This is a genomic window from Roseovarius sp. (genome assembly GCF_027019125.1).
GTDB lineage: Bacteria > Pseudomonadota > Alphaproteobacteria > Rhodobacterales > Rhodobacteraceae > Roseovarius.
On sequence record NZ_JALUXE010000027.1, the window covers coordinates 560,783 to 655,480 of the forward strand.

98 protein-coding genes and 1 pseudogene (1 of these 99 running past the window's edge) are annotated in these 94,698 nt (G+C 63.5%); 56 read left to right on the plus strand and 43 right to left on the minus strand.

What is annotated here, in order from left to right:
• From ptsP to metF, 4 genes are all read right to left on the minus strand, one after another.
• Nucleotides 1–938: the start of a phosphoenolpyruvate--protein phosphotransferase gene (gene ptsP, locus MVC20_RS10975; RefSeq protein ID WP_297541242.1), read on the minus strand. It extends 1,306 nt beyond the left edge of the window; 938 of the gene's 2,244 nt are visible here — the first part of the coding sequence; it begins with the start codon at nt 936–938; its stop codon lies beyond the left edge, outside the window.
• Between the two features lie 67 nt (nt 939–1,005).
• Nucleotides 1,006–2,244, minus strand: a complete 1,239-nt coding sequence (locus MVC20_RS10980) for an aspartate kinase (RefSeq protein ID WP_297541244.1) — start codon at nt 2,242–2,244, stop codon at nt 1,006–1,008.
• Nucleotides 2,245–2,327: 83 nt separating this feature from the next.
• Nucleotides 2,328–2,819, minus strand: coding sequence for a PaaI family thioesterase (locus tag MVC20_RS10985; protein ID WP_297541246.1), 492 nt, complete (start codon nt 2,817–2,819; stop codon nt 2,328–2,330).
• Between the two features lie 61 nt (nt 2,820–2,880).
• Complete coding sequence (metF, locus tag MVC20_RS10990; protein WP_297541248.1) at nt 2,881–3,747, minus strand: methylenetetrahydrofolate reductase [NAD(P)H]; 867 nt, start codon at nt 3,745–3,747, stop codon at nt 2,881–2,883.
• Between the two features lie 105 nt (nt 3,748–3,852).
• Here metF and MVC20_RS10995 point away from each other — a divergent pair, with 105 nt between their 5' ends.
• Nucleotides 3,853–4,773 (plus strand): LysR family transcriptional regulator, encoded by a 921-nt coding sequence (locus tag MVC20_RS10995; protein ID WP_297541250.1) that lies wholly within the window; start codon nt 3,853–3,855, stop codon nt 4,771–4,773.
• A gap of 3 nt (nt 4,774–4,776) precedes the next feature.
• Here the strand turns inward: MVC20_RS10995 and MVC20_RS11000 are convergent, their stop codons facing one another.
• The 6 genes from MVC20_RS11000 to MVC20_RS11025 form a co-directional block, all read right to left on the minus strand.
• Nucleotides 4,777–6,009, minus strand: a complete 1,233-nt coding sequence (locus tag MVC20_RS11000; protein WP_297541252.1) for a mandelate racemase/muconate lactonizing enzyme family protein — start codon at nt 6,007–6,009, stop codon at nt 4,777–4,779.
• 94 nt (nt 6,010–6,103) lie between these two features.
• Nucleotides 6,104–7,189: a zinc-binding dehydrogenase gene (locus tag MVC20_RS11005; protein ID WP_297541254.1), complete on the minus strand. Its 1,086-nt coding sequence runs from the start codon at nt 7,187–7,189 to the stop codon at nt 6,104–6,106.
• 66 nt (nt 7,190–7,255) lie between these two features.
• Nucleotides 7,256–8,056, minus strand: a complete 801-nt coding sequence (pcaD, locus tag MVC20_RS11010) for a 3-oxoadipate enol-lactonase (protein WP_297541256.1) — start codon at nt 8,054–8,056, stop codon at nt 7,256–7,258.
• A 9-nt stretch (nt 8,057–8,065) separates the two neighbouring features.
• Nucleotides 8,066–9,040 (minus strand): threonine/serine dehydratase, encoded by a 975-nt coding sequence (locus tag MVC20_RS11015; protein WP_297541258.1) that lies wholly within the window; start codon nt 9,038–9,040, stop codon nt 8,066–8,068.
• A complete protein-coding gene (locus MVC20_RS11020) occupies nt 9,037–9,870 on the minus strand; it encodes an alpha/beta hydrolase (protein ID WP_297541260.1) in 834 nt (277 codons plus the stop codon). The genes MVC20_RS11015 and MVC20_RS11020 overlap by 4 nt, the downstream gene beginning before the upstream one ends.
• Nucleotides 9,870–10,556, minus strand: a complete 687-nt coding sequence (locus MVC20_RS11025) for a haloacid dehalogenase type II (RefSeq protein WP_297541261.1) — start codon at nt 10,554–10,556, stop codon at nt 9,870–9,872. The genes MVC20_RS11020 and MVC20_RS11025 overlap by 1 nt, the downstream gene beginning before the upstream one ends.
• Nucleotides 10,557–10,759: 203 nt before the next feature.
• Between MVC20_RS11025 and MVC20_RS11030 the strand changes: the two genes are divergently transcribed.
• Nucleotides 10,760–11,188, plus strand: coding sequence for a peptidylprolyl isomerase (locus tag MVC20_RS11030; protein WP_297541263.1), 429 nt, complete (start codon nt 10,760–10,762; stop codon nt 11,186–11,188).
• Between the two features lie 178 nt (nt 11,189–11,366).
• Here MVC20_RS11030 and MVC20_RS11035 read toward each other — a convergent pair whose 3' ends face one another.
• The 3 genes from MVC20_RS11035 to irrA all read right to left on the minus strand — a co-directional run bounded on the left by MVC20_RS11035 (nt 11,367) and on the right by irrA (nt 13,588).
• Nucleotides 11,367–12,005: a hypothetical protein gene (locus tag MVC20_RS11035; protein WP_297541265.1), complete on the minus strand. Its 639-nt coding sequence runs from the start codon at nt 12,003–12,005 to the stop codon at nt 11,367–11,369.
• 162 nt (nt 12,006–12,167) lie between these two features.
• A complete protein-coding gene (locus tag MVC20_RS11040; protein WP_297541267.1) occupies nt 12,168–13,157 on the minus strand; it encodes an NADPH:quinone reductase in 990 nt (329 codons plus the stop codon).
• Nucleotides 13,158–13,168: 11 nt separating this feature from the next.
• A complete protein-coding gene (gene irrA / locus MVC20_RS11045) occupies nt 13,169–13,588 on the minus strand; it encodes an iron response transcriptional regulator IrrA (protein ID WP_297541454.1) in 420 nt (139 codons plus the stop codon).
• 189 nt (nt 13,589–13,777) lie between these two features.
• On the opposite strand from irrA, the gene fabA reads away from it, so the two are divergent.
• The 4 genes from fabA (at nt 13,778) to ribD (ending at nt 16,465) form a co-directional block, all read left to right on the plus strand.
• Nucleotides 13,778–14,287: a bifunctional 3-hydroxydecanoyl-ACP dehydratase/trans-2-decenoyl-ACP isomerase gene (gene fabA, locus MVC20_RS11050; RefSeq protein ID WP_297541269.1), complete on the plus strand. Its 510-nt coding sequence runs from the start codon at nt 13,778–13,780 to the stop codon at nt 14,285–14,287.
• 26 nt (nt 14,288–14,313) lie between these two features.
• The gene (locus tag MVC20_RS11055; protein ID WP_297541271.1) at nt 14,314–14,745 is read left to right on the plus strand and encodes a hypothetical protein; all 432 of its coding nucleotides are present in this window, start codon (nt 14,314–14,316) and stop codon (nt 14,743–14,745) included.
• 146 nt (nt 14,746–14,891) lie between these two features.
• Nucleotides 14,892–15,374 carry a transcriptional regulator NrdR gene (gene nrdR, locus MVC20_RS11060; RefSeq protein WP_037272790.1) on the plus strand — a complete coding sequence of 161 codons (483 nt, stop codon included), beginning with the start codon at nt 14,892–14,894 and terminating at the stop codon, nt 15,372–15,374.
• Entirely contained in the window at nt 15,371–16,465 is a 1,095-nt protein-coding gene (gene ribD / locus MVC20_RS11065) for a bifunctional diaminohydroxyphosphoribosylaminopyrimidine deaminase/5-amino-6-(5-phosphoribosylamino)uracil reductase RibD (protein ID WP_297541274.1), read from the plus strand. The genes nrdR and ribD overlap by 4 nt, the downstream gene beginning before the upstream one ends.
• A gap of 64 nt (nt 16,466–16,529) precedes the next feature.
• Here the strand turns inward: ribD and MVC20_RS11070 are convergent, their stop codons facing one another.
• Both MVC20_RS11070 and MVC20_RS11075 read right to left on the minus strand, forming a co-directional pair.
• The gene (locus MVC20_RS11070) at nt 16,530–17,288 is read right to left on the minus strand and encodes a hypothetical protein (RefSeq protein WP_297541276.1); all 759 of its coding nucleotides are present in this window, start codon (nt 17,286–17,288) and stop codon (nt 16,530–16,532) included.
• Between the two features lie 201 nt (nt 17,289–17,489).
• Nucleotides 17,490–20,609, minus strand: a complete 3,120-nt coding sequence (locus tag MVC20_RS11075; protein WP_297541455.1) for a valine--tRNA ligase — start codon at nt 20,607–20,609, stop codon at nt 17,490–17,492.
• A gap of 156 nt (nt 20,610–20,765) precedes the next feature.
• On the opposite strand from MVC20_RS11075, the gene MVC20_RS11080 reads away from it, so the two are divergent.
• On the plus strand, nt 20,766–21,740 hold the full coding sequence (locus MVC20_RS11080; RefSeq protein ID WP_297541279.1) for a zinc transporter ZntB: 975 nt from the start codon (nt 20,766–20,768) through the stop codon (nt 21,738–21,740).
• Here the strand turns inward: MVC20_RS11080 and MVC20_RS11085 are convergent.
• Nucleotides 21,737–22,366 carry an HD domain-containing protein gene (locus tag MVC20_RS11085; RefSeq protein WP_297541281.1) on the minus strand — a complete coding sequence of 210 codons (630 nt, stop codon included), beginning with the start codon at nt 22,364–22,366 and terminating at the stop codon, nt 21,737–21,739. The genes MVC20_RS11080 and MVC20_RS11085 overlap by 4 nt on opposite strands.
• A 42-nt stretch (nt 22,367–22,408) precedes the next feature.
• A complete protein-coding gene (locus tag MVC20_RS11090) occupies nt 22,409–22,843 on the minus strand; it encodes an Lrp/AsnC family transcriptional regulator (protein WP_297541283.1) in 435 nt (144 codons plus the stop codon).
• Nucleotides 22,844–22,958: 115 nt separating this feature from the next.
• On the opposite strand from MVC20_RS11090, the gene MVC20_RS11095 reads away from it, so the two are divergent.
• Together MVC20_RS11095 and MVC20_RS11100 are read left to right on the plus strand one after the other, a co-directional pair.
• Complete coding sequence (locus MVC20_RS11095) at nt 22,959–24,089, plus strand: type III PLP-dependent enzyme (RefSeq protein ID WP_297541285.1); 1,131 nt, start codon at nt 22,959–22,961, stop codon at nt 24,087–24,089.
• 119 nt (nt 24,090–24,208) lie between these two features.
• Entirely contained in the window at nt 24,209–25,297 is a 1,089-nt protein-coding gene (locus tag MVC20_RS11100; protein ID WP_297541287.1) for a DUF2235 domain-containing protein, read from the plus strand.
• Nucleotides 25,298–25,309: 12 nt separating this feature from the next.
• On the opposite strand, the gene MVC20_RS11105 is transcribed toward MVC20_RS11100, so the two are convergent.
• The 3 genes from MVC20_RS11105 to MVC20_RS11115 all read right to left on the minus strand — a co-directional run bounded on the left by MVC20_RS11105 (nt 25,310) and on the right by MVC20_RS11115 (nt 30,981).
• Nucleotides 25,310–27,208, minus strand: coding sequence for a cation:proton antiporter (locus MVC20_RS11105; RefSeq protein ID WP_297541289.1), 1,899 nt, complete (start codon nt 27,206–27,208; stop codon nt 25,310–25,312).
• Nucleotides 27,209–27,241: 33 nt separating this feature from the next.
• The gene (locus MVC20_RS11110; RefSeq protein WP_297541291.1) at nt 27,242–29,584 is read right to left on the minus strand and encodes a hypothetical protein; all 2,343 of its coding nucleotides are present in this window, start codon (nt 29,582–29,584) and stop codon (nt 27,242–27,244) included.
• Between the two features lie 116 nt (nt 29,585–29,700).
• Nucleotides 29,701–30,981 (minus strand): O-acetylhomoserine aminocarboxypropyltransferase/cysteine synthase family protein, encoded by a 1,281-nt coding sequence (locus MVC20_RS11115; RefSeq protein ID WP_297541293.1) that lies wholly within the window; start codon nt 30,979–30,981, stop codon nt 29,701–29,703.
• An 83-nt stretch (nt 30,982–31,064) separates the two neighbouring features.
• On the opposite strand from MVC20_RS11115, the gene MVC20_RS11120 reads away from it, so the two are divergent.
• Entirely contained in the window at nt 31,065–31,478 is a 414-nt protein-coding gene (locus MVC20_RS11120; protein WP_297541295.1) for a VOC family protein, read from the plus strand.
• A gap of 3 nt (nt 31,479–31,481) precedes the next feature.
• Here MVC20_RS11120 and MVC20_RS11125 read toward each other — a convergent pair whose 3' ends face one another.
• The gene (locus MVC20_RS11125; protein ID WP_297541297.1) at nt 31,482–32,129 is read right to left on the minus strand and encodes an SDR family oxidoreductase; all 648 of its coding nucleotides are present in this window, start codon (nt 32,127–32,129) and stop codon (nt 31,482–31,484) included.
• A 15-nt stretch (nt 32,130–32,144) separates the two neighbouring features.
• Nucleotides 32,145–32,558 (minus strand): DUF1178 family protein, encoded by a 414-nt coding sequence (locus MVC20_RS11130; RefSeq protein ID WP_297541456.1) that lies wholly within the window; start codon nt 32,556–32,558, stop codon nt 32,145–32,147.
• A gap of 272 nt (nt 32,559–32,830) precedes the next feature.
• Here MVC20_RS11130 and MVC20_RS11135 point away from each other — a divergent pair, with 272 nt between their 5' ends.
• Genes MVC20_RS11135 through bfr form a run of 4 tightly spaced genes read left to right on the plus strand, consistent with a single transcriptional unit; the run spans nt 32,831 to nt 34,203 of the window.
• Nucleotides 32,831–32,995, plus strand: coding sequence for a hemin uptake protein HemP (locus MVC20_RS11135; RefSeq protein WP_297541299.1), 165 nt, complete (start codon nt 32,831–32,833; stop codon nt 32,993–32,995).
• Nucleotides 32,992–33,456, plus strand: a complete 465-nt coding sequence (locus MVC20_RS11140; RefSeq protein WP_297541301.1) for a hypothetical protein — start codon at nt 32,992–32,994, stop codon at nt 33,454–33,456. The genes MVC20_RS11135 and MVC20_RS11140 overlap by 4 nt, the downstream gene beginning before the upstream one ends.
• A gap of 20 nt (nt 33,457–33,476) precedes the next feature.
• The gene (locus MVC20_RS11145; protein ID WP_297541303.1) at nt 33,477–33,770 is read left to right on the plus strand and encodes a (2Fe-2S)-binding protein; all 294 of its coding nucleotides are present in this window, start codon (nt 33,477–33,479) and stop codon (nt 33,768–33,770) included.
• Nucleotides 33,718–34,203: a bacterioferritin gene (bfr, locus tag MVC20_RS11150; protein WP_297541305.1), complete on the plus strand. Its 486-nt coding sequence runs from the start codon at nt 33,718–33,720 to the stop codon at nt 34,201–34,203. The genes MVC20_RS11145 and bfr overlap by 53 nt, the downstream gene beginning before the upstream one ends.
• A 263-nt stretch (nt 34,204–34,466) precedes the next feature.
• On the opposite strand, the gene MVC20_RS11155 is transcribed toward bfr, so the two are convergent.
• Nucleotides 34,467–35,444 carry an NAD(P)H-binding protein gene (locus MVC20_RS11155; RefSeq protein WP_297541307.1) on the minus strand — a complete coding sequence of 326 codons (978 nt, stop codon included), beginning with the start codon at nt 35,442–35,444 and terminating at the stop codon, nt 34,467–34,469.
• Nucleotides 35,445–35,529: 85 nt separating this feature from the next.
• On the opposite strand from MVC20_RS11155, the gene cysE reads away from it, so the two are divergent.
• The 3 genes from cysE to MVC20_RS11170 all read left to right on the plus strand — a co-directional run bounded on the left by cysE (nt 35,530) and on the right by MVC20_RS11170 (nt 37,118).
• Nucleotides 35,530–36,363 (plus strand): serine O-acetyltransferase, encoded by an 834-nt coding sequence (gene cysE / locus MVC20_RS11160; protein WP_037272837.1) that lies wholly within the window; start codon nt 35,530–35,532, stop codon nt 36,361–36,363.
• A gap of 5 nt (nt 36,364–36,368) precedes the next feature.
• On the plus strand, nt 36,369–36,722 hold the full coding sequence (locus MVC20_RS11165) for a DMT family protein (protein WP_297541310.1): 354 nt from the start codon (nt 36,369–36,371) through the stop codon (nt 36,720–36,722).
• An 84-nt stretch (nt 36,723–36,806) separates the two neighbouring features.
• A complete protein-coding gene (locus MVC20_RS11170) occupies nt 36,807–37,118 on the plus strand; it encodes an ETC complex I subunit (protein ID WP_037272839.1) in 312 nt (103 codons plus the stop codon).
• Nucleotides 37,119–37,320: 202 nt separating this feature from the next.
• Here the strand turns inward: MVC20_RS11170 and MVC20_RS11175 are convergent, their stop codons facing one another.
• The 4 genes from MVC20_RS11175 to ccmI form a co-directional block, all read right to left on the minus strand.
• The gene (locus tag MVC20_RS11175; RefSeq protein ID WP_297541313.1) at nt 37,321–37,563 is read right to left on the minus strand and encodes a hypothetical protein; all 243 of its coding nucleotides are present in this window, start codon (nt 37,561–37,563) and stop codon (nt 37,321–37,323) included.
• Nucleotides 37,564–37,676: 113 nt separating this feature from the next.
• Nucleotides 37,677–37,913 carry a DUF1289 domain-containing protein gene (locus MVC20_RS11180; protein WP_037272840.1) on the minus strand — a complete coding sequence of 79 codons (237 nt, stop codon included), beginning with the start codon at nt 37,911–37,913 and terminating at the stop codon, nt 37,677–37,679.
• Nucleotides 37,903–38,385 (minus strand): Holliday junction resolvase RuvX, encoded by a 483-nt coding sequence (gene ruvX, locus MVC20_RS11185; RefSeq protein WP_297541315.1) that lies wholly within the window; start codon nt 38,383–38,385, stop codon nt 37,903–37,905. The genes MVC20_RS11180 and ruvX overlap by 11 nt, the downstream gene beginning before the upstream one ends.
• On the minus strand, nt 38,382–39,614 hold the full coding sequence (gene ccmI / locus MVC20_RS11190) for a c-type cytochrome biogenesis protein CcmI (RefSeq protein ID WP_297541317.1): 1,233 nt from the start codon (nt 39,612–39,614) through the stop codon (nt 38,382–38,384). Before ccmI ends, ruvX begins: the two co-directional genes overlap by 4 nt.
• 214 nt (nt 39,615–39,828) lie before the next feature.
• On the opposite strand from ccmI, the gene MVC20_RS11195 reads away from it, so the two are divergent.
• The 6 genes from MVC20_RS11195 to rarD all read left to right on the plus strand — a co-directional run bounded on the left by MVC20_RS11195 (nt 39,829) and on the right by rarD (nt 47,065).
• Nucleotides 39,829–41,073, plus strand: a complete 1,245-nt coding sequence (locus MVC20_RS11195) for a sarcosine oxidase subunit beta family protein (RefSeq protein ID WP_297541319.1) — start codon at nt 39,829–39,831, stop codon at nt 41,071–41,073.
• Between the two features lie 14 nt (nt 41,074–41,087).
• Complete coding sequence (locus MVC20_RS11200; RefSeq protein ID WP_297541321.1) at nt 41,088–41,417, plus strand: sarcosine oxidase subunit delta; 330 nt, start codon at nt 41,088–41,090, stop codon at nt 41,415–41,417.
• A gap of 62 nt (nt 41,418–41,479) precedes the next feature.
• Nucleotides 41,480–44,491 carry a sarcosine oxidase subunit alpha family protein gene (locus MVC20_RS11205; protein ID WP_297541323.1) on the plus strand — a complete coding sequence of 1,004 codons (3,012 nt, stop codon included), beginning with the start codon at nt 41,480–41,482 and terminating at the stop codon, nt 44,489–44,491.
• Complete coding sequence (locus MVC20_RS11210; protein WP_297541325.1) at nt 44,484–45,053, plus strand: sarcosine oxidase subunit gamma family protein; 570 nt, start codon at nt 44,484–44,486, stop codon at nt 45,051–45,053. Before MVC20_RS11205 ends, MVC20_RS11210 begins: the two co-directional genes overlap by 8 nt.
• Before the next feature lie 107 nt (nt 45,054–45,160).
• Nucleotides 45,161–45,760 (plus strand): superoxide dismutase, encoded by a 600-nt coding sequence (locus MVC20_RS11215; protein WP_297541327.1) that lies wholly within the window; start codon nt 45,161–45,163, stop codon nt 45,758–45,760.
• A 408-nt stretch (nt 45,761–46,168) separates the two neighbouring features.
• Nucleotides 46,169–47,065, plus strand: a complete 897-nt coding sequence (gene rarD, locus MVC20_RS11220; protein ID WP_297541329.1) for an EamA family transporter RarD — start codon at nt 46,169–46,171, stop codon at nt 47,063–47,065.
• Here the strand turns inward: rarD and MVC20_RS11225 are convergent.
• A complete protein-coding gene (locus MVC20_RS11225) occupies nt 47,026–47,577 on the minus strand; it encodes a TIGR00730 family Rossman fold protein (RefSeq protein ID WP_297541331.1) in 552 nt (183 codons plus the stop codon). The two genes, rarD and MVC20_RS11225, sit on opposite strands and share 40 nt — an antisense overlap.
• Nucleotides 47,578–47,680: 103 nt before the next feature.
• On the opposite strand from MVC20_RS11225, the gene MVC20_RS11230 reads away from it, so the two are divergent.
• From MVC20_RS11230 to MVC20_RS11270, 9 genes are all read left to right on the plus strand, one after another.
• Nucleotides 47,681–48,799, plus strand: a complete 1,119-nt coding sequence (locus tag MVC20_RS11230; RefSeq protein WP_297541332.1) for a LysM peptidoglycan-binding domain-containing protein — start codon at nt 47,681–47,683, stop codon at nt 48,797–48,799.
• A 64-nt stretch (nt 48,800–48,863) separates the two neighbouring features.
• Nucleotides 48,864–50,684 (plus strand): ABC transporter ATP-binding protein/permease, encoded by a 1,821-nt coding sequence (locus MVC20_RS11235; RefSeq protein WP_297541334.1) that lies wholly within the window; start codon nt 48,864–48,866, stop codon nt 50,682–50,684.
• 170 nt (nt 50,685–50,854) lie between these two features.
• Nucleotides 50,855–51,439: an HNH endonuclease gene (locus MVC20_RS11240; RefSeq protein ID WP_297541336.1), complete on the plus strand. Its 585-nt coding sequence runs from the start codon at nt 50,855–50,857 to the stop codon at nt 51,437–51,439.
• A 104-nt stretch (nt 51,440–51,543) separates the two neighbouring features.
• Nucleotides 51,544–52,953 (plus strand): UDP-N-acetylmuramoyl-L-alanine--D-glutamate ligase, encoded by a 1,410-nt coding sequence (gene murD, locus MVC20_RS11245; RefSeq protein WP_297541338.1) that lies wholly within the window; start codon nt 51,544–51,546, stop codon nt 52,951–52,953.
• The gene (locus MVC20_RS11250) at nt 52,950–53,561 is read left to right on the plus strand and encodes a VOC family protein (RefSeq protein WP_297541340.1); all 612 of its coding nucleotides are present in this window, start codon (nt 52,950–52,952) and stop codon (nt 53,559–53,561) included. The genes murD and MVC20_RS11250 overlap by 4 nt, the downstream gene beginning before the upstream one ends.
• Nucleotides 53,558–54,037, plus strand: coding sequence for a GNAT family N-acetyltransferase (locus MVC20_RS11255; protein ID WP_297541342.1), 480 nt, complete (start codon nt 53,558–53,560; stop codon nt 54,035–54,037). Before MVC20_RS11250 ends, MVC20_RS11255 begins: the two co-directional genes overlap by 4 nt.
• 45 nt (nt 54,038–54,082) lie before the next feature.
• Nucleotides 54,083–54,781 (plus strand): molecular chaperone DjiA, encoded by a 699-nt coding sequence (locus MVC20_RS11260; RefSeq protein ID WP_297541344.1) that lies wholly within the window; start codon nt 54,083–54,085, stop codon nt 54,779–54,781.
• A complete protein-coding gene (locus MVC20_RS11265) occupies nt 54,762–55,787 on the plus strand; it encodes an endonuclease/exonuclease/phosphatase family protein (RefSeq protein WP_297541346.1) in 1,026 nt (341 codons plus the stop codon). Before MVC20_RS11260 ends, MVC20_RS11265 begins: the two co-directional genes overlap by 20 nt.
• A 37-nt stretch (nt 55,788–55,824) precedes the next feature.
• The gene (locus MVC20_RS11270) at nt 55,825–56,205 is read left to right on the plus strand and encodes a hypothetical protein (RefSeq protein ID WP_297541348.1); all 381 of its coding nucleotides are present in this window, start codon (nt 55,825–55,827) and stop codon (nt 56,203–56,205) included.
• A gap of 14 nt (nt 56,206–56,219) precedes the next feature.
• Here the strand turns inward: MVC20_RS11270 and MVC20_RS11275 are convergent, their stop codons facing one another.
• The 7 genes from MVC20_RS11275 to MVC20_RS11305 form a co-directional block, all read right to left on the minus strand.
• Complete coding sequence (locus MVC20_RS11275; RefSeq protein WP_297541458.1) at nt 56,220–57,764, minus strand: Ppx/GppA family phosphatase; 1,545 nt, start codon at nt 57,762–57,764, stop codon at nt 56,220–56,222.
• 50 nt (nt 57,765–57,814) lie between these two features.
• Complete coding sequence (locus tag MVC20_RS11280) at nt 57,815–59,989, minus strand: RNA degradosome polyphosphate kinase (RefSeq protein ID WP_297541350.1); 2,175 nt, start codon at nt 59,987–59,989, stop codon at nt 57,815–57,817.
• A 49-nt stretch (nt 59,990–60,038) separates the two neighbouring features.
• Nucleotides 60,039–60,716, minus strand: coding sequence for a DnaA/Hda family protein (locus MVC20_RS11285; protein WP_297541352.1), 678 nt, complete (start codon nt 60,714–60,716; stop codon nt 60,039–60,041).
• Nucleotides 60,713–61,780, minus strand: coding sequence for an AI-2E family transporter (locus tag MVC20_RS11290; RefSeq protein ID WP_297541354.1), 1,068 nt, complete (start codon nt 61,778–61,780; stop codon nt 60,713–60,715). The genes MVC20_RS11285 and MVC20_RS11290 overlap by 4 nt, the downstream gene beginning before the upstream one ends.
• Nucleotides 61,781–61,942: 162 nt before the next feature.
• Nucleotides 61,943–62,149, minus strand: a complete 207-nt coding sequence (locus MVC20_RS11295) for a cold-shock protein (protein WP_297541356.1) — start codon at nt 62,147–62,149, stop codon at nt 61,943–61,945.
• Nucleotides 62,150–62,300: 151 nt separating this feature from the next.
• On the minus strand, nt 62,301–62,855 hold the full coding sequence (locus tag MVC20_RS11300) for a L,D-transpeptidase (RefSeq protein ID WP_297541359.1): 555 nt from the start codon (nt 62,853–62,855) through the stop codon (nt 62,301–62,303).
• 304 nt (nt 62,856–63,159) lie between these two features.
• Nucleotides 63,160–64,380, minus strand: a complete 1,221-nt coding sequence (locus MVC20_RS11305) for a multidrug effflux MFS transporter (protein ID WP_297541361.1) — start codon at nt 64,378–64,380, stop codon at nt 63,160–63,162.
• Nucleotides 64,381–64,549: 169 nt separating this feature from the next.
• Between MVC20_RS11305 and MVC20_RS11310 the strand changes: the two genes are divergently transcribed.
• From MVC20_RS11310 to MVC20_RS11345, 8 genes are all read left to right on the plus strand, one after another.
• A complete protein-coding gene (locus MVC20_RS11310) occupies nt 64,550–66,082 on the plus strand; it encodes an acyl-CoA carboxylase subunit beta (protein WP_297541362.1) in 1,533 nt (510 codons plus the stop codon).
• Nucleotides 66,083–66,154: 72 nt separating this feature from the next.
• Entirely contained in the window at nt 66,155–66,496 is a 342-nt protein-coding gene (locus MVC20_RS11315) for a hypothetical protein (RefSeq protein WP_297541364.1), read from the plus strand.
• Nucleotides 66,493–66,903: a DUF6497 family protein gene (locus tag MVC20_RS11320; RefSeq protein WP_297541366.1), complete on the plus strand. Its 411-nt coding sequence runs from the start codon at nt 66,493–66,495 to the stop codon at nt 66,901–66,903. Before MVC20_RS11315 ends, MVC20_RS11320 begins: the two co-directional genes overlap by 4 nt.
• Before the next feature lie 223 nt (nt 66,904–67,126).
• Nucleotides 67,127–67,264 (plus strand): hypothetical protein, encoded by a 138-nt coding sequence (locus tag MVC20_RS11325; protein WP_170062562.1) that lies wholly within the window; start codon nt 67,127–67,129, stop codon nt 67,262–67,264.
• A gap of 93 nt (nt 67,265–67,357) precedes the next feature.
• Nucleotides 67,358–67,702, plus strand: coding sequence for a hypothetical protein (locus tag MVC20_RS11330; RefSeq protein ID WP_297541368.1), 345 nt, complete (start codon nt 67,358–67,360; stop codon nt 67,700–67,702).
• Between the two features lie 412 nt (nt 67,703–68,114).
• A complete protein-coding gene (locus MVC20_RS11335) occupies nt 68,115–68,345 on the plus strand; it encodes a hypothetical protein (protein ID WP_297541370.1) in 231 nt (76 codons plus the stop codon).
• A gap of 160 nt (nt 68,346–68,505) precedes the next feature.
• The gene (locus MVC20_RS11340; protein WP_297541372.1) at nt 68,506–70,506 is read left to right on the plus strand and encodes an acetyl/propionyl/methylcrotonyl-CoA carboxylase subunit alpha; all 2,001 of its coding nucleotides are present in this window, start codon (nt 68,506–68,508) and stop codon (nt 70,504–70,506) included.
• Nucleotides 70,507–70,537: 31 nt separating this feature from the next.
• The gene (locus MVC20_RS11345) at nt 70,538–71,029 is read left to right on the plus strand and encodes a hypothetical protein (RefSeq protein ID WP_297541374.1); all 492 of its coding nucleotides are present in this window, start codon (nt 70,538–70,540) and stop codon (nt 71,027–71,029) included.
• A gap of 13 nt (nt 71,030–71,042) precedes the next feature.
• On the opposite strand, the gene MVC20_RS11350 is transcribed toward MVC20_RS11345, so the two are convergent.
• Entirely contained in the window at nt 71,043–71,489 is a 447-nt protein-coding gene (locus MVC20_RS11350) for a DUF4174 domain-containing protein (protein ID WP_297541376.1), read from the minus strand.
• Between the two features lie 169 nt (nt 71,490–71,658).
• On the opposite strand from MVC20_RS11350, the gene MVC20_RS11355 reads away from it, so the two are divergent.
• The gene (locus tag MVC20_RS11355; protein WP_297541378.1) at nt 71,659–72,594 is read left to right on the plus strand and encodes a hypothetical protein; all 936 of its coding nucleotides are present in this window, start codon (nt 71,659–71,661) and stop codon (nt 72,592–72,594) included.
• The gene (scpA, locus tag MVC20_RS11360; RefSeq protein ID WP_297541380.1) at nt 72,566–74,695 is read left to right on the plus strand and encodes a methylmalonyl-CoA mutase; all 2,130 of its coding nucleotides are present in this window, start codon (nt 72,566–72,568) and stop codon (nt 74,693–74,695) included. The genes MVC20_RS11355 and scpA overlap by 29 nt, the downstream gene beginning before the upstream one ends.
• A 448-nt stretch (nt 74,696–75,143) precedes the next feature.
• On the opposite strand, the gene MVC20_RS11365 is transcribed toward scpA, so the two are convergent.
• Nucleotides 75,144–75,572, minus strand: coding sequence for a hypothetical protein (locus MVC20_RS11365; protein ID WP_297541382.1), 429 nt, complete (start codon nt 75,570–75,572; stop codon nt 75,144–75,146).
• A gap of 133 nt (nt 75,573–75,705) precedes the next feature.
• Here MVC20_RS11365 and flgB point away from each other — a divergent pair, with 133 nt between their 5' ends.
• The 5 genes from flgB to MVC20_RS11390 are packed head-to-tail and all read left to right on the plus strand — an operon-like array spanning nt 75,706 to nt 79,284.
• Nucleotides 75,706–76,092 (plus strand): flagellar basal body rod protein FlgB, encoded by a 387-nt coding sequence (gene flgB, locus MVC20_RS11370; RefSeq protein ID WP_297541384.1) that lies wholly within the window; start codon nt 75,706–75,708, stop codon nt 76,090–76,092.
• Nucleotides 76,093–76,095: 3 nt separating this feature from the next.
• Nucleotides 76,096–76,512, plus strand: coding sequence for a flagellar basal body rod protein FlgC (gene flgC, locus MVC20_RS11375; protein WP_297541386.1), 417 nt, complete (start codon nt 76,096–76,098; stop codon nt 76,510–76,512).
• Between the two features lie 11 nt (nt 76,513–76,523).
• The gene (locus MVC20_RS11380; RefSeq protein ID WP_297541388.1) at nt 76,524–77,201 is read left to right on the plus strand and encodes a flagellar hook capping FlgD N-terminal domain-containing protein; all 678 of its coding nucleotides are present in this window, start codon (nt 76,524–76,526) and stop codon (nt 77,199–77,201) included.
• Nucleotides 77,202–77,248: 47 nt separating this feature from the next.
• Nucleotides 77,249–78,508 (plus strand): flagellar hook protein FlgE, encoded by a 1,260-nt coding sequence (locus tag MVC20_RS11385; RefSeq protein ID WP_297541390.1) that lies wholly within the window; start codon nt 77,249–77,251, stop codon nt 78,506–78,508.
• A 14-nt stretch (nt 78,509–78,522) separates the two neighbouring features.
• Complete coding sequence (locus MVC20_RS11390) at nt 78,523–79,284, plus strand: flagellar hook-basal body complex protein (protein WP_297541391.1); 762 nt, start codon at nt 78,523–78,525, stop codon at nt 79,282–79,284.
• 27 nt (nt 79,285–79,311) lie between these two features.
• Here the strand turns inward: MVC20_RS11390 and MVC20_RS11395 are convergent, their stop codons facing one another.
• Nucleotides 79,312–80,505 (minus strand): NAD(P)/FAD-dependent oxidoreductase, encoded by a 1,194-nt coding sequence (locus MVC20_RS11395; protein WP_297541393.1) that lies wholly within the window; start codon nt 80,503–80,505, stop codon nt 79,312–79,314.
• 126 nt (nt 80,506–80,631) lie between these two features.
• Here MVC20_RS11395 and MVC20_RS11400 point away from each other — a divergent pair, with 126 nt between their 5' ends.
• The 9 genes from MVC20_RS11400 to ftsZ all read left to right on the plus strand — a co-directional run bounded on the left by MVC20_RS11400 (nt 80,632) and on the right by ftsZ (nt 90,481).
• A complete protein-coding gene (locus MVC20_RS11400) occupies nt 80,632–81,795 on the plus strand; it encodes a putative peptidoglycan glycosyltransferase FtsW (protein WP_297541395.1) in 1,164 nt (387 codons plus the stop codon).
• Nucleotides 81,792–82,898, plus strand: coding sequence for an undecaprenyldiphospho-muramoylpentapeptide beta-N-acetylglucosaminyltransferase (murG, locus tag MVC20_RS11405; RefSeq protein ID WP_297541397.1), 1,107 nt, complete (start codon nt 81,792–81,794; stop codon nt 82,896–82,898). Before MVC20_RS11400 ends, murG begins: the two co-directional genes overlap by 4 nt.
• The gene (gene murC / locus MVC20_RS11410) at nt 82,895–84,298 is read left to right on the plus strand and encodes a UDP-N-acetylmuramate--L-alanine ligase (protein ID WP_297541399.1); all 1,404 of its coding nucleotides are present in this window, start codon (nt 82,895–82,897) and stop codon (nt 84,296–84,298) included. The genes murG and murC overlap by 4 nt, the downstream gene beginning before the upstream one ends.
• Nucleotides 84,295–84,540 carry a DUF2484 family protein gene (locus MVC20_RS11415; RefSeq protein WP_037272915.1) on the plus strand — a complete coding sequence of 82 codons (246 nt, stop codon included), beginning with the start codon at nt 84,295–84,297 and terminating at the stop codon, nt 84,538–84,540. Before murC ends, MVC20_RS11415 begins: the two co-directional genes overlap by 4 nt.
• A gap of 50 nt (nt 84,541–84,590) precedes the next feature.
• Complete coding sequence (gene murB / locus MVC20_RS11420) at nt 84,591–85,544, plus strand: UDP-N-acetylmuramate dehydrogenase (RefSeq protein ID WP_297541402.1); 954 nt, start codon at nt 84,591–84,593, stop codon at nt 85,542–85,544.
• Nucleotides 85,545–85,587: 43 nt separating this feature from the next.
• Nucleotides 85,588–86,511 (plus strand): D-alanine--D-alanine ligase, encoded by a 924-nt coding sequence (locus MVC20_RS11425; protein WP_297541404.1) that lies wholly within the window; start codon nt 85,588–85,590, stop codon nt 86,509–86,511.
• Nucleotides 86,499–87,368 (plus strand): cell division protein FtsQ/DivIB, encoded by an 870-nt coding sequence (locus tag MVC20_RS11430; RefSeq protein WP_297541406.1) that lies wholly within the window; start codon nt 86,499–86,501, stop codon nt 87,366–87,368. Before MVC20_RS11425 ends, MVC20_RS11430 begins: the two co-directional genes overlap by 13 nt.
• 3 nt (nt 87,369–87,371) lie before the next feature.
• Nucleotides 87,372–88,706 carry a cell division protein FtsA gene (ftsA, locus tag MVC20_RS11435; protein ID WP_297541407.1) on the plus strand — a complete coding sequence of 445 codons (1,335 nt, stop codon included), beginning with the start codon at nt 87,372–87,374 and terminating at the stop codon, nt 88,704–88,706.
• Between the two features lie 173 nt (nt 88,707–88,879).
• Nucleotides 88,880–90,481: a cell division protein FtsZ gene (ftsZ, locus tag MVC20_RS11440; protein WP_297541409.1), complete on the plus strand. Its 1,602-nt coding sequence runs from the start codon at nt 88,880–88,882 to the stop codon at nt 90,479–90,481.
• 75 nt (nt 90,482–90,556) lie between these two features.
• Here the strand turns inward: ftsZ and MVC20_RS11445 are convergent, their stop codons facing one another.
• The 5 genes and pseudogenes from MVC20_RS11445 to MVC20_RS11465 form a co-directional block, all read right to left on the minus strand.
• Nucleotides 90,557–91,546 (minus strand): NAD(P)H-quinone oxidoreductase, encoded by a 990-nt coding sequence (locus MVC20_RS11445; RefSeq protein ID WP_297541410.1) that lies wholly within the window; start codon nt 91,544–91,546, stop codon nt 90,557–90,559.
• Nucleotides 91,543–92,442 (minus strand): succinate--CoA ligase subunit alpha, encoded by a 900-nt coding sequence (sucD, locus tag MVC20_RS11450; RefSeq protein WP_297541412.1) that lies wholly within the window; start codon nt 92,440–92,442, stop codon nt 91,543–91,545. The genes MVC20_RS11445 and sucD overlap by 4 nt, the downstream gene beginning before the upstream one ends.
• Nucleotides 92,442–93,617: an ATP-grasp domain-containing protein gene (locus MVC20_RS11455; protein WP_297541414.1), complete on the minus strand. Its 1,176-nt coding sequence runs from the start codon at nt 93,615–93,617 to the stop codon at nt 92,442–92,444. Before MVC20_RS11455 ends, sucD begins: the two co-directional genes overlap by 1 nt.
• A 141-nt stretch (nt 93,618–93,758) precedes the next feature.
• Entirely contained in the window at nt 93,759–94,514 is a 756-nt protein-coding gene (locus MVC20_RS11460) for an alpha/beta fold hydrolase (protein ID WP_297541416.1), read from the minus strand.
• A 55-nt stretch (nt 94,515–94,569) separates the two neighbouring features.
• A pseudogene (locus MVC20_RS11465) lies at nt 94,570–94,698 on the minus strand (succinate--CoA ligase subunit alpha); the annotation flags it as partial.

The following is a 94,698-nucleotide window of genomic DNA, read 5'->3' on the forward strand; positions in this document are numbered from 1 at the left end:
AGCCGGTTGGAGAGGTCGTCGAGATCGTGCAGACGCTCGCGCAGGTAGGCGTCGGTCACCTGGGTCATGCGGGCGCGGGCGGCGGATTGTTCCTTTTCCACGGCGGCCTCTGCCGAGAGACCACTGTCGATATTGGCCTCCATCCGGCGCATCCAGCCTTTGGAATTGGCAAACATGCGATAGGCTTCGAGGATCTCCATCTGATCCTTGTCGCCGCCTTTGGCGGAACTCAGCATGCGGTCCACGCCCACGCGCAGGGTATCGACCGCCTCGTTCAGCCGCGCCAACTCGCGTGCCGGATCGTCGGCGATGGGGTTGGTCACGACCACGCGCGGCTCGTGCAGCCAGACGCGGCCCTGCGCCGTGCCCTCCTGCGCGCTCGTGCCGCGAAACAGCACCGCCTGGCTGTGGCGCGCCGACATGGCCGCGCCTTCACCCACGAAGGCGCCCAGTTCCGCCATCTCGGCCAGAACCATGGCGACAACCTCGACCGCGTAGATTTCCTCGTCCGAAAAGAGCCGCGCCTGTTTCGATTGCACGACCAGAACGCCCAGTTTTTCGCCTAGTCGCTGGATCGGCACACCCAGAAACGACGAATAGGCCTCTTCCCCGGTTTCCGGCATGTAGCGAAACCCGGGTTCGGACGGGGCGTTGTCGGTGTTGATCACCTCGCCGGTGCGTGCCACACGGCCCACCAGACCCTCGCCCATGCGCATCCGGGTCTGGTGCACGGCCTCGGCCTTCAGACCCTCGGTCGCGCAGAGTTCCAGCGTATCCTCATCGCGGAAGAGATAGATAGAGCAGACCTCGATCCGCATTTCCTCGGCAATGAGGCGCGTGATCTGGTCAAGCCGCGTCTGCCCGCCCGCGTCCTCGGCCATGATGGCGCGCAGGCGGCCCAGCATCTGGCGGCTGTCGGTCTTGAAATGCTCGGTCATCGACGGCGGTCCCCCGGGGTGGAGTCAGGGATTGGCCAGACCCGGCAGCAGGGATTCCTTGGCCGGGTCAGGCCGCTTTGTCCAATTCGAAGGCATCATGCAGCGCCTGCACCGCGAGTTCCATGTATTTCCGGTCGATCAGCACGGAAATCTTGATCTCGGAGGTCGCAATCACCTTGATGTTGATTCCTTCATCGCTGAGCGTCTTGAACATCTTGGCCGCGACACCCGATTGGCTGCGCATCCCGATGCCCACCGCAGACACCTTGGCCACATTGGTATCGGCCACAAGGTCGTGATAGTTGATGTCGCCGCGTTCCTTGGCCTCGCGCAGCGCCTTTTCGGCGCGGATGACCTGATCCGTGGGACAGGAAAAGGTCATGTCGGTGCGCCCCTCTTCGGCGATATTCTGGATGATCATATCGACATTGACCCCGGCCTCGGACAGGGGGCCAAAGATGGCGGCGGCGATGCCGGGGCGGTCCGCCACCGAGATAAGCGTCATTTTCGCCTCGTCTCGGGAATAGGCGATGCCGCTGACAACCTGTGATTCCATGATTTCCTCCTCGGCGCAGACCAGTGTGCCGGCTTCATCAGATGGTTCCTCGAAACTGCTGAGCACGCGCAGTTTCACATTATAGCGCATCGCCAGTTCCACGGAACGGGTCTGTAGCACCTTGGCCCCGAGCGAGGCCAGTTCCAGCATTTCCTCGAACGCGATCTTTTCGAGCTTGCGCGCCTTGGAGGTGATGCGCGGGTCGGTGGTATAGACCCCGTCCACATCGGTGTAGATATCGCAGCGCTCCGCGTCAAAGGCGGCGGCAAAGGCCACGGCGGTGGTGTCCGATCCGCCGCGCCCCAGCGTGGTGATGCGGCCCTCGGGGCTGACGCCCTGAAACCCTGCCACCACGGCCACGCGCATGCCCTGGGCAAAGCGTCCATTGATGTTGTCTGTCGGAATCTCCTCGATCCGGGCGGCGGAATGCGCGGAATTGGTCTTGAGCGGCACCTGCCACCCCTGCCAGCTGCGCGCCGGGATATCCATCTCCTGCAAGGTGAGCGCCATCAGGCCCGCAGTCACATTCTCGCCCGAGCTGACCACGGCGTCGTATTCGCGCGCGTCATGGAGCGGCGAGATTTCATTGACCCAACCCACCAGCTCGTTGGTCTTGCCCGACATGGCCGAGACGATGACGATGACGTCATAGCCCTTGGCCACTTCCAATCCCACGCGCTTGGCGGCGCGACGGATGCGGTCGATATTGGCGACCGAAGTGCCGCCGAATTTCATCACGAGAACGGGCATGGGTGCAGTCCTGAGCCGAAGTATCGGGCGCGGTTTACGCGCGGGCAAGGCGCTGTGCAAGGGGGTGCTGTGCGGGCGGGCATCTATGCGCTGTCCGGGCGCATCACCAGGCAGGTCGTCGTGCCCGTGGCATAGAGCCGCCCATCGGTGCTGCCGCGCAATTCCCCTCGCGCCACGGCGGTCGAGCGGCCCTTGTGCTCGAGCGTGCCAATGGCCCGCACCGGCACGTCAAGAGGCAGGGCGCGAATGATGTTCACCTTGTATTCGAGGGTCGTGTAAGTCTCGCCGCGTGCGAGGGCCGTCATCACCGCGCAGCCCATGCAACTGTCGAGGATCGCCCCATACCAGCCGCCATGCACGCCGCGCATCGGGTTGGTCACGTCAAACCGCGCGGCCCCTTCGAACACCACATGCCCCTGCGCGGCCTCGATGGCCGAAAATCCCAGCGTGGCCCCGATCGGGGGGCCGGGCAGGCGGCCCGCGATCATGTCCTGAATGAACTCCAGGCCGGACCGCACCAGCACTGCCGCGCGGTCTGGCAAGTCTTCCAGCGATGTGGCGTGATGTGACGGCATGTCGGCCCCTCCTGTCCCTGCTCCTCTCAGGGTAGGCGGGGCCGACACGGGCGGCAAGCGCTCAGGCGACGTCGCGCAGCGTCACCTTGGGGGTCACGCCGAGGGCGTGACAGACATCGCGGGTCAGTTCGGGGCGATTGAGCGTGTAGAAATGCAGGTCTTCGATGCCGCCTTCGATCAGCTCACCGCAGAGTTCGGTGCAGAGTGCCGTGGCCAAGAGGTCATGCCGGTCGTCGCGGATGGCCTTGTCGAACGCCTCGTCCAGCCATGCCGGCACCTGCGTGCCGCAAGAGGCCGCGAATTTGCGCGCCCCGACCCAGTTTTCAATCGGCAGGATACCCGGAATGATCGGCGCATTGATCCCTGCCGCCGCGCAGGCATCGCGGAAGCGAAAGAAGGTTTCGGCTTCAAAGAAGAACTGCGTGATCGCCTCGGAGGCGCCTGCGTCGATCTTGCGCTTGAGCCAGTCGATGTCGGCGCGTTGATCGGCTGCCTCGGGGTGCTTTTCAGGGTAGGCGCCGACGCGGATGGTGAACTTGCCGGTGTCGGCCAAGGCCGAAATCAGCTCGCAGCTGTTGGCGAAACCTTCGGGGTGGGGCACAAACCCGTTCGCGCCCTTGGGCGGGTCGCCGCGCAGGGCGACGATCTCGGACACGCCTGCCGCCGCGAACTGCTCGGCAATCTCTAGCGTTTCGGCGCGGCTGGCATCGACGCAGGTCAGATGTGCCGCCACATTGAGGCCCGTCGCCTTGTGCAGCGTGCCCACCGCCTCGCGTGTCAATTCGCGCGTCGTGCCGCCCGCGCCATAGGTCACGGAGACAAAGCGCGGATCGAGCGGGGCAAGCGTGTGGATCGTCTCCCAAAGGCGGAACGAGGCCTCCAGGGTCTTGGGCGGGAAGAATTCAAAAGAGATACGCGGCGTTTTCATCTGGGGTCATCCTGTGCAGGCGTGCTATCTGTTGTCCCCTTGTTGCAGGCGCAGCAATGTGAGACAACTTCATTAAATTCATGGTTTGAATGAGGTTCGCTAATAATGCACATCGAGTTCCGGCACCTGAAAACCATCCGGGCCATCCATCAGGCAGGAGGGCTGGCACGGGCGGCGGACATGCTGCATATCACCCAATCGGCCCTCAGCCACCAGATCAAGGGGCTCGAGGATCAGACCGGTGTCGAGCTTTTTGTGAGGCGTTCCAAGCCCTTGCGCCTTTCGGCTGCCGGTCAGCGCCTGTTGCGGCTGGCGGAAAAAATCCTGCCCGAGATCGAGGCGCTGGAGCAGGAATTCGACGGGCTACGCGAAGGCAGCGCCGGACGGTTGCATATTGCCATTGAATGTCATGCCTGTTTCGAATGGCTCTTTCCCGTGCTGGAACGCTTTCGCAAGACCTGGGGCGAGGTCGATGTCGATATTCGCCCCGGTCTGGCCTTTGACGCGCTGCCCGCGCTGCAAAAGGAAGAGGTGGATCTTGTGGTCTCGTCCGACCCCGAGGATCTGCCGGGAATCAGCTTCAAGCCGCTCTTTGATTACGAGCCGGTCTTTGTCGCCTCGAGCCAGCATCCTCTGGCGCAGAAACCCTATGTCGAGGCGGCGGATTTCCGCGACGAGGTGCTGATCACCTATCCGGTGGACCGCTCGCGGCTGGATGTCTTTACCGAATTGCTGACCCCCGCCAAGGTGGAACCCAAAAGCATCCGACAGGTCGAACTGACGGCGGTGATCCTGCTTTTGGTCGCCTCCAACCGCGGTGTCGCCGTGCTGCCCGATTGGGTGGTGCGCGAGGTCAAGACCAGCACGGATTATGTTACCCGCCCGCTCACCGCGACAGGCAAGACCAAACGCCTCTATGCCGCGATTCGCGACGAGGACGCAGACAAACCCTATATGGCCCATCTGCTGAAACTCGCCCGTGAAATCCCGGTGCGGCTGCAACGTGGCGACAAGGTCGGGGGCTGAGCGTCAGCCCTCTTCGTGTGGCGCCCCTCCGGCAAAGGCGTTGCCATTGGTATAATCGCAAGGCGCCTCCTGCATTTCCAGATGCAGGCCGGTGCCGCGATAGGGGTTGGCGCGCGCAAGATCCTCGTCCACTTCGATCCCCAGACCGGGGGTCTCGGGCGGGGTGATATAGCCGTCCTCAACCCGGATGCTGCCCTTGATCAGCGCGTCGTGGAACGGGGTCTCGATGCTCTCGCACATCAGGATATTGGGGATGGAGGCGGCAAAATGCACGTTTGCCGCCCATTCCACCGGCCCGGCATAGAGATGCGGGGCCATCTGCGCATTATAGACCTCGGCCATGGCGGCGACCTTCTTCATCTCCCAGATGCCGCCCGCGCGGCCCAGTGCCGGTTGCAGAATCGCCGCCGCGCCTTCGCGCAGCACAGGGGCAAATTCGGCCTTGGTGGTCAGCCGCTCGCCGGTGGCCACGGGGATACGCACCGCGCGTGCGACCTGTGCCATTGCACCCACATTGTCGGGCGGCACCGGCTCTTCGTACCAGAGCGGCGAATAGGGCTCTAGCGCCTGACCCAGACGGATCGCGCCCGCCGTGGTGAACTGCCCATGGGTGCCAAAAAGCAGATCGGCCTTGTCGCCCACCGCCGCGCGGATCTTGCGGCAGAACTCGACCGAGAGCGATATGTCCGTCATCGCGGGCATATGGCCGCCGCGCAGGGTGTAGGGGCCTGCGGGGTCGAACTTGACCGCCGTATAGCCGCGCGCCACGCAGTCCGCCGCGCTCTCGGCCGCCATATCGGCCGAGGTCCAGAACGGCGTGATCGGATGATGGGGCAGGGGATAGAGATAGGTATAGGCGCGGATGCGCGGGTTCATCTTGCCGCCCAAGAGCGCCCAGACAGGCCGCCCCCGCGCCTTGCCTAAGATGTCCCAGCACGCGATTTCCAGCCCGGAGAATGCCCCGATGACCGTCAGGTCCGGGCGCTGCGTGAAGCCGGACGAATAGGCGCGGCGGAACATCAGTTCGATATTCTCGGGGTTCTCGCCCTCCATATGGCGGGCGAACACATCCTCGATCACCGCGCGCATGGCCTCTGGGCCGACGCTCGCGGCATAACATTCCCCCCAGCCGGTGATCCCGTCATCGGTGGTCAGTTTGACGAGGATCCAATAGCGACCGCCCCAGCCGGGGGCGGGGGGCGCGGTCACGATGATATCGAGGTCTTTAAGCTTCATGTCTTGTCAGACTCCGTAGACGGTGGTCGAGGTGGAGAGCGCGGGGGGCGCTGCCCCCCGACCCCCGAGGTATTTCAGGCCAGATGAAGGCCGGTCATTCGAATACGATCACATTGCGCCGGGCGTGACCGGATTTGGTGTCTTCGATGGCGGCGTTGATCTGGTCGAACCGCCACCGTCGCGAAATCAACTCGTCGAGCTTGAGCCGCCCCTGAGCATAAAGATCGACCATCCACGGGATGTCACGACGGATCACCGCCTCGCCCATCTTGGAGCCGATCATGGATTGCCCCATGGCGGCAAAACTCGCGGCCTCATAGCTCGAGGCGTGGCCGCTGTGGGGCATGCCGACCATGATCACCCGGCCCCCGTTTGCCAGATAGCGCGGCGCCAGATCATAGGCCTTGGCCGCGCCCACGGTCACAAGCACCACATCGGCCCCGCGTCCCATCGCCGCTTTGGCGCTGCGCCACGGCTTTTCTTCACTTGCCAAAACGCCATCGGTTGCGCCGAATTCACGGGCGGCGGCCAGTTTGTCCTCGGTCATGTCCACCGCCACGATGCGCCGTGCGCCTGCGATGCGCGCGCCCTGAATGGCGTTGAGCCCGACTCCGCCCGCGCCGATCACAACCACGTCCTGCCCTGCGCGCAACTGCGCTGCATTGATCACGGCCCCCACGCCGGTGATCACGCCGCAGGCCAGAAGGCTGGCCGCCGCCATGTCGATCCCTTGCGGAATTTTCACGATCTGGCTGTGATGCACCACCACGGATGTGGCAAAGGCCCCGCAGGCCATGGCCTGATGCAGCGCGCCGCCCGACAGGGTCGAAAGCGGGCCGCGCGCATCGTCCTGCGGAGTCTCGCAGCCCGTAGGTCGGCCTGTCGCACAGGGCGCGCACTGCCCGCAGGCGCGAATGAGCGTGACCACCACCGGATCGCCCGGCGCAAAACCGCTGACGCCCGCGCCCACGGCGCTGACCCGGCCTGCGGCCTCGTGGCCATAGACCGCGGGCAGCGCACCGCCCCAGCCGCCCATCGCATAGGAAATATCCGAATGACAGATCGCCACGGCCTTGATCTCGACCTGCACCTCACCCGCCTCGGGCGTGCGCAGATGCACCTCTTCGATCACGAGGGGCGCGCCAAATTCATGGCAAACGGCGGCTTTTATGGTCTGCATGGGGCCTCCCTTCCGATGCTGTGCGCAGGTGATCCGAATTCGCGCGCCACCGCAAGCGGGTTTCTGTCAGGCTTGGCCGATATGCCCGGTGGCGTGCAGGAAGTCCGACAGCAGCCGCGCATAGTCCGCAGGCTGATCCACGGGGGGCACATGCCCTGTCCGGCGCATCAGCGCGAATTGCGAGCCGGGGATCAGGTCCACCGTCTCGCGCACAAGGTCCGGCGGGGTCGAGCCATCCTCGGCCCCGGCAATGCCCAGCGTTGGAATACGCAAGCCCGACGTGGGCGTATAGAAATCCGTGCCTGAAATCGCGGCGGCGCATCCGGCATAGCCCTCCGGATCGTGCTGGCAGAGCCGCTCGAACCACGGCAGGTGCTTGTTTTCCTTGAGATAGCTGCGCGTGAACCAGCGCTCGCACGATCCGCGCGCCAGGTCTTCCATGCCGCCCGCACGGCGCGCCGTGGCGATCCGTTCGGCCCAGAGCTTGGGCGTGCCGATCTTGGCCCCGGTGTTGGACAGCACCAGCGCGCGAATAAGGTCCGGGCGTTTAACCGCCAGGCCCTGCGCCACCATGCCGCCAATCGAGAGGCCGACGAACATCGCCTCCTTGACCTGCAAATGATCCATCAGCCGCTCGGCATCGCGGACAAGCGCGCCCATGGCATAGGGCGCGGGCGGGGTCGAGGATTGCCCATGCCCGCGCGCGTCATAGCGGATGATCCGCAGGCCGGCGGGCAAGAGCGGCACCACGGCATCCCATAGAAACGTGCCGGTGCCCAGCGCATGCGCAAAGACAAGGGGCGCGCCCTCGGGGTCGCCCTCGTCGAGGTAATGCAGGGTCACATCGTCCAGTTCGAGAAATGCCATTGTCCCCCCTCAGGCAAATCGGGTGAGCGCCGACTGGAACACATCGGCATCCACATTGCCGCCCGAAATGGTGACTAACACCGCGTCGCCCTCGATCTCGTCACGGCGAAAGAGCGCCGCCGCCAGCGCCACGGCACCGCCCGGTTCCGCCACCAGCTTGAGGCGGGTAAAGGCCAGAGCCACGGCGTGCAGCGCCTCGTCTTCGCTCACGACCAGCCCCGGGCCGCAGAGCCGCCGCAGGATCGGAAAGGTGATCGCCCCCGGTTGCGGTGTCACGATGGCATCGCAGAGACTGCCCGAGGTGCGCGCGTTGCGCATCACCTGCCCCGATGCCAGCGAGCGGGTCACATCGTCGAACTCTTCCGGCTCGCAGGGGCGCGCGCGAAGCCCCGGGCCCTCCGCCTCCAGCGCAAGGGCGATGCCCGAGGTCAGCCCGCCGCCGCCGCAACAGACCAGCACATCGGCGCGGGTGATGCCCATGGCCGCCGCATCCTCGGCAATCTCAAGACCGACAGAGCCTTGGCCTGCGATCACCTCCGGCTCGTCATAGGGTTTGATCAGCGTCAGACCGCGCTCGGCGCTCAGGCCTGCGCCGATGGCGTCGCGATCCTCGGTGGCGCGGTCATAGAGCACCACCTCTGCCCCCAGGGCGCGGGTGTTGTCGATCTTCATGCTTGGCGCGTCTGCCGGCATGATGATCACGCTGGGCACCCCGAATTGCCGCGCCGCCAGAGCCACGCCCTGCGCGTGGTTGCCCGAGGAAAAGGCGATCACGCCCCGCGCGCGGGTGCCCTCATCGAGTGCCGAAACGGCCGCGCGCGCGCCGCGATACTTGAAGCTGCCTGTGTGTTGCAGGCACTCCGGTTTGACGAACACACGCCGTCCGGCGATCTCGTCGAGAAAGGGCGAGGACAAGAGCGGCGTGCGCCTTGCATGGCCCGCCAGACGGGCGGCGGCGGCGCGGATCATTGTGATGTCGGTCATTTTATCTGGTCCAGAAGGGCGTGAATTGCGGCAAGCGCGTGCGGTTCATCGAGAAAAGGCACATGGCCCCGGTCGGGCACGGTGGCGGTGATCAGGCTCGCGTGACGCTCTTGCATCTTGGCGAAGGTTTCAAGGCTCAGGAGGTCGGAATTCGCCCCCCGGATCGCCGCGGTGGGAATATCGCGCAACGCGTCGTAAAGCGGCCAGAGGTCCACCGCCTCGCCCGCGCCCGCTTGGCCCACCAGCGCATCGCGGAGCCGCGCATCATAGCGCAGGCCAAGGCCTCCGCCCGGTTTCTCGTGGAACATGAATTCTGCCTGTTGCCGCCAGCGATCCAGCGGCACACCGGGAAATCCTGCGGCATGGACATGGGCAAGCGCGGCGGCGCAACTGTCCAGATCGGGCTGCGCCGGCTCATTGCCCACGTAATCCATGATCCGTTCGATCCCGATCGGAGCCACCTCTGGCCCGATGTCATTGAGCACGACACCGCTCAGGCGCGCGGGGTGCCCATAGGCCAGCGCCATGCCGATCAGCCCGCCGCGCGAGGTGCCGATCAGCGTGACGCGATCCAGGCCCAGGTGATCCATCAGTTCTATCGCATCCTGCCCCTCGCGCAGGATGTTATAGGACATGAAGTCGGGCGCATGATCCGATTGCCCGCGCCCGCGATAATCCAGGCAGATCACGCGATAGCCCGCCAGATGGGGCAAGACAAAGCTGAAATCGGCGCTGTTGCGTGTCAGCCCGGCTAGGCAGAGGATCGGCGCGCCGGCGCCCTCATCGGTGAAATACAGCGACAGACCATCGGACGTGGTAAACCGCCCCATCAGCCGCGCACCAGATCGGGAATGCCGGTCAGGTCGCGCAACTGCCGGTGCGGTGTGGCGGGCAGGCGGTCCACCGGATCGCCCGCGCGGTTGACCCATGCGGTCGTGAACCCATAGCCCGACGCGGCAGAGGCATCCCAGCCATTCGACGAGACAAAGAGCACCTCGTCCGGCGCACAGCCAAACCGCTGCCCCACCAGATCGTAGACCACGCGCGCAGGCTTGAAGATGCCCACGCTTTCGACCGACAGCACATCGTCGAGCAGATCGCCAATTCCGGCCGATTTCACCGCCCCCTGCAACATATCCGGTGATCCATTCGACAGGATCGCGGTATTCATCCCCGCCGCTTTCAGGGCGCGCAGCATGGCGGGCACCTCCGCGTAGGCCTCCAGCTCCCAATAGAGCTGCAGGAGGCGGTCGCGCAGGTCGGTATCGTCTTGCAACCCCTCCGATTCCAGCGCCCAATCCAGCCCGTCCTGTGTCACCTGCCAGAACCCGGTATGCTGGCCCATCACCGCGCGCAGCCAGGTGTATTGCAACTGTTTCAGCCGCCATTTTTCCGCAATCGCGGGCCAATGCCGGGCAAAGACCTCACGGCCCGGTTCCGTCGCGGCATTGCGCGCGGCGGCGGCCACGTCAAAGAGCGTGCCATAGGCATCGAAAATGCAGGTTGTGATCGGCATGGTGTCCCCCTCTCTCGTTGCGCGCAGACTGTCACGGATTGACAGGGAAAGGGAAGGGCTGGGTGCACACGGGCGCGTGAGCGGCAGGCTTTGGTTTGCAAATCCGGATCGGGATGCCTAAGTTGCCTCTCAGTCGCATCAAGCACCCGCGCGATTTTGCGTGGCCTTGCAAACCCATCCCCCCAAAGAAGATTGGAAATCCCATGACGCAGGTCAAACCGGGCGATACCGTCCGCATTCACTACACCGGCACGCTGGCCGATGGTGCCACCTTTGATTCGAGCGCAGGCCGCGACCCGCTCGAATTCACCGTAGGCTCCGGCCAGATCATCCCCGGCCTTGACGCCGCGATCCCCGGCATGGCCGTGGGGGACAAGAAAACGGTGCAGGTGCCCGCAGACATGGCCTATGGCCAGCCTGATCCCAACGCCCGTCAGGCCGTGCCGCGTGCCGAGATTCCGGCGGAAATTCCGCTTGATCCGGGCACGCAGCTGCAGATGCAGACCCCGCAGGGTCAGGTGCTGCCGGTGACGGTGGCCGAGGTGACGGAGACCGAGGTCGTGCTCGACGCCAACCACCCGCTCGCGGGCAAGGACCTGACCTTTGCCATCGAACTGGTGGCCATCGCCTGATCGGCGACGTCCCAAGCGGCGCGACCGGCGTTTTCTCGGGTGCGTCACGATCAATGGGAAATACACCCGTCCCGGGCCTGACCCGGGACCGCGCCGCAACAGCGTGGAGGCCCCGGCTCGAAGGCCGGGGCGATGTGAACCCGCCCCGACGCACCTCTGATCCCGGGTGCCCCTGCGGTTATTTCATCAGGTTCTTGACATCCGCCATGCCGATGCCGGGGCTGTAGACATATCGCAATTCCTTGGTCTTGCGCCCCGACTGGTTCCGCTCGGTCCAGATATATTCCATCGAACCGGAATGCCCCTTGTGGGTAAAGGCCGCTTTCGTCACCGTGAGTGTCACCTGATAGCGCGTCGTCTTGCCGCCCGAATGTTCCGACATGGTGTAGCTGCGGGATATCCCGCTCCGCCATGGGCCGACCGGGAAAAAGGCGTCGTCGGTAAAATACCTGTCAGCCGCACCGGGCCGCCTGTCGAGAACCCGCGCCAGCGCCGTGCCGTCCCGGCGCAGCGTGTAATAGCTGGTCTTGGTGCCGGATTGCTCCCATTTCGTGCGCACATAGACCGTCATGCTCTGGCCTGTCACCGGATGGGTCCAGGTGAGCGGCCCCGCGATCCGGCGGACATCGACGGTCCGGTCTACCCGATCCCCGAATTTTGCGCCGGGCACCCCCGCCCAGAGCCCGAACCCAAGCTGTGCCACCGCCCCCGGCGTCTGGATCACCGGTATATCCGGGACGCATCCGGTCGCCGCCGTCAGCGCGCCTCCGGCGAGGGACGCAACAAAGAGGCGCCTGTTGAGTGCTGGTGTCGTCATGACCCGTTCCTTTTCGTCATTCAATGAGCGTGTTGATGATCTCGTGATCAGAAAACGCAGCACCCCGGAGAATATTCCGAGGCGCCGAAAAAATTTCGGTCAACTATCTAATATAAATTGTAAATATCAGAGCACCCCGTGGTGCTCGTCGATCCGGAGCGCTCAGCCGATCTCGAGCAGCACCGCGCCCGCGCGTCCCGGTGTCATCACCGCCTCATGGGCGCTGGCACAGTCCGCCAGCGGCAGGCGCATGGCAATCTCCGGCCGCAACGTGCCCGCCTCAAGGGCGGCATGCAGCCGGGCAATCGCCGCCTCCCGCGCGGGCCACGGCAGAATATAGATCAGCGTGATGTCGATCTTGAGCGCCTTGAAGAGATAGGGGCCAAAAGGCAGCGTCGGGGCCATGTCCTTGCCCGAGCCATAGGCGGCGATGGTGCCGTTGGGGGCCATGACCTCGGCCAGCAGCCCCGCGTTCTGGCCGAATTCCACCTCGATGGCACGGGCAACCCCGCGCCCGCCCGTCGCCGCCATGATCTGCGCCGCAAGATCGGGATCGGCGTAGTCGAACACGTGGCGCGCGCCCGCCGCGCGCACCCGCTCTGCCGCCGAAGACGAGCAGGTTGCGATCACCTCTGCCCCGGCGGCATGGGCCAGTTGCACGGCATTATGCCCCACGGCCCCGGCCCCGCCCGAGATCAAGAGCGTCTGTCCCGCCACCTCGCCGCCGCCAAACACCGTCTGCGCCGCCGTCAGCCCCGGAATCCCGAGCGTGGCGCCCACGTCGAACGACACGCCCTCGGGCAAGGGCACGGCTTGCTCTGCGGGCAGGGCGATGAATTCGGCGGCGGTGCCTTGGCTGCGCTGCCACTGGCCATTCCAGACCCAGACGCGCTGACCGATGCGCCCCGGATTGACGCCTGCGCCCACCGCCGCGATCACCCCGGCCCCGTCCGAATGTGGGATGATTCGCGGATAGGCGGGTTTCGTGACGCCGGGCCGGTTGCCCGCCCGCGCCTTGGCATCCGACGGGTTCACCCCCGAGACATGCAGTCGCACCAGAACCTCGCCCGCCGATGGGGCAGGGATGTCAACATCGCTCAGGTCCAGAACATCGCCCGGCGCGCCAAAGCGCGTGTAGCTGACAGCGCGCATGCTGCGCGGGATCACTTTGTGCGGCGCAGGCGGATCACCACATCCACCGAGGTGATCTCGGCCCCGTCCGGAGCCTTGGGCAGACGCGCGATTTCCAACTCGGCTGCCGGGGCGTCGCTCAGCCGGTTCTCGTCTTCCCAGTAGAAATGCGGATGATCCACCGTGTTGGTGTCAAAATAGCTCTTCGAGCCATCCACCGTCACTTCTTGCAACAGACCGGCGTCGCAAAAGGCGCGCAAGGTGTTGTAGACCGTGGCCAGAGACACCGCCTCGTCGCTGTTCTGCGCATCGGCATAGAGGCTTTCGGCGGTGACGTGACGATGCTGCCCGTCCCCGATCAGCAGGTTTGCCAGTGTCAGGCGCTGGCGCGTGGGTCGCAATCCTGCATCAGAGAGCCATTTCGCGGCAGTCGAACCTACCTCATCGGTCATCGTGGCAAAGGCTTTCATCGTCTCATTCATCCCGTGTTTCGACCAATATAGGGCCTGCATGGGGACGGTTTCAATGAATTTCCTGCGCCGGGCAAATCGGGGCGCGGTGATGTCGCAGGCTTGCATGCGCCTTTTGCGGGATGATAGAGGGGGCACAGACCGGTATTTGCAATGAAGGGGGCCGCCTGCATGGCCGATTATCCAAGCAGCTTCGACCGTGATGACCTGCTTAAATGCGCCCGAGGCGAGTTGTTCGGACCGGGCAACGCGCAATTGCCCGAACCGCCCATGCTGATGATGGACCGGATCACCGAGATTTCCGGTGACGGCGGCGCGCATGGCAAAGGGCATGTGGTGGCGGAATTCGACATCACCCCGGACCTGTGGTTCTTCAAATGCCATTTCCCCGGCAACCCGATCATGCCCGGCTGTCTGGGTCTCGATGGGCTCTGGCAATTGACCGGCTTCAACCTTGGCTGGCGCGGCTGGCAGGGGCGCGGCTATGCCTTGGGCGTGGGCGAGGTGAAACTCACCGGCATGGTGCGGCCCGACCGCAAGATGCTGACCTATTACGTCGATTTCACCAAGGCGGTGCAGACCCGGCGCCTGACCATGGGGGTTGCCAATGGCTGGGTCGAGGCCGATGGCGAGGTGATCTATCAGGTCACGGATATGAAGGTGGCCCTGTCGGAGAACTGAGCAGGCGCAAGGGCAGGGGGGGGCAGATGCGCGGATGGCTTGCAGCACTCCTGAGCATCATCGCCTTGCCCGCTGCCGCCTGTCCCGAGGGCCAGACGCTCTTTCTTGGTTGCGACATGGAGCGGGGCGACAAGGCGCTGCGTGTCTGCCGGAGCGAGACCCATGTGAGCTACAGATTTGGTACCAGGATGGGCGTGCCGGACCTCGCCCTCACGCGCCCGATTGGCGCAGGGGCCGACATCGTGCCCTGGCCCGGCATCGGCCGCACCATCTGGGAGGCGGTGCGCCTGCGCAACAAGGACGTGATCTACGAGGTCTACGCGGGCTTTGATAAATTCGACGCGGTCGACGCCGGCAAACCCGATAGCCGCTTTGGCGGCGTGGTGGTGTTGCAGGACGGCAAAGGCGAGGTTGCCCACCTCAAATGCCGCGCCGGAACGGTGGATTACACCTATTGAGTCCTTTTTGCCAATGGCCGCGCCCCATGATCTAGGGCGCTAAAATCCCCCCTACCCAAAACCTTGCGGCTGTCCTATAGTGGCTGTGGATAACTGGGCATCAGACCCATGACCCAAGAGGCAAGGACAGAAAAGGGGGACGGCCGATGCGCTGCCCGTTTTGCGGAAATATAGATACACAGGTCAAGGACTCGCGCCCCGCAGAAGAGCATGTCTCGATCCGCAGGCGCAGGTTCTGCCCCGGTTGCGGCGGGCGTTTCACCACCTATGAGCGCGTGCAACTGCGCGATCTGGTCGTCGTCAAGTCCAATGGCCGCCGCGAGGATTTCGACCGCGACAAGCTGGAACGTTCGATCCGGATCGCGCTCCAGAAACGACCCATCGAGCCCGAGCGCATCGAGCAGATGATTTCCGGCATCGTGCGGCGGCTGGAAAGCATGGGCGAGACGGACATTCCTTCGAAAACCGTGGGTGAGATCGTGATGGAAAGCCTCGCGCGGATCGACACCGTGGCCTATGTCCGCTTTGCCAGCGTCTACAAGAATTTTCAGGAAGCGGATGATTTCGACCGCTTTGTCAGCGAATTGCGGCCCGAGGACGCGGCCCTCAATCCCAAACCGGACGCGTGAGCGCCGCCGACGCCCGCTTCATGGCGCTGGCCCTGTCGCTGGGGCGGCGGGGGATGGGACAGTGCGCGCCCAACCCCGCGGTGGGCTGCGTCATCGTCAAGGATGGCCGCATCGTCGGGCGCGGATCGACCGCGCCGGGCGGGCGGCCCCATGCCGAACCTCAGGCGCTGGCACAGGCCGGGGCCTTGGCGCGCGGGGCCACGGCCTATGTCTCGCTCGAGCCTTGCGCGCATCACGGCCAGACCCCGCCCTGCGCCGAGGCGCTGATTGCGGCGGGCATCGCGCGGGTGGTGGCCCCCTTTGACGACAATGACCCGCGCGTGGCGGGCCGGGGCTTTGCCATGCTGCGCGCGGCAGGTATCGAGGTGCGCACCGGGGTTCTGGCCAATGAGGCCGGGCGCGATCTGGCCGGGTTCCTCATGCGCAATGAAATCGGGCGGCCTTTGGTGACGCTGAAACTCGCCTCCAGTTTCGATGGCCGCATCGCCACGGCCACCGGCCACAGCCAATGGATCACCGGGCCAGAGGCGCGGCGCGTGGTTCACGGCCTGCGCGCGCGCCACGATGCGGTGATGGTGGGGGCGGGCACGGCGCGGGCCGACGATCCCCAACTGACCGTGCGCGACATGGGCGCGCGGCGCCAGCCGGTGCGCGTCGTGGTCTCGCGCCGCCTCGATCTGCCGCTCTTGTCGAATCTTGCCCGCACGGCGCGCGAGGTGCCGCTCTGGCTCTGTCACGGGCCGCATGTCGATCCGGCGCTGGTCACGGCCTGGCAGGGCATTGGCGCGCGGCTCTTGTCCTGCGAGGTGACGCAAGGCCAGGTTGACCCGGTCTCGGTGCTCAATGCGCTGGGGGCCGAAGGGCTGACACGGGTTTTTTGCGAAGGTGGCGGCGCGCTCGCGGCGTCGCTCCTGTCGGCGGGGTTGGTGGATGAGCTGATCGGCTTTACCGCCGGTCTGGCCATCGGCGCCGAAGGGTTGCCGGGCGTGGGCGCGCTGGGCCTTGCCCGCCTCGATGAGGCTGTGCGCTACCGGCTGGTCGAGACGCGTGTCCTGGGTGGGGACGTGATGCACCGCTGGACGCGCGCCTGACGCTCTCCGAGGCTATGAAAACGGGCGATTCTCAAGGGCGCGCCGCCGCGCCCCCTTCTGCCTTTTATTCCGCCGCGATCGCCATCGCGTGATACGCCTTGATGCGCTGGCAGGGCGACAAAACCAGAGGGCGCGGCTTGATCGCGCGCACATTCATGTCCAGCACTTCGATCTTGCTGCAAACTCCGTTCTCATGCGTGCTCTGCTCGATGTTTTCGAACTCGGTAGAGGTCGCAAAGGCAATCTCGTGCTGAAGCCCCATGTGGTCGCGCAACCGCGCGACATAGGCCAGCCGGGGGTGGGCATTGACGGCCGCGACGCGGCGCGTCCGCGCCAGCGCGAGAAGCATAGGTCCGACGGCAGGGTCCTTGATCGGCGTAGGTCCAGACTGTGTTTCCATGGGAGTGCCCTTTACCAAAAGAGGTGGAATTGAAGTGAGGCGGTGAGACACCGTCGCAGCAACATCGAAGGTGATCGACATACCCGACAGAGGCGGCAGCCCGCGCGCCGCGATCAGGTAGATTTGCCCATTCACGGCAAAGGCCGTCACCGCACGGGTGCAGAGCCGACGGCCGCGCCGACTGACCGTCGAGACATGGCCCGATCCGATATAGTCGAGGGGTTGATGCCGGACCGGCCCATTCCGCAGGCTGAACCGGCATAGCCCGTTCGTGGCCTGTGACAGGGTCTTGTCGGGGGTTTCGATCAAGGCCAGCAGCCCCCCGGACCGCGCGTCGATGAGGCCGGAGTTCACCACACAGCCGTCTGTCAGACTGGCACGGCTGCCGTTGTACTCGTAGACGATTTCACGCGATTTACGCATCTGGATCTGGTCTCCCGCATGTGGGACAGGGGGTTGCACAACTTCAGTATGCACCTGACCTGCGGGCTTTGCATGGCATCCAAAGATAGTTCGCGGGATCTCTCGACAGCAGCGCGCTCCTTCGCGCGCAACAGGCGCCGCGCCGTGACAGGACCGCCGCCTTGAGGCTGCGGTCCCGTGTCGCGTCCGCCCAAGGAGGGCTCAGCCCAGTTCCGCCAATCGCGCCAGCGCCGCGCGCAACTTGCCCTCTTCTTCCTCGCGCAGGGCAAGGTTCTCGCGCGCTTCTTCCACCACCTCTTCGGGGGCAGAAGCCACGAAATTGGGATTCTTCAGCCGCCCGCGCAGGCCGCCCAGTTCCTTTTCCAGCTTGGCCAGCGTCTTTTCCAGCCGGGCCTTTTCCTCGGCCACGTCGATGATATCGGCCAGAGGCAGGCCAAAGCTGCCGCCCTCCACCGCCACGGTGACGCACCCCTTGGGGAAGCTCTCCGCATCGCTCAGGCTCTCGACCCGTGCGAGGCGCTTGATCATCACCTCGTTGCGCGCCCAGGCTCCGCGCCCGGCCTCGTTCAACTCCGTCACCAAGAGCGGCACATAGAGCCCCGCAGGCACATGCATCTGCGCCCGCGCCGAGCGGATTTGCTCGATCAGACCAATGACCCAGTTCATCTCGCGGTCGGCCTCGGCGTCGATCAACTCGACCCCGTAGGTCGGCCAATCGCCATGCACCAGCATCTTCGCGCGTGTGCCCAAGGTGCCCCAGAGTTCTTCGGTGACGAAGGGCATGATCGGATGTAGAAGGATCAGACATTGGTCGATGACCCAGGCCATCACCGCCTGTGTCTCGGCCTTGGTCGCGGCATCCCCATCCAGCAAGAGAGGCTTTGAAAACTCGACATACCAGTCACAGACCGTGCCCCAGACAAAGGCATAGAGCGTGTTGGCGGCGTCGTTGAAGCGGAAGTTTTCCAGCGCCTCATCGACAGCGGCCCGCGTCTTGGCGGTCTCGCCGATGATCCATTTGTTGACCGTGGCGGCGGGGCTGGGCACCGCGCCCGCGCTGCCCACGGCGCCGTTCATCTCGGCAAAGCGCGCGGCATTCCACAGCTTGGTGGTGAAGTTGCGATAGCCCGCGATGCGTTCTTTCGACAGCTTCAGATCGCGCCCCATGGCCGCCATCGAGGTCAGGGTGAAGCGCACGGCATCGGTGCCATACTCGTCGATCAAATCAAGCGGATCGAGCACATTGCCAAGCGACTTGGACATCTTCTTGCCCTTCTCGTCGCGCACGAGGGCGTGGACATAGACATGAGAGAAGGGTTTTTGCCCGACCACGGCATATTGCATCATCATCATCCGGGCGACCCAGAAAAAGATGATGTCGAAGCCGGTGATCAGGACGGAGGTGGGGAAATATCGCTTGAGTTCGTCCGTGGTCTCGGGCCAGCCCAGCGTGCCGATGGGCCAGAGGCCCGACGAGAACCAGGTGTCGAGCACGTCGGGATCACGCCAGACCGGATAGACCAGATGGGTCGGGTCCTGCGTGGCGGTATAATCGGCCAAGGCACTGGCCAGACGGTGCAGCGCCGCTTCGCGGCTCTCGACCTCGACCACCTGCATCGAGGCGAGCGGCACCGGCAGACTGGCCAGACGTTCGTGAAAGGCGTCCGTGACCCCCGCGAAATCCGCGCCGCATTCCATCAGCGGCCCCAGATGCCCCTCGTTCAAGAGGCGCAGCATCTCCACCAGATCGAGCGTGCCATCGCCCTCGTCATCGTGGAAATCCGGCGCGCTGAGGTCGAACCCATACCACACCGGAATCTGATGCCCCCACCACAGTTGCCGTGAGATGCACCAGGGCTCGATATTCTCCAGCCAGTGGAAATAGACCTTGCGATCACTCTCGGGCAGGATCGTCACTTCGCCCGAGCGTACGGCATCGAGTGCCGGACCAACGATCTTGGCGGTATCGACGAACCATTGATCGGTCAGCATTGGCTCGATCACCACCTTCGAGCGGTCGCCAAAGGGCTGCATGATCGGCTTCGCCTCGACAAAGGGGACCATCTCGGGCGCCGGTTCGGCGCTGTCCTCGGCGTCCCGGGCTTGTGCCGGGACCTCCACCATCACCGCCAGCCCTTCGGCCGTGATCTCCTCGACGACCCGCTTGCGCGCCTCGAACCGGTCCAGCCCGCGCAGGTGGTCGGGGATGAGGTTGAGCGTATCAATCTCCTCGGGCGTGAATGCCGCCCCTTCCGCAATCTCTTGCGCCCGCGCGGCACAGTCCGCATAGGGCGCACCATCGGCCCGCATCTGCGCGCGCGTGTCCATCAGGCGATACATCGGGATGCCATTGCGGCTGGCCACGCCATAGTCGTTGAAATCATGCGCCCCGGTGATCTTGACCGCGCCCGAGCCGAAATTCGGATCGGGATAGTCATCGGTGATGATCGGAATGAGGCGGCGATGTTCCTTGGGTCCCACGGGAATTTCGCAGAGCATCCCCACGATGGGCGCATAGCGCGCATCCGACGGATGCACCGCAACCGCGCCATCGCCCAGCATGGTTTCGGGGCGCGTGGTGGCGATGGAAATGTAATCGCGCGTCTCGCGCAGGGTCACGTTGCCGTCGGCGTCCTTCTCGACATATTCATAGGTCTGCCCCCCCGCGAGCGGATATTTGAAATGCCACATATGGCCCGCGACCTCGATATTCTCGACCTCGAGATCTGAAATCGCCGTCTCGAAATGCGGGTCCCAATTCACCAGCCGCTTGCCGCGATAGATCAGGCCCTTGTGATACATATCGACAAAGACCTTGATCACCGCGTCATGGAAATTGCCCTCTTCCCCCGCAGGCGCCCCCGGCGCGCCCGACATGGTAAAGGCATTGCGCGACCAGTCACAGGAGGCCCCCAGCCGCTTCAACTGGTTGATGATCGTGCCGCCCGACTGGGTTTTCCACTCCCAGACCTTCTTGAGAAAATCCTCGCGCCCCATTTCGCGCCGCGAGGGCGCACCCTCGGCGGCCAGCTTGCGCTCGACCACCATCTGCGTGGCGATGCCGGCGTGATCCTGCCCCGGCTGCCAGAGCGTGTCATGCCCGCGCATCCGGTGCCAGCGAATGAGAATATCCTGAAGCGTGTTGTTGAACGCATGGCCCATGTGCAGGCTGCCGGTCACATTGGGCGGCGGAATCATGATGCTGAAGGTCTCGGCACCCGGTGCCGCATTGGCCCCGGCCCGGAACGCGCCCGCCTCCTCCCACGCCTGATAGAGCCGTGTCTCGGCCTCTGCCGCGTTGAATGTCTTTTCCATCGCCATGACGTCGTGATCCTGCAAAACCGGGTTTTCACCTGCTCTACCTAATGTGGGATCAGAGGAAAAGCCAAAGCACGGATTTTCTTGGCCCATCTGCGTGACAACAGGGGGCGAAGTGACGCAGACTGCTCCCAGCAGATTGGCAGGGAGAATAGGCAGATGGAGGGGGTCCGGCAATGGCGGATGCGCCGGGATGGCAACGCCAGCAAGATTGATCTCAGCGGCACGGCCCCTGCGGACTGGTCTGCGCCTGAGACGCTGACCTGGGTGCATGTCAATTGCGCCCAACCCGGCGCGCGTGACTGGCTCGAGGCAACGACGCTGGAGCCATTGGTGCTGCGTGCCCTGCTGGCCCCTGAAACCCGGCCACGCGCGACCGTGCATGGGTCCGGCGTGCTGATCAATCTGCGCGGTGTCAATCTCAACCCCGGGGACGAGGTCGAAGATATGGTGTCCCTGCGCATGTGGGTGACCGAAGGGGTGGTGGTCAGCGTGCAACTGCGCCGTCTGATGGCGGTGAGCGATGTCATGGAGGGGATCGCGAACAATCAGGCACCGGACGGGGCGGCGGAACTGGTGGCGCGTCTGGCGCTGCGGCTTGCGGACCGCGCAGAGCCTGTGGTCGCCGGGTTGAACGAAAGACTGGATGTGCTCGAGGATCAGGTGATCGACAATCTGAGCGTGCTGGACCGGCGCGAACTGGCCGACGTGCGGCGCATTGCCATCATGTTGCGCCGGCACATGGCACCGCAACGCGATGCGCTCAGCACCTTCGAGATCGAGGACATGCCGTGGATCCGCAGCCATGATCGCAGCCGCTTGCGCGAGGCCACAGAACGGGTGACGCGGCTGGCCGAGGAACTCGACGCACTCCGCGACCGCGCGCAGGTGGTGCATGATCAGATCATGGACGCCCGCGCCGAAACGATGAACCGTCAGATGCTGCTCTTGTCCGTGGTGGCGGCAATTTTCCTGCCGCTGGGGCTGATCACCGGGCTTTTGGGGATCAACGTGGGCGGCATTCCCGGCGCGGATGACGCGCGCGCGTTCTGGGCGGTCTGCGTCGGGCTGGTGGTGTTGGGGCTGGGCTTGATGGCACTGTTCTGGCGCATCGGGCTCTTGGGGCGGCGTTAGCCCCGGTTCTGTCGTGCCTCTGCCACGGCGGCATCGGTGAGCGGCGCGCGCGCGCCCGCCCGGATCACCGCCGGATCATAGGGCTTGCGTGCAAACACCTCTTCGACCATCGGGGCAAAGAATTCCAGCGGCAGGTCATCATGATCGGGATCAAAGCTGGCCTGATCCCAGCGTTCGCAGAACTCGGCGCAATCGTCGAAATAGGCGTGGCCCCGGTGACGCTCGCGCTTGTGCTGGTCAAACCCCTCAAGGTGGTGGCCGTAATAGAGCATCTGGAAATCGCCATGCGTGGACACACACCAGGTGCATTGTTCGCGCAAGAAGGGCTTGAGGATCGTCGCCGCGTATTCGTCGTGATTGTAGGGCGCATAGATGTCGCCGATGTCGTGCAAGAGCGCCGCAACCACCCAATCGACATCCGCGCCGTCGCGCCAGGCCCGCGTGGCCGACTGAAGAGAGTGCCCCAGCCGGGTGATCTGATAGCCGGACAGGCTCTGATCCAGCTCGACCAGCGCTTTCAGCAGCCGTTTGGCGGTGTGTCGGGTATGGTCAATCTCATGCGCGGTGAGGAATTCGTATTCCTCCTTGGTGCCATCCTTCATCTGCCTGAAACTGACCGTGTCCATGTCCGCGACTCCGCCGGTGTGATTGCGGTCAGCCTGCTGTAGTTAGTCCCCCCGGTCAAGTTTGGTCGAAAGGTGTATGAGGCTTTCCGAACCTTTGACCCCTTTTGCCTCGCCGATCCGGTCCAGCGTCTCATCCAGCGCCTCGGTGGTGTTGGCCTCGATCGTCACGATCAGATCGAACCGCCCCGAGGTGGTATGCACCCGCCGCACCTGTGGCAGCGATTTCAGCCGCGCCAGCACCGCCGGGCCCGACCGCGGCTCTATGCTGACAAGGGCGGTGGCGCGCAGGGCAGGGCGGGCGCTCTGGCTCAAGCGCACGCTGTAACCTGCGATGACACCTGTGTTTTCCAGCCGCTCAAGCCGCGCTTGCACCGTGGTTCGCGCCAGACCCAACCGGCGCGCCAATGTGGCCACCGGCAGGCGGGCGTTTTCCTGCAAGAGCGCGATCAGCGCGCGATCTGTTTCGTCGGTTTGCATCACGACTCCGGCATTATGACGAAAGTTTCCTACAATCTATACGAAACGCCACCCTGAATCGACGAGAATTCGCGGCACACTCAAAGAAAACACGCCGCAGATTGAGGTATGCCCGATGAAAAACGCCGCCCCCTGGTCCGATCCGCGCGCGCATCTGACGCGCCAGACCCCCGATGCGGCGCTGCTCTATTTCTCGCCAGACCGGCTTCAGGCCACGGCGCGCGCCTTTCAGGCCGGGTTTCCCGGCCTTGTGACCTATGCGGTCAAGGCCAATCCCGGGGCCGAGGTGCTGGCCAATCTGGTGACGGCAGGCATCACCGCCTTTGACGTGGCCAGCCCCGAGGAAATGCGCGCCGTGCGCGCCGTCTGCCCACGCGCCGTGCTGCATTACAACAACCCCGTGCGCTCCCTGCCTGAGATCGAGGTCGCGGCGCAGATGGGCGTGGCCTCCTATTCCATCGACTGCCTGCGCGAGTTGGACAAACTGACGGGGCGCATTGCCCCCGATGCCGAAATCACCGTGCGTCTGGCCCTGCCGGTGCGGGGGGCGGCCTATGATTTCGGGGCCAAGTTCGGGGTCGGTGCGGACCGGGCCGAGGAACTGCTGCGCGCCGTGGCAGAACGGGGCTTTACCCCTTCGATGACCTTTCATCCCGGCACCCAATGCGCCGACCCCGCCGCGTGGGGGGCCTATATCGGCGTCGTGGCGGATGTGGCGCGCAGGGCGGGCGTGCGTCTGGCGCGGATCAACGTGGGGGGTGGTTTTGCCGCGCATCGCACGGGCAATGCCCCGGACCTGAGCGCGATCTTCAGCCATATCGGGGCCGAGGTCGCCCGCGTCTTTGGCGCGGATGCCCCGGCGCTTGTCTGCGAACCGGGCCGCGCCATGGTGGCCGAGGCGTTCAGCCTTGCGGTGCGGGTCAAGGCGCTGCGCGACAGCGGCGCGATTTTCCTCAATGACGGGGTTTACGGCGGCCTCACCGAAATTCGCGACATCGGCGCGCCGGACCGCATCACCGTTCTGGCCCCCGATGGCACGCCGCGCCACGGCGCGCCATGCCCGCGCGTGGTCTTTGGCCCCACCTGCGACAGCATCGACCGGCTGCCCGATCCCTTGCCCTTGCCCGAGGATCTGGCCGAGGGCGATTACCTGCTGATTTCCGGCATGGGTGCCTATACCCGCTGCCTCAGCACCGATTTCAACGGCTATGGCCTGCGCGAGGTTGTGACCGTGGCGCAACTGTAACACCGCGCTCACGGCGAATTTCATGGAATCGCAACGGATTTCTGCGCAAGCTGGGGCCATGATCCGTCGGCGCGCGGAACAGGTCAGGCGCGCCGCCGAAGGGCAAAGGCAGGTGCGTCATGTCGTGGCGGAGTTGGACCAAGAGCGTATTCGACTGGCTTAGACCGGGCCAGAATGAGGCGCATCCAGCCTTTGGTCACCGGCGCGGCCCGGTCAACCACGTTCTGATCCTTGATGGCACGATGTCGAGCCTCACACCGGGGTACGAGACAAACGCGGGCCTAACCTACAAATTGCTGCGCGAGGTGTCGGGGGCCAATCTCTCGCTCTATTACGAGGCGGGGATTCAATGGCGCGACTGGCGCGCGACCGGCGATATCATCCTGGGGCGCGGCATCAACCGGCAAATCCGCCGCGCCTATGGTTATCTCGCCAATCGCTACCGCCCCGGCGACCGGATTTTCCTCCTGGGCTATTCGCGCGGCGCCTATGCGGTGCGCTCCTTGGCCGGGGTGATCGACCGCATCGGTCTCTTGCGCGCCGAGTCTGCGACCGAACGCAACGTGCATCAGGCCTTTCGTCATTATCGCTGCACGCCCTCTGGTCGCGCCGCACAGGCCTTTGCCCGCGCCAATTGCCATGAGAATACGCATGTCGAGATGATCGGCGTCTGGGATACGGTCAAGGCGCTGGGCCTGCGCATCCCCGTCCTCTGGCGCTTTCGCGCGGATGCCCATGGCTTTCACAATCACCACCTCGGGCGCACCACGCGGCACGGCTATCACGCGCTGGCCCTCGATGAGACGCGCAATGCCTACACGCCTGTCCTCTGGGAATGCCCGCCCGACTTCGACGGTCATGTCGAACAGGTCTGGTTCCGGGGCTGTCACTCGGATGTGGGCGGGCAGCTTTGCGGCATCCACGCCGCGCGCCCGCTCGCCAATATCCCGCTGGTCTGGATGCTCGAACGGATGGAAGGCTGCGCGCTGCCCTTGCCCGCAGGCTGGCGCGTGCGCTTTCCACAGGATGTCAACGCGCCCTCGGTGGGCACATGGGCCGGTTGGGGCAAGATACTGTTGCTGCGCAGCCGCCGCGTGGTCGGGCGCGACCGCTCCGAACGCCTGCATGAGAGTGTGGGGGGATTGGCCCCGCGGCGCTGGAGTGGCCCGCGCCTCACCGGCATGGTCAAGGAACAGGGGGGCACCTGACGCCCGCGCCGCTCAGTCCCTGGGCGTGCCGGTCTCTTCCAACTGCGACAAAAGCATGGTCTGCAATTCCGCCTCCAGTTCCCGCGCGCGGGTGATATAGGCCTCGTTATCCAACGTCGGGCGCGCCGGATCCCAGAGCGCTGCCAGTTCCCGCACCGATTGCCGGTCATGGTGGTAAAAGGTCTTTTCCAGCTCTGCCGCCTCGAACTCGCTCAGCCCCATGTTTTCCAGCACATAGCGCCCCGCGCGCAATGAGCTGTCGAACATCTCGCGCACGATGTCATTGGCCCCCGCCTGATACAGCCGGAACACATGCGTGCGGTCATAGGCGCGCGCGATGATGTGCAGGTCCGGGCATTCACGCCGGGCAAAGCTGACCAGCCGCACCGTCGCCTCGGGATCATCGAGGGCGGCCACCAGCACCCGCGCCCGTGCCAGCCCCGCCGCATGCAAGAGGTCAGGACGCGTCGGATCGCCAAAGAAGCCCCGCACGCCAAACCGCCGCATCCGCTCGATGGCCATGAGGTCGTGATCCAGCACCACGGTCTCGAACCCGCTCGAACGGACCAGGCGGTTGACCACCTGCCCAAACCGCCCGATACCCGCGATGATCACCGGTCCGGTCTGATCTATCGTATCGGCTTCTGGGGTCTCGCCCCCGTCGCGCAGGTTGCGCGACAGCACGTCGTAGAGAATGAACAGAAGCGGCGTGATCAGCATCGTCAGCGCGATCACCAGCAGGATCACCTCGCTCAGACCGGCCGGCAGAACATGCTGCTGCACCGAAAACGCCACCAGCACAAAGCCGAATTCCCCCGCCTGCGCCAGCGACAGGGTAAAGAGCCACAGATCGCGCCCGCGCAGCGCAAACACCCGCCCCAGCACATAAAGCACGGTGCCCTTGGTCACGATCACCGCCAGCGCCAATCCCACGATCAGCACCGGCGCACCAAACAGCACGGTGAAATTGATCCCCGCCCCCACGGTGATGAAGAAAAGCCCCAGAAGCAGCCCCTTGAAAGGGGCAAGATCGCTTTCCAACTCGTGCCGGAATTCGCTGTTGGCCAGAACCACCCCGGCCAGAAACGCGCCCAGGGCGGGCGAGAGCCCCACCAGCGTCATCAGGAACGAAATCCCGACCACGATCAGCAGGGCAATCGCCGTGTACATCTCGCGCAGACGCGCGGCGTGGATGAACCGGAACATCGGCCGGGTCAGGTAAACCCCCGTCAGAATGATCGCGGCCACCGCCGCGATCGTGACCAGCGTCGCCCCCCAGCCGGGCAAAGAGGCGATGAAACTCTGTGCCGCCTCATGCGGCCCGCTGGCCCCATGCCCCGCGTCGGGCGTGTCGCGCGACAACAGCTCGCCCAGGATCATCTCGGGCGTCTTGGGCATCGCCAGGAGCGGCAGAAACGCCAGCATCGGGATCACGGCAATATCCTGCGTCAGCAGCACCGAAAAGGCCGACCGCCCGCCGCCCGTCTGCATCAGCCCCTTTTCCGACAGGGTCTGCAGCACGATAGCCGTGGACGAGAGCGCAAAGATCAGCCCCATGGCCAAGGCGATGCTCCACCCCAGCCCCAGAACGTAAATCCCCGCCACCATCACCGCCAGCGTCGTGGCGGTGATCTGCAACCCACCCAAGCCCAACAGCCGGTGCCGCATATCCCAGAGCGCGCGCGGCTCCAGCTCCAGCCCGATGAGAAACAGCATCATCACCACGCCGAATTCGGCGACATGCTGCAATTCGGCGGTCTCGTGCCCGCCCACAAGGCCCAGGACCGGCCCGATCAAAATACCCGCCGCCAGATAGCCGAGCACCGAGCCAAACCCCAGCCGCGCCGCAATCGGCACGGCGATCACGGTGGCGGCAAGGTAAACCGTGGCCTGAAACAGGAACCCGTCCATCAGCGGGGCATGGGATGGTGCAGGGGCATGGCGTTACCCTTTGGGCATGCGCAGCACAACATCGCGCCCGCGTTTGATATAGCGCAACTCTGCGTCGCCGATCGCCGACACCTGCCCGCCATCCAGCCGGTCGCCCACCTGCACCTTGTGATAGCGGCCATTCGACAGGCGCACCAACGCGCGGCGGCTCTGCGGGCTGCCATAGACGCCGATCAGGTTGACGTTGCGCAGATTGATGGCGTTGGTCTCGGTCGCCGACCGCGCGACCGAGGCGGTGGTGGGAATATTGGGCGCCGTGCGTGCTGCGGCAGCGGTCTGTATTTCAGGCTCTTCATCGTCGCCCGGCGTCGCCCGATCCGTTTGCGGTGCGCGTGCGGCCTGCTCCATATCCTGCGGCCGCAGCTTGGGCTTGATCGAGGTGCCCACCGCCTGGGGCAGGCCTGCGGCGACGGACCCGCGATTGGCCTCGATCAATGCCGCCGCCAACGAGGCAGAACTGACCTCGGCAGGCTGGACCTCGGGGGCGGGCGGTGGTGCGGCAGCGGCGGCTGCCGCCTCGATCACCGCTTGCGGGCGCAGACGCGGGCGCAGCGCCGCAAGCTCAGAGCGTGTAAGCCCCGATAGCGCGCCGCGCTCTTGCTGCTCGATCAGGTTTTCGGGCCGCGTGCGGGGCCGGATCCCGCGCAACCGCGCATCCGCGGCATCGGGTTCGGCGTTTGCGGCCGGTTCCGGGGCGGCCGGGGCCGCAAACCTGCTCTCCGGCGGGCGCACCGGCGGCGGACCAGAGCGCACCAACACCCCGTCAGGCGTCAACGCGCCCTCGGGCGTGGCCTGCACCAGGCCGCGCGCATCACGGGTGAACTGCGTTCCCGGTGGTGCGGGGGGCGCGGGGGTCTCGGGGCGACGGTCGAGGGCTCTGTCAGGCTCGGGGGGCAGGGCCACGGCATCCTGGAAATTCAACGCTTCGTCAAGCGAGGTTTGATAAAACTCATCAAGATCAATGGTGTCGGTCTGCGCTGGCGGGTCCGGCGCAAAGGGCCAGATGCCGGTGGCCGCATAGCGCGCGTTCAATTGATCCGGTGTCAACTCTTCAGGTTGCGGCGGCGTTTCGGCCACAGCTTCCGGCGCGGGCGCGACAGGCTCGGCCCCGGATGGCGCAAGCTCCGGCGCAACCTCAGCCGCGATCTCCGGCTCCGGCTCCGGTTCGATCGGGGGTGTCAACGCAATCGCGGGCGCATCCTCGCCCGAACCGGCCGATTGATCGCCGCCGCCAAAGAACGTGGACCACGCCGCCACCCCCACCAGAAAGAGCAGCAAAAGCGCCGTCATGATCAACCCGAGAAACCGGGGCTTGCCCCGGGTCGTCGGCTGGCCGCGCGCGCCAAACACCGTCATACGGGTGGCCTCATCGGCAGGCTTGGCCGCCCCCCGTTCAGGCGGTGCGGCCTTGTCCCGGCGCGCAATCAGCCCGGCCAGACCAGACCCCTGCGCCGGTTCGGGGGCAAGGCTGGCTGCGGCCAGATCGGTCAGCGCCGGATCGGCCCCCCCGGTCAAGAGCGTGGCCGACCCCGGTCGCGGCAACGTGGGGGCTGTGGCGCTACCCGGCAGCGGCGTGATCCGCGCGGCCCCCTCCAGTTTGGGTGCCCCCGCAACCGGCGCGTCCCGTTCGGCCCGGACGCTGGAAAACGACAGCGCGGGCAGGTCCGGCTCTGCCTTCACCGCTGGCGCGGTCGGCACATCCGGCGCCGGGGCCGGCTCTGACGCCTTTGGCTGTACCACCGCAGGCTCTGCATCCGGCGTCGCGGGCACCGCGCTCTCGACCGGGGGCGCAACATCGGGCAGGCGCGCGCTGCCCAGAATGCGCACCGGCTCCGTGTCGCGGTCCACGCCCTGCGCCTGCGCCGCCGCACCAAAGAACGGCTCGCCTGCGAAACGATCCGATTGGGGCCGCGCCACGAAACTGACCGGGTTGAACTTGTGTTCCGCCGCAAAGGCCTCGGCCTCGTCCAGGGTCTCGCTTGCCACGGCGGCGATATAGAGACGGCCCCCGTCCACGCTCCAGTCATAGACCAGATCGTCGATGTGATAGGGCGTGGCCCCTTCCAGCGCCTCGGCGGCAGCCCTGTCATAATCCCTGTCCGGCGCACTCGACGCGGGCAGGTCCATGTATTTGATCTGCGCGTCGGGGATGATCAGCTTGGTCGTCAATCCCGAGGGATCAAGCCGCGCCGCCTTGGCCCGGAGCGCCGCCAGTTCGCCCGCCAGATCCGCCGCATCCAGCTCCACATCGCCCACGAGATGCCAGCCCGCGCTGCCCGTGCGGTGCAAAAGGGCGATGCCTTCGAAAGAAAGGGACAGGGCGAAATTCGGTTTCATGGGGAACGCTTTAACACTCGTCCGGCTTCGACGGGAGTCCTTGTTCGTGGTCCCGCCATCCTACAGCAGCTTCGCGCCGAGGCCAACCATCCGGTCGCGCCCCGGCGCCCTGCCGGTCAGGCGCTCGCCTTGGCCAGCGCCTGCTCGAGGTCTGCGATGAGGTCCTTGGCATCCTCGATCCCGATGGAAATCCGCACCACATTGGGCGCGGCCCCGGCGGCGGTCTGTTGCTCGGGCGTCAGCTGCCGGTGGGTGGTCGAGGCCGAGTGAATGATGAGCGACCTTGTATCGCCCAGATTGGCCACATGGCTGAAGAGGTTGAGGTTATCCACCAGCTTCATGCAGGCGTCATAGCCCCCCTTGAGCGCGACGGTAAAAAGCCCGCCCGCGCCCTTGGGGCAAATCCGCGCCACCCGGTCATGCCAGGGCGAGGATTCGAGCCCCGCATAGGTCACGCCCTCGACCGCCGGATGCGCCTCCAGCCAGGCCGCCACCTTTTCCGCGTTCTCGACATGCCGCGCCATGCGCAGCGACAGCGTCTCGATCCCCATCAGCGTGTAATGCGCCGCCTGCGGATTGAGCGTCATGCCCAGATCGCGCAGCCCGATGGCAATGCCGTGAAAGGTGAAGGCCAAGGGGCCAAAGGTCTCGTGGAACTTCAGCCCGTGATAGGCAGGCTCGGGGGCCGAGAGCGAGGGGAACTTGTCGGAGGCCGACCAGTCGAAGCGCCCCGAATCGACCACCACACCGCCCGTTACCGTGCCATTGCCGGTCAGGAACTTGGTCATCGAATGCACCACCAAGGTCGCGCCATGTTCGATCGGGCGGCACAGATAGGGCGTGGCCGAGGTGTTATCGACAATGAGCGGCAGTCCCGCCTTGTCGGCCACCGCCGCCACCGCATCCAGATCGGTGATATAGCCGCCCGGATTGGCGATGGATTCGCAGAATACCGCGCGGGTGTTGTCGTCAATGGCGGCGGCAATGGCGTCCAGATCGTCGAAATCGACGAATTTGGCCGACCACCCAAAGCGCTTGATCGTCTGGCTGAATTGCGTGATCGACCCGCCATAGAGCCGCGTCGAGACCACCACATTCAGCCCCGGACCCATCAGCGGAAAGAGCGCCATGATCTGCGCCGCATGGCCCGAGGAACAGCACACCGCGCCCGCGCCCCCCTCCAACGTCGCCACCCGCTCTTGCAGCGCGGCAACGGTCGGATTGGTCAGGCGCGAATAGATATACCCCACCTCTTGCAGGTTGAAGAGCGCGGCGGCGTGATCGGCATCGCGAAACACATACGCCGTGGTCTGGTAAATCGGCACCTGCCGCGCACCAGTGGCCGGATCAGGCCGCGCGCCCGCGTGAACCTGCAACGTGTCAAACCCATAGTCCATGGCCAATCCTCCCATATCAAAAGCCTTGCAAACCCGGTTACGGCATCGCTAGGTGCCATGCAACGGGCATGAGGAGACAGACTATGGCACATCCCTTTCATCTTGCAATCAATGTGACCGATCTGGATGAGGCGCGGGCGTTTTATGGCGCGCTTTTGGGCGGGATCGAAGGGCGCTCGACCGAGACCTGGGTCGATTTCGACTTCTTCGGCCATCAGCTCAGCCTGCATTTGGGCGCACCTTTCGCGACGCATGCTACCGGCAAGGTCGGCGATCACATGGTGCCGATGCCGCATTTCGGCGTGGTGCTGCCGCTCGACATCTGGCGCGGCGTGGCTGACCGGCTGACGGCGGCGGGGGTCGATTTCGTCATCCCCCCCTCCGTGCGCTTCGAGGGGCAGCCGGGCGAACAATGGACCATGTTCTTTCGCGACCCCTCGGGCAACCCCGTCGAGGTCAAGGGCTTTGCCGATATGAATGCGGTCTTTGCCGCCTGAGGCTCAATAGGGGTGGTCGCGCCCATCCCAGGTCTGAAAGCATCCCGTTGACGCCGAATCCAGCGCCGCGAACCGCGCCACAAGGCCGGTGGCGGCCTCCTCAACCGAGATCTCGGCGCTGTTGCCGCCCATTTCGGTGCGCACCCAGCCGGGGTGATAGATGCCCACGGCGATGCCGTCGCCCGCGAGATCACTGGCCAGATTGCGCCCGAGGTTGAGCGCCGCGGCTTTCGAGGCGCGATAGATATAGCTGCCGCCCGGCGCGCGGGTGTGGCTGGCCATCTGGCTGGAAATGATCGCGATTTTCGCGCTTGTGCCCGCCCGCAGATGCGGCAGAAGCGCCTGCACGGTCAGGAATACCCCCGTCACGTTGGTGGCAAAGGTCTCGGCCCACATCTGCGCCGGATAGCCCCCGTCCAGCGACTGCCCCTTGTCGAGATACACACCGGCGTTGCAGATCAAGAGGTCCACCGCCCGCTCGCCCAGCCCTGCGGCCAGCGCCGCACAAGACGCGGGATCGGTCACATCCAGCGCCACCTCGTCCCCGGACGGTGTGCGCGCCGTGGCGGTCACGTCATGGCCCGCGTTGCGGTAGTGATCGGCCAGAGCGCGGCCGATGCCACGATTGGCACCGGTGATCAGGATATGCATGGGAATACCTTTCGGTCAGTTGGATTTGCGGCGCGGGACAAAGGGCAGGGGGGCCACCGGCACGCCATCCTCGATCAGCTTGCGCGCCTCTTCGGGTCTCGCCTCGCCATAAATGGCGCGCTCGGGGGCCAGGCCATCATGCATCTCGCGCGCTTCGCGGGCGAAGTTGAGGCCGACATATTCCGAGTTTTCCTCGATCTGCCGCTTGAGCAGCGCCAGCGCCTGTTCGGCGGGGGTGGGGGCGGGGGCCGGCATCTCATCGGAGGCGCTGCGCAGGCTGGGGGCCATCAGCGCCTTGTCCACGTCCGAACTCCCGCACACGGCGCAGGTCACCATGCCCGCAGCGTGCAACTTGTCAAAGGCGGCAGAGGATTGGAACCAACTGTCGAACGCATGATCGTCGGCGCATTTGAGAGTGAACTTGATCATTTCCGGGTCCATCACATCGCCGCCGATAGTTACGCCGACCGGCGGGAATTTCAAGCTATGCTTTTGATCTTTCAGCCTGAGCGCCTGCGCCCGGGGCTTCGCGTGACCGAGATTAATACCCAACTAAAAAAATCAGAATTGACATTCCTGATTGTTTGAGTCAGAAAAAGGGGGCCAAGCCAGCCCGGTCCTGCGGTCAGCCCGGCCCAACCTGTAACAGAGGACCGAACCGCCATGTCACACCGTCTTTCCACACCCGCCGGGGTATCCGCATGATCCGCGCCCAGACCAAATCCGACCCCACTCTGGTGGCCGAGGCCGCCTGCCACGACGCCCGCGCCCTGACCAACGGGGCCAATACCGCGCTCATCGTTCTGGATGGGCAAATCTACACGCTGCGCATCACGCGCGCGGGCAAGCTGATCCTGACCAAATGAAACACGCGCGCGACTGGACCGGACAGATGCCGGTGGATCAAATGACGCAGATGGACGGGCTGAACCGCCTGACCGTGGCGGCTCTGCGCGCGTGGAACGCGGACGGCGCGCTGCGCGCCCATGCGCTCCTGTGCGAGCGCTTGGCCGAACCGATGGCGCTTGCCGCCTTCGAGGCTTTGCAGGACCTGACCGAGGTGCTGGGCCCGCATATCCGCCGCCCCCTGCGCTGCCACGCGCCGCAGTGCGCTTGCGTCGGGCTCGACGAGGCCGCCTTTGCCCGCTTCGTCGAAGAGGCGGCGCTGGGCGAGCGCGAGGATGCGCTCCTTCTGGCCAGCATTCTGGTGCAGGCCCGCGCCATCCTGCCGCTGACCGATGCGGCGGCGCGCCTTGGCCTCTGCCTGCACCGCGCCGCGCGCGCCGCGTCACGCATCCCCGACCCCGCCAGCGCAACCCGGCACTAGCCGCAAAAGGGACCTCCCCGATGATGATCTGTCACTGCATGGCCATTTCCGATGCCGACATCCGCCGCGCGATGGACTGGATGCGCGCGGCCGATCCCGAGACATTGATCACCCCCGGCAAGGTCTATCGCGCGCTGGGCAAGCGCGCCGATTGCGGCGGATGTTTGCCGCTGTTCATTGAAACTATGCGTCAGGCGCATAGCTATAGCATACCCATGCACCTGCGCGCACCTAGTCGCGCATCCACACAGGGAGAACCACATGAAGGGCGACACCAAGGTCATCGACTATCTCAATCAGGCTCTGCGGAGTGAACTGACGGCGGTCAGCCAGTATTGGCTTCACTACCGGCTGCAAGAGGATTGGGGCTATGGCCGCATCGCCGCAAAATCCCGTGCCGAAAGCATCGAGGAAATGCACCACGCCGATCGCCTGATCGAGCGGATCATCTTTCTGGGCGGGCATCCCAACCTGCAAAAACTCGACTCGTTGCGCATCGGGCAAAACCTGCGCGAAACACTCGAGTCCGACCTCGCCGCCGAACACGACGCCCGCACGCTCTATATCGAGGCACGCGCCCATTGCGAGAGCGTGGCGGATTACGTCAGCAAGAACCTCTTTGAAGAGCTGATCGCCGATGAAGAGGGGCATATCGACTATCTCGAAACCCAGATCGACCTCTACGATCAACTCGGTGCCGAGCGTTACGGCCTGCTCAACGCGAGCCCTGCGGATGAGGGTGCGTAGAGACAGGATGCTCTGCGGTATGCGGGGGATTAGGTTTCGCCAACATTGGCCCAAATCCCCCGCGCGAATAGCACCGAAGGTGCCGCGCGGATCGCTGGGCCGTCTGGCGGCCTAGCGATTCTGAGAGGGCGCGCATCGCTGATGGGTCATACGGATTTTGCTGGCATGAAGGGGCAGCCACGACTGTTGCTTCGCTAGTCCCCGGCCCAGCGACCGCGCGGCTACTCGCTTGGCTCGCAATCTTCTTTCACCAATCGTCCCCCCTAGAACACCGCATGCGCCCCTAGGTCCACCCGCGCTTGCCCCGTGATTACCGCCTCATAGAAATCAAACAGTCGGTCCTGCCCGGTCTCGGGCGTGGCATGGGCATCATAGGCCCCCGCCGCCGCATCCCAGACCAGCATCGACTCGGTCGCGTAATAGCGCCCGATCCGCGCCAGTTCCGCCTTGGCCCGCCATCCCGGCAGGACACGCGCACCCAATGACAGCCCGCCGATGATCGCATCCATCATGCCCACCGGCACCTGCCGCAGCTTGAGCGGACGGCCCAACCGCTGGAACAGCCACTCCGCCTGGTCTCGCGGGGTGATCGCAGGGCCAGGGCCGCCAATCGGCAAGACCCGGTTCCAGCGGTCCGGCGCCTCCAGACACCCCGCCAGATAGGCCCCCAGATCCCGGTCGCTGATCGGCTTGCATGCCGTGAGCCGCCCATCCCCGAACACCAGAAAGGGCTTGCCTGCCTGTACCCGTGCAATCTGCCCTGACAGGGATTTGAAATAGGCCGTGGGCCGCACGATCGAATAGCGCAGGCCAGAGGCGATCAATCGCGCCTCAAAGGCCAGCTTGGCCGCCTGAAACGCCAGCAACGGTTTCTGCACGCAGATCGCGGACAAAAGCACCATATGCCCCACCCCTGCCGCCTGCGCCGCCTCCAGTGCCACCACATGCGCGTCGTGATCCACCGCCCAGGCATCGGCGGGCAAGCCGCTGCGCGACGCCATGCACGACACCAGCGCCGCGAACCGCTCGCCGCGAAATCCCGCGCGGGCGAGATCGCCAATCTCTCCCCGCCGCAGCGTGACGCCCTCGGGCAATCCCGCCGCCTCCGCCTCCGGTCGCAGGTAACACACCACCTCATGCCCCCGCGCGCAGAGGGCGGCCACCGTCGCCCGGCCGATCGTTCCCGTGGCCCCCAAGACCAGAACCCGGACACCTCCGGCCAAAGGCTGCGTCTCATTCATTTTGGTGATATCTCCCCTCACCCCTTTGCATTTTACCCGCACTGCCTATCTGCTATACTTCCCAAGACCCTGAGGAGCATAGCCCATGGCACATACAAGACGAAAGCTGGCCGAACTCGATCCGGTCTGGGCGCAGATCGCCCAAGAGGCCAAGGCCGCCATCGCCGACGAGCCGCTGTTGGGCGGCCTCGTCCATTCCAGCGTTTTGCACCACGAGACCTTCGAATCGGCGCTCGCCTATCGCATCTCGCTCAAGCTCACCTCGAACGAGATGCCCGAACAGATCCTGCGCGAGATCTGCGACAAGGCGCTCGCCTCAGATCCCGAAATCGGTCTGGCCGCCCGCGCCGATATCGTTGCCGTCAACGACCGTGACCCGGCCTGCGACCGGTTTCTGCTGCCGCTCCTCTTCTTCAAGGGGTTTCAGGCGATTCAGGCCTATCGCATCGCCCATTGGCTCTGGACCACGGGCCGCCGTGATCTCGCGCGCTTTTTCCAGATGCGCGCCTCCGAAGTGTTCGGCGTTGATATCCACCCCGCCGCCCGCATCGGCAAGGGCATCATGATCGACCACGCCCATTCCATAGTGATCGGCGAGACGGCGGTGGTCGGCGACAATGTGTCGATGCTCCATTCCGTCACTTTGGGTGGCACCGGCAAGGAAGAAGAGGACCGCCACCCCAAGATCGGCAATGGCGTGCTGATCGGGGCCGGGGCCAAGGTGCTGGGCAATATCCGTGTCGGCAATTGCTCGCGCATCGCCGCAGGCTCTGTCGTTTTGCAAGAGGTGCCCCCGTGCAAGACCGTGGCTGGCGTGCCCGCGAGAATCGTGGGCGAGGCAGGTTGCGATCAACCTTCGGTCAAGATGGATCAGCTCCTGGGCGTGCGCGGCACTGACGACGACAGCTTGGACGACTGACCATCATGCACGGCCTCTGGCTGTGGCTCGCTCCGGTCGTGCTTCTGAGCCTGTCCAATATCTTCATGACCTTTGCGTGGTATGGGCACCTCAGGTTTCCCCATGCCGCGCTCTGGTTGGTGATTCTGGTCAGTTGGGGCATCGCGCTTATTGAATACATGCTCGCGGTGCCCGCCAACCGGCTGGGGCACCGCGTCTACTCGGCCGCCGAACTCAAGACCATGCAAGAGGTGATCACGCTGGTGGTCTTTGCCGGATTTTCGGTGGTCTACCTCAAGGAACCTCTCACCTGGAACCACGCGCTCGGCTTTTCCCTGATCGCGGCGGGCGCCTTCGTCATCTTCCGTGCTCCGCTCTGACCGGGTCACATGCGCCCATTCGCCTCTTGCCGCGCTGCGCCCGATTTGGGATAAGCAGACGACCAAGACATCACGGAGAGCCTTATGCCCGCGCGCATCTACAAACCGGCCCGCAACGCCATGCAATCCGGCACCGCCAAGACCCGGCATTGGGTTCTGGAATTCGTGTCCGAAACCGCGCGCGAAGTTGATCCGCTGATGGGCTGGACCTCCAACGCCGACACCCAGGCACAAGTGCGCCTGCGGTTCGAGACCAAGGAAGCCGCGCTGCAATATGCCAAGGACAACGGCATCGACGCCGTCGTGCAGGAAGCGCACTCTCGCAAGCCCAACATTCGCCCCGGCGGCTATGGCGACAACTTCGCCACCAATCGTCGCCAGGTCTGGACGCACTAAACACGTTTCGTCTGATCAGGTTCACACCGCCCCGGCCCCAGAGCCGGGGCCGTTACGCTGACCCGGCGAGGTCCCGGATCAAGTCTGGGACGGGTGTGGTTTCGATAGGGTGTAACGTGCTTTAAGCAACCAGCCTCGGCCAGAACGCGAAACGCCCCGGAGATCCTCCGGGGCGTTTTCGTTTCATGCAGTGATCCTGATCTCAGGCGGCGCGGAACAGGTCCGAACGCGCGGCCAGGTCAGCGACCAGCGTGTCGCGCTTCAGGCCCTTCGCCGCCAGCCGCTCATCGCTCGCCATTGACAGCGTTTCGACCTCATGGGCAAAACGGTTGGCCGCAACGACCGACTGGAAAAAACCGTCGATCAGGCGCAGCGGCGCCAGCAAAAACCGACCGAGAGTCCCGAACCCCGGTGCCGGAACATTGCTGTGGGACGAATAGGCCATGACTGTGCTCTCCTGAGAATGCCGCATCTGCAACATAAGTATGTTGCGATGCAGCATTTTTCCATACCACAGTATGCAAACCCGCTCTGCGCGGGTGACATGGCTGGCGCGGCTTAGCTCTGCCCCACGCGTGCCGCCCGTCCGCCCCGGCGCTTGCGCAGCAGGGATGCGCGGTCGGGCAGCGCCTCCATGATCGTCCGCCGCTCGTCGGGGGCCATCTTGGTCCAGCGGGTGATCTCGTCAATCGAGCGTAAACAGCCGGTACATATCCGCGCCTGCGGATGCACCACACAGATTTTCACACAAGGGCTCTCGACCTCGTCGCGCGCCCATGGGCTTTCATCTGTCATGCTCTGCCCTCATATGTCCCATCCGGTCCAGCACCCCTTGCAGGATATAGGCCGCGGCGATGTTGTCGATCACCTGCATGCGACGCTTTCGTGTCGCATCCGCCTCGAGCAGCGCCCTTTCTGCGGCCACAGTCGACAGCCGCTCGTCCCAATAGCCAATCGGCAACTCCGTCAGCCGCGCCAGATTGCGGGCAAAGGCGCGGGTGGATTGTGCGCGCGGCCCCTCGCTCCCATCCATGTTGCGCGGCAGGCCAAGGATGATCCCGCCCACCTCGCGCCCCGCTGCAATTGCCATCAGACGCGCGGCATCCTCGGTGAATTTCACCCGCTTCACGGTCTCATGCGGGCTTGCCACCGACCAGAGCCGGTCCGAGAGCGCCACACCAATCGTCTTGGTGCCCAGATCAAGACCCATCACTGCCCGGCCACGGGGCAGGGCACCGGCAAACGCTGCGATGTCCTCAAAGATCATTCCGCGACGCCCGCGCTTGCCGCAGCAGCGCGCACAACAGCCAAACGCTCTGGCTCTGCGGCAAAGAGCGCCTGCGCTTCGACCCAGATCTCTTGCGCCTTGTCCCGCTCGCCCAGTACGCCATAGGCATTGATCAGCCGCGCCCAATCCTGCTCGGTGCCGCCTTGCGTGGCCAGCCGCTCGGCCAGCCCCGCCACCATGCCCCGGATCATCTCTTGCTGCGCTTCCGGGTCCATATCCTCTGCCGCCGCTATATCCGCCGCCGACGGCCCGCGCGTGCCCGCTTCGGGCGGCAGGCTATAGCGCACCCCGGCGCGCGCCGCCAACTCCTCGATCTGCGCCCGGATGGTGGGCACCCAGGGCGCCTCCGGCGTGCTCTCCTCAAGCAGCGCCTCCCATAGCCGAAATGCCGCATCGGGCCGGTCCACCTGCATCATGTAAAGCCCGAGGTAGAACCGTGACGACGGCTCGCGCGCATCGCGCTCCAGCGCTGCGCGCAACGCCGCCTCTGCCTCGGACGATACGTAACCGCCGCTCGCGTTGATCATCAGATCCGCCAACAGGGCATGATCCGCCGCCGTGGTCTCCGCACCCTTGACCGCGATCAACTGCTGTTGCGCCTTGCGCGCAGCCACCAGATTGCCAAGCGCTGCCTCGCTGCGCACCAAAAACCGCAACCCTTGCTGATCCTCGGGCCGCTCGGCCACCGTCTTGCGCAATTGGTCGATCAGCTTGAGATACTCCTCGCTCGTGCCCTCGGGCACGCCGGTCTCTCCGGGGCCAAACCGCTCTTCCGCTGCCGCCTGATCCAGCCGCGCCGCCCGCGCCGCCTCTGACGCCGCTATCCGCGCCGCCATCGGCAGATCCTGATAGCCCGGCGCGCCGACGCGGTCATAGATCACCACACCGCCGCCCGCGATCACCGCCACGATGACCACGGCCATCACCAGGCCCGCGCCGCGCGGCTGCCCGCCACTCTCGCCGCCCTGACGCAATTGCGCATCCGCCGCCAGCACCTTGCGCGAAATCTCGGCGCGCAGCCGCTCGGCATCCTCGGCTGCGATCACGCCCCGCGCGGTGTCGCGTTCGATTTCCTTCAACTGGTCGCTGTAGACCTGCAAGTCATAGGCGGCAGGCGGCGCGTCGCCCACCCGCCCGCGTATCAGCGCCAGCGCCAGAACAGCCCCCACGCCAATCGCCAGGCCCGCAACGATGATCCAGAAACCCATGTCTTTTCCTTCTGTGTTGCCCCCATGTAACGGGCCGCGCGCCGGGAAAAAAGGGCCAAGCGGTCACATCCCCGCGTCCCCCCCGCGCCCCGATGTCGCAATGTCGCTATTGATACCGTTTTCGCCGCCCGGAGTATCCTTTCCCCCGCGCGCCTGACGCATTACGGTCACAGTCGCAGACCACCGCGAATCCAGCCAACTCCAGAGAGCGCGCATGAAACACTATTCCGCCTTTGCCGTCGCCCGAGAGGCGCTCCGCTACCACATGGGATGGGAGCGCGCATGGGCCTCGCCCGAGCCGAAGAAGAAATACGATGTCATCATCGTGGGCGCGGGTGGTCATGGCCTTGCCACCGCCTATTACTTGGGCAAGAATTTCGGCATCACCAATGTTGCCGTGCTGGAAAAGGGCTGGCTGGGCGGCGGCAATACGGGCCGCAACACCACCATCATCCGCTCCAACTACCTCCAGGACCCGTCTGCCGCGATCTACGAGAAGTCGCGTGCGCTCTACGAGACGTTGAGCCAGGATTTCAACTACAACATCATGTTCAGCCCCCGTGGCCTGATCATGCTGGCCCAGACCGAACACGAAGTGCGCGGCTATCAGCGCACGGCCCATGCCAATGCGCTGCAAGGGGTGGCGACCGAATTCATCTCGCCCCAGCGGGTCAAGGAAATCGTGCCGATCATCAATCTCGACGGCCCGCGCTACCCTGTCCTGGGCGGTCTCTATCAGGCGCGCGGCGGCACCGCGCGCCACGATGCGGTGGCATGGGGCTATGCCCGCGCCTGTTCCGCCATGGGGATGCACATCATCCAGAAATGCGAAGTCACGGGGATTTCCCGCGAGAATGGCCGCGTGACGGGTGTCACCACCAATCGCGGCGACATCGGCTGCGACAAGCTCGGCATCGTCGTTGCCGGTCACTCCGGCCACCTCGCCGACATGGCGGGCTTCCGCCTGCCAATCGAATCCGTGGCACTTCAGGCGCTGGTGTCGGAACCGATCAAACCCTGCATGGATTGCGTCGTCATGGCCAACACCGTGCACGGCTACATGTCGCAATCCGACAAGGGCGAGATGGTCATCGGCGGCGGCACCGACGGCTATAACAACTACACGCAGCGCGGCTCGTTCCACCATATCGAGGAAACGGTCAGGGCGCTGATCGAGACCTTCCCGATGGTCGCCCGGCTCAAGATGCTGCGGCAATGGGGCGGCATCGTGGACGTGACCGGCGACCGCTCGCCGATCCTGTCGAAAACGCCCGTCGATGGCATCTTCATCAACTGCGGCTGGGGCACCGGCGGGTTCAAGGCCATTCCCGGCTCGGGCTGGGGCTTTGCCGAACTCATGGCCAAGGGCCACTCGCCGCTCTGCGACGAATTCGGCCTCGACCGCTTCTATCAGGGCCGGTTCATCGACGAATCCGTCGCTGCCGGCGTCGCCCACTAAGGAGGACTTGACCCATGCTGATCCTCACCTGCCCCTGCTGCGGCGTTACGGGCGAAGAGACCGAATTCCATCAGGGCGGCGAGGCGCATCTCAAGCGCTTCGGCCCCGGCTCGACGGATGATGACTTCCACACCTATATGTTCGCCAAGGAAAACCCCAAGGGCGCGCATTTCGAACGCTGGCGGCATAACAACGGCTGCGGCAAGTGGTTCATCATGGCCCGCGATACCGTCACGCTCGAAGTCTATGGCAGCTATCCCGCCCAGACCCATGAGCCGCCCCAGCATATCCGCGATGCGATCACGGCCAAGCGCCCCGGCTGGCGGTGGAGAGACTTCGCATGAGCCGTCACCGTTCCGAAAATACTCACATCACGACGCCCGCACCGGGCACGAGGGTTTAAGACATGAGCACGCGTCTGGCCAAGGGTGGCCGCCTCCTCGACAAGGGCCGCGCCCTTCACTTCACCTTCAACGGCAAACGCTTCAAGGGCCATGCCGGCGATACGCTTGCCTCGGCTCTTCTGGCCAATGACCAGATGCTGGTCGGGCGGTCGTTCAAATACCACCGCCCGCGCGGTATCGTGGCAAGCGGGGCCGAAGAGCCCAACGCGCTCGTCCATCTGGGCGAGGGCGCGCGCATGGAACCCAACCAGCGCGTGACCACGACCGAGCTCTTCGACGGTCTGAGCTGCACCAGCCAGAACCACTGGCCCAGCCTTGATTATGACATCGGCGCGATCAACACCCATCTCGCGCGCTTCCTGCCTGCGGGTTTCTACTACAAGATGTTCATCCACCCGCGCCCGTTCTGGAAGCATGTCTACGAACCCTTCATCCGCCAGTCGGCGGGCTTGGGCAAGGCGACCAACCCCGGCGATCCCGATCGCTACGAGCATTTCTATTTCTTCTGCGACGTGGCCGTGATCGGCGGCGGCGTGGCGGGTCTGCAATCTGCCCTCGCGGCGGCAGAGGCGGGCGCCAAGGTGCTCGTGATGGAACAAACCGCACATTGGGGCGGCCGTGCGCCGGTCGATGGCGGCGAGATTGACGGCCAATCGGCCGAAGACTGGATCACCGCCACCATCGCCAAACTGCGCGACATGCCCAATGTCACCTTGCGCCTGCGCTGCATGGGGGCAGGGGTCTATGACCACGGCTATCTCCTGGGCTACGAGCGCGTGAATGACCACGCGCCCGGCACCGACGCGCCCCGTCACCGCCTCTGGCGCATCCGCGCAGGCCAGATCATCACCGCCACCGGTGCGATCGAGCGTCCGCTCAGCTTTGCAGGCAATGACATCCCCGGCGTCATGCTGGCCTCGGCCATCCGCGACTATGCGGTCAATTACGGCGTTTCCATCGGCGACCGCACCGTGGTTGTCACCAATAACGATGACGCCTATCGCACCGCCATCACGCTCAAGAAACTGGGTCTGGAAATCCCCGCCATCCTCGACGCCCGCCAATCGGGCGGCGGCGCGCTGGCGGTAGAGGCCCGCAGCCTGGGCATCCGGATCGAAAACGGCAAGGGCATCGCCAAGGTCAAAGGCGGCAAGCGAGTGACAGGCGTCGCCATCTGCGCCCAGGCGGGCGAAGGCGCGGTGCTGGAAGAGATCAAATGCGACGCCGTTGCCATGTCCGGCGGCTGGTCGCCCGTGGTCCATCTCTGGTCCCATTGCGGCGGCAAACTCCTCTGGGATAGCGCACAAGCGCATTTCCGCCCCGACCCCGCCAATCCCCCGCGCGGTGCGAAAGGCGAGGCGTTCGTGGTCCCCGCGGGATCGGCCAACGGCTATCTCGATCTGGCCGGCACGCTTGCCGACGCCGACAGCGCCGGTAAAACCGCGGCCAAGGCCATGGGCCATGACCCCAAATCCACCAAGGCCCCCTCAGCCAGTGCCACCGACGAGGCGGCGCTCGAAGCGGTCTGGCTCATGCCCCAAGGTGCCAATATCAAGCTGCGGATGAAATCCTGGCTCGATTACCAGAACGATGTGAAGGTTTCCGACGTTCAATTGGCGGCCCGCGAAGGCTATGAATCGGTCGAACACGCCAAGCGTTACACCACGCTCGGCATGGCCACCGATCAGGGTAAACTCAGCAATATCAACGGCTTGGCCATCCTCTCGGACGCCCTCGGTCAGCCCATCCCGCAGACCGGCACCACCACCTTCCGCCCGCCCTATACGCCGATTTCCCTCTCGGCCATCGCGGGGGCTGCGCGCGGCCCGGTGTTCCAGCCCATCCGCAAGACCCCGATCCACGGCTGGCACGAGGCCAACAACGCCCATTTCGAACCCGTGGGCCAGTGGCGGCGCCCCTATTGCTTCCCCAAGGGCGAGGAAACCCATCGCGACGCCGTGAACCGCGAGATCAACCAGACGCGGCAGCGCCTTGGTATGCTCGACGCTTCCACCCTGGGCAAGATCATCGTCAAAGGGCCTGACGCCGGAAAATTCCTCGACATGCTCTACACCAACGTGATGAGCAATCTGAAACCCGGCAAATGCCGCTATGGCCTCATGTGCAACGAAAACGGCTTCCTCATGGATGACGGCGTCGTTGCCCGCATCGACGAGGATACCTTCCTCTGCCACACCACCACCGGCGGCGCTGATTCGATCCATGGCCACATGGAAGACTGGCTGCAATGCGAATGGTGGGACTGGAAGGTCTATACCGCCAACGTCACCGAGCAATATGCGCAAATCGCCGTTGTCGGCCCCAAGGCCCGCGAGACACTGGCGAAACTGACCACCGATGATCTTAGCAACGAGGCACTTCCCTTCATGGGTTGGGCCGACCTCACGCTCTCAGGGATGCCGGTGCGCGCCTATCGCATCTCCTTCTCGGGCGAGTTGAGCTATGAATTGGCGGTTCCCGCCAGCCTTGGCCGCGCCCTCTGGGATGCGCTCTTGGAGGCGGGCGCAGAGCATGGCGTCACCCCCTATGGCACCGAAGGCCTGCACGTCATGCGCGCTGAAAAGGGCTTCATCATGATCGGCGATGAAACCGACGGCACGGTGATCCCGCAGGATCTCGGCATGAGCTGGGCGATTTCCAAGAAGAAAGACGACTACCTTGGCAAACGCGCGCAGGAACGTGAGCATATGGCCGATCCCAACCGCTGGAAACTGGTGGGTCTGGAAACGCTCGACGGCTCGGTCCTGCCCGATGGCGCCTATGCCACGGCCCCGGGGCACAACGCCAACGGCCAACGCATGACCCAAGGCCGCGTGACCTCGACCTATTACTCGCCCACGCTTGGGCGCGGTATTGCCATGGGGCTGGTCCATAACGGCCCCGACCGCATGGGCGATGTGCTCGATTTCCCAAAGGTCGACGGCGGCATCATCAAGGCCAAGATCGTCGATCCGGTTTTCTTCGACAAGGACGGGGAGAAACAGAATGTCTAACGCCGTGACCGCCCTCAACGGGGCCAATTATCAGGGCCTTGCCACCATCGCGGATCAGGGCCTCACGGGCATGATCACCCTGCGCGGCGATCTGGCCAGCGCCGGGATCAAGGCGGCGGTCAAATCCGCCACCGGCCTCGATGTGCCCGCCCAGCGTCAGGCGCTGATGGGGCAGGGCACCGCCGCGCTCTGGATGTCGCCCGACGAACTCCTGCTTCTGTGCCCCTACGCCGAGGTGGCCGAGCGGCTTGCCGGGATCGAGGCGGCGCTCAAGGGCCAGCATTTCCTCGCGGTCAATGTCTCGGACGCGCGCACCTTCCTGCGCATTTTCGGGTCCGGCGCGCGCGAGGTTCTGGCCAAGGTCTGCCCGGTCGATCTCTCGCCCGAGGGCTTTACCCCCGGCATGTTCCGCCGCACCCGCATGGCGCAGGTGCCTGCCGCCTTCTGGCTCGACGAGGCTGGCACCTTCCACCTCATCTGCTTCCGCTCGGTTGCGGATTACGCGTTTGAGCTTCTCAAGGTCTCTGCCCAGCCGGGCGGCGAGGTCGGGCTTTACGCCTGACCTCCGCTTCCTGACTGAAAAACTCCGACATTCGGGGTTGACCTTTGCCGGGTCGCCCCACCATGTAGAGGCATCGGAACCAGAACCTCAACAAACAGGGGGCCCAAATGGCTTTTGAACTTCCAGATCTTCCTTATGCGCATGACGCGCTTGCCGCCCATGGCATGTCCGCCGAGACGCTCGAATATCACCACGACCTCCACCACAAGGCCTATGTCGACAACGGCAACAAGCTGATTGCCGGCACCGAATGGGACGGCAAGTCGCTGGAAGAGATCATCACCGGCACCTATGACAAATCCGCCGTGGCGCAATCGGGCATCTTCAACAACATCAGCCAGCTCTGGAACCACAACCAGTTCTGGGAAATGATGAGCCCGACCAAGACCGGAATGCCCGGCGAGCTGGAAAAGGCGCTGACCGAGAGCTTCGGTTCGGTCGACAAATTCAAAGAGGCGTTCTCCGCCGCCGGTGCCGGTCAGTTCGGCTCGGGCTGGTGCTGGCTCGTCAAGGATGCCGACGGCAGCCTCAAGGTGACCAAGACCGAGAATGGCGTGAACCCGCTCTGCTTTGGCCAGACCGCTCTGCTCGGCTGCGACGTGTGGGAACATTCCTACTACATCGACTTCCGCAACAAGCGTCCGGCCTATCTGACCAACTTCCTCGACAACCTGGTCAACTGGGAAAACGTCGCTTCGCGGATGTGATCGACCTTCCGATTTCCGTCAAAGCCCCCCACCTCCGTCGTGGGGGGCTTTTTCGTATCCCGCCTCTCGGGAAGCGCACCGAAGGTGCCGCGCGGATCGCGCCCGTGGCATTAACCGTTTCTCAACATCCCGCTGAATTTGGGGCGCGTTGCGCGCCATCGGGCACACACCCGTCCCGCGCTTGATCCGGCACCTCGCCTTGGTCGCGCCGAGGCCCCGGCTCGGGGGCCGGAGGGGATGTGAAGCTGATCCGACGCATCGTGCCCTAGACCCTCGCCACACCAACCGAAATCTGCCTCCAGACCTTACAAAATCACCTTGCAAACCTTACAGACCTTGAGGTTTGCCCTTGCCCCCACCGGCCACATGCGGCAGCACTCAGGACACCGGAACTGAGGGGCAAATCACATGCGCGAAGCGACCAAAGGTATTCTGGCGATGGTCGCCACCTGCTCGGTTTGGGGGCTTTCAGGCATCTATTACAAGCTGCTCGATCATATTCCGCCCATCGAAATCCTGGCCCACCGCACCCTCTGGTCGTTCATCTTCTTTGCGCTCGTTCTCCTTGTTCAGGGAAGAATTTCCGTTTTGCGCCAAACTCTTGGCGCGCGACGCTCAGTCCTTTTGATCGGTTTCGCGGCGCTGATGATCTCGACCAATTGGTTCGTTTTCATCACCTCGATTCAGATCGGCAAGGCGGTCGAGGCCTCTTTGGGCTATTATATCTTCCCGCTGGTCGCCGTGCTTCTGGGGGCCATTGCCTTTCGCGAACGTCTTGGAAAGGCACAGCTTTTTGCCGTGGCGCTGGCCGCGACGGCGGTCATTACCCTGACCATCGGCCTTGGCGTCCCGCCTTGGATCGCGCTCGTGCTGGCCACCAGCTTTGGCTTTTATGGTCTTGTTAAAAAAGGGCTTTCCGTCGGTCCAGTGGTTTCCGTCACGGCCGAGGTGCTGCTTTTGTCGCCCATTGCCTTGGGGGTCTTGTGGTGGTTCCACTCCGACGGCCACGGCGCCTTTGGCAGCAACTGGCACGACAGCCTGCTTCTGGCCTTTTCCGGCATCCTCACCGCGTCCCCCCTCATCATGTTCAGCTATGCCACCAAACGCATCACACTGGCCACGGTCGGCCTTGTTCAATACTTGAACCCCAGCCTGCAATTCCTTGTTGCAACACTGTTATTTCGTGAAATGTTCAGCCTCTGGCACGCCATTGCCTTTGGCATGATCTGGTCCGCTTTGGCGATCTACACCACCGCCAGCCTGCGTCAGGACAGGGCAGCGCGCAGGGCGATCCTCAAATCTTGAACAGTATCAAAGCTCTGGACAAAAGACTTCACGTTTTCTCCGGCAAAGCCTTGCGTCACCACATGATCCAGCAATTGCATCAGAGGCGTCCAGTAACCTTCTGTATTCAATAAGAAAATTGGCTTCTGATGCAACCCAAGCTGCCGCCATGTCAGCACCTCGAAAAACTCATCCAGCGACCCTGCGCCACCCGGTAGAACCACGATGGCATCCGAATTCATGAACATCACTTTCTTGCGCTCATGCATGGTCTCAACCACGATATATTGGGTGAGGTCCCGCTTGCCAACTTCCCAAGCCACAAGATGCGCCGGGATGACGCCAAAGGTCTCGCCGCCCGCCTCCTGCACCGCGCGTGCCGTGGCCCCCATCAGCCCGACATCCCCTGCGCCATAGACCAGCCGCCAGCCCTCCGTCACCAACATCTGGCCGATGGCGGTTGCTTCTTGCATATATGTGGGGTCGTTGCCGGGACGTGCGCCGCAAAAGACACAGACAGAACGCGCGGCCATGAAATCACTCCGGGCACATGCAGGGTTGCTTTGACCCGTGATAGCCTTGTTGCTATTCTCGGACAACCGGCCAAAGCGCCGCGACAGGGGGATTTTTGAAAAGATGAGCAAGTTCGGTGGCTTAGGCACTGGATCGGTCATAGGTCTGGGCGGACTGGCGGTGATCGGCGCAGTTTTGGCGGCGTTCTGGTTCCGCGCCCAACCTGCGCCAACCCCGGAAACACCGCTCGCGGTCGAAACTGCCGAGGCTCCGGCCCCTTCGATACCTGAACCTGCTCCGACCCCGCCAATGCCCGAGGCCCCGACGATCGACACGTTCCGGCTGGAGCCCGGTGGCCAGATGGTCATCGCCGGTCAGGCAGAGCCGGGATCCCAGGTGGAAATCCTGTTGGATAACGTCAATGTCGGCTCGGTTCTCTCTGATTATGCTGGGAAATTCGTGCAGTTTCTTGATCTTCCCGCCAGCACCGCGCCGCGCGTCCTCTCGCTCAGGATGCGCTCGGAACTGTCAGGGGCGGAACTTGCGTCCAAAGACGAAATCATCATCGCCCCCACTCCCGTTGATCTCGCTGAGGTAGCGGCGCCCACCGATGCGCCGCTCGTGAACTCCGAGGCGCAACCTGTTGCGACGGAAGAAAAACCTTCCGAACAATCGACCGTGGCGCAAGATGCAACGCAGCCCAGTCAAACCGTTCTGCTGACCGATGAAACCGGCGTGCGCGTGCTGCAAACCCCCTCTGCAGAGAGTGCTCCCGAGGTCATGTCGAATGTCGCGCTTGATGCGATCACCTATTCCCCCGAGGGGGATGTCGAACTCTCTGGTCGAGCACAAGGGACTGGATTCGTTCGCATTTATCTCGACAATGATCCGATCGTAACCTCCCGCGTTTCCCCTTCCGGAGATTGGACCACCGCTTTGCCCGAGGTGGATACCGGCGTCTACACCTTGCGCGTCGACGAGGTGGACACGGCGGGTACCGTCACCTCTCGGGTGGAAACCCCCTTCAAACGTGAGGATCAGGCGGTCCTGACCGCCGCGCAAACCGACGAGAGCGCCCCAATTCGCGCGATCACCGTGCAGCCCGGTTCGACCCTCTGGGCCATCTCCCGCGAGGCCTATGGCGAGGGTCTCCTATACGTTCGCGTGTTCGAGGCCAATCGTGACCGGATCCGCGATCCCGACTTGATCTATCCCGGTCAAGTCTTTGCCTTGCCACAATAATCCTTTCTGGCAATCCCCTTGGCTCAGGGCTATCTCTGAGACAAGGGAATGAAAAGGCCAGCTCATGCGCCACGCCAGAATTACCACATCCGATGCCCCCACCAAGGGCTGGCGCACCGTTCGCCGCGTGGCCCCCTATCTCTGGCCTGCCGATCAACCTTGGGTCAAACGCCGTGTGGTGTTTGCACTGATGTCTCTGGTCGTGGCCAAGCTTATCGGTGTTGGCACGCCTTTCTTCTACAAGGCCGCCGTCGACACGCTGGCTGGAGAGGGACAGTCCGCCGCCTGGATGCTGGGGGCCGGTGCGGTCGGGCTGACCGTCGTCTATGGTATGGCACGGCTGATGACCGTGGGGTTTCAGCAGTTGCGCGACGTTATCTTTGCCCGCGTGGCGCAGCGCGCCCTGCGGGCTTTGGCGCTCAAGACGTTTCAACATATTCATTCAATGTCAATGCGTTACCATATAACGCGCAAGACCGGCGGCCTTAGCCGGATCATTGAACGAGGGGTAAAAGGGGTCGAGTTTCTCCTGCGATTCCTGCTCTTTTCCATCGGCCCTTTGGTGTTGGAACTGACGTTGATCGGCATCGTGCTCGCCGTGATCTTCGACATCTGGTATCTGGTGGTGGTCGTTGCCGTGATCGGGACCTATGTGGCCTTTACCTTCAGGGTCACGGAATGGCGTGTGCGCTTGCGCAAGGAAATGAACGATCAGGATACCGACGCCAACCAAAAGGCGATCGACAGCCTGCTGAACTTTGAAACCGTCAAATACTTCGGTGCGGAACGGCGTGAGGCCAGTCGCTATGACGCGGCCATGGCGGGTTATGAAAAGGCCGCGCTTCAGACCTCCTATTCGCTGGCCTTTCTGAATTTCGGTCAGTCCTTGATCATCACCGGCGGCTTGGTGATCGTGATGGTGATGGCGGCAATGGGGGTGCAATCGGGCAGCATGACCGTGGGCGATTTCGTCATGGTCAACGCCTATATGATCCAGATCACCATGCCGCTCAACTTTCTGGGCACCGTTTACCGTGAGATCCGCCAGGCTTTGGTGGATATGTCGGAAATGTTCGATTTGTTAGAGCAGAAGGGTGATGTGGAGGACAAATCTGGCGCTAATGTTCTGAAAGTAACAGGTGCTGCAATTCGGTTGGAGGCCGTGGATTTCGGCTATGACGCCAATCGCCCCATCCTCAACGGGGTTACGCTCGATGTTCCAGCCGGGCAGACGGTGGCGGTGGTCGGTCCTTCCGGTTCGGGGAAATCCACTATCGGGCGTCTGCTGTTCCGCTTTTACGACGTGCAGGCGGGGCGGGTGCTGATCGACGGTCAAGACGTGCGCGATGTCACCCAAGAGAGCCTGCACGCCGCAATCGGTGTGGTGCCGCAGGATACCGTCCTCTTCAACGACACTATCGGCTACAACATCGGCTATGGGCGCGCCGGCGCCACACAATCCGAGATCGAAGAGGCTGCGCGCGCGGCCCAAATTCACGACTTCATCGCGAGTTTGCCAGAGGGTTACGCGACGCAAGTGGGGGAACGGGGGCTAAAACTCTCGGGGGGCGAAAAACAGCGCGTGGGAATCGCCCGAACACTGCTTAAAAATCCGCCAATCCTGCTGCTGGACGAGGCGACAAGCGCGCTCGACACCCAGACCGAAAGAGAAATTCAAGGAGCGCTGGCGCGTGCGGCCGAAGGGCGCACCGTGATCATGATCGCGCATCGTCTGTCCACCGTCGCCAATGCCGATAGAATTGTGGTTTTGGATCAAGGGGTTGTGGTGGAGGAGGGCACCCATTCCGACCTTTTGGCGCGACAGGGGCGCTATGCGGCGCTCTGGCAGCGGCAGGCCAGCGAGGCGGAAGACGAAGCTGCCTGAGTGATCTGTCATGGGACAGTTACTTTGGCCCATTAGACATCCCGTCATCGAGCGCTACATATCGCACTTGTCAGAGGGCAATGACGATATATAGTGGACTCAGGACGGGGTCAGGTGCCCGCTCTGGCACCTGCGCCCCTGACGACCGGGGTGAAAGGACAGTCAGTCAGATGGACGGCGATTTCAGGACCGAATTCGTAAGAGAGCCTGCCTCTTTGAGGCATTTTCCAGCACTTGTGCTGAACGCGGATTATCGCCCGCTCTCCTATTACCCGCTGTCGCTTTGGACGTGGCAAGAGGCGGTCAAGGCGGCCTGGTCTGATCGGGTGGATATCGTCGCCGAATACGATCACTGGGTCCGAAGCCCGAGTACGGTGATCCGCATACCTTCGGTCATCGTGTTGAAAGATTACGTAAAACCTCAAAAGCGCGTGGCCTTCACGCGCTTTAATTTATTTCTGCGCGACGAATTCATGTGTCAATATTGCGGCTCCAAGGGCGATTTGACCTTTGACCATGTGGTGCCGCGCGCGTCGGGCGGGGTCACGAGCTGGGAAAATGTCGTGGCGGCCTGTAGTCCGTGCAACCTGCGTAAAGGTTCCAAAAGCCTGCGCCAATCGGGCCTGAGCCTGCGCAAACCGCCACGTATGCCGGGCGCAGAGCAATTGCGCAATCAAGGGCGCAAATTTCCCCCGAACCATCTGCACGACAGCTGGCTCGATTATCTCTATTGGGATGCCGAACTCGAAGCTTGAGCGGGCTTCCTTGCCTGCGGGCCGACGCTTGCATCTTGCCCCGGTCCCGGCGCAAATACGCGGACATGGGCGAGAAGGGGCGCAACAGCCCCGGGGGGAGAAGAATGATTCCGGTCAGAGGATATGCGGGCGCCAAGGTCGCTGTGTTGGGGCTGGGCCGCTCGGGCCTTTCGGCGGCGCGGGCCCTGCGCGCGGGCGGGGCCGAGGTATTGGCCTGGGACGATAGCGAAACGGCGCGCGCTGCGGCCGAAACCGAGGGATTTGCGACCGTTGATCTGGCGCGCGCAGGGGCCTTTGACGGGGTCGCCACTCTCATTGTCAGCCCTGGCATCCCGCATCTTTATCCCGTTCCCAACCGCGTGATCGCCGCAGCTCTGGACGCGGGCGTTCCGGTGGATAATGACATCGGCCTCTTTTTTCGCTCACTCGCCACAGACGATTGGGATGAGTTCGACGTGACCCCCAAGGTGATTGCCGTCACCGGCAGCAACGGCAAATCGACCACCTCCGCCCTTATTCACCATGTCTTGCGCGAGGCGGGGCGCGCGGCGCAGCTTGCGGGCAATATCGGTCGTGGCGTGCTCGACATCGACCCGCCCGAGGATGGCGGCGTCGTCGTTCTGGAACTGAGCAGCTATCAGACCGATCTGGCCCGAGCGCTGACTCCCGATGTGGCGGTCTTTACCAACCTTTCGCCCGACCATCTTGATCGTCACGCTGGCCTGGGGGGGTATTTTGCCGCCAAGCGCAGGCTGTTCGCAGAAGGCGGGCCAGACCGGGCCGTGATCGGCGTGGACGAGGCCGAGGGGCTCTATCTGGCGGGGCAGATGGCCGAGGGGCCCAATGATGACAGGGTGATCCGCATTTCGGTGGATCGCAAGCTGACCGGCTTTGGCTGGTCGGTCTTTGCGCGCAAGGGGTTCCTCAGCGAATATCGTCATGGACGTCAGGTGGGGTCCATCGACCTGCGCGGGGTCAAGGGGCTTCCGGGATCGCACAATCATCAGAATGCCTGCGCCGCCTATGCCGCTTGCCGCACTCTGGGTTTGGCCCCGCGCGTCATCGAGGCGGGATTTCACAGCTATGCCGGTCTGCCGCACCGCAGTCAGCGCGTGGCGGAAAAGGATGGCGTCATCTTTGTGAATGACAGCAAGGCCACGAATGTCGACAGCGCGCTCAAGGCGCTGTTGGCTTTCGACAAAATCCGCTGGATCTGCGGCGGGCTGGAAAAGGACGGTGGATTGGCCGGGCTAGCCCCCGGCCTTGGGCATGTGCGCCGGGCCTATGTGATCGGACGCGAAGCGGCGCAGTTTGCCATCGGGTTGGGGGATGTGGATACGGAGGTGTGCACCACGATGTCAGAGGCGGTGGCCCGTGCGATGCGCGACGCAGAGCCGGGGGATGTGGTGTTGTTGGCCCCGGCGGCGGCAAGTTTCGACCAATACGACAACTTTGAAAAGCGCGGCGAGGATTTCATGGCGCAGGTGCGGGCGCAGCTTGGTGTGGGGGCATGATGCGGCTCGACCATCTGGCGGTCGCGGCAGAGAGCCTCGAGGCAGGGCAGGCGCATGTCGAGGCGGCGCTTGGACTGCACTTGCAGCCCGGTGGCCAACATCCGCATTTCGGCACGCATAACCTCCTCCTCGGACTGGAAGATGGCCTCTATCTCGAGGTGATCGCGGTTGACCCGGGCGCTCCGGCCCCCGCGTATCCGCGCTGGTTCGATTTGGATCGGTTCTCTGGTGAACCTCGCCTGCGTACCTGGATTTGCGCGGTCGATGATCTGGATGCGGCCCTCTTGCGGCATCCGGGTGCGGGGCAGGCGGTGGACTTGGCACGAGGCGATCTGCGGTGGCGGATGGCGGTTCCGGGGTCCGGCGTGCTCCCGATGGACAATCTCTTTCCGGCATTGATCGAGTGGCAGGGTGCGGCGCATCCCGCGGCGCGACTTGCGCCCTCCGGCGCGCGGTTGTCGCGGCTGGTGGTCTCGCATCCAGAGGCCGCCGCCCTGAAGGCCATGGTCGGGCCGGAGTTGCAGGATGCGCGCGTAGCTTTCGAGACCGGTCAAACGGGTCTGCGTGCCGAATTTGAAACGCCTCATGGGCTCAGGGTGATCGAATGATCCTTAGACAAGCAGAGCCGCGCGATATTCCCCAGATCCTTGCCTTCTGGAACCCGCTCATTCGCGACACTTCCGTCACCTTTACCACGGTGGAAAAGACGCCCGAGGCCCTGGCGGCGGACATGGCCGCGCGTGGTGCGGCGTTTCAGGTGGCAGAGAAGGCGGGCAAGGTGCTGGGATTTGCCAGCTACGGCGCGTTCCGGTCGGGGCCGGGCTATGCACACACCGCTGAGCACACGGTCATTCTGACCCCCGAGGCGCACGGTCAAGGCATTGGGCGGGCGTTGATGACGCGACTGGAGGAGGTGGCGCGCGCGGCGGATATGCATGTGCTGGTCGCGGGCGTCAGCGGCGAAAACCTGGGCGCTATCGCCTTTCACCGTGCCATAGGATTTGCCGAAGTGGCACGCATGCCCGAGGTAGGGCGAAAATTCGGGCGCTGGATGGATTTGGTGCTTTTGCAGAAAATCCTGTGACGGTTTGCACTGACAGGGGCCGGGAATGGGTCTAGGGTAACGCCCATGTCGATTTGGGTCCGGATCTCCGAAGCCTTGTCAGCCCTTGCCAATGGCGAAGGGCTGAGTGCTGTTTTCGACCGCCTGCGCACGCCTCCCGAACGTAGCGTGGCCTTTACGATCGCAGTAATCGCGCTCTCGGCCAAGATGGCCAAGGCGGATGGCAAGGTCACGCGCGATGAGGTCACGGCCTTTCGCGAGGTGTTCCAGATCGCCGAGGCGGATGAGAGCGATGCCGCCCGCGTGTTCAACCTTGCACGGCAGGATGTGGCGGGGTTCGAAGAGTACGCACGGCGCATTGCGCGGATGTTCGAGGGCCAGCCGGGCACGCTCTGCGATCTGATGGAAGGGCTGTTTCACATTGCCATGGCCGATGGGGTTTATCACGCCAAGGAGGATGAATTCCTTGCGCGTGTCGCCGATATCTTCGGTCTGACAAGTGCGTCCTTTCGTGCGCTGCGGACGCGGTTCGTGCCGGATGCCACGCCCGATCCCTGGTCCGTGCTGGGCGTGACCCCGGAGATGCCGATGGAAGAGGTGCGCAAGGCCTGGCGTGACCTCGTGCGCGAGAGCCACCCGGACCGCATGCAGGCCCGCGGGGTGCCGCCAGAGGCGATCCGTTTGGCAGAGCGGCGGCTGGTGGACATCAACCGCGCCTGGGAGGAGATCAGCGAGGCGCGCGCCCATGCGGATCGCCACCTATAACGTCGAATGGTTCAACGCGCTGTTTGACGATCAGGGGCAACCCCATGACGACGGCGCATGGTCCGCGCGCTACAATGTGACACGCTCGGACCAGCTTGCAGCACTCGGGATCGTATTCACCGCACTGAATGCCGATGCGGTGCTGGTGGTCGAGGCCCCCGACGACAATGGCCGCCGCAGTACGGTCAAGGCGTTGGAAAATTTCGCAAAACTCATGCAGATTCGGGCGCGACGGGCCCTGATCGGCTTTGCCAATGAAACGCAACAGGAACTGGCGCTGCTCTATGATCCGGATGTTCTGAGCGCGCGGCATGATCCGCAGGGGGCGGTCGCGGGGGGCGGGGACGGGCCCCCGCGTTTTGATGGGGTGTTCCGCATCGACCTTGACATTGATGACCGTGCGGACCGTGTGACTTTTTCCAAACCCCCGCTTGAGTTGGAGCTGACCACCCGATCAGGCCAGATGTTGCGGCTGATCGGGGCGCATCTCAAATCCAAGGCCCCGCATGGGGCCATGGGCCGCGACGAAGCCATCCGCATTGGCATCACCAATCGCCGCAAACAATTGGCACAAGCCGTCTGGCTCCGGCAACGGATCGAGACTCATCTGGCGGCATCGGACCCTCTGGTCGTGCTGGGGGACCTGAACGACGGTCCGGGGCTGGATGAATACGAGCATCTCTTCGGTCGCTCATCGGTCGAGATCATCATGGGAGAAGGGCAGGACACCGCCTCTGCGCTCTATGATCCGCATGCACGCGGGGCGCTGCTGCGGCGCTTTGGGGTGGTCCATACTTCGGCGCGGTTCTATCTGCGTGACCAGCGGCGGTATATGCAGGCGCTGCTGGATTATATCCTGATCTCGCCGGACCTCATGGCGCGTCGCCCAGCCTGGCGCATCTGGCATCCGTTTGACGATCCGGTCTGCTGGGACAACAAAGAGTTGCGTGAGGCGCTGCTCGTCGCTTCAGACCATTTCCCGGTCAGTCTCGATGTCGAACTGTGATCTTAAAATCGTCACTCGGAGCGATTATATATACCCCATGACACCGATGCACCTGATCCGAACCGTCTGTTTGTTGTCCGCGCTTGTCGCGTCCCCCCTTGCCGCGCAGGACGTGACGGAAGAGGAGCAGGGCCGATCCCTCATGGAAGAGGGCGCGCGCCTCTTTTTTGAAGGGATACAGCGCGAGATGGGGCCGGCGCTTGAGGGGCTTCGCGACCGCGCCCAGGAAATGGAGCCCGCGCTGCGCCAGTTTGTCGAGGAAATGGGTCCGGCGCTGCGCGACCTGATGAGTGAGATTGGTGATCTCAGCGCCTATCACGCGCCCGAAGTTCTGCCGAACGGCGATATCCTGTTACGACGCAAGACACCGCAAGAGATGCAGGAAAACCCTTTGCCAGATGGTGAAATCGAGCTTTGAGCGTCACCGCGCCGTTAATTTGGCGTCTTGATCACGATCCGTGCCGAGAGGGTTGTGGCGAGTGAGGCAAAACGCGCCTGCGCAACCTCGCCAAAGAGGGGGGCCGCCTCTTCTGACAGCCGCAATTCCAGCACCTTCTTTTGCGGGAACCATCGCAATTCCCCAAGATGCGCATTGCGCTTGAGCCAGAGCATTGCGGCAAAGCGCATGGCCTTGCCCAGAACCTCGGCCTCGTGACGGTCCTTTTCGCTCAGCAACCCGTCCAGATCGGCAAAACGGCTGCCTTCTCGCTTGTTCGAATAGCGGTGCAGCAGCGCGAGACCCAAATACACCCGCTCTGAATGTTTGAGTCCGCCCAGATTGGCGCGGGTGGCGTTATCAAAACAGACCTCAGCCCGGTAATCGGGATGGGCGCGCCAGCTGACATCATGCAAGAGGCAGGCGGCACGGATCAGGCGGCGGCGTTCGGGTTTGGCGGATTTGAAGAGTGGCAGGATGAAATGATAGATTACCTTGCCAAATCCGGGCAGGCGCGCGTCCTTTTGCTCGGCAAAACGGCAGGCTTCGATCAGCGGGTCGCGGTCGCGCAGCATCTGCGGCATCTGCTCGTAAAGCAGACCCTCGCGGATGCCATAGCTCGATACCGCGATGTCATGTGGTTTGAAGGTCTTGATCAGCTCGCCCAAAACCTCGGCCGCCTGCGGCACAAGCTCGATCCGCGCCATGGACACGCCAGATTGCGCGCGCAGCGTTTCGGCGTCGAGTTTCTCGATATACTTGATGGTGGCGCGCACGTCAGCCGGGGTCATGCGGTATTCGTGCAGCACATGCAGCGGGTATTTGCGCCGCACCATGTCGATCCGGGCGATCGCCCGCCACGATCCCCCGACCAAAAAGAGGCGGTTGTTCTGCTCGCCCAGTTCGGCGCGCATGTCGTTCAGGACCTGGCGGATATAGGCGCGGCGTTCCTTCTTGCTGCCGGTCATGTCGCGCAGCTTGAGCGGGCCAAGCTGGGATGAAACCCGCGCACCCACCGTGCCGCCGTTGATTTCGGCCAGTTCCATGGACGAACCGCCGATGTCGCAGACAAGGCCATAAGAGCCGGGCCATCCCAACAGCACCCCTTGCGCTGACAGCCGCGCCTCTTCGCGCCCGTCGATCACCCAGAGTTTGAGCCCGGTTTCGCGTTCGATATCGGCACAGAACTCCGCGCCATCGCTGGCCTCTCGCACGGCGGCGGTGGCGACGAGGACCAGCGGGCCGGTATCCATACCCTCGGCCAGCATCTTGAACCGCTTGAGCGCTTCGAGCGCGCGCTTGCGCCCGGTCGGGTTCAGGCGGCCGCTCTCGGACATGCCAGCCCCGAGGCCGCACATGATCTTTTCGTTGTAGAAATAGGCAGGGCTGCGCGCCGCTCCGTCAAAGACCACAAGGCGCACCGAATTGGAACCGACATCAACCACGCCCACACGGCTGAGCGCGCGGGCGGTGGGGCTATCGAACAGGGGACGGCCAAAGGGGCCGCCGTCGGGTTCTCTTGGATCGTTGGTGCCGTCCATGTCCGTCCCAGTCTTTCGCATACTCTCTATGCGGCACGGGCGCGCGTGGGTCAATCCTCGGTATGGGTCAGTTTGGGCACATCCGAAGCCCCGGCTGAGCCCCGCCCCGAGAGCGATGGGTTTTCCATGAAAAAGCGGTGACAGTTAAACGCGAACATGCCCTCGATCGCGGGCGGGCGGCTAAAGCTGCCATCGGGGGCCATCACCCAGCTTTGGGCAACGTCTGCCATGTTGGCGGCCATGACCTGGCTGACGATCTGCGCCTTGACGGTGGGATTTTCGATTTCGACAAGCGTTTCAACCCGGCGGTTGAGGTTGCGGCCCATCCAGTCGGCCGAAGAGATGAAGACGCGCGCCTTTTTCGAGGGTAACCCTGCGCCATTGCCGAAACACACGATGCGAGAGTGTTCCAGAAAACGACCAATGATGGATTTCACGCGGATGTTGCTCGACAATCCCTTGATGCCGGGCCGCAATCCGCAAATCCCGCGCACAACGAGGTCGATCTTGACCCCTGCTTCTGACGCGGCATAGAGCGCGTCGATGATGTTGGGCTCGATCAGCGAGTTCATCTTGGCCCAGATTGCCGCCGGTTTGCCGGCGCGCGCATGCTCTGCCTCACGCTCGATCAGCTCCAGCAGGCGGGGCTTGAGCGACTTGGGCGAAATGGCAAGGTTTTCAAGCCCCTCGGGTTCGGCATAGCCCGACAGGTAATTGAACACCTTGGTCGCGTCTCGTCCGAGCTTGGTATCGCAGGTGAAAAAGCTGAGGTCCGTGTAGATACGCGCAGTGATCGGGTGATAATTGCCGGTGCCATAATGGGTATAAGTCACCAGGTTATCACCTTCACGGCGCACCACGGTGGAAATCTTGGCATGGGTCTTGAGGTCAATGAAACCATAGACCACATGAGCCCCGGCCCGTTCCAGTCGCCGCGATTGCCTGATGTTCGCCGCCTCGTCGAATCGCGCCTTGAGCTCCACAAGTGCCGTGACGGATTTGCCGTCTTCCGCCGCTTCGCAGAGCGCCTCGACGATAGGAGAGTTGCGCGAGGTGCGATAGAGCGTTTGCTTGATCGCCACCACATCGGGGTCACGCGCCGCCTGCGCCAGAAACCGCACCACCATGTCGAAGGTCTCGTAGGGGTGATGCAGCAGCATGTCCTTTTGCCGGATCGCGGCGAACATGTCGCCGCCATGGTCCTGCACCCGCTCGGGCACGCGCGGGGTAAAGGGCGGCCACAGAAGATCGGGGCGCGCATCGAGCACCAGTTCCTTGAGATCGGCCAGACCGATCATGCCCTCGACCTCGACCACCTCTTCGGGAATGACGTGCAATTCCTGCATGATGACGCGGCGCAGATCCTCGGGCGCATTGGCAGAAATCTTCATCCGCACCACTTCGCCACGGCGGCGACGTTTCAGTGCCACCTCGAATTCGCGCACGAGGTCTTCGGCCTCTTCCTCGACCTCGAGATCACTGTCGCGCAGCACGCGAAAGGCGCAATGGCTCTTGTAGCGATAGCCGGGAAAGAGGCTGTGCAGATGCAGCAAGAGCAGTTCTTCGAGCGGCAGAAACCGATAGTTGCCCTCGGGCGCGGGCAGGGGGATGAAGCGCGCGATTTGCTGCGGGATCGGCAATAGGGCCTGAAGCGGTCGCTTGTCGGCCTTTCGCTCAAGTTGCAGAGCAAGGCTGTAGCCGAGGTTGGGGATGAACGGGAACGGATGCGCAGGGTCAATCGCCAAAGGCGAGAGCACGGGAAAGGTCTTGTTGAGAAAGACATCCGCCAGATAATCCCGGTCTCCTTCCTCGATAGAGGCGTGATCGAGGATCGAAATCCTCTCGGCCTCCAGCTCGCCGCGCAGGGTATTGTAGGTCTCTTGCTGAGATGCCAGCAGCTTGCGAGCATTCTCGTTGATCAGCACAAGCTGCTCTGCCGGGGACAGGCCGTCCGCCGCCGGGGTCGTATTGCCCGCCTGCGCCAATTCCCGGAGACCTGCCACGCGCACGTTATAAAATTCATCAAGATTGGTCGCTGAAATCGACAAGAACCTCAGCCGCTCCAACAGTGGAACGCGGCTGTTCTGGGCTTCTTCCAGCACTCGCCAGTTGAACCCCAGCCAACTGAGCTCACGATTAAAGAAACGCCCCGGGCCGGTCGGATCCAGATCGGGCATTTCGACGGCTTCGGGGGCGGGGTGCTTGAGGAAATCTGCTTGGGTCATGGGGCGCTTATGGCGTTGAGATGTAACGGAACGGTAACGCAGCGTGGCGCTAACGCGCTAATTTGTCCAGCACTTGCGCGGCGAGCACTCGGGTGACTGCGCGGCCTTCCGCAAGAGCCGTGGAATCGAGCGTCGCGACCACCTCTCGTGCCATATCAAAGGATCGATCCATGCGCCGCGCGAGATAGGGAATCGTGTCTGGGCTGGGGGCAATCTGGCGGTCGGCGAAGAGCTTGGTCAGTACGGCAGCCAAGAGGGCATCATCGGGCGCGCGCAGTTGGGTCAGCATCGTGCCCTGCATGCGGCTTTGCAGATCGGGCAGGCCGAGTGACCAGAGGTTCGGCGGGCGCTCGGCCGTCAGCAAGAGGGCGTGCCCTTCGGCCAATACGAGATTGTGCAGGTGAAAGAGCGCTTCTTCGGCCTGGCGATCACCTGCTAACTGATCGGCATCCTCAACGGCGATCGCGCCGGTCGCGAGCGTGGGAATATCGACCTGCGACAGGTCCTTGGCTGCGACGATCCGTGCGCCTGAGAGGGCGGCCCAGACATGCGCCAGATGGGTCTTGCCCGCGCCGGGAGGACCCGCAAGTATCAGCTTGCGTCCGGGCCAGCCCTGCCAGCCCTCGATCATGGCCACCGCTTCGGCATTTGCGGGCGAGACAAAGAAATCCTCGCGCCCCAGTGCCGTACGCACCGGCAGGTCAAAGCTGAGTTGGCGCGGAGTCATTCGCGGTCGATACTTTCCAGGCCGCGATAGAGGCGGCTGTCGCGATACTGCTCCAATGCAAAGCGGGCGATCACACCGAGCGATGCGGCCACCGGTACCGCTACAAGCATCCCGACAAAGCCAAAGAGGGCACCAAAGGCCGAGAGCGCGAAGATCAGCCAGACCGGGTGCAGTCCCACCGACGAGCCCACCAGCTTGGGTGTCAGAAAATTGCCTTCGATCACCTGCCCGGAGATAAAGACGGCGGCCACCAACCCGACGCTGACCCAATCCCCCCAGAACTGGAACAGCGCGAGCCCCACCGCCAACACGCCGCCGACGATGGACCCGACATAGGGGATGAACGTGATCAGGCCCGCAATCGCGCCCACCACGAGGCCGAATTGCAACCCCACGAGCATGAGCGCGACCGCGTAATAGGTGCCCAAGATCAGACAGACGGTGCCCATGCCGCGGATGAAACTGGCCAGCGTATTGTCGATCTGGCCTGCCAGTCTGCGGATCACAGGGGCATGGTCGCGCGGCAAAAGATTGTCGATCTCGGCAACCATGTGATCCCAGTCATACAGCAGATAAACTGCCACAACGGGGACAATCACAATCAATACCAGTATGTTGACCATGGAAGCGGCAGAGCTGAGGATCGTCTCGAGCAACTGGCCACCACGTTCACGAATGGTTTCACCCACGGACAGAAGTGTCTTGTTCAGCGCCGAGTCAGGATCGAATAGCGTCGGGAAATGGGTGCTGAGAAAGCCATGTAGATCGCGCGCCAGCTCAGGCACCACGTTGAAGAGGGCCACAGTTTGATTGACGAGCGTTGGCACGATCAGCAGGGCGATCACGACAAAGGCCAGAATGGCGATCAGCGTGATGACCACGACAGAGGCGGCGCGACTTAGGCCCAGCCTCTCCAAACGGTCTGCCACCGGATCAAGGAAATAGGCAATGGCTCCGCCCAGAACAAACGGCAGGATCACGTCCCCGAGGAACCATAATAGCACAAAAAACACGGCCGTGGCCGCGCCCCAATATTTGATCTGTTCCCGGACGGGGAGCGCCATGGTTCGCCTCCTGATGCACGCCCTATGTCATGGTTTGAGCATTTGGTTTCAAGGGGAAACGCGAGGGAGGCGCGAAACCGAAAATAGTATCGCGCCCTGTGCGGGCGCGATGAGGATGCGGAAGGGGAGTTTTCTCAACTCCCGACCGGTCTCGGTCGATGCTCAGGCGAGAACGATGTTGGAAGCGGACTCGCGCCCGTCGCGGCCTGCTTCGACGTCGAACTTGACCTTCTGATTGTCGGCAAGGCCGGTCAGGCCTGCGCGCTCAACCGCGCTGATGTGCACGAATACATCCTTGCCGCCGCCATCGGGCGCGATGAAGCCGTAGCCTTTGGTGGCATTGAACCATTTCACGGTGCCAGTCGCCATCTTACTCAATCCTTCTGTATTTGTTGCCCGCGGAAGTGCGGCAACCCGGCAAAGTCATACAAGATCGAGTGACTGAGCCGAGAAGGACAGATGGTCGATAGTGGTAACGTCGCACGACAAAATATGCCAATTCACCGTGCGAAAATCAAGATTACAGAACCGTGACAACCGTTCCGATGGGCACGCGGTCGTAGAGATCCTGCACATGCTCGTTGATCATCCGGATACAGCCGTTCGAGACAGATCGCCCGATGGACGAAGGCTGTGTCGTGCCGTGAATCCGGTAGTAGGTGTCGCGCCCGTTCTGGAAAAGGTAAAGCGCGCGCGACCCAAGCGGATTGTCCGTTCCGCCGGGCTGCACATAGTCATTGCCCTTGAACCGCCCGTAGGCGGCGGGATCGCGTTCGATCATTTCGTTCGTCGGGCGCCATGTCGGCCATTTCTTCTTGACGTCGATTGTGGCGGTGCCGGTGAACTCCAGCCCGGCCTTGCCCACGCCTACGCCGTAACGGCGTGCGCGACCGGGTTCTGTTACGAAGTAGAGAAAATGCGCGCGCGGCAGCACGATCAGCTGGCCGGGTTGATAAACGGGATCGAAAGAGACCTCCTGCGGCATGAAGCGCGGATCAACCTCAAAGGCATTGGCAACGGATGCAGTGCCCAAGGCAGCGAGACCAGTGGCCATGAAAGTGCGGCGATGGATCATTGGGAACCTCCTGAGAATACCACTCCAGTTATAGGAGGGGTCTTGGTGGGGTGAAAAATCAAAACGCGCTTGTTCCCCGCATTATGGCCGAACTGTTGCGCTCGGGTCGCGTGCGCCTGTCAAATCGCCGCCCAATCGTTGAACCGGTAGGGCATGAATTCGCGATTTCTGCGTGCAGGCGCGGGGCGATAGAGGGATTTGCGGCGAGTCATCTTGGTCTCCTCTCATGTCGGTCCCATAGACTTGGGGGCAGGGTCGGGATCAGGCCAGAGGGGATAAAGAACTCGTGATCTGCAGTGACCGGCTATGTCGACAGCCCCAGTCTGCGTTCCCGGCGGATTACCGCGAGGATCGTCGCGATCGCGGCAAGTGCCGTCGAGAGCATCAGCCCAAGCAGGGCATAGGTCCCACTGCCGGGGGTCAGCAGTGTGCCTGCGAGCGCCGAGAGAGCCGCGCCGATGCCGATCATCAGCGCCCCCGACAGCCCGCTTGCCGTGCCTGCGAGGTCTGGGCGGATCGAGAGGGCCCCGGCAGTGGCGTTGGGGATCACCATGCCGTTGCCCAGGCCCATGAATGTCATCAGCCCAAAGAACGTCAACGGCGTACCCAAGCCCACAAGAAACAGCATGAGATTGAGCGCGATACCGCCTGCGTTGAACAGCGTGCCCCACAGCACCATGCGGTTGACGCCAATCCTCATGGAAAACCGCCCCGAGGCAAAATTGCCCAGAAAATACCCGATCGCAGGTGCACCGAACAACAGCCCCAGAGTGGACGGAGGCAGGCCGAACACGCGATCTCCGACAAAGGGCGCGCCGCCCAGATAGGCAAAGAACGCCCCCGAGCTCAGCCCCGCCGCCAGTGCATAGCCCCAGAAACGGCGCGACGTCAGAAGGGCAGGATAATCCCGGAACTGTTGCATCAGGGTTCGCCCCGAGAGCGGCGCGGTCTCGCCCAGGTCTCGCCAGCAGACCACAAACAGCGCGGCCCCAAGCACGAAGAGCGCCCAGAAATTTGCCTGCCAGCCAAAGGCCTCATCCAACTGCCCGCCAAAGGCCGGGCCGATCATTGGCACAACGGCCATACCCATGGTTACATAGCCGATCATCGAGGCCGCGCGGTCTTGGGGCACCATATCCCGCACGATGGCGCGTGACAGGACCATGGCGACCACCACGCTTGCCTGAACCATGCGAAAGGTCAGAAAAACCGTAACATTGGGGGCAAAGATGCAGCCCAAGGTCGCCACAAGAAAGAGGCCGAGCCCCCAGAGGATGACCGGCCGGCGCCCCCACCGATCCGAGATTGGTCCCATCAGCAGTTGCAGCGCGGCATTGACCCCAAGATAGAGGGCAACCGACAATTGGATCAGCCGGTATTCGGTGTTGAAATGCGCGGTCATCCCCGGCAGGCTGGGGAGAAAGATGTTCATGGCAAGGGCCGACAGTCCCGCCAGAAGGATCAGCGTCGAAAGATGCGGCGGGGTGGTGCGGTCGAGATACTTGGGTGTCTGAGCGCGGGTCATGGCGCATGGCTAGGAGCGGCCCGCGGGGAAGTCCACCAGGCAACTCGTGAATTCGCAATTTTACAGATATTCAGAATATTATTTGCGATGATTTGCAAATTTGCCCAATTCTGCTTTGAGCCAATGCTCACAAACTCTATGCTGCGCGCAACATCGCAAGGGGAGTGCCATGAAAGACATCCTTCAGGAATTGGAGAACCGCCGCGCCGAAGCCCGCTTGGGAGGGGGTGAGCGCCGTATCGAAGCGCAGCATGCCAAGGGCAAACTGACGGCTCGCGAGCGGGTCGAATTGCTGCTCGATGAGGGCAGCTTTGAAGAGTTCGACATGTTCAAGGCGCATCGGTGCACCGACTTCGGGATGGAGAAAGAGCGGCCCTATGGCGATGGCGTGATCACCGGCTGGGGCACGATCAACGGTCGCATGGTCTATGTCTTTTCGCAGGATTTTACCGTTTTTGGCGGCTCCCTGTCGGAAACCCATGCCGAGAAAATCTGCAAGATCATGGATATGGCGATGCAGAACGGCGCGCCAGTCATCGGCATCAACGATTCGGGTGGCGCGCGGATTCAGGAGGGTGTCGCCAGCCTTGCAGGCTATGCCGAGGTGTTTCAGCGCAATATCATGGCCAGCGGCGTCGTTCCGCAGATCAGCCTGATCATGGGCCCCTGCGCGGGTGGCGCTGTGTATAGCCCGGCCATGACCGATTTCATTTTCATGGTGCGTGACAGTTCCTACATGTTCGTGACGGGGCCCGATGTGGTCAAGACCGTGACCAACGAGGTGGTCACCGCCGAGGAACTGGGTGGCGCATCGACGCATACCCGCAAGTCGAGCGTGGCTGACGGGGCGTTCGAAAATGATGTCGAGGCCCTGGCCGAAGTGCGGCGTCTGGTGGATTTCCTGCCGCTCAACAACCGCGAGAAGCCTCCCGTGCGTCCCTTCTTCGACGAGCCGGGACGTGTGGAGCAGAGCCTCGATACGCTGATCCCCGACAATGCCAACACCCCCTATGACATGAAGGAACTGATCCTCAAGGTCGCGGACGAGGCGGATTTCTACGAGATTCAGGCAGAATTCGCCAAGAACATCATCACCGGCTTCATTCGTCTTGAAGGGCAGACCGTGGGGGTCGTGGCCAATCAGCCGATGGTGCTGGCGGGGTGTCTCGACATCGACAGCAGCCGCAAGGCGGCGCGGTTCGTGCGGTTCTGCGATGCCTTCGAGATTCCGATCCTGACCTTTGTCGATGTGCCGGGCTTCCTTCCGGGCACGGGTCAGGAATATGGCGGCGTGATCAAGCATGGCGCGAAACTTCTCTTTGCCTATGGCGAAGCCACGGTGCCGAAGGTGACGGTCATCACCCGCAAAGCCTATGGTGGGGCCTATGATGTGATGGCCTCCAAACATCTGCGGGGCGATTTCAACTATGCCTGGCCAACGGCAGAAATTGCGGTGATGGGGGCAAAGGGTGCCACCGAAATTATCCACCGCGCCGACTTGGGATCACCCGAAAAGATCGCGGCGCATACCAAGGATTACGAGGGCCGCTTTGCCAATCCTTTCGTGGCCGCCGAGCGTGGTTTTATCGACGAGGTGATTCAGCCGCGCAGCACGCGGATGCGCGTCAGCCGGGCGTTTGCGTCTTTGCGCAACAAGAAGCTCAGCAACCCATGGAAAAAGCACGATAACATTCCGCTCTGAGGGCGACGGACCGGGGGCTCTGCCCCCAGACCCCCGAGGTATTTGTGGCCAGATGAAGCACGGAGGAGCAACATGGGTCGCCGCCACTGGCATGTGATCGAAGAAGAGGATGGTGCGCTCACGATGACGCGCAACATGCCTGTGCGTTTCGATCTGGCGGTGGAAACGATTCTGTCGGGTGTCACGGGGCGGCGGCGATTGGCGCATCTGGTGCGCCAAGACATGTGGCGCGCGCTGCAATCGCTTCGCGGTTTTGCCCCGGCGGTGCGCGTGCGTCGAGATGCGCGGTCGATGCATGTTCGGGCCGGGGGGGCGGTGCTGGGCCGGTTCGATCGAAGCGGGTATGAGGCGCTCATTGCTCAGGTGCTCGAGGACGAGACGAATCGCGCGCGCTGGATGGGCGGCGTGCGATGAGACGGGTGGGGCGGGCTGTGGCGCTGAGCGTCGCGCTGGCTTTCGCCCAAGGGGCGGCAGCGCAGGAGGAGGCGCTGCCGCTGCCCTCGGGCCTGACCGCGCGGGTGCAAGAGGTGCTGACAGACCGGCCGGGTCTGGGGCTTACCTATCGCTTTCGGTTCGTGGCCGAGGGATTCGCGGGTGTCGGTGATACGGATGCGCAACTCGAGACGGTGCTGGCCGATCTGGTCTGGCTATGCGAGAGCTACGCCCTGCCACGATTGGCGAACACTGGTCCGATACCCGCTCAGGTTGTTATTTCGCTGGCGGATCGGCCGTCAGAATTCGGGGTTTTCGACCCCGATGTCATTCAGGTCTTTGAGGCCTACAGGCCGCAGGAAGGCGCCTGCATCTGGGAGATGTTTTAATGAGAACACAAAATCTTGCGCCACGAAATCAACGCCTTGGAGGCACTGAGGCTTTGGGGACACAGGCGCACGGGATTGGTGATGACCGATGTTCAAACCCCGAAAATTCCGATAAGCTGCGTCAAGGTTGCACCCAAGCGACCTTTACCTCGCCCTTGAGACGGGCAGGGACATGGTGTCCTTGCGCGTCTCTTCATGAAGTTACGAGAGACAGGAGATATACATGTCGAAAAGCGTCAAGAGCATTCTCGCAATCGGTTTCATCGCCGTCGTCGCAGCATGCGCACAGCCTGCAGAAGAAGAGTTCGTTGTGGTCGAGCCGATCACGACCGAGCCCGTTCAGACCGGCAAGTACAAGTAAGCCCATTGGGCTAGGCGCGGGACGGACCCTCGGGGCCGTCCCGTCCACAAAATCGATCACCGCGCAGCGCCCCTGTATCCTGGGGGGTGCAACATGTTGAAACATCGCGGTTTTCCCGGGCGTTTACCGGGTACGGATTTCCAATTCACAATCAGACGCGCGAATCCGAAGGGGGCCACCCCCTTGATTGCGCGCGAACGCTACCGAGATCGTAAGCCCGCCGACAAGCGGGCCGACGCCGCCTTTGTGCGCGCGATCTGGGAGTGTTTCGGCGAAGAGCCGTTCGAGCGCGGCAATCTCGATGCCGGTCGTCTCAGCTGGCTATTGGGACGCGAAGTCAAGGCTGTCGACACGCCTTTTGATGCCACAAGTTACGAGGCGCTTTTGGTGCTGGACCTTGAGGTCGCGCGCGAGTCATTTCCCGAGGTATTTTCGTGAGCCCTGCGCGTCCGCATCATCTCGGATTTCGCTTGCCTCACCGCAAGATGCGCGGCGTTCTGCCTATGGGAAACGAAAATAGGCAAGGCTCTGCTCATGCGGGTATTTGGCCGAAACTGCGCTTGGTTCGCCGCGCGGTTGCAGGCACAGTGGGGCAAGTGGCGGGAGTCCTTTCCCCAGAGGCTTTGACATTGCGTCGGTCCCGCCGCCCTTCCCCTTGGGGGCGATCCTGTGCGGGCGTGCATGGATCGCCCTCTTTTTCCGTTGAGAATTCGATATTTGCGCCTCGATGCAGGAATGCGCGGGGGGTCGCCGATGGTGTGGCGCAGCAATGCAATCGCTTTGACGCGGGCGTCCAAGTGACGTTCTATGGCTTGGATTTTTCATGCGATCTGACAAGAGGACGTTCCACATGCAAAGACTTCGAACACTTCCGCTCCAGCGTGGCCTTGCTCCGGCGCTTGGTGTCTTGGCGCTTGGCGCTCTGGTCGCCTGCGGTGACACCGTTCCAGAGCAGGCGCTCATTGGCGGCGGTGCCGGTGCGCTTACGACAGCAGTGGTCGGCGGTAGCGTCGTCACCGGCGCTGCGGTCGGGGCTGCGGGAAACGTGGTCTATTGCCAAGCCTATCCGAACCGCTGCTGACAACCTGAGCCAAGGTCGTTCACGCGGCCCTCTGCCTGTCGGTCAGGATTCGATCATTCAAGCCACCGGTGCACGTCGCGCCGGTGGCTTTCTTGTTGTGCCAGAAGAAAACCGGCGCGCCGCCTGAGGGCCGCGCCGACAAGAGAGGAAGGGACGGAATATGTTCAAGAAGATATTGATTGCCAATCGCGGTGAGATTGCCTGTCGCGTGATCAAGACTGCGCGCAAGATGGGGATTGCAACGGTGGCGGTCTATTCGGATGCGGATCGCAACGCGCTGCATGTGCAGATGGCGGACGAGGCGGTGCATATCGGACCGGCCGCCGCGTCCGAAAGCTATATCGTCATCGACAAGGTGATGGCCGCGATCAAGGCCACCGGGGCCGAGGCGGTGCATCCGGGCTATGGGTTCCTGAGCGAGAACCCCAAGTTCGCCCAGGCACTTGAGGCCGCAGGCGTGGCCTTTGTTGGCCCGCCGGTAGGTGCCATCGAGGCGATGGGTGACAAGATCACCTCCAAGAAGATCGCGCAAGAGGCCGGGGTCAGCACCGTTCCCGGCTATATGGGCCTGATCGCCGACGCCGAAGAGGCGGTGACGATTTCGAACCAGATCGGTTATCCGGTGATGATCAAGGCCTCGGCAGGTGGCGGTGGCAAGGGGATGCGGATCGCGTGGAATGACGAGGAGACGCGCGAGGGCTTTCAGTCTTCCAAGAACGAGGCTGCGTCGAGTTTCGGCGATGATCGGATCTTCATCGAGAAATTCGTCACGCAACCCCGCCATATCGAGATTCAGGTGCTTTGCGACAGCCACGGCAACGGCATCTATCTGGGTGAGCGGGAATGCAGCATCCAGCGCCGCAATCAAAAGGTGATCGAGGAGGCCCCGAGCCCGTTTCTGGACGAGGCGACGCGCCGCGCGATGGGCGAGCAGGCCGTCGCGCTGGCGCAGGCGGTGGGGTACACGAGCGCGGGCACCGTGGAGTTCATCGTCGACGGCGACAAGAATTTCTATTTCCTCGAAATGAACACGCGCCTTCAGGTCGAGCATCCGGTGACCGAGCTGATCACCGGCGTGGACCTTGTGGAGCAGATGATCCGCGTCGCCAATGGCGAGGCGCTGAACCTCACGCAGGCCGATGTCAAGCTCAAGGGCTGGGCTATCGAGAGCCGTCTTTATGCCGAGGATCCCTATCGCGGCTTCCTGCCGTCGATTGGCCGTCTGACCCGTTATCGCCCGCCAGAGGAATTGGCCATCGAAGGGGCTGTTGTGCGCAATGACACCGGCGTCTACGAGGGTGGCGAGATCAGCATGTATTATGACCCGATGATCGCCAAGCTCTGCACCTGGGGTCATACCCGCGCCGAGGCGATCGAAGGTATGCGCGTGGCGCTCGACAGTTTCGAGGTTGAGGGCATCGGGCACAATCTGCCGTTCCTGAGTGCTGTGATGGACCATCCCCGCTTCGTCAGCGGCAATATCACCACCGCCTTCATCGCCGAGGAGTATCCCGAGGGGTTCACGGGCGTCACCTTGCCCGAAGAGGCGCTTCGCGCGATTGCGGCAAGCACGGCGGCGATGCACCGGGTGGCCGAAATTCGGCGCACACGGGTATCTGGCCGGATGGACAATCACGAGCGCCACGTCGGCGAGGATTGGGTGGTGAGCCTGCAAGGCAAGCGGTTTGCCGTTGTGGTGGCCGCTGACCGCGAGGGAGCGACGGTGCGCTTCGAGGATGGCGACACGCTGCGTGTTGCCAGCGACTGGACACCGGGCGATCAGCTGGCGCGTCTTGACGTGAATGGTGAACCGCTGGTCCTCAAGGTGGGCAAGATCAGCGGTGGGTTCCGTATTCGCACGCGCGGGGCCGATCTCAAGGTGCATGTGCGCACGCCCCGTCAGGCTGAATTGGCGGCGTTAATGCCTGAGAAACTGCCGCCTGATACATCGAAGCTGCTGCTCTGCCCGATGCCGGGCTTGATCGTGAAGGTCAATGTCGCGCCGGGCGACGAAGTACAGGAGGGGCAGGCGCTCTGCACGGTGGAGGCAATGAAGATGGAGAACATCCTGCGTGCCGAGCGCAAGGGCGTGGTGGCCAAGGTCAATGCCGGGCCGGGCGACAGCCTTGCCGTGGACGATGTGATCATGGAGTTCGAGTGACCGGATGACCTGCGCCCCGCGCCATATGCCTATGTTGGTTCCGTTCCTCGCGGTGATCGCTCTTGTGTCCGCCTGCGCGCGCGATGCGGAGGCGGCACAGCGGGCGCGGCTAGGGGCGTGGTTCGCACTCGGCGAAACGGTGGAATTTGCGGCGACGATGCACTGTGCCGTGGGTCTCTATCGGGTGGCTGACGGGCGGATCAGGGCGGCGATGCCGGTGGCAGGGTCCGCGCCCGAAATGGCGCGGATCGTGGCGGCGCGCGGTCGGGCGGCTTGGATCGCTGCGGGGCTGACACCCGATACGGCCATGATGGCGATGGCCAATCTCGACCGTCCCACCGGCATGGCCATGCGCCGCGCGGGGCTCGAGGCGCGCGCCTGCATGGAGGCCACAAGCGAGAGCGCGTTTCATCATCTGTTGGGGCAATCTGGCGCGGTTCTGGCCTGGGAGGCGGAGACAGGCGCGCTCATGCTGATGGACCCTCAAGCCGGTCTCTTGATCGTGGCGATGGGGGACAGGTGATGGCGCGCCGGGATCAGCTACCGCGGGGGCGCTCGCGCAGTTCCTGCTGGCGCATCGGCAGCTTGTCGATGGTGCGGATGATTTCGCGCACATGCCAGGGCGCGGGTTTGCGCAGGTATATCACCCCGTCCTTGCCAATCAGCACGAGGCCAAACCCGCGCGGCCGCAGCGTTTTGCGCAGCTCGGAGCGGGCGTCGGGATCGGTGTCGGTGATCACCACCACATCGAGCGCCGTCAACACATCGAGGCGCTCGGTGATATACCCCATCTGTTCGATGTATCGCGGATCGGCGGGGGTATCGGCAAAGATCACCAGCGGGCGTTTGAGCCAGAGAAAATCATTCAAATTGACCGTATCGGCCGAGAGGATCGCGGTAGATGCGGGGCCTGTATCGCTGTCCTGTGCGGTTGCGGATGAGGCGATAAATACAGCCAAAACAAGGGATAAGAGTGTTTTCATAGGGTCTCCTGCTGGTCCAGATATAGGCCTGTTGGGGGCGATTGCGAAGGGTGAATGGCAAGCGCACGGAAATTTTCCTGAGTTAAGCGCATGGTCAGGAATGACAGGCAGGATCGGGGCCAAGCGTGTGTGGTCGCAGGGTGCGGCCCATCGAAAGGTCAGACCCGTCATGGACATCATCCTGCATCTTGGCGCGCATCGCACCGCCTCGACATCGTTTCAGCACTACATGCGCGCAAATGCGGGCGATCTGGCGGCGCAGGGGCTGGGATACTGGGGCCCCGAGGTGACACGCGACGGGGTGCTGAGCGGGGTCATCCCGGCATCGGGCCTCGCATCCCCCGCGCAACAGCTGGATCGCGCGCGTCGTCGTATCGCGCTCCGGCTTGAGGAGGCGCGGAAACAGGGGATGACGCGGGTTCTTGTCAGCGATGAGAACATGATCGGGGCGACCCGGCGCAATCTGCGGCGCGCGCGGCTCTATCCCGGCGTCGGCGCGCGGATGTCTCGGTTTGCGCATGCCTTCGACGGGCGCATCAGCCGCGTGGTCCTGTCGATCCGGGGGCAGGATAGCTGGTGGGCGTCGTCGCTGGCCTATGGCGTGGCGCGGGGGCATGGCGTTCCGGGCGGGGATGAGCTCGATCGGCTGGTGACGGTCAACCGGCATTGGCGCGAGGTGATCGGTGATCTGGCCTGTGCGCTGCCCGGTGTCGATCTTGTGGTCCTGCCGCATGAGGTGCATGCCGGACGTCCCGAGGCGCGGCTGCGCGCGATGACGGGGCTGACCGAGGTGCCGCGTAAGGCTGCGCGCCTCTGGCTGAACCGATGCCCCGATCTGGCGACCTTGCGCCGTGCCGTGACGGCGCGCGGGGGCGACACGACGGAATTGCCCGAAGGCGAAGGGCGGTGGCAACCCTTTGACTGGGCGCAGCGATTGGCCCTGCAAGAGGCCTATGCCGACGATCTGTTCTGGCTCTCTGCCGGGGCAGATGGGTTGGCGAGACTATCAGAGGAAACCGGACCGGATGAGGCAGGGAGACATCTGCCCGCTGGTCAGACTGAAAGAGGACATCGGAATGGCGACCAAGAAAGACGATTGGCGTAAGCTCGCGGCCAAGGAATTGCGGGGGCGTGCCCCCGAGGATCTGACGTGGAACACGCTCGAGGGGATCGCGGTGCAACCGCTCTATACCCAAGAGGATGTGGCCGATCTTCCGCATCTGGAGAGCATCCCTGGACAGGCGCCCTTTACTCGTGGCGTCAAGGCCACGATGTATGCGGGCCGCCCCTGGACCATCCGGCAATATGCCGGTTTTTCCACGGCGGAGGAATCGAACGCCTTTTACCGTCGCAATCTCGCGGCCGGACAGCAGGGGGTCTCGGTGGCCTTCGATCTGGCCACGCACCGCGGCTATGACAGCGATCACCCGCGCGTCGAGGGCGATGTGGGCAAGGCGGGGGTGGCCATCGACAGCGTCGAGGATATGAAAATCCTCTTCGATGGTATCCCGCTCGACAAGGTTTCGGTCAGCATGACGATGAACGGCGCGGTCATTCCTGTGCTGGCCTCCTTCATCGTCGCGGGCGAGGAGCAGGGCCACGACAAGGCGTTGCTGTCCGGCACCATCCAGAACGACATCCTCAAGGAGTTCATGGTCCGCAACACCTATATCTATCCGCCCGCGCCCTCGATGCGGATCGTGTCGGACATCATCGGCTATACCGCCCAGCATATGCCGAAGTTCAACTCGATCTCGATTTCTGGCTATCACATGCAGGAGGCGGGCGCGAACCTTGTGCAGGAGTTGGCCTATACGCTGGCCGACGGGCGCGAGTATGTGCGCGCGGCGATTGCTGCGGGAATGGATGTGGACAGTTTCGCGCCGCGCGTCTCGTTCTTCTTCGCCATCGGCATGAACTTCTTCATGGAGGCCGCCAAGCTGCGCGCCGCCCGCCTGCTCTGGCATCGGATCATGACGGAATTCGGTGCGAAGGACGAGAAATCCAAAATGCTGCGCACCCATTGCCAGACATCCGGTGTGAGCCTCCAGGAACAGGATCCCTACAACAACGTGGTGCGCACCGCCTATGAGGCGATGAGCGCGGTTCTGGGTGGCACACAGTCGCTGCACACCAATGCGCTGGACGAAGCGATTGCTCTGCCCACCGATTTCAGCGCCCGCATCGCGCGGAACACGCAGTTGATCCTGCAAGAGGAAACCGGCGTGACCAAGGTGGTCGATCCGCTGGCGGGATCATACTACGTCGAGAGCCTGACACATGAGCTGGCCGAGAAAGCCTGGGCGCTGATCGAAGAGGTCGAGGCCATGGGCGGCATGACCAAGGCGGTTGAATCGGGCATGCCCAAGCTGCGGATCGAAGAGACGGCAGCGACCCGACAGGCGATGATCGACCGGGGGGACGAGGTGATCGTCGGGGTCAACAAGTATCGCAAGGACAAGGAAGACCCGATCGACATTCTCGATATCGACAATGACAAGGTGCGCGAGGCGCAGATCGCACGTCTGGAGCGCATCCGCGCGCAGCGCGACGAGGCGGCCTGCCAGGCCGCACTGAACGAGATGACGCGCCGCGCGCGCGAGGGGGGCAATCTGCTCGACGCGGCGGTCGAGGCCGCGCGTGCGCGCGCCACGGTGGGAGAAATCAGCATGGCACTGGAAAAAGAGTTCGGGCGCCACCGCGCCGAGGTCAAGACTTTGGCCGGGGTCTATGGGGCCGCCTATGAGGGGGATGCCGGTTTTGCCGCCATCCAGAAATCGGTCGAGGAGTTCGCCGAGGCCGAGGGTCGGCGGCCGCGCATGCTCGTCGTCAAGATGGGGCAGGACGGCCATGATCGTGGGGCGAAGGTGATCGCCACCGCCTTTGCCGACATCGGGTTCGATGTGGATGTGGGTCCACTCTTTCAAACGCCGGAAGAGGCGGCACAGGACGCAATCGACAATGATGTGCATGTGGTGGGCATCAGCTCTCAGGCGGCGGGGCACAAGACACTGGCCCCGAAACTGATCGCGGCACTCAGGGCGCGGGATGCGGGCGATATCATCGTGATCTGCGGCGGGGTCATCCCGCAACAGGATTACGATTTCCTCAAGAAGGCGGGGGTGAAGGCGATTTTTGGCCCGGGCACCAACATTCCCGAAGCAGCCAAGGATATTCTGCGGCTGATCCGCGAGGCGCGCGGATAACTGCCCGGCGCTGCGCCAGACAGTTTTAGGATCGATGGCCCCGTGCAGAGATGCGCGGGGTCAATCTTTGAAAGAGACCCGAGGAAAAAGTTTCGCCCGGACGCGAGTGCGACCGGGCGACAACACTTTGCAAGCTCTGGAGGGGCGCTTAGCCCAAGACCGAGAGAAGTGCGGAAATGATCCAGTACCACATCGCGACACCGAGACCAATCATAGGCGCAAGCCACCATCCACTGGGGAGATGGAGGGGGGTACTGGTGTCTTGCCCAAACTGATGCGTATGGTTCACGGTCATATGCGGTGCCAACTGTTTCATTTCCGTATCTCCGGGCAGCCTTGGAAGTACAATCACATTCCCATGATCGGGCTGTAATAGAAAGCGCGCGAAGGTATCTGTGACCGGGCGAAAGAGAGGTTCGCTATCCAAAGATAAAGGCGCTCGTGGCATTCAGTCATCGCCAAAGAAGTCATCCTCTGCGTCCTCGCCGCTGCCCAACTCGTTCATCATCATCGAAAGCGCGCCGCCAGCCAGATCGAGACTGACGAGCTTGGGGGTCTTGGCCGGTTTGGGGGGCGGCGCGGGTTCCGGTTCTGGGATTGGCTCCGGTTCCGGGACAGGAGGGGGCAGAGGGTCGGGTTCGGCTTTGACGGGTGGGGCGGGTTTGCGCGGGGCGTCGAGCGCCTCTTGCAAGAGGCGCAGTCGCAGTCGCAAGGCAAGCGCGCGCTGCACCGGATCCTCGGTCTGGGCATAAACGCTGTTGGCCAGCGGCAGGCTCTCGGAGGCCGGTAGCGTCAGCAGGCGCCCGAGCACGCGGCTAAAGCTGCGGGGCAGGGTGAGCGGCTTGCGCAGGGCAGGGCGGGGGGCAGTCTCTGACATCGGCTTTCCTTGGTCTTGGGCTGGTTGGCACCGGAATTGCAGGGATGCGGGCAGGGTTGGTGCATCCACGATGTCATCGGCTCTGCAAGGACCGGACCAACTGCGCTGAATACCCCCGAAAGGAACCTGCGCCATGACAGATGCATTTCGCGATCACCTGAGCCTCTTTGCTTCGGCGCTTACCTTGCGCGAGCAACGTGGCGAGATGCTGGCGTCGAACATCGCGAACGCGGCGACGCCGGGCTTCAAGGCTCGCGACATGGATTTCGAAACGGTGCTCAACGCCCAGACCGGTGGTGGTGCCCTCGCCACCAGTAACGGGAGACATTTCGCAACCAGTGGTCCAAATGGCGGGCACGCGGGATACCGCGTGCCGGTCAACCCCTCGCTCGATGGCAATACGGTCGAACTGGCCGTGGAGCAGATGGAATTCGCGGAAAACAGCCTGCGCTACCAGACCAGCCTTACGTTGCTCAACCGGCGGATTTCCGGATTGAGCACCGCGATCAAGGGAGAATAAACCATGATGATCAAGAACATATTTGACGTCGCCAGTTCTGCCATGTCGGCGCAGATGGTGCGTTTGAACACGATCTCTTCCAACATGGCCAACGCGCAGGCGGTGAGCACGACCAAGGAAGGGGCCTACCGTCCGCTGCGCCCGGTTTTCGAGACGATTTACGCCGATCAAACGGGCCAGTCCGGCCTGTCGACCTCGCATGTCACGGATGTTGTGCAACTCGACAGGGAACCCGTGCGCGCCTACCGGCCTGATCACCCGATGGCGGATGAAGAGGGCTTTGTCTACGAATCCGTGGTCAACCCGGATGAAGAAATGGTCGAGATGGTCGAGGCCAGCCGCCAGTATCAGAATGTTTTGGAAACCGTCTCGACCCTGCGCACGCTGATGGCGCGCACGGTCATGATGGGTCAGGGTTAAGGAGCGCCGTCATGCCCGAAGTCAACGCAGCCACCGGCGCAAGCGCCACCTTCACCGCCGTCGCGGCGGCCAATGCGGGCCCTAACCGGACGGGGAATGGCGATTTGGGGCAACAGGATTTTCTGACCCTGATGACCGCGCAATTGCAGAACCAAGACCCCTTTGCACCGATGGAAAACGGCGAATTCCTTGCACAGATGGCGCAGTTCTCGACCGTGGCGGGGCTGGACCGGGTCAACACCACCTTGAGCGAAATCGGTAGTCAGATCGGCGGAAATCGGATCGCAACCGCATCTTCGCTTCTGGGCCAGCAGGTGTTGGTGCCAGGGTCGCTTGCACGGCCCGATGCCGCGGGCGAGGTGCATGGCGTCGCCGACCTGCAAGAGGCGGCAAGTGCCGTCACTGTGATCTATTCCGACGCAGAGACGGGCGCAGAACTCCACCGGCAAGATATGGGGGCACAGCCCGCCGGCCTGATGGGATTTGACTGGGACGGCCTGCCGGCTGAGATCGTCACGTCACGCGGCGCGGTTCGTGTGGCGATCCAAGTTGATGGCGATACCCCTGCCGAACCCTTTGTCTATGCGCGAGTGGTGGGGGTTCAGATGCCCGAGAGCGGGCAGGACATGACCCTCAGGGTCGAAGACTACGGGCTGCGCAGCAGTCTTGAGATCACCGATATTCGCTGAACCCAGCATCGCAATACTCCCTTCAACGATCAGATAGGACCAGATCCATGAGCTTTTACACTGCACTTTCCGGGCTGAATGCCGCGCAGACCGACATTTCCGTAACCTCGAACAACATAGCCAACGTCGGCACCCTCGGGTTTCACGGCAGCCGCGCGGAGTTCGCGGACATTTTCACCACCAGCCCCTACAGCCGCCCCGCATCGCAAATCGGGTCCGGCACCGAGGTCAGCCGGATCGGCGTGGATTTCAAACAGGGATCTCTGACCGCGACCGGCAAAGTTCTGGATCTGTCCCTGCAGGGGCCGGGGTTTTTTCAGGTGCGCACGGGCCCCGATGCGGGGGCTGATGCGGGCTATACACGCGCCGGCGCCTTTGGCATGAATCGCGAAGGCTTTGTCACCAACGCCGCGGGGCATTTCCTGACGGTGTTTCCAACCTCTGAGAATGGCGACACGCTGTCCACGACGCAGACCCAACGTTTGCAAATCCCGCAACTATTCGGAACGCCGCAGTCGACGACGGCGGTTGATCTGTCGTTCAACCTGTCACTTTCGGATAACGGCGGGTTGGGCACGCAGGCGGCCATTCCCGCCGCCGCCTTTGATCCGGCCGATCCCACGACTTATGCAGCTACCACACAAATTCCGGTGTTGGACGGCGCCGGGCGTGCAGTGCCCGCACAAGCGTTCTTTGTCATGTCGGATGCGCCCGACGCTCTCGACGGCGGGATTGCCTATACGGTGCAACTCGTTGTGGACGGGGTAACGGCAGAGCCCGCCGATCCGTTGGCCGCCTTGTCTTTCGATGCGGGAGGGGCGCAGACCGGAGGCCTTGAGGCCATGAGCTTTGCCCTCGGGGATCAGTCTCTTTCGCTGTCTCTTGCCGGGTCGCGTGTCTCGGACGGTCCCTTTGGCGCGATTACCGTGTCCCAGAATGGCACCCGACAGCTTGATCTGTCGTCTGTCGATGTGCGTCAGGACGGGACCGTCTGGGCGAACTATGGGGCTGAAACCTCGATTGCCGTGGGGCAGGTTGCGGTTGTAAACTTCTCCGACATCCAGGGCCTGGGCAGTATCGGAAGCGCGACCTACCGCGCCTCGCGCGAATCTGGCGAGGCCCATTTGGGTGTGCCGGGCTCGAGCGGTTTCGGGGCTGTGCGATCCGGTTCGGTCGAGAGCTCGAATGTCGATCTGACGGAACAACTGGTCAATCTGATCATGGCACAGCGGAACTATCAGGCCTCCGCCAAGGCGCTCGAGACCAACGGAACCTTGGCCGACACGGTCATGAACATCCGTAGCTAAGGCAGGGCGCCACCATGGACCGCATGATCTATACCGCGCTCAATGCCTTGGGCGTCAATCGCGACAGCCAGGTGGCGCAGGCGCAAAACCTCGCCAACCAGACCGTGCCGGGCTATCGCCGCGACCTTCCCAACGAAGGCGGGGTACGGTTTCTGGAAATGATGGAGGGCCTGACCACGCGTGCCTTTCAGGTCGAGACAGGTCCCGCCGGGTTTTCACAGGAAACAGGCAGGCTCACACGCACGGACGAGGAACTGGATGTTGCGATCGCCGATCAGGGCTTTTTCTATGTAAAGCCTGACTCCGGCGATCCGGCACTCAGTCGCCGTGGCGATCTGCGGCGCGATACTGATGGCACGCTGCGCAACGGCGCGGGGGATGCCATGCTGGGGCCAGGCATGGCCCCAATTCAGATACCCGCCTATCGCAATATCCGGATTACCGACATCGGTGAGATCTACATTCAGCCGATGGATGACCCCGAGGGAGTGCCGGTTCTGGCGGGGGTTTTGGCCACTGTGGTGCCGCCGGCAGAGATGGCGCTGACCAAGGGCGAGGATGGCCAGATCAGGACCGTCGCGGGCCCTCTGCCGCCACCCGATCAGCGCGCAGAGGTCTTGCAGGGCACATTGGAGAGCAGCAACGTCAACCCGGTCGAGGAACTGCTGTCCACCATGCAGATGCAACGCAATTTCGAACTGGGCATGCGCATGGTCCTGACCGCGCGCGAACTGGATGAAGGTGGCGCGCGCATGATGCAGGCACCAGAGGGCTAAGGCAGGCGCTTGCCCGGTGACGACAGGTCAGCCTTTCGCAGCTTCTGCGATCGCCGTGCCTGCGGCCCACCCCGACGACCAGGCCCATTGGAAGTTGTAGCCACCAAGCCACCCGGTCACATCCACCGCCTCGCCGATCGCGTAGAGGCCGGTCAGGTGGTTTGATTGCATGGTTTTGGACGATAACCCGCCGGTGTCGATCCCGCCCAAGGTGACTTCGGCGGTGCGGTAGCCTTCGGTGCCGGTTGGTTTCATCCGCCAGCCCCGCAGTGTGCTGATGATCTCGGCCAACCGCGCGTCGGAATGATCGGCAAGATTGCCGGCAAGGCCCAAGTCGGGGGCCAGATACGCCACGAGTTTCGCGGGCAGGTGGTGCCCTAGCTCGGTCGTCACATTGCGGCGGCCGGCAGTCTGACGCTGCTGGCGGAGCGCGTCAAACAGCGTTGCGGAGGGGTCGAGGTCGAGAGTGATCGACTGACCCTCGCGCCAATAGGACGAGATTTGCAGGATCGCGGGGCCCGACAGGCCGCGATGCGTGAAAAGCGCCGCTTCGTCAAAGCTGACCCCTGCGCAACTGGCCCGCACCGGCAGGGCGGTGCCGGACAGGGATGCAAAGGGCGTGTCAGAAAAGGTGAGCGGCACAAGCGCGGGCCGTGTCTCGGTTATCTGGTGGCCGAATTGCCGTGCGATGTCGTAGGCGATGCCGGTGGCGCCCATCTTGGGGATGGATTTTCCGCCGGTGGCGAGCACGAGGTTGCGGGCGGTGACGGTCACACGGCGCCCCTCGCGGTCGAGTGCGGCGCAAAAACGGTTTCCATCATGGGAAATGTCTGTGATCTGCGTCGAGAGCCAGAGGTCCGCCCCCGCCTGGCGCAGTTCCTTGACCAGCAGGGTCACGATCTGGGTGGCCTTGTCGTCACAAAAGAGCTGGCCGAGGGTTTTCTCATGCCAAGCCACGCCGTGACGTGCGATGAGGTCGAGAAAATCCCACTGGGTATAGCGCGAGAGCGCCGATTTGCAGAAATGCGGGTTGCCCGAAATGAAGTTTGCCGGTGTCGTGCCAAGGTTGGTAAAGTTGCACCGGCCACCGCCTGAGATGCGGATTTTCTCGCCGGGTGCGCGCGCATGGTCAATCACCAGCGTGCCCGGCCCGGCATGGGCCGCACACATCATGCCGGCGGCCCCGGCCCCAAGAATGAGCGTGTTGCAGTCATGGCGCATGGGCTTGGCTCTGCCGCGAAAAGCCGCCGATTGGCAAGGGGATAGTTCTGGTGTTGAGGCGAAAATAACGCTAAACTGTGTGTCAGACCCCGCAAAGGGGCGCAAGATGCATGAGGCGGCAGGCAGATGACAGAGATGGTCTATGGGGCGATGCCCCTGCGGGACGCAGAGCCCGTCCTTCCCAAATGGTGGCGCACGATCGACAAATGGACGCTGACCTGCGTCCTGATCCTGTTCAGCATCGGCATGTTGCTTGGGCTTGCGGCCTCGCCGCCGCTTGCCGAAAAGAACGGGCTGGGTGCGTTCCATTACGTGCAACGGCAGGCATTGTTCGGTGGTGTGGCGCTGGCGGTGATGGTGCTTGTGTCGATGATGCGTCCCGAAATGGTGCGACGCATGGCGGTTCTGGGGTTTCTCGCTGCTTTCGCCGCGCTGATTGCCCTGCCGTTTCTGGGGACAGACTTTGGCAAGGGGGCGGTGCGGTGGTACAGCCTCGGTTTTGCGTCGGTGCAGCCGTCCGAGTTTCTCAAGCCCGTGTTCGTGGTCGTGGCCGCCTGGATGATGGCTGCGAGCCAGCAGGTTAACGGGCCGCCGGGGCTGAGCTGGTCGTTTCTTTTGACCATCGTGATCCTTGCCTTTCTGGCGACGCAGCCCGATTTCGGACAGGCGGCGCTCGTGCTGTTCGGTTGGGGCGTGATGTACTTTGTCGCGGGCGCGCCGGTGACGCTTCTCCTGGGTATGGCAGGGGGCGTGGTTCTGGTGGGCAGCTTCGCCTATGCCAATTCCGAGCATTTCGCGCGTCGGATCGACGGTTTCCTCAGTCCCGAGGTGGACCCCACAACACAGCTTGGTTTTGCGACCAATGCCATCCGGGAAGGAGGCTTCTTTGGTGTGGGCGTGGGCGAAGGTCAGGTCAAATGGAGCCTGCCGGACGCACATACGGATTTCATCATCGCAGTCGCCGCCGAGGAATACGGGCTGGTGCTGGTGCTTTGCATCATTGCTCTTTACGGCAGTGTCGTGGTGCGGTCCCTCCTGCGCTTGATGCGTGAACGGGACCCTTTCATTCGCCTTGCGGGCACGGGCCTTGTGGTCATGTTCGGGGCGCAGGCAATGATCAACATGGGCGTTGCCGTGCGCCTTTTGCCTGCAAAGGGAATGACCCTGCCTTTTGTCAGCTATGGCGGCTCGTCGGTGGTGGCAGGGGGGATTGCCTTGGGCATGCTTCTGGCCTTTACCCGAACGCGGCCCCAAGGGCAGATCGGGGATATCCTGCGGGGGCGTTCATGACGGCTCGACAGCCCTTGTTGATCATCGCGGCGGGCGGAACCGGCGGGCATATGTTTCCCGCGCAGGCGCTCGCAGAGGTGATGCTGCGGCGTGGCTGGCGGGTGCGGCTGAGCACGGATGCGCGTGGCGCGCGTTACGTGGGGGGCTTTCCCCATTCGGTTGAAATCGAACAAGTGGCAAGCGCCACTTTCGCGCGCGGCGGATTGCTCAACAAGCTGCTGGCCCCGTTCCACATTGCAGGCGGCGTTCTGGGCGCAAGCCTGCGGATGATGCGGGACAAGCCGGATGTGGTGGTGGGCTTTGGCGGCTATCCGAGCATTCCTGCGCTGACAGCGGCCTGGCTTCTGCGGCGTCCGCGTATGGTGCATGAGCAAAACGGCGTGCTGGGGCGGGTCAACAAGGTTTTTGCGCGTCGGGTCGATGTGGTTGCCTGCGGCACCTGGCCGACAACCCTGCCCGAGGGTACAAAGGCCGAGCACGTGGGCAATCCGGTGCGTGCGGCGGTGCTTGAGCGGGCAGGTGCGGGCTATATCGCTCCGGGGGATTATCCGATGTCGGTGCTGGTGATCGGCGGCTCTCAGGGGGCGCGTATCCTCAGCGATGTGGTGCCTGCCGCCATTGCCGCGCTGCCCGCGGCAATCCTGCGCAATGTCCGGGTCAGCCATCAGGCGCGCGAGGAGGATATGAACCGCGTGGCGCGGTTCTATGCCGAAGCGGGGATCGACGCCGAAGTGCAGCCCTTCTTTCGCGATGTCCCGCGCCGTATGACCGAGGCGCAGCTTGTCATCAGCCGGGCGGGCGCGTCGAGCATCGCCGATGTTTCGATCATCGGGCGGCCCGCGATCCTCATTCCGTATGCTGCTGCCGCGGGCGACCATCAGGCCGCCAATGCCCGTGGGCTGGCCGCCGCGGGCGGGGCGATCGTGATCCCCGAGAGCCGGTTGACCGAGGCCGTTCTGACCGAACAGATCGGCGCGGTGCTGAGCGATCCGACCGGCGCTTCGATGATGGCGCAGGCCGCGCTGAGCTGCGGCATGCCCGACGCCCCCCAAAATCTGGCCGATATGGTCGAAGACCTTGCGCAAAAAGGGCAAAAGCAATGAACGCAGCGACCAAGCTTCCGACGGATATCGGTCCCATCCACTTTGTCGGGATCGGGGGTATCGGGATGTCCGGGATCGCCGAGGTGTTGATCAACCATGGCTACCGGGTGCAGGGCTCCGACCTCAAATCCACGCCGATCACCGAGCGTCTGGCGGGCATGGGCGCCACGGTGTTCGAAGGGCAGCGCGCCGAGAACCTCGCTGGTGCGGAGGTGATCGTGATCTCGTCTGCGATCAAGCCCGGCAATCCTGAACTGGACGAGGCGCGCAAGCGCGGTCTGCCCGTCGTGCGCCGCGCCGAGATGCTGGCCGAGTTGATGCGCCTCAAGTCCAACATCGCCGTGGCGGGCACCCATGGCAAGACCACGACCACGACGCTTGTGGCCGAGCTTTTGGTCAAGGGGGGGATTGATCCCACGGTCGTCAACGGCGGCATCATTCACGCCTATGGCAGCAATGCGCGGATGGGGCAAGGCGAGTGGATGGTGGTCGAGGCCGACGAGAGCGATGGCACTTTCAACCGTCTGCCCGCGACCATCGCCATCGTCACCAATATCGACCCCGAGCATATGGAGCATTGGGGAAATATCGAGCGGCTGCGGCAGGGGTTTTACGACTTCGTAAGCAATATTCCCTTTTACGGGCTGGCGGTCTGTTGCACCGACCACCCCGAGGTTCAGGCGCTTGTGGGCCGCATCACCGACCGCCGTGTCACGACCTACGGTTTCAATGCGCAGGCCGATGTGCGGGCGGTCAACCTGCACTACGAAAAGGGTGTCGCGCATTTCGATGTGGCGCTTCAGGCCGAGGGGCGGGTGATCGAAGGCTGTACTCTGCCGATGCCCGGCGACCACAATGTCAGCAATGCGCTCAGCGCGGTGGCAGTGGCACGCCATCTTGGCATGAAAGCTGATGAAATTCGTGCGGCTCTGGCCAGTTTCGGTGGCGTCAACCGGCGCTTTACCCGCGTGGGTGAGGTGAACGGCGTCACGATCATCGACGATTACGGTCATCACCCGGTCGAGATTGCGGCCGTGCTGCGCGCAGCGCGGCAGGCCACGACGGGGCGGGTGATCGCGGTGCATCAACCGCATCGTTACAGCCGTCTGTCCAACCTTTTTGACGATTTTTGCGGCTGCTTCAACGAGGCTGACGTGGTGGCCATCGCAGAGGTTTACGCGGCAGGCGAAGCCCCTATTCCTGGGGCAAGCCGCGATGATCTTGTGGCAGGGCTCATTCGTCACGGTCACCGCCACGCCCGTGCGATCCGCGACGAAGAAGATCTGGAACGTCTGGTGCGGGAACAGGCCGGGCCGGGGGATATGGTGGTCTGCCTCGGGGCCGGCACCATCAGCGCTTGGGCCAACGGGCTGCCGGCGCGCCTTGGTGTGGCGGCATGACGGTGTCCTTGGTTCTGGCGTGCCTTTGGGCGCTCGCCGCCAATCTGCTTGCCATGATGCCAAGTCGTAATCATCACTGGCGGCGCGCCTATCTGCTCATGGCGCTCGGTGTGCCGATCCTCGGCTTTGTCACATGGCAGAACGGGCCTTGGATCGGTCTGATGGTGATGGCCGCCGGGATGAGTGTGCTGCGGTGGCCGGTGATCTATCTCGGGCGGTGGATGCGACGGAAAGTTGGCTAGGGGATGCGCAAGGCTTTACCTTGCGCGCGTCAGAAGGCAAAAGCGCCGTCATGAACAACATGCCACAGACCAGAGGCGCGATGACGCCTGACCGACCCTTGGCCGATCTGACCTGGCTGCGCGTGGGCGGCCCGGCGGACTGGCTGTTTCAGCCAGCGGACCTCGAGGATCTCACGGGCTTTCTGGCCGGGCTTGATCCCGCTGTGCCCGTCTTTCCCATGGGCGTTGGCAGCAATCTGATCGTGCGCGACGGTGGCCTCCATGCGGTGGTGATCCGGCTGGGGCGCGGGTTCAACACCATTCGCGTGGACGGGCCGCGCGTGATCGCCGGTGCGGCCGCGCTTGACGCCCATGTGGCGCGACGGGCGGCAGAGGCGGGGGTGGATCTTACGTTCCTTCGCACCATTCCGGGCAGCATCGGGGGCGCGGTGCGGATGAACGCGGGCTGCTACGGCGCCTATGTGGCGGATCATCTGGTAGAGGCCAAGGCCGTGACACGGGGCGGCGAGGTGGTGACGCTCGCGCCCGATGCGCTGCAATTTGCCTATCGGCACAGCATGCTGCCCGAGGGCTGGGTGATTGTCGAGGCGACTTTCGAGGGGGTTCTGGCGGACCCGGCGGAGTTGGAGCGCAAGATGGCCGACCAGATTGCCAAGCGCGATGCGACACAGCCCACCAAAGAGCGCAGCGCCGGCAGCACATTTCGCAATCCGGCGGGGTTTTCCTCGACCGGGCAGGCAGATGATGTGCACGATCTCAAGGCGTGGAAGGTCATCGACGAGGCGGGTTTGCGCGGCGCGCGGCGCGGCGGCGCACAGATGAGCGAGATGCACCCCAATTTCCTGATCAACACGGGCGGGGCGTCTGCCGCCGATCTCGAAGGTCTGGGCGAAGAGGTGCGAAAAAAGGTTTTTCAAATGCGTGGAATAGAGTTACAGTGGGAAATCATGAGGGTCGGCGAACCGGCTCCGGGCACAAGCCCACAGGCAGACTGGCGAAAATAATACGACAACAGGGTCGGAAAACCGGCTCGAGACATTGAGGCACATGGTGGTTGGTTCGAGCAGAACAACCCCGAAAGTGGCGGTGATCATGGGCGGCCCCTCGGCGGAGAGGGACGTGTCGCTCTCTTCAGGGCGTGAGTGCGCCGTCGCGTTGCGGGAAGCAGGGTTTGAGGTGGTCGAGGTGGATGCCGCGGTCGACCTCTGCGCGCGTTTACAAGAGATAAAGCCGGACGTGGTATTCAATGCCCTGCATGGGCGTTGGGGCGAGGATGGGTGCGTGCAGGGGATGCTGGAGTGGATGCACCTGCCCTATACCCACTCGGGGGTGTTGTCCTCGGCGCTTGCCATGGACAAGGAACGTACCAAGGCGGCCTATCGCGCGGCGGGCCTGCCGGTGGTCGAAAGCATTCTGGCGCCCCGCGACGAGGTGCGCACGCGGCATGTGATGCCGCCGCCCTATGTGGTCAAACCATACAACGAAGGTTCGTCCGTGGGTGTCTATCTGGTAGAGGCCGGGGCGAACAGGCCGCCGGCCCTCTCGGAGGACATGCCCGAGGTGGTGATGGTCGAAGCCTATGCCCCGGGGCGCGAGCTCACGACGACGGTGATCGGCGACCGGGCGCTTACGGTGACGGATATCGTGACCGAGGGCTGGTATGACTACGATGCCAAATACAAGCCCGGCGGCTCGCGTCATGTCGTGCCCGCGGATATTCCCCAGGAGATATTCGATGCCTGCCTCGACTATGCGCTGCGCGCGCATGTGGTTCTGGGGTGTCGCGGGGTCAGTCGTACCGATTTCCGATGGGATGCGGCGCGCGGCCTTGACGGGTTGATCCTTCTGGAAACCAACACTCAGCCGGGGATGACGCCCACGTCGCTGGTTCCGGAACAGGCGCAGGCGCTTGGTATTTCTTTTCCGGAGCTTTGCCGCTGGATGGTGGAGGATGCGTCATGCAACCGGTGATCCCGCGCACGGACCCTGCGCCGTCGCGCATGTCCTACCGCCTGCAGCGCCTGATGTTGACGCCGCTCTATCGGCGGCTGATCCGTTTCGGCCTGCCGATGCTGGTCGTGACGGCGGCGATTGGCGGCTATCTGAGCAGTGATGCGCGCCGCACGGCCCTCATTGAGCAGGTTGCCGAAATCCGCCACCAGATCGAAACCCGCCCTGAATTCATGGTCAACCTTCTGTCTGTCGAAGGGGCCAGCACCAGCGTTCAAGAGGATATCCGCGAGATTTTCCCCTATGACCTGCCAGCCAGCTCCTTTGATCTGGTGCTCGACGATATTCGCGTGATGATCGAGGAACTGCCTGCCGTGGCCCGCGCCGAAGTGCGTATCCGTCAGGGCGGTGTTCTGGTGGCCGAAATCACCGAACGCGTGCCGGTCGCGCTCTGGAAAACACGCGATGCGCTCAACGTGATCGACATCGAGGGGCAGGTGATCGGTGTGGTCAAGGCCCGCGCCGACCGCGCCGACCTGCCCGTCGTGGCGGGCGATGGCGCGCCGGAGCAGGTGGCCGAGGCAATCGAGATCCTGCGGGCGGCGATACCCTTGGGGATGGACCTGCGCGGTCTTGTGCGGATGGGCGAGCGGCGATGGGATCTGGTGCTTGCGGATGGCAAGCGCATCCTCTTGCCCGAAAACGGCGCGGTGCGCGCGCTTGAGCGGGTGATCGTGCTGCATGGGGCACAGGATATGCTGGGCCGTGATCTGGCCTCTGTCGACATGCGCATTGCGGCACGCCCGACAATCCGGCTGAACGAAAATGCCATGGAAGACTGGTGGACGATAACACAAATGAGTTTGGGGATGAACTGAACCATGATCGAGCTCTACGAATCCCAACGGGCGATGCGCAATATGCGCAAGGCGGCGATGCAGCGCGGGGTGGTCGCCGTGCTGGATGTGGGCACGTCCAAGATCGCTTGCCTGGTTTTGCGCTTTGACGGCACCGAGCGGCTGCATGAGGCCGAAGGCATTGGCCGGATGGCGGGGCAGGCCGGGTTCCGGGTGATTGGCGCGGCCACGACCCGTTCGCGCGGGGTGCGCTTTGGCGAGATCGACGCCATGGCCGAAACAGAGCGCGCTATCCGCACCGCCGTTCAAGCGGCGCAAAAGATGGCCAATATCCGGGTCGATCACGTCATTGCCTGTTTTTCGGGCGCGGGGCCACGCAGCTATGGGTTGGCAGGGCAGGTCGAGCTTGAGGGGCATACCGTCAGCGAACAGGACATCAGCCGGGTGCTGAGTGCCTGTGATGTGCCCGATGTCGGCGAGGGTCGAGAGGTGCTGCATGCACAGCCGGTAAATTTTGCGCTGGATCACCGCAGCGGCTTGATCGATCCGCGTGGCCAGATTGGGCAGGTGCTGGCGACCGACATGCACATGCTGACGGTCGATGGCGCGGCGATCCAGAATCTCGCCTATTGCGTCAAGAGATGTGATCTGGAACTCGCGGGCGTGGCCAGTTCTGCCTACGTGTCCGGCATTGCCGCCTTGGTCGAGGACGAACAGGAGCTGGGCGCGGCCTGTATTGATCTGGGCGGCGGCACCTCGGGCGTGTCGATCTTCATCAAGAAGCACATGATCTATGCCGACTCTGTGCGCATGGGCGGCGATCACGTGACCAATGACATCTCGATGGGGCTGCAGGTGCCACAGGCGACCGCAGAACGGATCAAGACATTTTACGGCGGTGTTGTCGCGACGGGCATGGACGACCGCGAAATGATCGAGATCGGCGGCGATACCGGCGATTTTGAGCATGACCGCCGCCGCGTGAGCCGTGCCGAGTTGATCGGCATCATGCGGCCGAGGGTCGAGGAAATTCTCGAAGAGGTGCGCGCGCGGCTGGATGCTGCCGGGTTCGATCATCTGCCCAGCCAACAGATCGTGTTGACCGGCGGCGGCAGCCAGATTCCCGGACTTGACGGGCTGGCGAGCAAGATTTTGGGACAGCAGGTGCGGCTTGGGCGGCCCCTGCGGGTGCATGGCCTGCCGCAGGCGGCCACCGGCGCCGGGTTTGCCAGTGCCGTGGGCATGTGCCTCTTTGCAGCCAACCCGCAGGACGAATGGTGGGATTTCGAGATTCCCGTTGATCGCTATCCGGCGCGGTCGCTCAAGCGGGCGATGAAATGGTTTCGGGACAACTGGTGATCGCAAGATATGGCGTCATCGGCGAAATCCCGCGAAAAAGAGCAGAAATAAGGCCATATTTAGTGGTCAAAACGTGTTTTTTAGGTGACGATTGGGCTAACCATCGGTAAGAATGGGTGCAATCAGGCGGAAAACAGCCCGCGAATGTGGGCATCAGGACAGGCGGACAAGCTATGACACTCAACCTCACTATGCCCGGACATGACGAGCTGAAGCCCCGTATCACCGTTTTCGGTGTGGGTGGGGCAGGTGGCAACGCCGTGAACAACATGATCGAGAAGCGTCTCGATGGTGTGGATTTCGTGGTGGCAAACACAGATGCGCAGGCCCTCAGCCAGAGCAACGCGGAAAGCCGTATCCAGCTGGGTGTCAAAGTGACCGAGGGTCTGGGGGCCGGGGCGCGGGCGTCTGTCGGGGCCGCCGCCGCCGAAGAGAGCATCGAGCAGATCGTTGACCACCTCGCGGGTGCGCATATGTGCTTTATCACCGCGGGCATGGGGGGCGGCACCGGAACAGGTGCAGCCCCGATCATCGCGCAGGCCGCGCGGGAACTGGGCGTGCTGACGGTTGGTGTTGTCACCAAGCCGTTCCAGTTCGAGGGCGCCAAGCGGATGCGTCAGGCAGAAGAGGGTGTCGAGGCGCTGCAAAAGATGGTCGACACGCTGATCATCATCCCCAACCAGAACCTGTTCCGTCTGGCGAATGAAAAGACGACCTTCACCGAAGCGTTCAGCATGGCCGACGACGTGCTCTATCAAGGCGTCAAGGGTGTGACCGATCTGATGGTGCGTCCCGGCCTGATCAACCTCGACTTTGCCGATGTGCGCGCCGTGATGGACGAGATGGGCAAAGCGATGATGGGCACCGGCGAGGATAGCGGCGAAGACCGCGCCATCCAGGCCGCAGAAAAGGCAATTGCCAACCCGCTCCTCGATGAAATCAGCCTGCGGGGTGCCAAAGGCGTGCTCATCAACATCACCGGCGGTCATGACCTCACGCTCTTTGAGTTGGACGAGGCCGCCAACCGCATCCGCGAAGAAGTGGACCCGGATGCCAATATCATTGTGGGCTCGACCCTCGATCCGTCAATGGAAGGCTCGATCCGCGTCAGCGTCGTGGCCACGGGCATCGACGTAAGCCAGGTGGCCGCCGATCTGCCGGTGCCGCGCCGGTCGATGGCACAGCCGCTCAAGCAGCAGGTGAGCGCCGAAACTGCCCCGGTGGCCAAGCCGGAACCCGCACCGGTCGCCGCCCGTGTGGCCGAGCCGGAGCCCTCGCTCTTTGCGGCGATGGAGACACAGCGTGCCGCCGCCGAAGATCAGATGGAAGACATCTTCGAAGAGGATGTCGCCGAAGACGATCTGCCCCCTCCTGCCTATCAGCCGCGCGTCGAAGAGTTCGCGCGCAACACCTATGACGACGAAGAGGAGCTGGACGCCTATGTCGCCCCGCGCGCCCCGGCCCCCGGCACTCCGTCGCCTGAGGCGCTCCAGCGGTTGCAGGCTGCTGTCGGTCGCGCCCCGGTGCAGCCGCAACAACGCCGGCCCGAACCCGAGGCGCGCGTCGCAGAAGAGCGCCCGCGCTTTGGCATCAACTCGCTGATCAACCGCATGACCGGCCATTCCGCCGAGACCGAGCGCGCGCAGCCCGCCGCCCGCCCCTCGCGGCAACAGCCGACGATGGGCAGCGCACAGCCGCAGCAAGCACCGGCGCGCGCCCATGACGAGGACGAGCAGATCGAGATCCCGGCATTCCTGCGGCGTCAGGCCAACTGACGGCCATCTTGAACCCAAAGAAAAAGCCGCCCCTTGAGGCGGCTTTTTTGTTGTCTTGCGCGGCGACGTCTGTGTTCACATCCGCAACAGGATCTTGCCGTGGTGTTCGCCTTTCTCCATCAGCCGATGCGCCTCTGCCGCCTCTGACATCGGCAGGACGCGGTGCGTCACGGGGCGCAGCTTTTCGCTGACAAAGAGAGGCCAGACAGTCTCGCGCAGGGCTTCGGCCACTTGCGTCTTGAAGCCTTCGGGGCGCGAGCGCAGGGTGGAGCCTGTATAGCTCAGGCGTTTGAGCATCACCGGCATGAGATCAATCTCGACCTTGGACCCCATGTTGAAGGCAAGCTGGATGATCCGCGCATCATGGCGCGCGGCCTTGATGTTGCGCGCGACGTAATCACCGCCGATGATGTCGAGGATGATGTCCGCTCCGCCTGCCTCGCGCGTGAGGGCCACAAAATCCTCGGAGCGAAAGTTGATGGCGCGGTCTGCGCCCAATGCCGTCACAAATTCTGCCGCCGCGTCATCGCCCACCGTGGTCAAGACGGTGAGGCCCATGGCCTTGCCCAGTTGGATGGCCGTCGAGCCGATGCCGCCCGCGCCACCGTGGACAAGGAAAACCCCGGCCTCGGGCAGGCTATGTCCCAGGAACACATTGCTCCACACCGTGAAGAAGGTCTCGGGCAGGCCTGCCGCCTCGACCTCGTCCACGCTTTGCGGAATTGGCAGGCAATGGCTGGCGTCGACCGCTACGAATTCCGCATATCCGCCGCCGTTGGTGAGCGCACAGATGCGGTCGCCGGGGTGCCATTGGCTGACATCCGCGCCACAGGCCACCACCTCGCCAGACACTTCAAGACCGAGCAGGTCCGAAGCGCCCTTGGGCGGAGGATAATGCCCGCGCCGTTGTACAAGGTCCGGGCCGTTCACACCGGCGGCGGTGACGCGGATCAGCACCTCGCCGGCGCCGCATTCGGGCAGGGGGCGGGTGCCCGGGATGAGCACTTCGGGGCCACCGGGGGCGCTCATTTCGATGACGCGCATGGTGTCGGGCAAGGCGGTCATCGTGCGGCCGCCTTTTGCGGGGCTTTGGCGGTCGCGCGCGCTACGGCAGCAACGACATCATCTGCATGGGCTGCAATTTCGACCCCGGCCGCACGCAGCCGGGCGATCTTGTCCTCCGCCGTGCCCCCGCCGAGCACGGAAAGCGTGCCTGCATGGCCCATACGCCGCCCGCGTGGCGCGTGACGACCAACCACAAGGGCCACGACCGGCTTGCCGTAATCGACGGAGTCGAGATAGGCGGCGGCTTCTTCCTCGCCGCGCCCGCCGATCTCACCGATCAGAACGACCGCCTCGGTCTCGGGATCGTCGCGGAACGCCTTGAGGCAGTCGACAAACCCCACGCCGTGCAGCGTGTCACCGCCAATGCCGACGGTGGTCGATTGCCCGAGCCCCGCCTTGCTGCATTGCGCCAGGATTTCCGAGGTGAGCGAGGCCGACCGCGAAGCGATGCCGATATGACCCGGCATGGCATTCACTGTTGGCATGACCCCGATCTTGCACTGACCAGGTGTCAGGATCCCTTGGGAGTTCGGGCCAATGAGCACGGTGTCGGTGCCCGCGAGTGCCTGCTTGACGCGGCTCATGTCGTGCTGTGGGACGCGCTCTGTCACGCAGACGACCAGACCGATCCCAGCCTCGATCGCCTCGATCATCGCCGGTCCGGCTTGCGGGGCGGGCACGATTACGAGGCTGGCATTCGCCTGTGTGCTCTCAGCCGCCTCGCGCACGGTGTTGAAGAGCGGCAGGCCGAGATGCCGCGCACCGCCCTTGCCGGGACGTACGCCGCCGACGCAAGTGGTTCCGTACCGTATCGCCTCGTCGGTGTAGAAGGTGCCAGAGCGACCGGTCATGCCCTGCACAATCAGCCGTGTTTCGGAATTGACAAAGATCGCCATCAGCGTGCCCTCCTCTGGCCTGCCAGCTCTACCACCCGCCCGACGGCTGCCGACAGCGTGTCGCAGCTCTCGACCGGAACCTTTCGTTCGCGCAGGATGCGGTGGCCCCAATCGGCATGCTTGCCAGAGATATAGGCAATCACCGGCAGCTTGCGCGTGGCCTTAGCATAGGCAAAGTTGACGCCCTCTGCCACCGTATCGGCAGACGTCATGCCGCCGCCGTGGATCGTGAGCAGGATTGCCGACACGCGGTCATCGGCCAAGAGGATCTCGACCCCGCGCGCCACATCCATACTGCTGGCGGTGGTGCGGATGTCCATGAAATTGGCAGGCTTGCCGCCTGAGTCCATGATCATGTCATTGGTCGCAAGACCAAGTCCCGCGCCATTCGCGATCACACCGATATTGCCGTCGAGCCGCACGAGATTGATATTGTGTTTCTGTGCCGCCAGCTCATCGGCCGGGGCGGGGCGATCTGCCACCATCGACGCGAATTCCGGGCGACGAAAGCTTGCGTTGGGATCAATCGCCACCTTGGCGTCCACCGCAATCCAGCGGCCATCGCCGGTCCGAGCAAACGGATTGATCTCGATCAGGGTCATATCGTTTTCGGTAAAGGCGTGGCGGGCGGCAAAGATTGCGTCGATGGCCGCACCCTGTGCCTCGGTGATGCCGACGCCAGTCAGAAAGGACGCGATTTGCGCGCGCGCGTCGGCGCTGTCGGGGGGCAGGGGACAGCTTTGGGCGGTGGTCTCGTCCATACGCGCCCGCTGTTCGAATTCCACCCCGCCTGCGCCCGAGGCCAGAAGCATCGGCTGCCCTGACTCGGGATCGAGGGCGATGGCGACAAAGCAGCTTTGGGCAATGTCGATGGCCGCCTCAACTTGCACAAGGGTCACAGTTTCACCGGCCGGGCCGGTTTGCTCGGTCACGAGCGTCGAGCCAAGCAAGCGGCGTGCTTCGTCTGCCACGGCCGAGGGGGTTGCGGCAAAGCGGATACCGCCCGCAAGGCCGCGCCCACCCGCGCCGATCTGCGCCTTGACCACATATTTGCGCGCGTCGATTTCCTTGCAGAGGCGTTGCGCCTCGTCCGGGCTGCGCGCGGGGCGTCCATCAGGTGCCAGCACGCCATATTGCGCGAGCAATTCCTTGGACTGGTATTCGGCGAGAAACATGGGGTGCGCCTCCTCTGTGCTTATGGTTCTTGGTATACCAGATACCAAATTAAGTCAACGCTACCCATGCCTGCCTCGGGACAGGCGAGGGGGTCGTGCCTCTGGATCTTGTCACCGCTTTGCGTCAGGTTCCAGACAAGGTCATTTCGCAATTTCCTGCAAGGCTAATTGTCCGACCGTGCCTTGCAAACTGTCAAAGCCGTGGCTTGCGCCTTTGACCAGAACATATGCGGCGGGCAACCCCCGCGCCTTTGCCGCATCGACGAATGCCTCTGAGAATTCGGGAAAAGTGTTCGTGTCCTTATCACCCACCACTGCAAGAATGCGCGTCCCGCGCGCGATGGACTGCACATGATCATGCGGCGAGATGCTGTTGTTCCACGGGCTTTTGCCACGCTTGGCCCGCCATGCGGGAATATTGCAGGGGCAGGATACGAGGATCACGCTGTCCAGGAGGCCCGGATACATCCCTGCGATCGCCCCAAGTTGCGCGGCACCGCCTGAATGGCCAATCCCGATCACCTTTGACGTTCCGACGCTCTTGGCGAGATTCTGAATCGTCTGGGCAACCAATGCATTGTTCTGCCGGGTGTAATGATCGCTGCGCCCATTGTTTGAGCCCGGTGATTTCTGACCTTTTTCGCCAGTGTATCCGGGCCGGACGAGTGCAAATACGCTTACATTCTTTCCTTGCTTGGCGATGTCTCGCGCCAAGTCATAATGGTAAGTGGCTGGCCCACCCTTGCTGACATCGCCGTGGACCACGACCACGAGGGCGCGGTTGCCCGCGCCGTACATCTGCCCGTTCAAAGGGCCGGGGGATTGGCCTGTCGCCATACTGGCGATGCCGATGAGAAATGTTACGGCAAGTGGCAACAATGAGAGCGGCAGCGGCATGGTGAATTCCCTTCACGTTATCCAGACGCTCTCATTGTTACTCGGCTTGTGTGGTTCAGCCAATCGCCTTGAGCACGGCTTCGCCGAGGCCAGCGGGGCTTTCGGCCACGGTGATGCCGGCGGATTTCATGGCCTCGATCTTGCTCTCGGCGTCGCCCTTGCCGCCCGCGACGATGGCGCCGGC

Coding starts and splice junctions, on each gene's coding strand:
- MVC20_RS10980 (WP_297541244.1), bottom strand. CDS start 2,244: ATGCCCGTTCTCGTGATGAAATTCGGCGGCACTTCGGTCGCCAATATC.
- MVC20_RS10985 (WP_297541246.1), bottom strand. CDS start 2,819: ATGCCGTCACATCACGCCACATCGCTGGAAGACTTGCCAGACCGCGCG.
- metF (WP_297541248.1), bottom strand. CDS start 3,747: ATGAAAACGCCGCGTATCTCTTTTGAATTCTTCCCGCCCAAGACCCTG.
- MVC20_RS10995 (WP_297541250.1), top strand. CDS start 3,853: ATGCACATCGAGTTCCGGCACCTGAAAACCATCCGGGCCATCCATCAG.
- MVC20_RS11000 (WP_297541252.1), bottom strand. CDS start 6,009: ATGAAGCTTAAAGACCTCGATATCATCGTGACCGCGCCCCCCGCCCCC.
- MVC20_RS11005 (WP_297541254.1), bottom strand. CDS start 7,189: ATGCAGACCATAAAAGCCGCCGTTTGCCATGAATTTGGCGCGCCCCTC.
- pcaD (WP_297541256.1), bottom strand. CDS start 8,056: ATGGCATTTCTCGAACTGGACGATGTGACCCTGCATTACCTCGACGAG.
- MVC20_RS11015 (WP_297541258.1), bottom strand. CDS start 9,040: ATGACCGACATCACAATGATCCGCGCCGCCGCCGCCCGTCTGGCGGGC.
- MVC20_RS11020 (WP_297541260.1), bottom strand. CDS start 9,870: ATGGGGCGGTTTACCACGTCCGATGGTCTGTCGCTGTATTTCACCGAT.
- MVC20_RS11025 (WP_297541261.1), bottom strand. CDS start 10,556: ATGCCGATCACAACCTGCATTTTCGATGCCTATGGCACGCTCTTTGAC.
- MVC20_RS11030 (WP_297541263.1), top strand. CDS start 10,760: ATGACGCAGGTCAAACCGGGCGATACCGTCCGCATTCACTACACCGGC.
- MVC20_RS11035 (WP_297541265.1), bottom strand. CDS start 12,005: ATGACGACACCAGCACTCAACAGGCGCCTCTTTGTTGCGTCCCTCGCC.
- MVC20_RS11040 (WP_297541267.1), bottom strand. CDS start 13,157: ATGCGCGCTGTCAGCTACACGCGCTTTGGCGCGCCGGGCGATGTTCTG.
- irrA (WP_297541454.1), bottom strand. CDS start 13,588: ATGACCGATGAGGTAGGTTCGACTGCCGCGAAATGGCTCTCTGATGCA.
- fabA (WP_297541269.1), top strand. CDS start 13,778: ATGGCCGATTATCCAAGCAGCTTCGACCGTGATGACCTGCTTAAATGC.
- MVC20_RS11055 (WP_297541271.1), top strand. CDS start 14,314: ATGCGCGGATGGCTTGCAGCACTCCTGAGCATCATCGCCTTGCCCGCT.
- nrdR (WP_037272790.1), top strand. CDS start 14,892: ATGCGCTGCCCGTTTTGCGGAAATATAGATACACAGGTCAAGGACTCG.
- MVC20_RS11070 (WP_297541276.1), bottom strand. CDS start 17,288: ATGCGTAAATCGCGTGAAATCGTCTACGAGTACAACGGCAGCCGTGCC.
- MVC20_RS11075 (WP_297541455.1), bottom strand. CDS start 20,609: ATGGCGATGGAAAAGACATTCAACGCGGCAGAGGCCGAGACACGGCTC.
- MVC20_RS11080 (WP_297541279.1), top strand. CDS start 20,766: ATGGAGGGGGTCCGGCAATGGCGGATGCGCCGGGATGGCAACGCCAGC.
- MVC20_RS11085 (WP_297541281.1), bottom strand. CDS start 22,366: ATGGACACGGTCAGTTTCAGGCAGATGAAGGATGGCACCAAGGAGGAA.
- MVC20_RS11090 (WP_297541283.1), bottom strand. CDS start 22,843: ATGCAAACCGACGAAACAGATCGCGCGCTGATCGCGCTCTTGCAGGAA.
- MVC20_RS11095 (WP_297541285.1), top strand. CDS start 22,959: ATGAAAAACGCCGCCCCCTGGTCCGATCCGCGCGCGCATCTGACGCGC.
- MVC20_RS11100 (WP_297541287.1), top strand. CDS start 24,209: ATGTCGTGGCGGAGTTGGACCAAGAGCGTATTCGACTGGCTTAGACCG.
- MVC20_RS11105 (WP_297541289.1), bottom strand. CDS start 27,208: ATGGACGGGTTCCTGTTTCAGGCCACGGTTTACCTTGCCGCCACCGTG.
- MVC20_RS11110 (WP_297541291.1), bottom strand. CDS start 29,584: ATGAAACCGAATTTCGCCCTGTCCCTTTCTTTCGAAGGCATCGCCCTT.
- MVC20_RS11115 (WP_297541293.1), bottom strand. CDS start 30,981: ATGGACTATGGGTTTGACACGTTGCAGGTTCACGCGGGCGCGCGGCCT.
- MVC20_RS11120 (WP_297541295.1), top strand. CDS start 31,065: ATGGCACATCCCTTTCATCTTGCAATCAATGTGACCGATCTGGATGAG.
- MVC20_RS11125 (WP_297541297.1), bottom strand. CDS start 32,129: ATGCATATCCTGATCACCGGTGCCAATCGTGGCATCGGCCGCGCTCTG.
- MVC20_RS11130 (WP_297541456.1), bottom strand. CDS start 32,558: ATGATCAAGTTCACTCTCAAATGCGCCGACGATCATGCGTTCGACAGT.
- MVC20_RS11135 (WP_297541299.1), top strand. CDS start 32,831: ATGATCCGCGCCCAGACCAAATCCGACCCCACTCTGGTGGCCGAGGCC.
- MVC20_RS11140 (WP_297541301.1), top strand. CDS start 32,992: ATGAAACACGCGCGCGACTGGACCGGACAGATGCCGGTGGATCAAATG.
- MVC20_RS11145 (WP_297541303.1), top strand. CDS start 33,477: ATGATGATCTGTCACTGCATGGCCATTTCCGATGCCGACATCCGCCGC.
- bfr (WP_297541305.1), top strand. CDS start 33,718: ATGAAGGGCGACACCAAGGTCATCGACTATCTCAATCAGGCTCTGCGG.
- MVC20_RS11155 (WP_297541307.1), bottom strand. CDS start 35,444: ATGAATGAGACGCAGCCTTTGGCCGGAGGTGTCCGGGTTCTGGTCTTG.
- cysE (WP_037272837.1), top strand. CDS start 35,530: ATGGCACATACAAGACGAAAGCTGGCCGAACTCGATCCGGTCTGGGCG.
- MVC20_RS11165 (WP_297541310.1), top strand. CDS start 36,369: ATGCACGGCCTCTGGCTGTGGCTCGCTCCGGTCGTGCTTCTGAGCCTG.
- MVC20_RS11170 (WP_037272839.1), top strand. CDS start 36,807: ATGCCCGCGCGCATCTACAAACCGGCCCGCAACGCCATGCAATCCGGC.
- MVC20_RS11175 (WP_297541313.1), bottom strand. CDS start 37,563: ATGGCCTATTCGTCCCACAGCAATGTTCCGGCACCGGGGTTCGGGACT.
- MVC20_RS11180 (WP_037272840.1), bottom strand. CDS start 37,913: ATGACAGATGAAAGCCCATGGGCGCGCGACGAGGTCGAGAGCCCTTGT.
- ruvX (WP_297541315.1), bottom strand. CDS start 38,385: ATGATCTTTGAGGACATCGCAGCGTTTGCCGGTGCCCTGCCCCGTGGC.
- ccmI (WP_297541317.1), bottom strand. CDS start 39,614: ATGGGTTTCTGGATCATCGTTGCGGGCCTGGCGATTGGCGTGGGGGCT.
- MVC20_RS11195 (WP_297541319.1), top strand. CDS start 39,829: ATGAAACACTATTCCGCCTTTGCCGTCGCCCGAGAGGCGCTCCGCTAC.
- MVC20_RS11200 (WP_297541321.1), top strand. CDS start 41,088: ATGCTGATCCTCACCTGCCCCTGCTGCGGCGTTACGGGCGAAGAGACC.
- MVC20_RS11205 (WP_297541323.1), top strand. CDS start 41,480: ATGAGCACGCGTCTGGCCAAGGGTGGCCGCCTCCTCGACAAGGGCCGC.
- MVC20_RS11210 (WP_297541325.1), top strand. CDS start 44,484: ATGTCTAACGCCGTGACCGCCCTCAACGGGGCCAATTATCAGGGCCTT.
- MVC20_RS11215 (WP_297541327.1), top strand. CDS start 45,161: ATGGCTTTTGAACTTCCAGATCTTCCTTATGCGCATGACGCGCTTGCC.
- rarD (WP_297541329.1), top strand. CDS start 46,169: ATGCGCGAAGCGACCAAAGGTATTCTGGCGATGGTCGCCACCTGCTCG.
- MVC20_RS11225 (WP_297541331.1), bottom strand. CDS start 47,577: ATGGCCGCGCGTTCTGTCTGTGTCTTTTGCGGCGCACGTCCCGGCAAC.
- MVC20_RS11230 (WP_297541332.1), top strand. CDS start 47,681: ATGAGCAAGTTCGGTGGCTTAGGCACTGGATCGGTCATAGGTCTGGGC.
- MVC20_RS11235 (WP_297541334.1), top strand. CDS start 48,864: ATGCGCCACGCCAGAATTACCACATCCGATGCCCCCACCAAGGGCTGG.
- MVC20_RS11240 (WP_297541336.1), top strand. CDS start 50,855: ATGGACGGCGATTTCAGGACCGAATTCGTAAGAGAGCCTGCCTCTTTG.
- murD (WP_297541338.1), top strand. CDS start 51,544: ATGATTCCGGTCAGAGGATATGCGGGCGCCAAGGTCGCTGTGTTGGGG.
- MVC20_RS11250 (WP_297541340.1), top strand. CDS start 52,950: ATGATGCGGCTCGACCATCTGGCGGTCGCGGCAGAGAGCCTCGAGGCA.
- MVC20_RS11255 (WP_297541342.1), top strand. CDS start 53,558: ATGATCCTTAGACAAGCAGAGCCGCGCGATATTCCCCAGATCCTTGCC.
- MVC20_RS11260 (WP_297541344.1), top strand. CDS start 54,083: ATGTCGATTTGGGTCCGGATCTCCGAAGCCTTGTCAGCCCTTGCCAAT.
- MVC20_RS11265 (WP_297541346.1), top strand. CDS start 54,762: ATGCGGATCGCCACCTATAACGTCGAATGGTTCAACGCGCTGTTTGAC.
- MVC20_RS11270 (WP_297541348.1), top strand. CDS start 55,825: ATGACACCGATGCACCTGATCCGAACCGTCTGTTTGTTGTCCGCGCTT.
- MVC20_RS11275 (WP_297541458.1), bottom strand. CDS start 57,764: ATGGACGGCACCAACGATCCAAGAGAACCCGACGGCGGCCCCTTTGGC.
- MVC20_RS11280 (WP_297541350.1), bottom strand. CDS start 59,989: ATGACCCAAGCAGATTTCCTCAAGCACCCCGCCCCCGAAGCCGTCGAA.
- MVC20_RS11285 (WP_297541352.1), bottom strand. CDS start 60,716: ATGACTCCGCGCCAACTCAGCTTTGACCTGCCGGTGCGTACGGCACTG.
- MVC20_RS11290 (WP_297541354.1), bottom strand. CDS start 61,780: ATGGCGCTCCCCGTCCGGGAACAGATCAAATATTGGGGCGCGGCCACG.
- MVC20_RS11295 (WP_297541356.1), bottom strand. CDS start 62,149: ATGGCGACTGGCACCGTGAAATGGTTCAATGCCACCAAAGGCTACGGC.
- MVC20_RS11300 (WP_297541359.1), bottom strand. CDS start 62,855: ATGATCCATCGCCGCACTTTCATGGCCACTGGTCTCGCTGCCTTGGGC.
- MVC20_RS11305 (WP_297541361.1), bottom strand. CDS start 64,380: ATGACCCGCGCTCAGACACCCAAGTATCTCGACCGCACCACCCCGCCG.
- MVC20_RS11310 (WP_297541362.1), top strand. CDS start 64,550: ATGAAAGACATCCTTCAGGAATTGGAGAACCGCCGCGCCGAAGCCCGC.
- MVC20_RS11315 (WP_297541364.1), top strand. CDS start 66,155: ATGGGTCGCCGCCACTGGCATGTGATCGAAGAAGAGGATGGTGCGCTC.
- MVC20_RS11320 (WP_297541366.1), top strand. CDS start 66,493: ATGAGACGGGTGGGGCGGGCTGTGGCGCTGAGCGTCGCGCTGGCTTTC.
- MVC20_RS11325 (WP_170062562.1), top strand. CDS start 67,127: ATGTCGAAAAGCGTCAAGAGCATTCTCGCAATCGGTTTCATCGCCGTC.
- MVC20_RS11330 (WP_297541368.1), top strand. CDS start 67,358: ATGTTGAAACATCGCGGTTTTCCCGGGCGTTTACCGGGTACGGATTTC.
- MVC20_RS11335 (WP_297541370.1), top strand. CDS start 68,115: ATGCAAAGACTTCGAACACTTCCGCTCCAGCGTGGCCTTGCTCCGGCG.
- MVC20_RS11340 (WP_297541372.1), top strand. CDS start 68,506: ATGTTCAAGAAGATATTGATTGCCAATCGCGGTGAGATTGCCTGTCGC.
- MVC20_RS11345 (WP_297541374.1), top strand. CDS start 70,538: ATGTTGGTTCCGTTCCTCGCGGTGATCGCTCTTGTGTCCGCCTGCGCG.
- MVC20_RS11350 (WP_297541376.1), bottom strand. CDS start 71,489: ATGAAAACACTCTTATCCCTTGTTTTGGCTGTATTTATCGCCTCATCC.
- MVC20_RS11355 (WP_297541378.1), top strand. CDS start 71,659: ATGGACATCATCCTGCATCTTGGCGCGCATCGCACCGCCTCGACATCG.
- scpA (WP_297541380.1), top strand. CDS start 72,566: ATGGCGACCAAGAAAGACGATTGGCGTAAGCTCGCGGCCAAGGAATTG.
- MVC20_RS11365 (WP_297541382.1), bottom strand. CDS start 75,572: ATGTCAGAGACTGCCCCCCGCCCTGCCCTGCGCAAGCCGCTCACCCTG.
- flgB (WP_297541384.1), top strand. CDS start 75,706: ATGACAGATGCATTTCGCGATCACCTGAGCCTCTTTGCTTCGGCGCTT.
- flgC (WP_297541386.1), top strand. CDS start 76,096: ATGATGATCAAGAACATATTTGACGTCGCCAGTTCTGCCATGTCGGCG.
- MVC20_RS11380 (WP_297541388.1), top strand. CDS start 76,524: ATGCCCGAAGTCAACGCAGCCACCGGCGCAAGCGCCACCTTCACCGCC.
- MVC20_RS11385 (WP_297541390.1), top strand. CDS start 77,249: ATGAGCTTTTACACTGCACTTTCCGGGCTGAATGCCGCGCAGACCGAC.
- MVC20_RS11390 (WP_297541391.1), top strand. CDS start 78,523: ATGGACCGCATGATCTATACCGCGCTCAATGCCTTGGGCGTCAATCGC.
- MVC20_RS11395 (WP_297541393.1), bottom strand. CDS start 80,505: ATGCGCCATGACTGCAACACGCTCATTCTTGGGGCCGGGGCCGCCGGC.
- MVC20_RS11400 (WP_297541395.1), top strand. CDS start 80,632: ATGACAGAGATGGTCTATGGGGCGATGCCCCTGCGGGACGCAGAGCCC.
- murG (WP_297541397.1), top strand. CDS start 81,792: ATGACGGCTCGACAGCCCTTGTTGATCATCGCGGCGGGCGGAACCGGC.
- murC (WP_297541399.1), top strand. CDS start 82,895: ATGAACGCAGCGACCAAGCTTCCGACGGATATCGGTCCCATCCACTTT.
- MVC20_RS11415 (WP_037272915.1), top strand. CDS start 84,295: ATGACGGTGTCCTTGGTTCTGGCGTGCCTTTGGGCGCTCGCCGCCAAT.
- murB (WP_297541402.1), top strand. CDS start 84,591: ATGAACAACATGCCACAGACCAGAGGCGCGATGACGCCTGACCGACCC.
- MVC20_RS11425 (WP_297541404.1), top strand. CDS start 85,588: ATGGTGGTTGGTTCGAGCAGAACAACCCCGAAAGTGGCGGTGATCATG.
- MVC20_RS11430 (WP_297541406.1), top strand. CDS start 86,499: ATGCAACCGGTGATCCCGCGCACGGACCCTGCGCCGTCGCGCATGTCC.
- ftsA (WP_297541407.1), top strand. CDS start 87,372: ATGATCGAGCTCTACGAATCCCAACGGGCGATGCGCAATATGCGCAAG.
- ftsZ (WP_297541409.1), top strand. CDS start 88,880: ATGACACTCAACCTCACTATGCCCGGACATGACGAGCTGAAGCCCCGT.
- MVC20_RS11445 (WP_297541410.1), bottom strand. CDS start 91,546: ATGACCGCCTTGCCCGACACCATGCGCGTCATCGAAATGAGCGCCCCC.
- sucD (WP_297541412.1), bottom strand. CDS start 92,442: ATGGCGATCTTTGTCAATTCCGAAACACGGCTGATTGTGCAGGGCATG.
- MVC20_RS11455 (WP_297541414.1), bottom strand. CDS start 93,617: ATGTTTCTCGCCGAATACCAGTCCAAGGAATTGCTCGCGCAATATGGC.
- MVC20_RS11460 (WP_297541416.1), bottom strand. CDS start 94,514: ATGCCGCTGCCGCTCTCATTGTTGCCACTTGCCGTAACATTTCTCATC.